86 protein-coding genes are annotated in these 99779 nt (G+C 62.6%); 25 read left to right on the forward strand and 61 right to left on the reverse strand.

What is annotated here, in order from left to right:
* Positions 1 to 149: 149 nt before the first annotated feature.
* From QP828_RS05480 to QP828_RS05500, 5 genes are all read right to left on the reverse strand, one after another.
* Positions 150 to 1094 carry a zinc-binding dehydrogenase gene (locus QP828_RS05480; protein WP_274732425.1) on the reverse strand — a complete coding sequence of 315 codons (945 nt, stop codon included), beginning with the start codon at positions 1092 to 1094 and terminating at the stop codon, positions 150 to 152.
* Between the two features lie 220 nt (positions 1095 to 1314).
* Positions 1315 to 2175: a glycerophosphodiester phosphodiesterase family protein gene (locus QP828_RS05485; RefSeq protein WP_274732424.1), complete on the reverse strand. Its 861-nt coding sequence runs from the start codon at positions 2173 to 2175 to the stop codon at positions 1315 to 1317.
* On the reverse strand, positions 2175 to 3608 hold the full coding sequence (locus tag QP828_RS05490; RefSeq protein WP_274732423.1) for a M23 family metallopeptidase: 1434 nt from the start codon (positions 3606 to 3608) through the stop codon (positions 2175 to 2177). Before QP828_RS05490 ends, QP828_RS05485 begins: the two co-directional genes overlap by 1 nt.
* A gap of 412 nt (positions 3609 to 4020) precedes the next feature.
* The gene (locus QP828_RS05495; protein WP_274732422.1) at positions 4021 to 5046 is read right to left on the reverse strand and encodes a hemolysin family protein; all 1026 of its coding nucleotides are present in this window, start codon (positions 5044 to 5046) and stop codon (positions 4021 to 4023) included.
* Complete coding sequence (locus QP828_RS05500) at positions 5039 to 6340, reverse strand: hemolysin family protein (protein WP_126134854.1); 1302 nt, start codon at positions 6338 to 6340, stop codon at positions 5039 to 5041. Before QP828_RS05500 ends, QP828_RS05495 begins: the two co-directional genes overlap by 8 nt.
* A gap of 203 nt (positions 6341 to 6543) precedes the next feature.
* Between QP828_RS05500 and QP828_RS05505 the strand changes: the two genes are divergently transcribed.
* Positions 6544 to 7134, forward strand: coding sequence for a GDSL-type esterase/lipase family protein (locus tag QP828_RS05505; RefSeq protein WP_274732420.1), 591 nt, complete (start codon positions 6544 to 6546; stop codon positions 7132 to 7134).
* Here QP828_RS05505 and QP828_RS05510 read toward each other — a convergent pair.
* Positions 7131 to 7916, reverse strand: a complete 786-nt coding sequence (locus tag QP828_RS05510) for an L-threonylcarbamoyladenylate synthase (RefSeq protein ID WP_274732419.1) — start codon at positions 7914 to 7916, stop codon at positions 7131 to 7133. The genes QP828_RS05505 and QP828_RS05510 overlap by 4 nt on opposite strands.
* Before the next feature lie 325 nt (positions 7917 to 8241).
* Here QP828_RS05510 and QP828_RS05515 point away from each other — a divergent pair, with 325 nt between their 5' ends.
* A complete protein-coding gene (locus tag QP828_RS05515; RefSeq protein ID WP_274732418.1) occupies positions 8242 to 14574 on the forward strand; it encodes a DUF4011 domain-containing protein in 6333 nt (2110 codons plus the stop codon).
* 144 nt (positions 14575 to 14718) lie between these two features.
* Here QP828_RS05515 and QP828_RS05520 read toward each other — a convergent pair whose 3' ends face one another.
* The 11 genes from QP828_RS05520 to QP828_RS05565 all read right to left on the reverse strand — a co-directional run bounded on the left by QP828_RS05520 (position 14719) and on the right by QP828_RS05565 (position 21029).
* Positions 14719 to 14988, reverse strand: a complete 270-nt coding sequence (locus tag QP828_RS05520; protein ID WP_274732417.1) for a Txe/YoeB family addiction module toxin — start codon at positions 14986 to 14988, stop codon at positions 14719 to 14721.
* A complete protein-coding gene (locus QP828_RS05525) occupies positions 14982 to 15218 on the reverse strand; it encodes a type II toxin-antitoxin system Phd/YefM family antitoxin (protein ID WP_274732416.1) in 237 nt (78 codons plus the stop codon). The genes QP828_RS05520 and QP828_RS05525 overlap by 7 nt, the downstream gene beginning before the upstream one ends.
* A 53-nt stretch (positions 15219 to 15271) precedes the next feature.
* Positions 15272 to 16066 carry a hypothetical protein gene (locus tag QP828_RS05530; RefSeq protein ID WP_274778303.1) on the reverse strand — a complete coding sequence of 265 codons (795 nt, stop codon included), beginning with the start codon at positions 16064 to 16066 and terminating at the stop codon, positions 15272 to 15274.
* The gene (locus QP828_RS05535) at positions 16063 to 16914 is read right to left on the reverse strand and encodes an ABC transporter ATP-binding protein (protein WP_274778304.1); all 852 of its coding nucleotides are present in this window, start codon (positions 16912 to 16914) and stop codon (positions 16063 to 16065) included. The genes QP828_RS05530 and QP828_RS05535 overlap by 4 nt, the downstream gene beginning before the upstream one ends.
* The gene (locus tag QP828_RS05540) at positions 16907 to 17308 is read right to left on the reverse strand and encodes a hypothetical protein (RefSeq protein WP_274732413.1); all 402 of its coding nucleotides are present in this window, start codon (positions 17306 to 17308) and stop codon (positions 16907 to 16909) included. Before QP828_RS05540 ends, QP828_RS05535 begins: the two co-directional genes overlap by 8 nt.
* A 2-nt stretch (positions 17309 to 17310) precedes the next feature.
* Complete coding sequence (locus tag QP828_RS05545; protein WP_274732412.1) at positions 17311 to 18108, reverse strand: DUF5808 domain-containing protein; 798 nt, start codon at positions 18106 to 18108, stop codon at positions 17311 to 17313.
* Entirely contained in the window at positions 18095 to 18445 is a 351-nt protein-coding gene (locus QP828_RS05550; RefSeq protein WP_274732411.1) for a PadR family transcriptional regulator, read from the reverse strand. The genes QP828_RS05545 and QP828_RS05550 overlap by 14 nt, the downstream gene beginning before the upstream one ends.
* Positions 18446 to 18701: 256 nt before the next feature.
* Complete coding sequence (locus QP828_RS05555; RefSeq protein ID WP_274732410.1) at positions 18702 to 19274, reverse strand: MIT C-terminal domain-containing protein; 573 nt, start codon at positions 19272 to 19274, stop codon at positions 18702 to 18704.
* 620 nt (positions 19275 to 19894) lie between these two features.
* Positions 19895 to 19969 carry a 50S ribosomal protein bL37 gene (locus QP828_RS08800; RefSeq protein WP_096334972.1) on the reverse strand — a complete coding sequence of 25 codons (75 nt, stop codon included), beginning with the start codon at positions 19967 to 19969 and terminating at the stop codon, positions 19895 to 19897.
* 122 nt (positions 19970 to 20091) lie between these two features.
* Positions 20092 to 20421, reverse strand: coding sequence for a mycothiol system anti-sigma-R factor (gene rsrA / locus QP828_RS05560; protein WP_016441762.1), 330 nt, complete (start codon positions 20419 to 20421; stop codon positions 20092 to 20094).
* Positions 20418 to 21029 carry a sigma-70 family RNA polymerase sigma factor gene (locus QP828_RS05565; protein WP_016441763.1) on the reverse strand — a complete coding sequence of 204 codons (612 nt, stop codon included), beginning with the start codon at positions 21027 to 21029 and terminating at the stop codon, positions 20418 to 20420. Before QP828_RS05565 ends, rsrA begins: the two co-directional genes overlap by 4 nt.
* 89 nt (positions 21030 to 21118) lie before the next feature.
* Here QP828_RS05565 and QP828_RS05570 point away from each other — a divergent pair, with 89 nt between their 5' ends.
* From QP828_RS05570 to QP828_RS05600, 7 genes are read left to right on the forward strand one after another with little or no spacing between them, the layout of a single operon-like run.
* Positions 21119 to 21622 (forward strand): DoxX family protein, encoded by a 504-nt coding sequence (locus QP828_RS05570; RefSeq protein ID WP_039898130.1) that lies wholly within the window; start codon positions 21119 to 21121, stop codon positions 21620 to 21622.
* On the forward strand, positions 21623 to 22999 hold the full coding sequence (gene aroA, locus QP828_RS05575; protein ID WP_016441765.1) for a 3-phosphoshikimate 1-carboxyvinyltransferase: 1377 nt from the start codon (positions 21623 to 21625) through the stop codon (positions 22997 to 22999).
* On the forward strand, positions 22996 to 24024 hold the full coding sequence (gene rsgA / locus QP828_RS05580; RefSeq protein WP_274778305.1) for a ribosome small subunit-dependent GTPase A: 1029 nt from the start codon (positions 22996 to 22998) through the stop codon (positions 24022 to 24024). Before aroA ends, rsgA begins: the two co-directional genes overlap by 4 nt.
* Positions 24025 to 24858, forward strand: coding sequence for an inositol monophosphatase family protein (locus tag QP828_RS05585; protein WP_274778306.1), 834 nt, complete (start codon positions 24025 to 24027; stop codon positions 24856 to 24858). It begins immediately after the preceding gene.
* A 14-nt stretch (positions 24859 to 24872) separates the two neighbouring features.
* On the forward strand, positions 24873 to 25487 hold the full coding sequence (locus tag QP828_RS05590; RefSeq protein WP_274732407.1) for a phosphoribosyltransferase: 615 nt from the start codon (positions 24873 to 24875) through the stop codon (positions 25485 to 25487).
* A gap of 35 nt (positions 25488 to 25522) precedes the next feature.
* Positions 25523 to 26788, forward strand: a complete 1266-nt coding sequence (locus QP828_RS05595) for an exonuclease SbcCD subunit D (RefSeq protein WP_274736527.1) — start codon at positions 25523 to 25525, stop codon at positions 26786 to 26788.
* 6 nt (positions 26789 to 26794) lie between these two features.
* Complete coding sequence (locus QP828_RS05600; protein WP_274732405.1) at positions 26795 to 29869, forward strand: AAA family ATPase; 3075 nt, start codon at positions 26795 to 26797, stop codon at positions 29867 to 29869.
* A gap of 122 nt (positions 29870 to 29991) precedes the next feature.
* Here QP828_RS05600 and QP828_RS05605 read toward each other — a convergent pair whose 3' ends face one another.
* Genes QP828_RS05605 through QP828_RS05615 form a run of 3 tightly spaced genes read right to left on the reverse strand, consistent with a single transcriptional unit; the run spans position 29992 to position 31982 of the window.
* A complete protein-coding gene (locus tag QP828_RS05605; protein WP_274732404.1) occupies positions 29992 to 30513 on the reverse strand; it encodes a DUF6912 family protein in 522 nt (173 codons plus the stop codon).
* A gap of 9 nt (positions 30514 to 30522) precedes the next feature.
* The gene (locus tag QP828_RS05610) at positions 30523 to 31407 is read right to left on the reverse strand and encodes a CpaE/TadZ family protein (RefSeq protein WP_274732403.1); all 885 of its coding nucleotides are present in this window, start codon (positions 31405 to 31407) and stop codon (positions 30523 to 30525) included.
* Entirely contained in the window at positions 31404 to 31982 is a 579-nt protein-coding gene (locus QP828_RS05615) for a hypothetical protein (protein WP_274732402.1), read from the reverse strand. Before QP828_RS05615 ends, QP828_RS05610 begins: the two co-directional genes overlap by 4 nt.
* A gap of 381 nt (positions 31983 to 32363) precedes the next feature.
* On the opposite strand from QP828_RS05615, the gene QP828_RS05620 reads away from it, so the two are divergent.
* Entirely contained in the window at positions 32364 to 33137 is a 774-nt protein-coding gene (locus QP828_RS05620) for a LysM peptidoglycan-binding domain-containing protein (protein ID WP_274732401.1), read from the forward strand.
* 114 nt (positions 33138 to 33251) lie between these two features.
* Complete coding sequence (locus QP828_RS05625) at positions 33252 to 34316, forward strand: Rv3235 family protein (RefSeq protein WP_274732400.1); 1065 nt, start codon at positions 33252 to 33254, stop codon at positions 34314 to 34316.
* Between the two features lie 150 nt (positions 34317 to 34466).
* Here QP828_RS05625 and secA read toward each other — a convergent pair whose 3' ends face one another.
* The 3 genes from secA to ubiE form a co-directional block, all read right to left on the reverse strand.
* Positions 34467 to 37421, reverse strand: coding sequence for a preprotein translocase subunit SecA (gene secA / locus QP828_RS05630; protein WP_274732399.1), 2955 nt, complete (start codon positions 37419 to 37421; stop codon positions 34467 to 34469).
* 135 nt (positions 37422 to 37556) lie between these two features.
* The gene (locus QP828_RS05635) at positions 37557 to 38561 is read right to left on the reverse strand and encodes a polyprenyl synthetase family protein (protein WP_274732398.1); all 1005 of its coding nucleotides are present in this window, start codon (positions 38559 to 38561) and stop codon (positions 37557 to 37559) included.
* A 50-nt stretch (positions 38562 to 38611) separates the two neighbouring features.
* Entirely contained in the window at positions 38612 to 39316 is a 705-nt protein-coding gene (gene ubiE / locus QP828_RS05640) for a bifunctional demethylmenaquinone methyltransferase/2-methoxy-6-polyprenyl-1,4-benzoquinol methylase UbiE (protein WP_274732397.1), read from the reverse strand.
* 168 nt (positions 39317 to 39484) lie between these two features.
* On the opposite strand from ubiE, the gene QP828_RS05645 reads away from it, so the two are divergent.
* The 3 genes from QP828_RS05645 to QP828_RS05655 are packed head-to-tail and all read left to right on the forward strand — an operon-like array spanning position 39485 to position 42316.
* The gene (locus QP828_RS05645) at positions 39485 to 40831 is read left to right on the forward strand and encodes a hypothetical protein (protein ID WP_274732396.1); all 1347 of its coding nucleotides are present in this window, start codon (positions 39485 to 39487) and stop codon (positions 40829 to 40831) included.
* Positions 40832 to 40888: 57 nt separating this feature from the next.
* Positions 40889 to 41797: a 1,4-dihydroxy-2-naphthoate polyprenyltransferase gene (locus QP828_RS05650; protein WP_126135908.1), complete on the forward strand. Its 909-nt coding sequence runs from the start codon at positions 40889 to 40891 to the stop codon at positions 41795 to 41797.
* Positions 41798 to 41836: 39 nt separating this feature from the next.
* Positions 41837 to 42316, forward strand: a complete 480-nt coding sequence (locus QP828_RS05655; RefSeq protein ID WP_274732395.1) for a PLD nuclease N-terminal domain-containing protein — start codon at positions 41837 to 41839, stop codon at positions 42314 to 42316.
* 71 nt (positions 42317 to 42387) lie between these two features.
* On the opposite strand, the gene QP828_RS05660 is transcribed toward QP828_RS05655, so the two are convergent.
* From QP828_RS05660 to QP828_RS05675, 4 genes are all read right to left on the reverse strand, one after another.
* Positions 42388 to 43059, reverse strand: a complete 672-nt coding sequence (locus QP828_RS05660) for a histidine phosphatase family protein (RefSeq protein ID WP_016441782.1) — start codon at positions 43057 to 43059, stop codon at positions 42388 to 42390.
* 86 nt (positions 43060 to 43145) lie between these two features.
* Positions 43146 to 43652, reverse strand: a complete 507-nt coding sequence (locus tag QP828_RS05665) for a MarR family winged helix-turn-helix transcriptional regulator (RefSeq protein ID WP_016441783.1) — start codon at positions 43650 to 43652, stop codon at positions 43146 to 43148.
* 440 nt (positions 43653 to 44092) lie between these two features.
* Complete coding sequence (locus QP828_RS05670) at positions 44093 to 44191, reverse strand: 30S ribosomal protein bS22 (RefSeq protein ID WP_005504750.1); 99 nt, start codon at positions 44189 to 44191, stop codon at positions 44093 to 44095.
* A gap of 169 nt (positions 44192 to 44360) precedes the next feature.
* On the reverse strand, positions 44361 to 44567 hold the full coding sequence (locus tag QP828_RS05675; RefSeq protein WP_039898405.1) for a helix-turn-helix domain-containing protein: 207 nt from the start codon (positions 44565 to 44567) through the stop codon (positions 44361 to 44363).
* 187 nt (positions 44568 to 44754) lie between these two features.
* Between QP828_RS05675 and QP828_RS05680 the strand changes: the two genes are divergently transcribed.
* Complete coding sequence (locus tag QP828_RS05680; RefSeq protein WP_016441785.1) at positions 44755 to 46155, forward strand: TrkH family potassium uptake protein; 1401 nt, start codon at positions 44755 to 44757, stop codon at positions 46153 to 46155.
* Positions 46156 to 46180: 25 nt separating this feature from the next.
* Here the strand turns inward: QP828_RS05680 and QP828_RS05685 are convergent, their stop codons facing one another.
* Positions 46181 to 46420, reverse strand: coding sequence for a hypothetical protein (locus QP828_RS05685; protein ID WP_016441786.1), 240 nt, complete (start codon positions 46418 to 46420; stop codon positions 46181 to 46183).
* 286 nt (positions 46421 to 46706) lie between these two features.
* Between QP828_RS05685 and QP828_RS05690 the strand changes: the two genes are divergently transcribed.
* Positions 46707 to 47399: a potassium channel family protein gene (locus QP828_RS05690; protein ID WP_274732394.1), complete on the forward strand. Its 693-nt coding sequence runs from the start codon at positions 46707 to 46709 to the stop codon at positions 47397 to 47399.
* A 37-nt stretch (positions 47400 to 47436) separates the two neighbouring features.
* On the forward strand, positions 47437 to 48813 hold the full coding sequence (radA, locus tag QP828_RS05695) for a DNA repair protein RadA (protein ID WP_016441788.1): 1377 nt from the start codon (positions 47437 to 47439) through the stop codon (positions 48811 to 48813).
* Between the two features lie 66 nt (positions 48814 to 48879).
* On the opposite strand, the gene QP828_RS05700 is transcribed toward radA, so the two are convergent.
* Positions 48880 to 49626: a hypothetical protein gene (locus QP828_RS05700; protein WP_196800214.1), complete on the reverse strand. Its 747-nt coding sequence runs from the start codon at positions 49624 to 49626 to the stop codon at positions 48880 to 48882.
* Positions 49627 to 50281: 655 nt separating this feature from the next.
* Here QP828_RS05700 and QP828_RS05705 point away from each other — a divergent pair.
* Positions 50282 to 51178, forward strand: coding sequence for an HhH-GPD family protein (locus tag QP828_RS05705; protein ID WP_016441790.1), 897 nt, complete (start codon positions 50282 to 50284; stop codon positions 51176 to 51178).
* Here QP828_RS05705 and QP828_RS05710 read toward each other — a convergent pair.
* On the reverse strand, positions 51128 to 52207 hold the full coding sequence (locus QP828_RS05710) for an alpha/beta hydrolase fold domain-containing protein (RefSeq protein WP_274732393.1): 1080 nt from the start codon (positions 52205 to 52207) through the stop codon (positions 51128 to 51130). The two genes, QP828_RS05705 and QP828_RS05710, sit on opposite strands and share 51 nt — an antisense overlap.
* 43 nt (positions 52208 to 52250) lie before the next feature.
* Here QP828_RS05710 and QP828_RS05715 point away from each other — a divergent pair, with 43 nt between their 5' ends.
* Positions 52251 to 53999: an L-lactate permease gene (locus tag QP828_RS05715; RefSeq protein ID WP_016441792.1), complete on the forward strand. Its 1749-nt coding sequence runs from the start codon at positions 52251 to 52253 to the stop codon at positions 53997 to 53999.
* Positions 54000 to 54120: 121 nt separating this feature from the next.
* The gene (locus QP828_RS05720; RefSeq protein ID WP_016441793.1) at positions 54121 to 54969 is read left to right on the forward strand and encodes an SMP-30/gluconolactonase/LRE family protein; all 849 of its coding nucleotides are present in this window, start codon (positions 54121 to 54123) and stop codon (positions 54967 to 54969) included.
* Here QP828_RS05720 and QP828_RS05725 read toward each other — a convergent pair.
* Positions 54947 to 55633 (reverse strand): GntR family transcriptional regulator, encoded by a 687-nt coding sequence (locus tag QP828_RS05725; protein ID WP_016441794.1) that lies wholly within the window; start codon positions 55631 to 55633, stop codon positions 54947 to 54949. The genes QP828_RS05720 and QP828_RS05725 overlap by 23 nt on opposite strands.
* A gap of 196 nt (positions 55634 to 55829) precedes the next feature.
* Here QP828_RS05725 and QP828_RS05730 point away from each other — a divergent pair, with 196 nt between their 5' ends.
* Positions 55830 to 57113, forward strand: a complete 1284-nt coding sequence (locus tag QP828_RS05730) for an MFS transporter (RefSeq protein ID WP_274732391.1) — start codon at positions 55830 to 55832, stop codon at positions 57111 to 57113.
* Positions 57114 to 57214: 101 nt separating this feature from the next.
* Here the strand turns inward: QP828_RS05730 and QP828_RS05735 are convergent, their stop codons facing one another.
* The 18 genes from QP828_RS05735 to dacB form a co-directional block, all read right to left on the reverse strand.
* Complete coding sequence (locus QP828_RS05735) at positions 57215 to 58567, reverse strand: MFS transporter (RefSeq protein ID WP_284891327.1); 1353 nt, start codon at positions 58565 to 58567, stop codon at positions 57215 to 57217.
* Positions 58568 to 58745: 178 nt separating this feature from the next.
* Positions 58746 to 59684: an NAD(P)-dependent oxidoreductase gene (locus tag QP828_RS05740; protein ID WP_016441797.1), complete on the reverse strand. Its 939-nt coding sequence runs from the start codon at positions 59682 to 59684 to the stop codon at positions 58746 to 58748.
* 29 nt (positions 59685 to 59713) lie between these two features.
* A complete protein-coding gene (locus QP828_RS05745) occupies positions 59714 to 61222 on the reverse strand; it encodes an ABC transporter permease (protein WP_016441798.1) in 1509 nt (502 codons plus the stop codon).
* The gene (locus tag QP828_RS05750; protein ID WP_016441799.1) at positions 61219 to 61899 is read right to left on the reverse strand and encodes an ABC transporter ATP-binding protein; all 681 of its coding nucleotides are present in this window, start codon (positions 61897 to 61899) and stop codon (positions 61219 to 61221) included. The genes QP828_RS05745 and QP828_RS05750 overlap by 4 nt, the downstream gene beginning before the upstream one ends.
* On the reverse strand, positions 61899 to 62921 hold the full coding sequence (locus QP828_RS05755) for an efflux RND transporter periplasmic adaptor subunit (protein ID WP_274732390.1): 1023 nt from the start codon (positions 62919 to 62921) through the stop codon (positions 61899 to 61901). The genes QP828_RS05750 and QP828_RS05755 overlap by 1 nt, the downstream gene beginning before the upstream one ends.
* Positions 62922 to 63183: 262 nt before the next feature.
* Positions 63184 to 64665 (reverse strand): lysine--tRNA ligase, encoded by a 1482-nt coding sequence (gene lysS / locus QP828_RS05760; RefSeq protein WP_051106981.1) that lies wholly within the window; start codon positions 64663 to 64665, stop codon positions 63184 to 63186.
* Positions 64666 to 64705: 40 nt separating this feature from the next.
* The gene (locus tag QP828_RS05765; protein WP_274732389.1) at positions 64706 to 65539 is read right to left on the reverse strand and encodes a Rossmann-like and DUF2520 domain-containing protein; all 834 of its coding nucleotides are present in this window, start codon (positions 65537 to 65539) and stop codon (positions 64706 to 64708) included.
* Positions 65540 to 65550: 11 nt separating this feature from the next.
* The gene (locus QP828_RS05770; protein WP_016441804.1) at positions 65551 to 66420 is read right to left on the reverse strand and encodes a ketopantoate reductase family protein; all 870 of its coding nucleotides are present in this window, start codon (positions 66418 to 66420) and stop codon (positions 65551 to 65553) included.
* A gap of 116 nt (positions 66421 to 66536) precedes the next feature.
* Entirely contained in the window at positions 66537 to 68261 is a 1725-nt protein-coding gene (locus tag QP828_RS05775) for a PH domain-containing protein (RefSeq protein ID WP_274732388.1), read from the reverse strand.
* Positions 68262 to 68756, reverse strand: coding sequence for a PH domain-containing protein (locus QP828_RS05780; protein ID WP_016441806.1), 495 nt, complete (start codon positions 68754 to 68756; stop codon positions 68262 to 68264). It abuts the gene before it with no gap.
* Between the two features lie 75 nt (positions 68757 to 68831).
* Positions 68832 to 69251: a DUF3180 family protein gene (locus tag QP828_RS05785; RefSeq protein ID WP_274732387.1), complete on the reverse strand. Its 420-nt coding sequence runs from the start codon at positions 69249 to 69251 to the stop codon at positions 68832 to 68834.
* On the reverse strand, positions 69244 to 70167 hold the full coding sequence (gene folK, locus QP828_RS05790; protein ID WP_274732386.1) for a 2-amino-4-hydroxy-6-hydroxymethyldihydropteridine diphosphokinase: 924 nt from the start codon (positions 70165 to 70167) through the stop codon (positions 69244 to 69246). The genes QP828_RS05785 and folK overlap by 8 nt, the downstream gene beginning before the upstream one ends.
* Entirely contained in the window at positions 70164 to 71177 is a 1014-nt protein-coding gene (gene folP, locus QP828_RS05795; protein ID WP_274732385.1) for a dihydropteroate synthase, read from the reverse strand. Before folP ends, folK begins: the two co-directional genes overlap by 4 nt.
* Position 71178: 1 nt before the next feature.
* Positions 71179 to 71850 carry a GTP cyclohydrolase I FolE gene (gene folE / locus QP828_RS05800; protein WP_274732384.1) on the reverse strand — a complete coding sequence of 224 codons (672 nt, stop codon included), beginning with the start codon at positions 71848 to 71850 and terminating at the stop codon, positions 71179 to 71181.
* A gap of 58 nt (positions 71851 to 71908) precedes the next feature.
* Positions 71909 to 74200, reverse strand: coding sequence for an ATP-dependent zinc metalloprotease FtsH (gene ftsH, locus QP828_RS05805; protein ID WP_284891314.1), 2292 nt, complete (start codon positions 74198 to 74200; stop codon positions 71909 to 71911).
* The gene (gene hpt, locus QP828_RS05810) at positions 74201 to 74752 is read right to left on the reverse strand and encodes a hypoxanthine phosphoribosyltransferase (protein ID WP_016441812.1); all 552 of its coding nucleotides are present in this window, start codon (positions 74750 to 74752) and stop codon (positions 74201 to 74203) included.
* Positions 74753 to 74789: 37 nt separating this feature from the next.
* The gene (gene tilS / locus QP828_RS05815; protein ID WP_284891316.1) at positions 74790 to 75839 is read right to left on the reverse strand and encodes a tRNA lysidine(34) synthetase TilS; all 1050 of its coding nucleotides are present in this window, start codon (positions 75837 to 75839) and stop codon (positions 74790 to 74792) included.
* A complete protein-coding gene (gene dacB, locus QP828_RS05820; RefSeq protein ID WP_274732383.1) occupies positions 75839 to 77212 on the reverse strand; it encodes a D-alanyl-D-alanine carboxypeptidase/D-alanyl-D-alanine endopeptidase in 1374 nt (457 codons plus the stop codon). Before dacB ends, tilS begins: the two co-directional genes overlap by 1 nt.
* An 80-nt stretch (positions 77213 to 77292) precedes the next feature.
* On the opposite strand from dacB, the gene QP828_RS05825 reads away from it, so the two are divergent.
* Complete coding sequence (locus QP828_RS05825) at positions 77293 to 77817, forward strand: inorganic diphosphatase (RefSeq protein ID WP_026428653.1); 525 nt, start codon at positions 77293 to 77295, stop codon at positions 77815 to 77817.
* A 143-nt stretch (positions 77818 to 77960) separates the two neighbouring features.
* On the opposite strand, the gene QP828_RS05830 is transcribed toward QP828_RS05825, so the two are convergent.
* Positions 77961 to 79298, reverse strand: coding sequence for a C40 family peptidase (locus tag QP828_RS05830; protein ID WP_284891318.1), 1338 nt, complete (start codon positions 79296 to 79298; stop codon positions 77961 to 77963).
* A 651-nt stretch (positions 79299 to 79949) separates the two neighbouring features.
* Between QP828_RS05830 and QP828_RS05835 the strand changes: the two genes are divergently transcribed.
* Entirely contained in the window at positions 79950 to 81248 is a 1299-nt protein-coding gene (locus QP828_RS05835) for an O-acetylhomoserine aminocarboxypropyltransferase/cysteine synthase family protein (RefSeq protein WP_284891320.1), read from the forward strand.
* A gap of 22 nt (positions 81249 to 81270) precedes the next feature.
* Positions 81271 to 82533, forward strand: a complete 1263-nt coding sequence (gene metX / locus QP828_RS05840; RefSeq protein ID WP_016441818.1) for a homoserine O-acetyltransferase MetX — start codon at positions 81271 to 81273, stop codon at positions 82531 to 82533.
* 30 nt (positions 82534 to 82563) lie between these two features.
* Here the strand turns inward: metX and QP828_RS05845 are convergent, their stop codons facing one another.
* Complete coding sequence (locus QP828_RS05845) at positions 82564 to 83445, reverse strand: hypothetical protein (RefSeq protein ID WP_016441819.1); 882 nt, start codon at positions 83443 to 83445, stop codon at positions 82564 to 82566.
* Between the two features lie 445 nt (positions 83446 to 83890).
* On the opposite strand from QP828_RS05845, the gene QP828_RS05850 reads away from it, so the two are divergent.
* On the forward strand, positions 83891 to 84982 hold the full coding sequence (locus QP828_RS05850; RefSeq protein ID WP_155875753.1) for an alpha/beta fold hydrolase: 1092 nt from the start codon (positions 83891 to 83893) through the stop codon (positions 84980 to 84982).
* A 534-nt stretch (positions 84983 to 85516) separates the two neighbouring features.
* Here the strand turns inward: QP828_RS05850 and QP828_RS05855 are convergent.
* The 10 genes from QP828_RS05855 to QP828_RS05900 all read right to left on the reverse strand — a co-directional run bounded on the left by QP828_RS05855 (position 85517) and on the right by QP828_RS05900 (position 99591).
* The gene (locus QP828_RS05855) at positions 85517 to 91426 is read right to left on the reverse strand and encodes a S8 family serine peptidase (RefSeq protein ID WP_284891323.1); all 5910 of its coding nucleotides are present in this window, start codon (positions 91424 to 91426) and stop codon (positions 85517 to 85519) included.
* Between the two features lie 316 nt (positions 91427 to 91742).
* On the reverse strand, positions 91743 to 93230 hold the full coding sequence (locus QP828_RS05860) for an amidase (RefSeq protein WP_274732381.1): 1488 nt from the start codon (positions 93228 to 93230) through the stop codon (positions 91743 to 91745).
* Between the two features lie 64 nt (positions 93231 to 93294).
* Complete coding sequence (locus QP828_RS05865; RefSeq protein ID WP_016441824.1) at positions 93295 to 94014, reverse strand: FMN-binding negative transcriptional regulator; 720 nt, start codon at positions 94012 to 94014, stop codon at positions 93295 to 93297.
* A 23-nt stretch (positions 94015 to 94037) separates the two neighbouring features.
* Positions 94038 to 95126 (reverse strand): FtsX-like permease family protein, encoded by a 1089-nt coding sequence (locus tag QP828_RS05870; protein ID WP_016441825.1) that lies wholly within the window; start codon positions 95124 to 95126, stop codon positions 94038 to 94040.
* Positions 95123 to 95770 carry an ABC transporter ATP-binding protein gene (locus QP828_RS05875; RefSeq protein WP_126135187.1) on the reverse strand — a complete coding sequence of 216 codons (648 nt, stop codon included), beginning with the start codon at positions 95768 to 95770 and terminating at the stop codon, positions 95123 to 95125. Before QP828_RS05875 ends, QP828_RS05870 begins: the two co-directional genes overlap by 4 nt.
* Entirely contained in the window at positions 95770 to 96942 is a 1173-nt protein-coding gene (locus QP828_RS05880; protein WP_274732379.1) for a peptidoglycan-binding domain-containing protein, read from the reverse strand. The genes QP828_RS05875 and QP828_RS05880 overlap by 1 nt, the downstream gene beginning before the upstream one ends.
* Before the next feature lie 58 nt (positions 96943 to 97000).
* A complete protein-coding gene (locus tag QP828_RS05885) occupies positions 97001 to 97726 on the reverse strand; it encodes a hypothetical protein (protein WP_274732378.1) in 726 nt (241 codons plus the stop codon).
* A 23-nt stretch (positions 97727 to 97749) separates the two neighbouring features.
* Positions 97750 to 98475 (reverse strand): hypothetical protein, encoded by a 726-nt coding sequence (locus tag QP828_RS05890; RefSeq protein ID WP_274732461.1) that lies wholly within the window; start codon positions 98473 to 98475, stop codon positions 97750 to 97752.
* Between the two features lie 9 nt (positions 98476 to 98484).
* Entirely contained in the window at positions 98485 to 99210 is a 726-nt protein-coding gene (locus QP828_RS05895) for a hypothetical protein (RefSeq protein WP_274732377.1), read from the reverse strand.
* A 24-nt stretch (positions 99211 to 99234) separates the two neighbouring features.
* On the reverse strand, positions 99235 to 99591 hold the full coding sequence (locus QP828_RS05900; RefSeq protein ID WP_274758702.1) for a hypothetical protein: 357 nt from the start codon (positions 99589 to 99591) through the stop codon (positions 99235 to 99237).
* Between the last annotated feature and the right edge of the window lie 188 nt (positions 99592 to 99779).

Genomic DNA, 99779 nt, shown 5'->3' on the forward strand with positions numbered 1-99779 from the left:
GTGGGGAACAAGGAGGGGAGCACACCCGGAAAACCGGGGTGCTCCCCTCCCACACAGGAACTTCTGATACAGCCCCATCGTGCTGAGCTGGTGGCCGCAGCTGCGCCGTCGTTCCTACACCGCGTGAGGCGCGAGAACGCTACCGGCGCTTAGTACTCAACAACTAAACGCCCCACAACCTCGTGGTTCTTGAGCTTTTCAATACCTTCGGGGATCTCCTCGAAGGGGATGGTGGTCACCTGCGGGGCGAGCTTGCCGGTGGCCATGAAATCGTATACGCCGGCAATATCGGCCTTGGTGCCGCCATTAGATCCAATGAGGCGGCACTGGTTGAGGATGAGGCTCTTCGTGGAAATAAGGGATTCCAACTTGCCCATGCCCACAACCACCACGGTGCCATCGCGGCGAATAACATCCACGGCATCCGCGGTGGTGGTACCGAAACCTGCAAAGTCCACGATGAGATCAAAGGTGATGTCCGAGAAGTCCTTAATGCCCTTCTTCACGCCCTTGGCACCGATCTTTTCCGCCAGCGGCCACACCTTCTCATTGATTTCAGCCACGTACACATCCGCGCCGGCGAGCACCGCCACCCGCGCCCCGATTTGCCCCAGGCCGCCCAAACCAATAATCCCCACGGTCTGGCCCTTGCGCAGGCCGCCCTGGGTCACAACCGCCGCGTGCGAGGTCATCCCGGCATCCGTTGCTGCGGCACCGAGAATGAAATCAACTTCATCCGGAAGGGGAACAAGCGCTTCAGCCGGAACGGCCATCTTCGGGGCGAAACCGCCGTCGAAGCTATATCCGGGTGCCCCGGCCGCGGTGGTGGGGCACACACCCACGCGATCCCCGACCTGATACTCCGTGACGCCCTCACCAACTTCGGCCACAACTCCCGAATTTTCATGCCCGATGGTGATAGGACGCTTGGCGAGCATGGACAGCCAGCCCTCATCCGTGAGCAGCCCAACATCCGAATGGCAAATACCCGCCGCCTTCATCTCCAGCACCACTTCACCCGGACCGGCCTTCGGTTCGGGCACCTCGTTGAGAACAAGCGGTTCATTGGTATTCGTAAATTGCCAAGCCTTCATCACATCTCCTTTGCATGTGGCGGGAGCAGCGCTTCGATACGCCGCAAGGTACTTTCAGCCTAACAGCCCCTGTGCACTTCGTCACCGCTGTCGCGGCAGTTGCGCTGAGAGCGTGGCGCGGGAATACGCGTGGGCACGCGCTCGTGCGGTGCAGCTTTCCGCGCGGAATATAAACACGACGCCGCCGCTACCAGCAGCGTTCCCCTCCCGCTACCGGGATTTAAATCCGCACCGAGTACTGCGAACGGTCGAAATAGCTGCGCATAGTGCTCGGTTCGTCGGTAATAATGCCATCAACACCCAGGTCAAGAAGCCGCTCCGCCTCAGCGGTCGAATTAATCGTCCAGGCGTGCACCGCCAGGCCCTGCGCGTGGGCAAGCTGCACGAAACGCGCGGTGAGCACGGGAACCGGGCGCCCCAGCTTGCCGCCACCCGCAGCCCGGCGCGAGCGCGAAAGCGGGCGGGGTAGCGAACGCGGGCGGGGCAGCGCGATATCGACCGGCACCTGAACAGCCTGGAAGCCGCGCTGCGAGCCGGGGAATTTGGCGATGCGCACACCCTGCACCCCGGGCAAGCGGGAAAGAGCCATGAGCCAGGCCACCGCGGAGCGACCCAGCGAAAATGTGGCGCCCGGCAGCTGGCTACGCATACGCTCCACGCGAGCCTGGGAGAAACTGGCCAGGCAGACCCGGCCGGCAGCCCCGGTGCGCCGCACCGCCGCCACCAACGGTTCCACGGCCGCATCGGATTTCGCGTCAAGATTAAAAACAGCATCCGGGAAAGCGTCGAGCACTTCGTCCAGGCGCGGCGGGCGTTCTCCGGCTTCGTTACGGACCTGCGCGACTTCCGCCCAGGTGTGCGCGCTGACCGGGCCGACGCCGTCCGTTGTGCGGTCCAGGAGCGGATCGTGGAGGATAACCGCTACCCCGTCCGCGGTGGTGTGTACATCCGATTCGATATGCCGAAATCCCGCGCGGTACACCGCATCAAAAGCGCGCAGGGAGTTTTCCGGGTATTCGTTACCGCCACCGCGGTGGGCGATGATGAGCGCCGGCCCATCAATATCGTAGAGTCGCCCCATTACTTGCAATCCGCCTCGAGGGGCTGGGCTTGGCGTTCTTCCAAGAAGGCGAGCGGGTCGAGGAGTTCGTCATTCGCGGCGTGAATCTCCAGGTGGAGGTGCGGGCCGGTGGAATAGCCATTCGAACCCACCGCTCCGATCACGTCACCGGCCTTGACCTTGTCACCGGCCTTGACGAACACTCCGTCGTCGTACATATGGATATACCAGGAACTGAATTTTTCCCCGTTAATGGTGTGCTCAATAATAATGAGATTATTTGAGCGGCCCTGGATGCCTTCGCCAGCGTGCTTGACCACGCCGTCGGCAATGGCGTGGATCGGGGTGCCGGCCGGAGCGCCGAAATCCTGCCCGGCATGAGAGGATACCTCACCGGAGATCGGATCCACGCGGGTGCCAAACGGCGAGGTGAGGCGGTAACTTCCCTCGGGAAGCGGCTTGACGATGAGGCGATCCGTGGGGATATCAAAAGCGGCGCGGGTGCCGGAGGCGCCGGCGGAGGTGGGGCAGGCGCGGCGCGGATTTTCTGCCGCGGTGCGAGCCTGGGCGCGTTGAATAGCGCCCACTTCCCCGGTGAGCTGGGCCGGGGTGGTGAATTCTTCGGCCATGGGGGCCACAAAAGCCGGGTTGACGGCCTGCGCCGCATTGCCCTGCAAGGTGGACATAACAGGAAGTACCATGCCCAGGCAGGCCACCGCACCGATAAGAATATTGCGGTAGGGAGAAACGGAACGCGCCACCGCCCATTGTGCGGCAGCTCCGGCCAAGATGCGGTCCGAACGCTCCCGGTTCTGCGCGCGCCCGCGGGCTTCTCCCGCGCGGACCGCCGCATCGATATCCGATTCGGAGAGGACTTCCGTGCCCTCGCTATCGGTGGTAATTCCCCTGGCGGGTGCTGCCTCGCAGGCAGCGACGGTCAAAGAAGAAGGAAGAACGACGCCGAAAGCGGCCCCGCGCCCCAGTTCCACCTGCGGTTTCAGTTCCGGGGTGGGGTGCGCTGCACTGATTGGGTTAGGTTCTGGCAGCGTGCCTAACCGGGTAGCTTCCGGCTGCGAGGTAGCTTCCGGCGGTGCAGTAAGCGGTTCGGTGCTTGCCGGCACCGCAGCGCGGGCACGTTTGCCGCGCGCGGGAAGTTCCCGCACCGTTGCGAGCGTTGCGCCCGCCACTGCGGTGGTAACGGGAGCGAGCGATGCGGGTGGGGCGACCGTTACGACCGTTGCAACCGTTACATCCGTTACAGCAGGAGCGACGGCGGCGGCGCGGCGCCCGCGCCGCGTGGATTGCGAAGCTTCGGCCCGTTTACCGGAGGTGCGCACCTGGCCAGTACTTTCTGCGCTAGCCACCACTCGGGAAGTTGCACGGGATACCGGCGCGGCGGCACGGCGGGCATGGCCGGCAGCAGGCGCAGGAGTTTCAGGCGAAGCGGGTGCCACATGCGGAGTGGGAATTGCGTGCACCGCGTGCACAGCGGGCGCAACGTGTGATGGATGCGCTGCGCGTGCAGCCGCCGCGCGCGAGCCCGCGGGCCGCGAAAGCCCCGCACCCGCATCCGCAGCGTTGCGCACGGCGCGTTTCCCGCCACGCTCCTGCGGAGCCTCACTCGCCCGGACGGCCCTGCGCCCGCCGCGAGAGGTGTGGTGTGCCGCGCTCACTGCTCTCCTAATTTTCCCCGCCCTGAGACCGGTCAATCCACCGGCCTATCACTGTTACAAAATGATAACGGTCAGCGCTCGAAAGGCAAAGAGTTTTCACCACATGAGCCGTAGTGCACCCCGCACTCCCCGCGCCGATGCGCTCGCTGAGCATCGCCACCGCACCCCACTAAATCCGCGCTATCTTGCGGTTTTAGGAGCGGCGCTGCATGGAATCACGCACGTCACCCACGAGGTCTTCAATGACGTCTTCGAGGAAGATCACACCCGTTACCGTTCCGTTATCTTCCACGATGGCCATATGCGTTCCCGAGGTTTGCATGGTTCGCAGGGCATCCTCCACGCTGGTGCTGGCAGCGAGGCTGCGGACCGGGCGCACCAACCGGGCAGAGATAGGCAGGTCGCGCTGCGCGGCGTCGAGAATATCTTTCACGTGAATGTACCCAACGATATTCCCGCCACTGACCAGCGGGAAACGCGAATACCCGTGATCCGCGACCAGGCGTTCCACCTGCGCGGGCGTGGCGTTACGCGGGCAGGTCACCACTTTTTCGAGGGGCAGCATGGTATCCCCCACCCGGTGTTCGGAAAATTCCAGCGCTCCGGTGATGAGCCCCTGGGTATCTTGGAGCACCCCGGCCGCCTGGGAGGCGTGCACAATCGCCGCCACTTCCGAGGCGGTAAAAGCGGAAATGACCTCGTCTTTAGGTTTCATCCCCATCCAGGAAACGATATGCACCGCGAGCCAGTTGAGCGATCCGGTCACCGGGCGGAATACTCGATCAAACACCAGGAGCGAGGGCACAAAAAGCATGCCGAGGCGTTCGGGGTGGGTGACCGCGAGATTCTTCGGCACCATTTCTCCCAGAATCACGTGCAATGCCGTCACGAGCAGCAGTGCCAGCACGAAAGCTATCGTGTGGGCAAGGACCGGCCCGGCACCCACCGCGGCTAGCGGCACCAGTAGCAGAGCCGCGAGCGCCGGTTCCGCGAGCGCCCCGAGCGCCACCGAGCACAGGGTCACGCCGAGCTGACAGGCGGCCAGCATTTCGTTGAGGTTACGGGATGCCGCCAGGGTTTTCGCGGCGCGCGGGTTGGTTTCCGCCAGCGGTTCCAGGCGGGAGGGCCGCGAGGCGGTCAAGGCGAATTCGCAGGCCACGAAATAGGCGTTTCCGGCGAGCAACAGTACGGTGAGGATAAGGGCGAGGGTATTACTCATGGATTTTCACCTCCACCGTTTCCACGCGTCGCTCGTCCATAGCACGCACGGTCAGCTGGGCGTCGTCGACCTCCACCGTGTCCCCCACCACGGGAATGCGGCCAAGTTCCGCCATAATCAGCCCGCCGAGGGTTTCGTAGGGGCCGTCTTCGGGCAGGCGCACCCCGCAGATACGGAAAGCTTCATCCGGGCGCAGCAATCCGGGCACCACCCAGGTTCCCGGTGCGGTGCGGCGCGCGCCGCCGCCGCGACGGTCGTGTTCGTCCGCGATATTGCCGACGATTTCTTCCACGGCGTCCTCGAGCGTCACGATTCCGGAGGTACCGCCGTATTCATCAACGACGACGGCCGTTTGGCCACCGATATCCCGGAGCACCACCAGGAGCTCGGGCAATTCCATCGTTTCGGGCACCGCAAATGCTTCGCGCATCACCGAGGAAGACGTAACGGGCACATCCGCGCGCCGCTCGGCGGGAATGGCCACCGCGGGGCGCAGGTGCGCGAAACCGCGGATATCGTCCAGGCCACCCTCGCCCACCACGGGGAAACGCGAGAAGCCGGTGGTGCGGGCCGCGGTAATAACATCCGCCGCCGAGGCTGTTTCTTCCAGGTACTCCACCCGGCCGCGGTCGGTCATAATATCGATGGCGGTGAGCCCGCCCGCGCCAATGGAGGCGGTGAGCAGGCGCGCGGTGGAAGGCTCCAGGGTGCCGGCCGCCGCGGATTGGCGCACCAGAGCGCCCAGTTCCGGACCCGAGCGCGCCCCGGAGATTTCATCGGCCGGCTCCACACCCATGCGGCGCAGCAGCCAGTTCGCGGTGGCGTTAAAGGAAACGATCACGGGTTTGAAGACCACGCTGAAGGCGTGCAACGGGCCGCCCACCCGGGCCGCCGTGCGCAGCGGTTCGGCCAGCGCCATATTTTTTGGCACCAGTTCCCCGAAGAGCATGGAGAAGAGATTGACGAGGAGGAAGGCCGCGGCCGCGGCAATAGCAACCGCCGCGGCACGTGCCACCCCGGCCGCACCGAGCCAGCCCGTCAGTATCTCCGTGAGGGGTTGCTGGGCCACGTAGCCGAGCAAGATCGTGGTGATGGTAATGCCCACCTGGCACGCGGACAGGAAAAGGGAGAGGTGGTGGAGGCGTCCGGCCACGCTGGCGGCAGCCGGGTCCTCCGCAGCACGCGATTCCACCGCGGCCGGATCCAGGGCCACCAGGGAGAATTCCGCGGCCACGAAAAGCGCGGTTCCCAGCGTGAGGAGGATGCCAAGAAGTAAGAGAAGAGCGTTGGTCACATAAACTCCAAGATAGGTACTTCTTGCAGTCTAGCGATTCCCACCTCCCGCGCGGGAGCCGTAGTGCGTGAGCCGAAGCGCGGGCGTGAGCCGAAGCGCGTGCGTGAGCAGAACCGCGTGGGTGAGCCGCGCGGGCGCGCGCATACGTAACCGGACCCCGCGGCAAGCACGGTAGGATTTACGTAGTAACAAGGGAGGCAGCCGTGGATTCTTTACGTGTCATCTTCATAGGCGATGAGTTGGTGGCCGGGTACGGCGATGCGCGGGCGCTCGGGTGGACGGGCCGCGTTATGGCACGCACTCTCACCGATCCTCCGCTTCTCCCTCTCACCTTGGCGGTTCCCGGTGAAACCATTTCGGAGATGGCCGAGCGCTGGGAACGGGAAGTTGCTTTACGTACCGGGCCGGAAATTGAAGCACGCCTGGTGATCGGGCTGGGCAGTCACGATCTGGAGCGCGGCGGCACCCTGGCGCGGGCACGCCTGCACCTGGCAAATCTGCTGGATTCCGCGGACCGGATGCGGATGCGCCCCTTCGTGGTAGGCCCGCCTCCGCGCCCGGATCTGCCCCGCGATGTGCAGCTCAATTTGTCCAATGCCTACCGGGATGTCACGGAGCGACGGCGTTTCCCCTTCGTTGATACTTTCAGCCCACTCGTTGATCACGAACAGTGGAATACCGATATGGACCTGAGCGGGGGTTACACTCCCCGCCAGGCCGGTTACGGGCTCATGGCCTGGCTGGTTCTCCACCACGGGTGGAACCAGTGGCTCGGGATTCGCGAAGCTCTTTAGTAGTACGCTCCCTGCCGGAAATCCCAGCTGAGGAAGGATTCCGAAAGCAGCTGGAGAATCCGATCCAGGTACACACCCTTGCGGATAAGCACCGGCGCGGGGGTGACCATGCGCTGCCCGTTCTGCTCGGGAACAAGGTTCCCCGCCGCATCAACGAAGGACACCATAACGCCCTGCTCCCAGCGCGTAGCTTCGGAGGCATCAGGCTGGATGGACGTCACGTAATCATCGGCTTCGATCACCAGGTCCGCTTCGGTGGCAATATCGGTTCCTATCCCTTCCACTTTGCCACGGTTCCCACGCCCGGAGGGGTTCGCTGAGGAGGCGAAAACGAGCTTCTTATCTTTTTCCCACAGCTCCGCGGCGATCTGCTCGGCGGCCTTGCCGTAGCGGATCACGAAGCAGGAGGTTCCGCGCCCGTCGCGCACCAGGTTACGCGCTTCACCTTCTTCGGGAATGTATTTTTCAGCCGCCTCGGCCCGCCACGGCAGGATGCAGCCCATGAGGATATCTGCATCCCAGTTCTTCTGGTAAAAATCGCGGATCTCCGGGGTCAGCTGCGCCAGGGTTTCCAGTTCTTCCATAGAGCCGCACAGCACCACGGCGGGCTTATTGCGCTTGCGATTCTTCACCGCAAATTTCCGTTCCAGCCCGGCCGAATCCGTGGTGGCGATAATATAGCCGACCTTGGTGGGGAGCACGCACATGGCGCCGCCCGCGCGAAGTAGCTGGGTGGCTTCCGTATTCAGTTCGCCATTCCAGTGCACATATCCTTCAGCCACGCGGGCCTCCTTATTTCTCTCATCCGTGGGTGCTTGCGTTTCTCCGCGAAACGTTCACGCAAGGTTCCTTGCCGCGTTCTTTTCGGTACGACGCCGCCCGGCGCGTGCCGCGCCGGGGAAACCGCGCGCTCTCGAGACTAATGTAAATTCCAGATTTTGAGACATCTTGTTCACATTCTGGACGTTCGGGAAGTGTTCCGCGGATCAAAATACCCGCCTGTGCGGGGACTATCCGGAGTAACATAGCACGTGGACTGTCGAGGATATTGCCGTTTGCCAATGGGGACACGGCGAATGAAAACCATACGGAAAGGCACTAGCGGGAATGAGCGGAGTGGGATCTGAGGGAGTCGACGTTCTTGTTGTGGAATCCGGAATCCTCCGTGTTGAGATCTCCTATGCCGGGAAAACTGGCTGGGCACTCGCCCATAACCAGGTTCCGGTTGTCAAAAATATCCTCGTTTCCAATAGCTCAGAAAGCGAGGCGAGCGAATGCGCACATCTGGAACTCACCGCCCGCATTGGCTCGAATCTACTATTTGACATCACCGTTCCCGTCCCCGAACTTCGCCCCGGAAAAACTACCGCGATAGCGCCTCGTTTCCTTGAACAGACTCGCCTAGATCCGAATAATCCTCTGTTACAAGCTACCGAATCACAACCGGGCACCCTTGAGGCACACCTGCGGTGCGAAGGAAGTAGCACGGCCGAAAGCGCCCGCACCAGTTTGCGTATCCTCGCTCCGAATGAGTGGTTCCACGCTCCGGCGTATTTTGAGTCCCTGGCAGCTTTCGCTCAGCCCAATGCACCGCAAATTCCCGCGCTTGTGCGCAAGGTTTCTGATTTGCTCAAAGAGGCTACCGGGGATGCCTCAGTGCAGGGGTACCAGGCCGGTACCGAGCGGGTTCTCCAGATTATGTCCGCGGTCTACGCAGTCTTAGCTGCTGAAGATATCCGTTACGTCACCCCGCCTGCCTCTTTCGAGAATACCGGCCAGCGCATTCGCACCACTGAGGAAGTTCTCACCGCACAAGCGGGGACCTGTATCGACCTGGTCCTCGCGTATGCGGCTTTAGCGCAGGCATGCGGCCTTCTTCCGGTTATTATCCTGGTGCCGGGCCATGCCCTTGTCGGCATTGCAACCACGGAGGATGGTCTGCGCGAACCGGTTATTACCGAACCGGCCGCCATCAATAATTATTTACGCTCCGGTGCGGTCCTTGCCTTAGATGCCACTTTTTACGATGCCTCACTCAGCTTCTCCGATAATCTCAACCGCACCAAGGCACAGCTCACAGACGGTACCGTCCTTGCCCTCATCGGACTGACAGAATCCCATAGAGACGGCCTGCGCCCGCTTCCCACCCAAGCGCCGCCGGCCTCCGCGCTGCCGGACACCGCAACCGCAGGAGACACCTCCACTTCTAGCACTCAGTTGTCCTCCCCCGCGGCTGATATTCGGGCTGCCGGAAAGCTAGTACAGCAATTGCGGCTGGAAGACTCCGCGGATCATCTCACCTTGGATACAGCAGATCCGGCCCCCGCGCGTGTCCAGCGCTGGAAGCGCGAGCTATTGGATCTCACCTTGCGCAACCGACTCCTCAATATCAAACCGGCTAAGGAAGTTCTTGAATTCGAGGTCCGGGCCGGAATGCTGGCGGATATCGACGATCGCATCTCGCGCGGGGATCGTATTACGATGCGAGCTCAGGATGATCTTTCCGATAATCGTTTCCTACGCGGAACCACGGATGTCAGTGATTTATCCGATTCTGAGGTGAGCTCCGAATTGAGCGAACGTGGAATCCTTTTCGGGCACGTGACGGACTACCGTTACGCCGACTTCTTTAAAAACTTGGCCCGTACCACGAAAACTCTTGCAGAAGAAACGGGATCCGCCAATCTTTACCTCATGCTCGGAACGATGCGCTATACGAGCAAAAACGGAAAAGATGCCCGCGCACCGCTTTTCCTGCTCCCGGTACGGCTACGGGGCGGTTCGGGCCGTTCTCGTTTCACGATCCAAGCCGATAACAGTGCCGAGGCCACCCCCAACCACTCTCTGGTGGAATGGCTCCATCAGGAACACGGCGTGCATATCACCGCACTTTCCGAACCGAAGCTTGATGACTCCGGTCTCGACATCGACTACGTTCTCCGTGAGATTTCTGCCGCCCTTGTCCGCGAAAATCTTCCCTTTACCGTCACCCGGGATGCGTACCTCGGGATCGCAAAGTTCTCCACGTTCGGAATGTGGCGTGATCTGCGCGATCACTGGGATATTTTTATGGAATCTCCGGTGTTTGAACACCTAACGCTGCATCCCGGGGAAAGCTTTGTGGAACCGGGGGACCTCCCACCGATTGAGGACATTACCCCGAATGAGGCGGAGCTTAATCTTCCTATTCCCGCGGATGGCGCGCAGATGCGCGTGGTATCGGCTGCCGGCAAGGGATATAGCTTCGTGGTGGAAGGCCCTCCGGGAACCGGGAAATCTCAAACAATTACGAATATTCTGGCCCATCTCCTAGAACAGGGGAAACGGATACTGTTCGTAGCGGAGAAGCAGGCTGCGCTCGACGTCGTTAAAACACGTATGGAGCGTATCGGCCTGGCACCTTTTATTCTCGATTTACACGGTGGAGAGCAGCGCCCGCAGGCGATTCGGGATCAATTGCGCGGCGCGATTGATGCGAGTGTTCATTACGATATGCACCGCTGGGATAATGCGCGCGCACTCTTACGCTCCCGTTTAGAACCTCTCGCGGCCTATCCGGCGCTCGTGCACGGAATGAATGCGGCCGGGCATTCGCTATGGTCAGCTGTCACCGCCTCCCTCGATCTTGGCGAGGGTGCGGTAGCGGTAGTTCCGCAACGCTGTGTCACCGATCCGAATGCACGTGCGACTATTGCTGCTATTGACGAAGCTCTGCCCAATATCGCGGTGCGAGCGCGCAGTACCGATCTGGCCGCTATGTCCGCCTGGCGGCTGGTAGGCCCTCATCACGCCCCGCTCCCTGAGCTCATACGCGCTTTTGACGGGCTCGCGATCATGGCCGCGCACTGCGAGCACTACCCGGAGATTGCCGATACCCTCGAGAGTGTTCCGCTTGCGGACGTGCGCAAAGCACTCGATGGCACAACGCCTTTATTGGATCCGGCTGAAGCACGGCATCTGGCCTCATCCACGTGGAAAATCGCCTCAGTTGCCGATAAACTTGCCCGGCTCGCTCCCGAACTGAAGTTTTTCACCGACCTTTTCTCTCCCACATTCTTCGCGTACGGCGAGACCTCCTCACTCACTCACGCGCTCGATGATCTCGCGGAGGGCGGCTTCTTCGGGAAAAAGAAACGCTTGGCTGCCTATCGTTCGGCCCTCATCCCGGCGCTGCCCGCAGGTAAAGAGCCAGATATCGAGGGAGAGCACTCTCCCGATACAGTCCGAGCAGCGCTCGGTCGGCTCAGCTATATGCGCCGCGCGGTTGCGGATCTGGAGACCGAATTAGAGAGTATTCCAGGAGCCCGGCAGCGAGTGAGCGTTCCCCTCAGCGACCCGAGCGCTCCGGCAGCTCTCGCGGAGGCCGCGAGCTCTCTCGAGCGTTCTGTGGAACTATCTACCCGCTTCCCCGCCTTGGTTGAGTTGACTCGCCGCGCAAACAACATGGATGATGTGCGCGCCGCGCTCGAGGTGATCAGCGCCAGCTGGAATTCCTGGGTGCATGCCGCCGATCTACAGCTCCCCGCGGAGAACCGGTGGATGAGCGTTTTTAAAGAATGGTATCCGCGCTGGTCAGCAGCCGGGCGAGATTCCCTAGCTGCCGCGGTTGAGTGGCGCCGCGCCACCGCTATCTTGCGCGACAACGGTCTGGAAGAATTCCAACACCAAATCGAAATGGGTGAAGTGCCAGACCGCGATATCTCCCTCGCGTTCCGCCGTGGAGTAGCCTCCACCAGCGCCGAAGAACGCATGCGTTCCTTCAGCGGTCATATTTCCCTATCGGAACAAAATAGCTCGGATCTTGCACGTCTCCAGGAAGCGTTCGCCACCATTCAAGGTGAAGCCACCCAGGCACTGCCGGCCACTCTCATGGCGCGTCGTTCCTTCCGCCCCGGGGAACTCCACGGAAAAGTAGGCACTCTGCGGCGCAACCTGGATCGCAAACGCGGGGCGCGCAGCTTCCGCTCGTTGCTTGAAGAATTCACCGAGGAGATCCTAGAAGCCACTCCCTGTTTCTTTGCGAGTCCGGCATCGCTCGCCACTTTCGTAGATCCCACTGCCGTAGTTTTCGACGTCGTCATTTTTGATGAAGCGAGCCAAATTACCGTTGATCAGGCAATGGGTGCTATCGGCCGTGCCAAAGCGGTTATTATTTCCGGAGACAGCCGGCAGATGCCGCCTACTCGTTTCGGGAAAACCGGTCCTTTCAGCGGCGACGATGAGGACCTCGACGATCCAGATCGCCCGCTTGTGGAGACAGTCGTAAGCGATTTGGAGTCTATTCTTTCTGAGGCCGTTGAATCGGGCCTTCCGCGCCTCTGGCTGTCCTGGCACTACCGCTCGCGGGATGAATCCCTGATCGCCTTCTCTAATGAGGCATATTACGAAGGCAAACTCTCCAGTTTCCCGTCACCCGGTAGCGCGGGACTTTTCGGCGGCGCGGGTGTGAGTATGCGGCGTGTGGATGGAACATTCGACCGCAGCCGCGGTGCCACGTTCCGAACCAATCGGGTGGAGGCCGAAGAAATTGTGCGTGATATTCACCGGCGCCTTAATTCTCCGGCGTTAGCGCACCAGTCAATCGGTGTCGTCACCTTTAATATCCAGCAGCGCAACCTTATCCTGGACTTGCTTGAAGACTCGCGCGATCCGCTTATCCGCGCCGCAATGGAACAGGAAAAAGATCCACTTTTCGTGAAGAACCTCGAGAACGTCCAGGGCGACGAACGCGATGTCATTATTTTCTCAACCGCATTTTCACCGCGCGAGCCCGGTGGACCACTCCCCCTCAATTTCGGGCCGCTCAGCCGCGAAGGCGGTGAGCGCCGTTTCAATGTGGCCATTACCCGCGCGCGCAGTGAGGTTCTGGTGGTCACCTCGTTTGATCCGGAAGACATCGATCTCAATCGCACCCGGTCGCGCGGAATGCAGGACTTGCGTGAATATATGCTGCGGGCTCGCGCCCGCACTCACAACGACGGCGCTGCTGCCGCGCCAGCGGATACGGATGCGGAAGGGAGCTCCGCAATTCCCCGCGCCCTGAGCATTAATGACAACCCGGTCCGTGACCGACTCATGCACGAGCTGCGTGAGCGCGGCTGGGAAGTGGAGGGCGATTACGGCCTCTCGAGCTACACCCTCGATATCGTGGTGCGCGAGCCGGGGAGCAAGGTGTGGCTTCTGGCTGTCATGTTTGACGACGAAAAATGGAGTTCGCTCCCCACCGTGACTGATCGTGACATCACTCCGCAGCTTCTCACCTCTATGATGGGTTGGCTCGCGGTGGAACGAGTGTGGCTTCCGGAGCTGCGTCGCGATGCGGCTGGGGTTATTGACCGCATTGATGCTTCGGCGCGCGCAGCCAGGGAACGGTACCAGGAAGAGGAACGGAAGGCAGAAAAACGCCAGGAGCGTGCCGCGAAAAAGCTGGCTGGCCGCAAAGCCAAACTCACCCGCGAGGCTGCCGCGGATAGCGATGCCGCGCCCTGCGAGGATCTCTCTCAACATGGGGAACTCACTCCGAAGCCTGACCTCACCCGCCGCGACCCGGTAAGTGCCAACCGCGCCCCGGTACGCACCCACCAGGACCCGGATGTCGAACCGGCCCTCACCTGGCGCGAAGTACCTTCTATGCAGCGCAGCACGCCCACAAAAGCGAAACGTGCGGCTGAGCCAGCTCAACGCGGCACCCAGGAGGATCCGCAACCAACCCCGCAATCTGCCCCGCAACCGAAGCGAAGTACAATTCGGGTCGCTCTCAAACCAGCCACCCCGGAAAATCCCACTGATACTTCTGAGGAACGCTGGCGTTTTGGGGAGGCGTGGGAAAAACACGGCACGCAACCCGGAAAATCCGCCCGTCAAACAAGCGCGAGCGTTGATGACTGGGGCGCGGATATTCCGCCATGCCCAGCACCTCTAACCCTCCCGGACACGTCGCCCTTGGGGAGTCGGGAGGAGCTGGAATTCCCCATGTCTACCGCGCGAACAGCCGAAGTACGCGAAGCTGTGCGGGAGATGATCGAAGAGAGTGCACCACTTCCTTTGCAGTCCTTGCGGGTAGCGATTGTTAAGAGGTTCGGGCGGCAACGGACTTCCGAGAAGGTTAACAAAATACTCGATACGTTCATCCCTCAGGATCAGATTTTCGTTGATGATTCCGAGGGCCAAGAATTCGTATGGCCTGAGGATGTCTACCCGGAGAATTGGCATTACTACCGGCCCTATCCTGGCCGGATTCTCAGTGAGATTCCGCTGCGCGAAATTTATAATATGGCGCGCGTATTGGTGGAAAAGTATCCCGGAGAATACCAGTGGGGCCAATTCCCTGATGAGGATTTCGTGCGCCGTATTCTCAAAGAATTTAGCCTTTTGCGGCTCAGCCCGGATTCCCAGGCTCGGGTGAGCGAAGCGCTGCTTTTGTACGGAAAGCGCCAGTAATAAGCGCAAATAATTCGACATCCGCACGTACCTTGTTTAAAGCGCGGCCTAGTTTTACTGCTCAAGCGAACCGCTTGCCCCGCCCGCGCGACGGGCTTGGCTCACCGATGCAGTGAAACTGGGGTTTCCTAACACTTGCCAGATTTACTCGTAGTGCGTCCACATCCTTAGAATCGTGACACACCTACGTTCTTCATCCACTTCGTAAACAAGGCGATGCTGAATATTGATCCTTCGCGAAAAGCATCCCGAAAGTTCACCAATAAGCTTCTCGTATCGCGGCGGTGTCTCAAAGGGATCGCGCGTTAAGATTTCGAGCAACTTGGCGGCTTTGATTTTAAGGCCGCTTTGAGAGAGAAGTTTCGCGTCCCTTCGAGCCTGACGAGAGAATTCTAACGACCACGCCTCTACCAATCGAGAGCCTCACTCGTGCCGCCCTCACGCCGAGCCTCCTTTACCGACTCAACGAAACCGGGAATCTTCGACAAATACAAGGTTTCTTGAATAGCACGCCAGTCATCTTCCCCAACCAGGACAGCGTTATGGCGTTGTCCGGAAATAGTGACCGGCGTACTTTCCTCATTTACTTCATCGATAAGACGATACAGATTCGCTCTAGCCGCGGTCGTGGTTATAACGTTCATACCGGTAGCGTACGCCATTCCGTACGAACTCTCTAGAGGCACTTCCCTCCCGCTTACCCGAGCGGGCGGCGCCGGTAGAGGCGCAGGGCTAGCCAGAGGAGCACGCCGGTAGCGAGCGCCGTCGTCGTTACTATCCACCACAGCCCCTGGACCGCAGCGCCACTCGCCACGGCACCCACCGCATCATTCAAACCGAGCGGGCTATAGCGCGCGCCCGCCTCCCACATGCCGCCGAAAGCCAGCACGAGGTAGGCAACGAAACCGATACCGGCGCTGGCCAACATATTTCCCGTCGCCACCGCGTCCAGCACCACCACGGAAAGCAGGAAAATAATCGCGAGCAGCCAGAGCGCCGCGGCTCCTAGGAGCGCCCACACGGCGCCGTCGTCGAAAAGAATACGGGTGAGGATGCCGGCCACCGCGCTCCCGCCGAAGGCCACCGCCGCCACCAACAGAACCGTGCTCAGCATTTTCCCGGCGAAAACTGCCGCGCGGCTCACCGAACGCGTGACGATCACAACCACCGTGCCACCGAGCAGCCCGGTAACAATCTGGTAGGCGCCGAGCATCACAAAAAGGATCCCGAAAATCTGGTGGAGGTTTTTCACCCATTGCGCGTGCGCCTGGATCCAGGTCGGCTCGGGCATGGCCGCGCCGAGTGCGGCCGCGGTATCAGGCCCGGCCAGCGCAGCAATAATATCCGGGGCGTAAAGCGCCGTCAGCGGGGAGATAACCGCGAGCAGCAGCGCCAGGCCGAGTACCACCCACGTGCTGGGCACCCGCGCCAGCCTGCGCAGGTCGTACCGCAGCACCGCGCGGTTTCCGGTACGAATTTCCGCAGAATTCATTGGCTTACCTTTCCGCGCGAGAGGTACTCGTACACATGCTGAAGCGAGGGCAGGGCGACTTCCAGGCGCGCTTCCACACCCGCGGCCTCGCACGCCGCCGCGATGGCGGTACGGGCCGCCGCGGTATTCGCGCGCTCCACGCTCACCTGCACCGTGGCGCGTTCGGGCCGATAAAGAGCGAGCACCTCATCGAGGGGGCCTTCGGCAAGAAGGGTGCCCTCGTGCAACATCCCCACGTGGTCACACACCTGCTGCACATCCGCGAGCAGATGCGAGGTGAGAAGCACCGTGGTGTGCCCGGAAAGCTCGCGAATAATATTGAGCACATCCGCGCGCCCCAGCGGGTCGAGGGCGCTCGTCGGTTCGTCCAGCACCAGGAGCCGCGGGGCACCCACCAGGGCCAAAGCGATGCCCAGGCGCTGCGTCATGCCGCGGGAAAATCCGCCGATATTCCCCGGGGCGCGGGTCAAGCCCACCAGCTCCAGCAGATTGGCGGCGCGGCGCCGGGCAATCGCGCGTTCTACCCCAGAAAGCTCACCGAAGAATTCGAGGGCCTGCGGCGCGCTCATCCACCCCGGCAAGCTGGGCACGTCCGGAAGATAGGCGACGCCGGGCACCGGGGCGGCCGGCAGCGTCCCCCGCTCACGCCCGAGCACCCGCGCCGTGCCGGAACTGGCGGCGATAAGCCCCAGCAGAATTTTAATTGTGGTAGTTTTCCCGGCGCCGTTTCCGCCGATCAACCCGTAAACCGAGCCCTCGGGCACGTGCACATTGACATTCGTGAGGGCCGCGAGTCCCCCAAAATTTTTACTGAGATTTTCGGTGTGAACCGCGTACGTTTTATCCATAAAGCTCACGCACCGTTTCGCTCGCGCTGGCGGCTTGTGTTGCGGGCGCTTGCGCCGCGCCTTGCGTTGTTCCCAACGCCGCGGCCGTGTGCGTTCCAGCCGTTTGAGTTCCGGCCGTGTGCGTTCCAGCTCCGGCAGCACGCTGTTTTTCCCAGGCCCGCCGCTGCGCCAGTGCCGTGCGCGCCCGCGCGTACATAAAGAGGAACAGCAACGTGCCCACCAGCGAGCCGAGTAGAACAATCACCACCCAGCCCAGGCGCGGCACTCCGGCGAGCTGCCGTTCCGGCCACCGTGAGAGCAGCACCAGGCTGGTGATCAGCAGGGCGAGTTGAATAAGTGCCACGATTCCCAGGGCGATCTGCGCCGGCAGGGGCAAAGCAAGAAAATCTTCCATGGTTACTCAGTTCCTTTCGTATCGGATGAGCGCTTGGTGCCGTGTGCGGTAGTGGCGGCGCTTGCGGCACTCGCCTCGTTTTCGGCAGGATTTTCCGGGTGCTTACGTTTGAGCACACGGTCCAGATTCCGCAGTGCTCCGCGCGTCGTAGCGACGACGACGCCAGCTGCCACAGCGGGAAGTGCCACCGCAGTGCATCCGGCCAGGAGGGATGCTGAGGCCGGGCGGTGGCTGGCACTGCGATCCTGTGCCGCAACCGAGAGGATCGCCGTGGATTGCAATCCGACCGCGAGCGCGGTAGCCGCAACATCCACGCGTTCGCGATTGCTCCAGGCGGCGAGTGCCGTGCCAGCAACTCCGAGGAGCGCTGCGGGCGCCACGGCCTGCGGCGCCGGAACTATGTTGCGCGGGCGCAGGTTGGCATGAAAACCGGAAGGCAGGAGCCGGTGGCGGCGAGCCACCAGAGTAGCCGCTCCCACGGCGAGGAGTCCGCCCAGAGCAGGCGCGAAGGTGAAAGCGCGGCGGGTGCGGAGCGGAATATAGCCCTCAAGGTCGGGCAGGGAATCATCCGGGCGGATTATTCCCAGGCGTACCGCGAGCGCCCCCATATTAATATCCCAGCCAATCCCGAAGCTGCGCGGCACAAAAATCCGGGGATTTTCCGGTTCGAACCAGCGCGAGCGAGCCTCGCGGCAACGCAGGGCTTCCAGGGAGGCGGGGATCCCGAAGACCGTGGGAACTGTGGAATCAGTGGGAGTTGCGGTAGGCGTGGGAGTAGTGGGCGAGCTAGGCTCCGGCATTGTTATCACCTCGGTCGGTTGTGAGGGCGGTGAGATGGGATGTGACGACGGCGGCAAGATGGCGCCATTCGCCAGCGAGGCTTTCCCCGTAGGTTCGGCCAGCCGCGGTGATCGTGTAGATCTTGCGCGGGGGCCCGGCCGGGGATTCCTCCCAGTGAATGGCCAGGTGGCCAGCCTTCTTGAGGCGGTTGAGAAGCGGGTAGAGGGTGCCGGCCGATACCGCCACACCCGCGTTTTCCAGGCGCTGGAGCAGCGCCCCGCCGTAAGCCGGCGCTCTGGAAAGCGAGGCGAGCACGATAAGTTCAAGCACGCCTTTACGAAGCTGGGAATCAGCCACCACTTCCCCCTTTCAGTCACTGCGGCGCAGGTGCTAGCTTGGTCCGTTTCCGTCTGCACATTCACACCGCTTGTATGCATCACATAGTAGTAGGGATGGCACAGTAGCGCGGCGAGTTTTCAGGATATGAGAAATCCAGCAGTTTCTCCGCTACTATCGGGCCAATAGTTCAGCCCGCCCGAGGTTCCTCGGTGTGGGCTGATCCTCTACCCACGGATGAGTTTGGGGCCTAGCCCCCCCCCATTACCGGTTCCTTTTACTTTTTATCCAGGGAATAGGCGATGCTAAAACCCCGAACCTTTCGGAATTCTTGACGCGAGGTAGGGAAGGCATAGTGGCCACCCTCGAAGTTGTGGTAGATATCGAGGCCGCGGCCTAAGAAGATGAGCCATCCCGTATCGGCACGCAACCAGCGGTCATGCGCACGCGAATCGAAAATCACATCGAGGTCAATACCCTGCTCAGCGGCATTTTCCGTGATCTTATCGAGCATCCGAACCTGAAGTTCGTGATGCTCATCTTTCTTCGCCCTCAGTGTGAACAACCGAAAGCGGCATCGCTTTTCGGGATTTTTCACCAGGGCCACAACCGCCATGAACTCAACGAGGTTACGTCCCTGATACGAATAGCTGATGAATGGGTCATGTAATTCAACATCCGTACATCCCCGCAGATAGGAGGCAAATAGCAAATCGAAGGTAACACCGGTTTGCCCCTCGTCGAAGATGCGGTAGCCCGGAAACGCGACACTGTGCCGACCAGACCCGTATCGATGCAAAGATCCCTGCACGCCGTGGTCACCACTAGTTTCCAATACACGTTTCCCCATAAGGAAAATATAGATGACCGGCCAGCCGTTCTCGGCAGGGGTGGCTGATCCCACCCCGCGGCCCGCAACTTCTACTCGTTCTACTCGCAAAGCACCGCGCGAGCCACACCTTCGTCGCCGCATACTTTCTGCATAGTGACATTCACACTGGCCTGTCTGTTAACCGACCAGTCAGACCAGAACCCGCTAGCGGAAACGCCCTCGCAAACTCAAGACCTACAGAATGTACATCCTGAGCATTAAGGGCCACAGAGTGTACGCCCACGACAGAAAATCAAAGGAAAATGGTCACCCACGTACATTTTGTCAGCCAGGCAAAGTGCAACCGCCCACCCGCGGCATTCGCCAGATGGATATACCCCGCCGGCTCGGGGGTGTTTTCCGAGGTGTACTGCACCTGTAAAACAATCGCAGTACAGCTATGAAAACACGCCCCCTCCCCGCTGGTACTAATGTGACTATTGGGATTATTGAGATATTGAGATGAGGTCTTGGATTGAGTCGAGCGGCGGCGTACCCCGTCGAGACCCACCCCGCCAACTAGCGGCGCCGTCGTACAAAAAAATAAAGGGCCCGGAAACCGGGCCCTCTACGCTTCTCGCAACAGCGAGCACCCCACTTTAGGAATTGGGGCGCTTGCCGTGGTTCGCCTTCTTCTTGCGGCGATCCTTGCGCTTACGACCACGCTGGCTCATGTTCTCTCCTCACGTCACGTTTTCTCAGCTCGTAAACGAGCAACCACATTAGCTTACCAAGGGCGGCCGGTCTGGTAAATAAAACCGGCACAATGTGGCGAAACTACCCGAAACGGCGCCCGCTACCCGAAATCGCGGGTAGTGCGCCGGTAGATCGAAATCTGTTGTGCAATCCGCACCCGCAACGTCGCCGGCGCGACCTCCCGGCACGAAGCTCGTAAAATATCACGCACGTGAGTTTCCGCTTCGGCCCGTTCCGTGCAGCGCGAACAGCCCGAAATATGGGCCTGCAAACGCTCGCTTTGCACCGCCGAAAGCTGGTGATCAAGATACTCGAAAAGATAATCCGTAATATCCCTGCAGGAACACTCCCCCGCCGCGCTATCCAATTCAACTCCGCGGTTCCGGAACGAGTCTTCTACCCCGCGCTGCAACCTATCCTCACCGCTCACTGCTTCTCCTTCTTCCCATAGCCGAGTTCACGCGCGTAGTCCGCGAGCAATTCCCGCAGCTGCTTACGCCCGCGATGCAGACGGGACATCACCGTTCCGATCGGTGTTTCCATGATGTCCGCAATCTCCTGGTAGGAGAAGCCTTCAATATCCGCAAGGTAGACAGCCATGCGGCGGTCCTCCGGCAACGCACTCAAAGCATCGCGAATTTCCGATTGCGGCAGATTCTCCAGGGCCTCCGCCTCCGCGGACATCATCCCCGAGGACGCGTGCGAAGCCGCCCGATATTCCTGCCAATCCTCCACTTCCGAGGAATCAGCCTGCTTGGGCTGGCGCTGCGCCTTGCGGTAATTAGAAATAAAGGTGTTATTGAGGATGCGGTAGAGCCACGCCTTCAAATTCGTGCCCGGCCGATACTGGTGGAAAGCCGAGAAGGCTTTGGCGTAGGCCTCCTGAACCAAATCTTCAGCGTCGGCAGGATTGCGCGTGAGGCGCATCGCGGCCCCGTATAACTGGTCGAGATACGGAAGAGCATCCCGCTCGAACCGCGCGGCGCGTTCGGCGGCGGTTTCATCGGGGGCGCTTCTTATTAGGTCTGTGCTCATCATGATCTAGCCTAGCCCGTCTGCTGGACTAACATGGGTATAACGCCCGGAAAACGCAGGTATATTCCCCGATTTAGTGTAACAATATAGGTATGGGTATGATTCGATTCCTCGCGCGGCCCCTGCTCGCCGCGCCCTTTATCGCACAAGGGTTATCCGCGGTACGCCACCCCGAGGACCACCAGGAACGGGTGGAGAACATCGCCGGCCTTGCCGGCATGGCCGGGGTTGATCTCGAATCCGTTGACACCACCACTCTCACTCGCGCACTGGGCGCCGTCCAGCTTATCGGCGGGGCTTTCCTCTCCATCGGCAAATTCCAGCGCCTGTCCGGAGCTGCGCTCGCCCTCACCCAAATCCCGGTAGCCCTGGCCAATCACCCGGTCTGGGCAGCTGAAAAGAGCGAACGCCGCGAGGTGCTGGGCGGGCTGCTCGGCGCGCTCGGGCTGGCCGGCGGCGCCGCGCTGGCGTGGACGGATCGCAAAGGCAAGCCTTCCCTGGGGTACCGTGTTTCCGAATGGCGCGATCAGCGCAATGAGCTCGCGGATGTGCGGGCGCAAGCACGCGAACAAATCAGAGAGGCGAAGCGTTCCTAAATGACTGACCTGTGGCCAGCACCGTTCCACCCATCCCCCGTTCGCGGCAGCGTGGACGTTCCCGGGTCCAAATCGCTTATGGCGCGTTTCCTCATCACCGCCGCGCTGGGGGAAGCCGGCACGGCTGGGCGTATCGTCGCGCCCCTGCGCGCCCGCGATACCGAGCTCATGGCCCGCGCCCTCGCGGATATGGGCGTGGGGGTGGCCTGGCAGCGCGGCGCGACCGAAGCTGAGGATATTCTCGATATTTCCCCCGCTCCCCTCCACGGCGCCACCATTGACGCGGGGCTCGCCGGCACGGTCATGCGTTTCGTACCGCCGCTGGCCGCTTTCGCGCGCGGTGAGGTTGTGATTGATGGCGACGACGCCGCCCGCGTGCGCCCCATGGACCCGGTCGTGCGGGCCCTGCGTGACCTGGGAGTGGAGGTTGATGCCGCCAGCGATAGCGCCGGGCGGGCGGTCCTCCCGGTGCGGGTCCACGGACAGGGGCATCTGGCCGGAGGAACGGTGGAGATTGATTCCTCCGCCTCCTCGCAATTCATTTCCGCACTGCTGCTGGCGGGTCCGCGCTGCGAAGGCGGGCTGGTGCTGCGCTCGGTGGGGCCCAAGGTTCCTTCCGCTTTCCACCTGGCTATGACGGTGGACGTGCTGCGCCGGGCCGGTATTCAGGTTGAAGAATTCGCGGCCGGCGGGGCGCCTGCGGATCGCGAGCACCCGGCGGTGGAATGGCATGTGCATCCTGGCATACCGCAACTGGGAACAGTGGTGTTAGAACCGGATCTTTCCAACGCATCCCCCTTCCTGGCCGCCGCTATGGTGACGGGTGGAACCGTGGAAATTCCGCGCTGGCCGGAACGCACCACCCAACCCGGGGCGCAGATCGTCGATATTTTCACGGCCATGGGAGCGCGCGCCCACCTGCGCGCGGATGGCGTCCTCGAACTCACCGGGCCGCGGGACATTGCCCCGCTTGACGCGGATCTCAGCGATGTAGGCGAGCTCACGCCCACAATCGCCGCGGTGGCGGCTTTTGCGACCGGGCCGAGCGCGCTGCGCAATATCGGGCAGTTACGCGGGCATGAAACCAACCGTCTGGCCGCGATCACGGCGGAACTGAGCGGCGTGGGAATTCCCGCCCGCGAAGAAGGCGATGACATTATCATCACCCCGCCAGCGGTGCCGAGCGGGGCGGGTGGGCCGGCCCCGCGAGCCACGGGCGAAGGCCCGGTCATCCGCAGCTACGAGGATCACCGCATGGCAACTTTCGGGGCGATCCTCGGCCTGCGCATCCCCGGACTGCGCGTGGAAAATATTGCCACCACCGGGAAAACCATGCCGCGTTTCGCCCATATGTGGACAGACCTGGTGGGCCGATGAGGGATATCGGTACCGACGATCCGCGCGTGCGGGTGCGCCCCGGAAAGGGCTCGCGGCCGCGCACGAAGATTCGGCCCGATTACTCCGACCGGCCCCTCGGCCAGGTCGTCACCATTGACCGCGGGCGCTACACCGTGCTCATGAACCACGGCACCCGCATCATTGCGGTCAAAGCGCGGGAATTGGGCCGGGGCGCCGTCGTCGTTGGAGATAAAGTACGCCTGACCGGTGACCTGTCCGGACGCAAGGACACCCTGGCCCGCATCGTTTTTATCGAGGAACGCAGCTCGCAACTCACGCGTTCCACGGACGAAGGAAACGAACGCGAACGTACCATTGTGGCGAACGCGGATCAGATGGCGATCGTGGCGGCGCTCGCGCAACCCGAACCGCGGCGCGGCATGATTGACCGTTGCCTGGTGGCCGCGCACGATGCCGGGATGGATCCGCTCCTTATTCTTACCAAAGCGGATCTGGCGTGCCCGGATGCCTTGCGCGCGTATTACGAACCGCTCGGGGTACCGATTCTCGCAACAGCTTTGCGGGGCGACGCCGCCGCTGCGCCTTGCGGGGAATCTGCCACGCAAGCGGGCCTGGACGCAGTGCGTGCGGCGCTGCGCGGGCGAACCACGGTGCTCGTGGGTCATTCCGGGGTGGGGAAATCCACTCTTCTCAATGCGCTGGTGCCGGCCGCCGCACGCGAAACCGGGCACGTCAATGAGGTGACCGGAAAAGGCCGGCACACCTCCACCTCCGCCATTGCTTTCCCGCTCCCCGGTGGTGGGCACCTCATTGATACGCCGGGGGTGCGCAGCTTCGGGCTGGCCCACCTGGACGCCACCGATATCCTCCACGGCTTCCCCGACCTGGAAGAAACCGCGCTGGAATGCCCGCGCGGATGCAGCCATGCCGCTACCGAACCCGAATGCGCCCTCGATACCCTCACCGATCCACGCCTGCGCGAGCGGGTGGGTTCCTTACGCCGCGTGCTCGCCTCGCGCGGCTTTGAAGAATGGGAGAAATAAATGGATGCTAGCGCCACTATCGCCTTTCTGCACACCGTTGCGGATGCCGTGGATGCCCTCACCCTGGAGCGTTATGAACGCCGCCGCCTCACCGTGGATACGAAGCCCGATAATTCGCCGGTATCCGACGCGGATCGGGCCGCTGAGCGGCTCATCCGCGAGTACCTGGAGCGGGATTTCCCCGGGGACGCCGTCTACGGGGAAGAGGAAGGCGGCAGCCTTGAGCACGCCCCGCGGCGTTGGATCATTGACCCGATTGACGGCACCCGCAACTACGTGCGCCACAACCCGGTCTGGGCCACTCTCATCGGCGTGGAGGAAAATGGGAAGATGGTGGCCGGTATGGCGTCGGCTCCCGCACTCGGGCGGCGCTGGTGGGCGAGCCGCGGCGGCGGGGCGTGGCTGAGTGAAAACGGGGGCGCACCCCAGCGCCTGCGCGTCTCCGATATTGATCGAATGGACCGGGCTGCTTTCGGTTTTTCTTCCCTCTCCAGCTGGGATGAAACCGGGAGCATGGCCACCCTCATCGCTTTCGCCCGCGCCACCTGGGGTACTCGTGCCTACGGGGCCTTCTGGCCCTATATGTTGCTCGCCGAGGGCGCCTTCGATATTGCCGCGCAACCGGGCTTGGATGTTTACGATATGGCCGCGCTGGTGCCGATCGTGGAAGAGGCCGGGGGAACCTTCACCTCGCTGGAGGGCAAGCCGGGCCCCTGGTGGGGAAGCGCGCTGGTGACCAATGGAAAGTTGCACGCGGCCGCCCAAGCAATTATTAATGAGACACATATGCAGCCGGGCGGCGGGGAAGAGACGCGCCCGGATAGCCGAAACTAGCCGAAGGAGGAACTGTGGGACGCAGTGATAAGGCCGAGCCGCTAATCGAGAACGAGGGCTTCCCCGCGGGCGCGCCGGCCGGCGTGCCTGCCAGTGCGCTTGCTAGTGCGCCTGCCAGTGCGTCTACCAGTGCGTCTTCCAGTGCGCCCGCGCGCGAAGTTCTCACCTGGGAGCGGTTCGGTGAGGTCACCCGCGAACTCGCCCGCGACATCTGGGATTCCGGCTACCGCCCGGACATTATCGTGAGCGTGGCCCGCGGCGGACTGCTTCCCGCCGGTGCGATTGCCTACGCTTTAGACCTCAAGAGCATGCTCGTCCTCAACGTCGAGTTTTACACCGGTATCGGGGTCACACTCAAAGATCCGCGCCTGGTGGAACCGTCCGGTGACGTGCGCGGCATGGCGGGCAAAAAGGTTTTAATTGTCGACGACGTCGCTGACTCAGGGCGTACCCTCCGCTTCGTCAAGGAACTCTGCGAAGAGTACGCCACGGAGATTCGCGTGGCGGTCCTCTACGAAAAGTCACGCTCGGTGCTCAAACCCGATTACGCCTATTTGCACACCGACTCGTGGATTGCCTTCCCGTGGTCGGATAAGGACCCGGTCAACGGGGGTCAGGCAGAAGCCTAAAAATTTTTGTCGTAGCTCGGCAGTAGGCTGAAGCCATGAAGATCTTGCACACCTCCGATTGGCACCTCGGGCGCACCCTGCACCGGGCGGATCTCACTCCCGCCTTTGAGATGTGGGTAGATCACGTCGTGGATACCGTGCGGGAACGTGAGGTAGATGCCCTCCTTATCAGCGGGGATGTCTATGATCGCAGTGTCCCACCCGCTCCCATGGTTGAGCTTTTTTCACGCACCCTACGTAGGCTCGCGCAGCTCACCACCGTCATTTTGATCTCCGGGAACCACGATTCCCCCCAGCGCCTGGGATTCGGGGCGGAACTTTTCCAGGAGCGCATTGTTATTCGCACCGATCCGCTGCGCTGCGCTCAGCCAGTAGAGCTGCGTGATCGCGCCGGGAATCTCGGAGCGCTGGTCTACCCCATTCCCTATTTGGATCCCGATGTGGAACGGCGCCGCCTGGCGGGCGGTGATGCTCACACCGGTGCGGGCAATTCGGATGATTCGGAGGGTGTGGAGCTGCTGGAGCGCTCGCACGCCGCGGTGATGCGCGCAGCTGTGGGGCGCATTGCCGCGGATATCCAGCACGGCCCGCACGCCGGCAAACCGTTAGCACGTATCGCTATGGCACACGCCTTCGTTGCCGGCGGGGCAGCCAGTGAATCCGAACGCGATATTTCCGTGGGAGGGGTGGAAGTTGTTCCCGCCGCGCTTTTCGCCCTGGGTGGTGCGGGGGAATGCGCCACTCCGGGCCTCAGCTACGTGGCTCTCGGTCATTTGCATTCTCCGCAGCGGGTAGGCGGCGCACCAGAACCGGGTGCTTGCGAATGTAGCGAGCTGCCGCCCATGCGCTACTCGGGCTCGCCTATCGCTTTTTCTTTCTCGGAAACCAGGCCTAAATCTTCTGTTCTTCTCACTTTTGAAGGCGGAGTGCTAGTGGAAGAAGAACTCATTCCCGCTCCGGTATGGCGCCCCATCGTCACGATTGAAGCGCCACTAGCCGAAGTTCTCGGTCCTGCGCATCGTGATGATCGGGATAAATTCGCTCGCATTCTCGTCACCGATCCAGCCCGCCCGGCAGATCTGACCACCCGGGTACGGGCCGCTTTCCCGCACGCTTTGGAAATTCGCCACGTGGTAGATCCGGCCGCTACCCGCCACGGCGCAGCTGATACCCGGCGTCGTGATGCTTTGAGCGTGCTGCGCCAATTCATGTCAGAAAGTGGGCACCGGGATCTTACGGAGGAAGAAGATCAGGTCATGGTAGCGGCATGGGAAGCCGCTCGCACCGGGGAAAAGGAGTAAGAGCTCATGCAGCTGCGCCGCTTAGAACTTCAAGGTATCGGCTCCTTCGCGGGGCGGGAAGTCATTGATTTTGATGCCCTGGGCGCATCCGGTCTTTTCCTGGTGGAAGGACCCACGGGAGCGGGCAAATCAACCATTATTGACGCCGTCGTTTTCGGGCTTTTCGGTACGGTAGCCGGCGGGAAAGAAAGTTCAACCGAGCGCCTGCGTTCCACGCATGTTGCTCCTTCCACCACCAGCTACGCGGACGTTATTTTCACCATCGAAGCGGGCACATTCCGGGTGCGGCGCACCCCTAGCTTCACGAAACCGGGTAATTCCTCCCCCACCGCCGCCACTGCGAAATTGTGGAAGCTCTCCGAAACCGCGGTGGACCTCGGTGATATAGACGGCGGTACCCCGATTGCTACCAAAGCTCGTGATGTCGGGGTGTATATCAGCAACCTGCTCGGGCTCAATGCGGAACAGTTCTTGCAAACTATCGTGCTCCCGCAGGGGAAGTTCGCTGAATTTCTACGGCTAGAAAGCCAAGAACGCACCCGGCTTCTCACCCAAATTTTCGACACCCGTGTTTTTGGTTCTGTCACCCAGTGGCTCACGGATCATGCCCGCGCAGCGCGCGGAGCTATTGCGAGCGCTCATGAAACCTTCGTGCGGGCTGTCTCGAATACCGCAACCGCCCTGGAACTTCCCCCCGCGGAGGGTGGCTCCCTCATCGGCGCTGCCCAAGGGGTCGATTTGCCAGCCGAAGGTGAAACGGTGATCGTCACTCTGGAGCAGGCTCTCGCCGCTGCCGCGGAACGCGCTAGCGATGCACTCGCCCGGGCCGAAGAAGCAGAAGGCGTATTTGAGCGGGCCCGGGAACACGAAAATGCGCAGCGCACCCTGGCTAGCCGCATCGAACGCCGCAAGGAGCTGCGCGTCCGGGCCGGCCAGCTCGGTGAACGCGAAGATGCGATCACCGCGGATCGCGCTCGCCTCGCGGCCCACCGCGCCGCCACCCCGCTACTCCCGTATGTGCATGCGCTGGCGCGCGCTCGCCAAGAAAGCCGCGATTGCGCCGGCGCCTGCGCGGCAGCCCAGGCCCGCCTCGTGGCTACTTTCGCAAAATTTGGAGCGAGCACCGGGCGGGTTGATGGCCCCGTTACTGATATCACCCCTGCCGGGGTGGAATCCGGGCGGCGTGCGGTCACGGAGCTAAGCGAAGCTAGCGGGCGCTTGGCCGAATTGGAGCGTACCGAACACGAAGTAGAGCGCAAACAGCAAGAAGCCACCCGCGCTGCCGCACAGATTGTCGAACTCCACAGCTCGGTGGAAAAACTACGCGATGAAGCAGCTGCCGCCGCAACTGAACGCGAAGCCATGGAGAAGGAACTAGATACGGCCCGCGCCATCGCCAGTGGGGAGCCCGCTGCTGCGCAGCGGGCTCGCAGCGCCACGGAACTTCTCGAAGTATTGGAGCGGGTTGCTGCTAGTGAACGCGCGGAGGTAGAAGCCAGCGCCGCCCTGGCTGAGGCTCTCACCCGGGTCCGGGAAGCGGAAAGTACCGCCCGGGAAATCACCGATGCGTGGGTGCAGTCCACCGCCGGTGAATTAGCGGGGCAACTGCGTGAGAACGAACCCTGCCCGGTATGCGGATCGTGCACCCACCCGGCGCCCGCTTCCCCGGAAACTGTCCGTGCCACCGCCGCGCAGGTGAAAGCCTCCCAAGAAGTAGCCTCAGCTGCCCGGGAAAAGTACAGCACCTGCCTAGCTGACGTGGAGAAAATAAAAGCCCAGCTTACTGAGCAACGTGCGGCGGCGGGGGATGCCACCGTGGAAGTAGCCAGCGCGGAACTAGCTGCCGCCCGCACGGACTTGAGTGCGGCACAGCAGGCAGCGTTACGCGTTACCGACGTGGAGAAGCGAATCGCGCAGCTCGCTGAACAAGCTAGTTCGCGGGAAACATCTCTGGAACAATTACGCACCGACGTGACCCAATTAGAGGCTGAGAATACCTCCCGTACCCGTGATATCAGCGCGCAACTCGCGCGCCTCAGCGCGGAATACGCCGGCTTTGCTTCTATCGCGGAACGCCGCACGGCTCTTGACGCGCTGCGCGAAGCCCAGGATGCGTGGAACACTGCGGCCAGCGGGATGCTCACGGCACGTGAAGATGAACAGACCCGCAGCGAAGAACTCACGGCGGCTCTGGCCGGCACTGAATTCGCGGATGCCGAGTCGGTGAACGCTGCCGTGCTCAACGATGCGGAAGAAGCACACCTTCAGGATTCCATCACCGCCTTTGCTGAGGAATGCCGCGATGTTCAGAGCAAACTTGCCGAACCGGAGCTCGCTGAGCTTCCCGAAAATGCCCGGGCTGATGTCACGGAAGCGGAAGAAGCCAGTGCGCTGGCACGCCACGCTGCTCAAGAAGCGCGGGCACACGCCACCCGGGCGGAGAATCAGGCCCGCTCCGGGCGAGAACGCCTACATACCACCCAGCGGGATCTACAAGCGTGGCGGGCGGTGCGTGAACACTCCGGAGCGGTTGTGCGTTTAGCTTCCTTAGCTACCGCAGGTCCCGAATCGGTCACGAAAGTGCCCCTGGAAACCTTCGTGTTGCAACACCGTTTCGAACAGGTAGTGGATGTCGCTAATGAGCAGCTCGCTGATATTTCGCTCGGGCGTTTTGAACTCATCCGAACGGACGAAAAGGAGAAAGGCAGTCACCAGTCGAAAACCGGTCTCGGGCTGGCTGTTATTGACCACGCCGGCCCCGAACCGGTCCAGCGCTCCGTTCGCACGCTCTCGGGAGGGGAAACGTTCTATGTGTCTATCTCCCTGGCCCTCGCCCTGGCGGAAGTGGTGCGCGCGGAAAACGGTGGGATCCACCTTGACACCCTCCTCATTGACGAAGGCTTCGGTTCGCTTTCCGACGGAGCACTCGATCAGGTCATGGGGGTGCTGCATGGCCTAGGGAAAAACGGGCGCACCGTGGGGGTTGTTTCCCACGTATCCGAAATGAAACAGATGATCAGCGAACGCATCTCTGTTATCCCGGGGGACGACGGCACGTCACATATACGCGTGACTGCCTAACGCAGCTGGCACCGGCTGCACTGATCAGCCCCACCTGACCGCCCACCTGACCGGCCCCGCGTGTGCATGAGCGCTTGCGTGCTCGGCCCGGGTAGGAATCAATATCACGCACCTATCGGGCCCTAAGCCTGCACCGCCGCACCCAGGTCGAGGGCTAGCTCAAGGCGTTCGGAAACGTCATACCAGAGCAAGTCTTCCTCGGCGAGCACCTCGAAAGCGGACTCGTCATCTGGCCCTGCCAACACATATGCTTCCATGTCTGCTCCGTCCACGTGGATGGAGACCACCTCATCCCAGGAGAGCCCTTCGGAAAGCTCCAGGGCAGTGGGCAAATACTCTTCCGGTTGGGCAAGATCTCGGCATTTCTCAGGTGCCACCTCAGCGGCAATCACGACTCGGCGCGGGCGCAAGCCACCTCGTTCCGGCAGCACTACCCCGAACTGGTGATCGGCCTTCCCGGCGAATACCGCAAAGACGGCACGCAAAGAATCGTCCGCGGCGGCATTGAAAGCAATAGCCTCGAGGTAGTCACGATCTTCATCATTTACTTCACGCGCCAGAGCCTCCGTTGCCGCGTGCACCACACGCCCGGAAAGCACGGACAACGCCACATCGGCAGGAGTAGCCGGAAGATAAATCCTCATGCGTCCAGTCTACTCACCGCATCTACCGCGACAATCTAGAACAGCACGCCCCAGCCGCCGCACATCCCGGCTCGCCCCACTGCGAGGGGCTAAGGCCACCACGCTTATGCCGGCCCGTTCGGCCCGTGAGTAACGGGCGCCGTCGTCGCGCACCCCCACCACGGCGGGTAGCTCTTCCTCCGCGAGCTCGGCAAAAGCAAAGCGATCTTCCAGACCGGCACGGGTAACTACCGGCACGGCCGCACGGGCTACCGCCCGGGCCTGCCACCACGACTCCACGCCGCGGCGCAAACCCACCGGTCCGGCGCGGCACGCAACCACAACGAGGTCCGCAGCGCGGAGGGCGCTGAGAGTCACGCTATCGCGCTCGCCCGCAGCCCCGGCTTCCTCCCTGTGGTGTTTGCGCCGCCCTAGCTGGTTGTGCTCATGCGGTAGGGGGTATCTACCCGCGTGAACACCTGCATCGTCAAGAAAAGCGGGAAGTTCCGCGGCACAATCGACGATGGTGATCTCCGCGAAGGGGCGGAGCTTATCCCAGAGCCCACCCATACCGGGCCCCGTCAGTTCACGCCAGCGCCCACCGTGGTTAAGACCGGGGAGAAAGTGCAAGGTACCGCGTGGCCCGCTACGCACGTGCCGAATATAACGCGGAAGTTGCTCCTCAATAGCATCGCCGGTATGCAACGCGCGCGCCACCCCGATAAGCCCGGACGGTTCCTCACCCAAATCCATGAGCTGGGCCAAGGAGGGGTTGCGGGTATCCGCGTCCACCAGCAGCACGGTGTGCCGCTCGCTCAGTACCCAGGAAAGATCACGCGCCAAAGTAGAACGCCCTGGTGCCCCCGCGCTCCCCCAGATCGCCACCAGAAAACCGGGGTCGGGGTTCGTGCTCATTGCACCTCACCTACCAGCGTGAACGAGGAGCCCGCCGCGACTTCCTCCAGTGCGATCCCGAGCTCAGCACGCGGGATATGTACTTCCACCGCCGCTGTGCCCGCGAAATGCGAGTCGCTGACCGTTCCCGCGAAAATGACCTCTCGGGAGATAAGCCGGGCGGGGGCTTTTTCCGCGGCGCTACCCGGGGCCGGAAGGGCCCACAGCTGCACCTGCGCGCCGCGCACCAAAGCTGCGGGGAGCGCGCCGTTGAGAGGGAGCATCGCCACCACCCGCTCCCCCGATATGCGCAAAGCTGACTTTTCCACCAATTCACCAGGATAAATCGTGCGCCCAACGGTACCCGCGTGACCTGCCTGAATATAGGCATCAGCAAGCCCGGCTGGAAGTTCGACCACCGCGAGCCCAGCCTGGTCCAAAGGCGTACCGGGAACCACCGCTTCGGTCGCCCGATAAACAGGGACAGTAACCGGACCGCGCAGCACATATGCCCCCGCGAGCGCACCGGCAGCAATCAGTGCCACTCCTCCTGCCAGGCGCGGATCTTTCCACCGCGCCCCCGTTTTCTCACGCATCTGCCCTCCTTATCCGATTCTGTGCACGTGACCGCGAATATTCGCGACCGGACGCAAATGGGAGCAAGTGGGAACGAGCAAATATGACCGCCATCGCGGCCCGGTCAAGACTGCTCGCGCCGTGGTGTCAGTGTGACAGGTGGCGCGCAACTCGCCAAGTCCCCATCCACAGCCTGTGGATATCGACCTCTTTCCTCGCCGTCTCTTATATGAGCTATCCACAGGGAAACGATGCTGGGTATACCCGGCTGATTAATAGTTGATACACACGGGACATTTATTCATACCACCACGGTGAGAACCGCGTGCCACCCGTTCTTCATCACGGACGGACCGCGTGGTTCTTGGTCCTGACCGGAAACCCCACCGAAGAGGTTAACGATGTCGGCAACGATCAAAGCGCTACTATCAGCGTTCGCAGGGCTCGCGTCCGCATTTTTCGCGGTCGCGACGGCCCGCCTGCATGCCCCGCCCGGGAGCGTCGCCCAGCTCACCGGGATTCTCACCGTGGGCGTATGCATCGTCGCGTGCCTGGCGTGCGCGCGGCTCACCCTCTGCTATTGCGCGGTTGCGCGTTTCACCCGTGGGAAAGACGACGCCGTCACCCGCCTCGCCCGCCGCATCGGCGGACACCGTTTCCGCGCTGCTCTCACCAGCACCCTCGCCACGACGCTGGTGTCCGTACCCGGGGCATGGGCCGCAGAGCCAGATTCTAGTAGCGCCGTTGATATCGGATGGGGTGGTGATTATTCCGCTCTCCTCACCTCACCACCTGCGCCCAGTGCAGATCCCACCGGGATTTTCCGCGTGAACCCTGATGAATTACTCGGTGATGTCTCGTATCGAGACGCGGCAGGTGGTTACTATCTGCACCCGCCCGTGCCTTCTGCTGGGAGTCCTTTGGCCGGACCGGCCGCCGCTATCCGCACCCCGGACCTGCAAGCGCCAAATGCACCGCGGGCCGCACCAGCGCCGGCCTACATGGTGCAGCCCGGGGATACTCTCTGGGATATCGCTGCTACTCACCTCGGCGCGGGCGCGAGCGACGCGGATATCCTCAGCTACGTACACGCCATCGCCGCGGCCAATACCATCGAGAATAGCGATCTCATTTATCCTGGCGAGCACTTTATTCTTCCACCCGCGCGCGAATAATCGTCACGTCTTGGCACCCCGCATCCGGCTTGACCACCATTCAGCTTCACCACCATCCAGCTTGCCTCGGTCACCGAGGTCTATCCCCCTATCCCACGCTCTCAAGGAGACGACATGTCCACTGCCCCGCATACCGAAAATACCCCCGGTGCTACCGAAACGACGGCGCCCGCGCACCCCGAGCCGCCGCCCATATCCAGCGCTGCGGGTCAGGATCTGCCGTCTCCTGAAGAAGTCACATCGGAGAGCCAGTCGGGTTCGACTCCCCACCACGAGCCAGAAGAACCGGAAACAATTCGGGTATCCCGGCTCCCACCCGCACCACCTCCCGTTTATGCGCAGCCAGAGATTAATGAAATAGTCTCTGCCTTCGATCAGGTACAACTAGCGGAAGTGACACAATATCGGGCGGTCACCCGCCACCCGCCTTTCCCGCACGTGCCCCACGAGGAAGACACCTGCGTAGCGGAGAACGCGCCGCCGGGCACCGCCGAATCCGAGGAAATTTCCGCTACCCCTCGGGATAGCCAACCCGCCCCCAACGCGGGCTCCACCAACGCGCATCCCCCTAACGCGCATCCCCCTAACGCGCATCCCCCTAACGCGAACTCCACCGATGCGGATCCCACCGACGGCGTACCACCCGGCCATGGCATCGTGCGCGTAGATACCAGCGAACCGACCACCGACGTTGAGGCCACCGATAGCGGTAGTAACACCACTAGCCCCGCGGCCACGCCGGGTAAACCCGAACTGCACCAATGGAACCGGCTCGCGCTATCCGCCACACCCTACCGGGATATTTGGCGTGAAGAAATGGCAACCCTCGATGATCCACTGCCGCCCGGAATCCGGCCACCGCATCGCTTCGCCGCCGGAATGATTACCTACTCCATCGAGGTGCTGCTGGGCCACCGCGCTCCCGGATATGTGCGCCCGCACCTCATCCCGGAGGTTTTCGCGGCACTGGTACGCCGGGCGGGTCTGGCGATGCGCATTAAGGGGAAAGCGCCCTGGCTCGGGGACCTGCGAATTTCCACACTCAAAATAACGCATCCGCGCCGGCGCGTAGCCGAGGTCATCGCCTGCGTATGTTCGGGCGAGCGAAACCATGCGGTTGCGATGCGCCTGGAATTCCTCAGGGGCCGCTGGATCGTCGTCGCCCTTGAAATTGGGTAAACGAAACGCAGGACGAAAGAACACGAACCCAAAGCGATTAAACACAAGTGCCGGTCGGTCACGTAACTATCGCGCACGTGACCGACCGGCTCCCGTATGTCTATCGCCCTAGCGGCTTATCGCCTGGCTTGCCGCCTAACGGCCTACCGTCTAGCGGCGCCGCTTCTTATTCTGCTTCGCCGCGGCCCGGCGCTGAGCCCGGTTACCGCCACCGGAACCACCCGCACCGCCGCGGCCACCGCGTGCGGCACCGCGCGAACCGGTGGTTTCCGTCTCCCCGGAGCCATCCTTCGCCGCCGAGGAATACGAAACGTTCTGCTGGCGCTTCGGCTGCTTAATCCCGAGGGATTCCGCGGTCACGCGCTGACCGGAGGCACCTGCCGCGCCCTCGCCCACCGCGGCCTGCAAAGCCCTCTGCTTTTCCGCCAGCAACTCACGCTGCTGTTCCTGTGCGGCACGCAGGGCCTGCTGGGAAGCGGACACCTGTTCGGCGCTCCCCGCACCGCTGGCGTGAATCGCCACCCCCGGGCCAGCCATGCCCGCCGCAGCATTCCCCGCAACGGTGACCGGGCCGGTCACCTGAGCCTCAGTTTCCAGGCGCGCTGCACGTTCGGAAGGAAGCTCGAACTTGAAGAGGTACCGGACGGTTTCCGACATGATATTGTCGTTCATCGCCTGGAACATGCGGTAGCCCTCGTCCTTGTATTCAACGAGCGGATCACGCTGCGCCATGGCGCGCAGGCCGATACCTTCCTTGAGGTAATCCATTTCGTAGAGGTGTTCGCGCCACTTGCGGTCGAGCACGGACAGCACGATCTGGCGTTCCAGTTCGCGCATATTTTCCTCACCGACTTCCGCTTCGCGCTCCTCGTAATGGGCGTGAATATCATCGGTGAGCTCGCGCTTGAGTGCGGTGCGATCCAGCTGGGAAGGCCCACCGATCTCATCGAGGTATTCCTCCGCGGTGAAACCGGGAGTGTAGTAGCCCTTGAGGTCCGTCCACAGCGCGGAAAGATCCCAGGCTTCCTCATTATCATCGGAGGTGTGGGCGCTGACCACGTCATCAACCACGAAATCGAGGAAGCCCTGCACCATGGACTCCATATTTTCACCCTCGAGGATGGAACGCCGCTCGGTGTACACCACGGTACGCTGGTCGTTCATAACGTCGTCGTACTTGAGGACGTTCTTACGCATTTCCGCGTTCCGCGCCTCATTTTCAGTTTGGGCCCGCGAAACGTTCTTCGACATCTGCTTCGTTTCGATAGGAGCGTCGTCGTCCACAGCGTAGCTGAGCATCCGCCCGGCCATGCCCTGACCCCACAGCCGAAGCAGGTCATCTTCCAGGGAAAGGTAGAAGCGGGATTCGCCCGGGTCGCCCTGGCGCCCACTGCGCCCGCGCAGCTGGTTATCGATACGCCGAGATTCGTGCCGCTCCGAACCGAGCACATACAAGCCGCCCAATTCGGCCACTTCTTCGTGTTCGGCCTTAACGGCTTCCTGCTGGCGCGCCAGCTCTGCGGGCCAGGCAGCCTCGTATTCTTCCGGGGTTTCTTCCGGGCTCAGGCCCCGAGCGGCCAGCGCATCCACCGCGCGGTGTTCGGGGTTGCCGCCCAGCATAATGTCGGTACCGCGGCCGGCCATATTGGTAGCCACCGTCACCGCGCCCTTACGCCCGGCTTCGGCCACCACGCGCGCTTCGCGTTCGTGCTGCTTCGCGTTGAGGACCTGATGTTCAATGCCTTCACGCGCGAGCAAATCGGAAAGCTCTTCGGAAGCTTCCACCGAGGCAGTACCCACAAGAACAGGCTGCCCCTTTTCGTGGCGCTCCACAATATCTTCCACCACCGCGCGCAGCTTGCCGGCACGAGTGGAATAAATAAGATCCTGTTCGTCCTTGCGGATCATCGGCTTATTCGTGGGAATAGGAACGACGCCGAGCTTATATGTCGAGGCGAATTCCTCAGCTTCGGTTTCTGCCGTACCCGTCATGCCCGAAAGCTTGTTGTACAGGCGGAAGTAGTTCTGGAGGGTGATCGTGGCCAGAGTCTGGTTCTCCGCCTTGATCTCCACACCTTCCTTCGCTTCAATCGCCTGGTGCATGCCTTCGTTGTAGCGCCGCCCGGGCAGCACACGCCCGGTGTGTTCGTCCACGATAAGCACTTCGCCGTTGAGCACTACGTAATCGCGGTCCCGTTCGAAAAGCTCCTTGGCCTTAATTGCATTATTCAGGTAGCCGATAAGCGGGGTATTGAGGGATTCGTAAAGGTTATCGATACCCAGGGCATCTTCGACCTTGTCAATTCCCGCTTCGAGCACACCCACGGTGCGCTTTTTCTCATCTACTTCGTAATCGGTATCGCGCCGCATCCGTAGCACCAGGCGCGCGAATTCGCGATACCACTTATTAGCATCGCCTTCGGCCGGGCCGGAAATAATCAGCGGGGTACGCGCTTCGTCAATAAGAATGGAGTCAACTTCGTCAACGATGACGAAATTATGCCCACGCTGCACCAACTCACTGGTACGCCAGGCCATATTGTCACGCAGGTAATCGAAACCAAATTCATTATTGGTTCCGTAGGTGATATCCGCATTGTATTGTTCGCGGCGCTGTTCGGGAGTTTGCCCGGTGAGAATACACCCGGTGGTCACCCCGAGGAAGCGGTAGACGCGCCCCATGAGTTCTGACTGGTAGGAGGCCAGGTAATCATTAACCGTGACCACGTGCACGCCCTCACCGGTGAGCGAATTGAGGTAGGCGGGCATAGTTGCCACGAGCGTTTTACCTTCACCGGTTTTCATTTCGGCAATATTGCCCAGGTGGAGGGCCGCCCCGCCCATAACCTGTACGTCATAGGGACGCTGGCCGATGGTCCGCACCGCCGCTTCGCGCACCGTGGCGAAAGCTTCGGGGAGGATGTCATCGAGGGTTTCTCCCTCGCTGAGGCGCTCCTTGAAGCTATCAGTTTGCGCGCGCAACTCCTCATCACTCATTGCCGAGATATCACTTTCGAGCGCATTGACCTGCGCGGTGATGTTCTTCAGCTTCTTCAGCGTGCGGCCTTCGCCGGCGCGAAGGATACGATCAATCAAGCGTGCCACTTCGTCGAGCTCCTTACCGTGGGCATACGGATGCAATTGTACGGGGTAGAAGCGTGCCCCGCCCCACCGCTTTCACCATTAGCTTTGCGTTCTTCATTACGCTCAGTTTTTCACCAGCTCGGCAGAGCCGACCGCCTAGACCGTACGGTCCACCACCGAGCGGGCATATTGCGTTAGAGCTTCCCGTACCGCCGTGTTCTCCAGGTCAGCGATAGCCGCCACGGCCCGCACCGCCCATTCCTCGGCAAGCGCCCGGGTTTCTTCCATAACCGAATGATTCCGCAAAGCTTCGAGCACGTTATCAAGGCGCTGCCCGGCCAGCTCCCCGCGGTCCAATTCCGCCAAGATCGCTCGGCCGTCGTCGTCCAATATCCCCGCGGCGGCACGTTCCCGCAACAAAATAGTGGGCATGGTATCCACCGATTCGCGCAGGTCCGTGCCCTGTTCTTTACCGGTTTCTTCGGAAACAACATCGATATAGTCATCGGCGATCTGGAAGGCGATCCCCACGTTTTCGCCAAATTCTTGCACCCGAGCAGCAACTGGGGCGTACTCGGCCTCCAGGTTCCCGGCCGCGGCAAAAACGCCTTCACGTGCTGAGGCGGCAATAAGCGACCCGGTTTTCCCGGCAAGAACCTCCAGGTAGTGCGCCCGTGGGGACACTCCGTGCGTGCGCCCCACGGTTTCCAGCAGCTGTCCGGTGCACAGGCGCCGGAAGGTTTCCGCGTAATCCTTAACCGCCCGCGCTCCCAGGTCCGCCATCATGGACGAAGCGCGTGAAAATAGAATATCTCCGGCCATAATCGCCGCGGAATTACCGTAATTGCGATGCGCGGCCGGAACCCCGCGCCGCAGCGGAGCTTCGTCCATAACGTCATCGTGGTAAAGCGAGGCCAGATGCGTGAGCTCCATTGCCACCGCCACGTGCTCGACCCGCTCGGATTCCGGCTCCGGGCCCAGATACCCGCAGAGCAACGCCAAGGCCGGCCGCATCCGCTTTCCGCCCGCCTCGGCAAGATACGTGGTGATCGGGTCCACGCGCAGGTCACCAAAATGCGTGGCCGCGTCCAGCTTTTTTTCGACGACGCCGAGCCGCTCCCCCACGCGGGTGAGTAGCTCTTCGACAGTCAGGTCTTTCACGATAGCCAATCCTAGCTTTCCGATGGTGCGCCGGCCCGCGGCCCGGTGCCTCAGTGCGCCGCCGGCAGGGTAGCGCGGTGCAGCGCAACGATCCCGTTGCACATATTACGGTATTCAACGTCGCGCCACCCGGCTTCGTGCAGCCAACCGGCCAGCGTGCGTTGATCGGGCCAGTCGATAATCGACTCCATGAGATAGGCGTAGGCCGGACCGTCCGAGGAGGCCAGGGCTGCCACCCGCGGGAGTACGTGGCGCAGGTAGCCGTGGTAGAGGGTGCGGAAAGGCGCGCAGGTCGGCGTGGAAAATTCCGCGATAACCACGTGCCCGCCCGGGCGCGTCACGCGGGCCATTTCGTGGAGGGCCCGCAGGGGATCGTGGATATTACGTAGGCCGTAGGAAATGGTCACGGCGTCGAACGTGTTATCCGCGAAGGGAAGATCGCAGGCATCGGCTTGCACAAAACGCAGATCAGGGTGGCGCAGGCGTGCAACCTCGAGCATTCCATCCGAAAAATCGGCACCCACCACACGCGCCCCTACCCGGGCAAAATGTTCGGTGGAGGTGCCGGTCCCGCAGGCCAGGTCGAGGATCTCCATCCCCTCCTCAATACGCAGAGCTTCGGTGACGTAGCGGCGCCACAGCCGCACCTGCCCGAAGCTAAGCAGGTCATTGCTCAGGTCGTAGCGCGGAGCGACCTGGTCGAACATTCCGGCGACGGCGCGCGGATCTTTGCTGAGTTGTGCACGTGCAGACATGCCCTCTATTCAACCAGCTTGGGCGTATTTGGCAAGAGTGAAATTCCAGCCGGGGCGCATCCACGGGGAGTCCGCGGGTTCTGCGGGCGCCCCGCGGGACCTCAAACCGGCGATTTTCCGTCAAGCGGCGACTAGACTGAAAAAGAAGTCACGAATTGAGGAGTCATAATGTCCCTGCCCACGTCTATGCCAGCTATGACACCGCCGCTGCTGGCCGATGTGCGCCGCGATTTTGGCGCCCGTACCTGGATTGTGGCTCTGTTGAGCCCCGTGATCGCGGTGGTGGTCACCTTCCTTATCACGCTTTTCTTCGCCTGGCTCGGCTTGCGCGGCATGAGCGGTCTCGACATGGGCGGGGTGAACCTCGCTGAGATCCTCACCGCCCCGAAGTGGGCGGCCCTTACCTTGCTGCTGGCCCTGGGCGGCACCGCGAGAGTCGTGGCGGAACCGAATCTTTTTGATATAAGTTTCTTCGTTCCCGCTCTCACCCTCACCCTCCTCATCGGTCTCATCATCTACTTCCTCAACCAGTGGGTGGGTCGGGGCAAGCGAAATTCCACCCTGCTGGTATGGATTCCGGCCTGGGTATCGGCAGGCGTGCTGGCGGCCATCGGTGCCGGGCTAGCTGCGTTCATGCAGGTGGATCTGAGCCCCGGCGGTTCCTTCATGGGCCAGGCGATTCCGCCACTTGCCTTGCAGGCAAGCCCTCTTTTCACGGCGCTCACCTGCCTTCCGCTCGGACTATTCGCCGCCGGATTTGGGCGCATGACCACGGTGAAATCCACGCCGCGTAACCGCTTCACCCTCACGGCCGCTTCCTCCATTCCCACCTACGCGCACGCGGTACGCCTGGCCTTCACCGCTTTTATCCTGGTGAGCTGCATTTCCGCCCTCGCTTTCGGAATTGACCTCATCGTCCGCAAGGATGCAAGTATCGAGCTGCTCCTCGTGGCCTTCCCCTTCTTCCTCACCACCGGAGTTATGACCATGTTCGGGGCGGTGGGGGCCTCCTTCGCCGCGATGTATGACGCCACCGGCGTGGGAATGGGGCCGAATGCCCAGGGTGATACCACGCTGCTGCTCTGGGAGCACCTGGCTACCGTCCCCGCCATCGTTGCGATGATCTCGATGGCTCTCGCCCTGGTGTGGACGGCCTACCGCTGGGGCCGTTCGCGCGATCCGCGCATGGAATTTGGTGCTATCGCCTGGACGGTTATGCCTTTCGGATTCGGGGCAACCACCGCGGTGATCTGGGGTATCACCCGCGGTTCGGCCAAGATGACGGCGCAGGGAATGGAGCTGGCCAGCGCCAGTTACGACCTGCACTGGTACCTCATTTTCATCGGGATTGGCCTCGGCCTCGTGGTGGAAGCTTTCTCGCGGTTGTTCCGCACCCGCCCGCCCGAAACGATGGCAACGGGATACCTCACCCCGCACGCCTCGGATATCCCGCATCATCCTTCCGTGCCCGGAGCCCCGGGCGGCGTGGCTTTGCACCCGGAGTACCCGGCGTAAATCCCTCGCGGTGCGGGTGATGCGCTCAAGGGGTTCCTCTCGATAGAATAAGCGGCCGTGGCAACTGTTACTGATTGGCTCGAAGGTGCGCGCGTTCGCACCCTTCCCGCGAGTGTTTCCCCCGTGATCGCCGGGGCTGGAATCGCGCTGTGGGAAGGGACGCTATACGGCCCGATTCTTGCCTTGGCTTTCGTTCTCGCTCTGCTCTTGCAGATCGGCGTGAATTTTGCGAACGACTATTCCGACGGGATCCGCGGCACTGATGATCACCGCACCGGCCCGCCCCGCCTCACGGGTGGCGGAACGGTACGCCCGGGGGTGGTGCTCGCGGTGGCCCTCACCTGCTTTGCCCTCGCGGCGCTCGTGGGTCTCATCATTATTGCCTGGTGCGGGCAGTGGTGGCTGATCGGAGTGGGCGTGGCAGCACTGCTAGCCGCCTGGTTCTATACCGGCGGGCGCCACCCCTACGGATATATGGGCCTGGGCGAAGTTTTTGTTTTCATTTTCTTCGGTCTGGTAGCTACCGCCGGCACCGTCTATATCCAGGGAGGTACGGTGCCCTGGCAAGCCTGGGTTGCCGCTAGCGCCGTTGGCCTCATTGCCTGCGCCATCCTCATGGCCAATAATATTCGCGATATTCCCACCGACGCCGTCACCGGGAAACATACCCTCGCGGTGCGCTTGGGCGATACCTGGGCACGGCGCGTCTATGTTGTGATGCTCGCGGTGGCGATGGGATGCGGCGTCGTTCTGGCTTTGGCGCCGAGCACCCACCAGGCCTCCCTCCTCCTTTATCTACCCGCCTTCGCTATTGCTTTCCGCAATAGCTGGCGGATGCTGAGCCGCGGTCCTTCCCGCGCGCAGGGGCGGGGTCTCATCCCGGTGCTAAAAACCACCGGCATTACCGAGCTCGCTTTCGCGTTGGCGGTCCTGGTGTCTTTCTGGGCCAGTTCGCTCTTGGTCTAGGCGGCTGTAGCCTCCGGTGCGAACGACTAAGATGGTGGCATGGCCCGAGTAATTATGGCACTTCTTGCCATCAGCATCTGGATTTACGGCATCATTGACGTCATCCGCACAGACACCACCCGCATGCCCGGCCGACTGCGTAAGCCGGCATGGCTCGCCCTCACGGTTCTGGTGCCGGTTCTCGGGTCACTGCTATGGATCGCTTTTTCTTTCCCGGTCAAGTTCCCGCAGCAAAATATCTCACTCGGTTCTTTTGGGCGGGGTCGCTCCTCTTCGCAGCGGCGCCGTCGCCCCGTTGCACCCGACGACGATCCGGACTTCCTGTCCCGCTTGGACGCGGAAAACCGTTTCCGCGAATGGGAACGGCAACAGCGTGAGAACGACGCCGCATCGAACTCCCCCACCGCGGGTGAGTCTCACGGAACAAGCAAGCCCGAAGCGACCGGAAAGCACCCGGATAATCCCGAGGATTCTGAGGGTTCTGAAGGGTCGCAACCCACGCGGCCCGCGCAGGACTAGCCGCCGCGCGGAACCGCGCGGCACACGCTTCCGTTAGCGTCTAGCCACCGTAACTCCCGCGGAGTTCCAGATCAGTCTCCGCGGTTTTCATCAGCCGCGGAGATCCCCGGCGTGATATCGCGTGCCCGGGCCAGGAGTTCAGCCGCGGGTTCGGCATAATCCACCGCCACCAAACTGGTGCCCTGGAATGTTAACGAGGTCACCGAACACAGCGCGCACTGGCGCCGGCGCGGGTCGTGGGCGAGGGAGCGCCCCTCCACGAAGGAGCGCAGCGTCCAAATCGGAAGTTGGTGGGAAACAAGGACCGCTTCACCGCCGCGCGCTGCTGCGAGCCCGCTGCGCACCGCATTCGTCATACGCGCTGCGATATCCGTATATGGCTCACCCCAGGAGGGCCGGAAGGGGTTGATGTACCACGGCCAGAATTTCGGGGAGGCCAAGATCCACCGATTCCGGTTGACGTTGATGCCCTCGAAATTATTGCCCGCTTCGATGAGATTGGCGTCGGTGCTAATCTCGAGGTCGAAGAGGTGCGCGGTAGGTGTGGCAGTTTCAATAGCCCGTTCGAGCGGAGAGGATATCACCGCGCGGACATCATGCCCGCGAAAGAAATCCCGAACGCTGCCGGCCATCTCCCGGCCCAGATCGGTGAGGTGAAAACCGGGTTGGCGGCCGTAAAGTTCGCCGCTGGGGTTATCCACCTCTCCGTGGCGGACCAGGTGAACAACTGTTACGTCAATCATGATGCCAGTCTACGGCACCGGGAGCTGCCGGCCGGACAAAGCTAAGTTCCCTGGGGGAGCTCACTCCGACCGGCGTGCCCGAACGTCTACCAAATATCCGCGGGGTTACCCACGAGGCGGGCACACAGCTCGCCCATCTTGAGAAAGTCATCGTGACCGAGTTTGTCCACGAGGTGAGCGCGAACTGACATGACGTGGGTGACGGCCGCCTTCTCGAGCAGCGCGAAACCAGCATCGGTGAGAGTGCAATCCACCCCGCGCCGGTCATGCGCGTTGGCGGAACGGGCTACCAAGCCGCGCGCCTCGAGGCGGCGGACGGTGTGGGTGAGCCGCGAGCGGGAATGTACCATCACATCAGCGAGAGTCGACATCCGCATGCAGCGATTTTCCGCCTCGGAGAGACGGGCGAGAACGTCATATTCGTTCAATGACAAATTGTAATTGACCATGAGTGCGTGATTAAGCGCCTCTGCGGTCACGGCTGTCGCGCGCAGATACGCGCGCCAGGCAAATTGTTCCTCTTCAGAAAGCCAGCGAACTTCCGCGGCCATGAGATTCTTCCCTTCGTCAGGCACGATGTCACGTCGTGACATTAACGGCAACTCACACGGGACGTGCGAGTCTTCATTACGTCGTTGCGCCCGCGCCGGACGCAACGCACCCGGCTTCCACCGGGTGAACGATGACGCCACTTCTCCTAATTTTCCCACGTGGGAACGCTGGGGCGAAAGGCCTTAAGCGGTGCTGTTTCACGGTGCCGCACCCGGCATCTGCATGCCTGTGCAACACCGCAAACCATAGCATCATGTGAAGTATACCTTTGTACGAACATAACTCAGAGTTACTTTCTCTTTTTAAGAAAGGCGAGCCTTACCTCAATAGTCATATTGATATGTATCTTTGCCCGAATTGTCAAGGTTCATCCGGGCAATACCTCATAAATATGTGAGCACTTTCACTTACCGATTTTCTACGGTATCGCCGTACCAAAACAAAAAGGCCCGGACATCCGGGCCCTTCCGCACGCGGGGAACTACTTCTTGTTCCGACGCTGGTGGCGAGTTTTACGCAGCAGCTTACGATGCTTTTTCTTCGACATACGCTTGCGGCGCTTCTTAATAACGGAACCCACAGGCACCTCCAAAACTAGATCGCGGGGAATCGCCCCGATGGAACATCACAGTATCTTACCGGCCCGCGCCCGCCTATGCGTAGCGCGTGAATCAGAACACGGTTAAATTCACAACCGCTCCGGACCGCCACCGTTTCGGGTAACGACGCCGTACCGGCCGCGCGCCGAACTATTCCCCCACCACGCGCTGTTGCGGGGCGCTATTTCCGGACAGGAGCGCTTCGACGGCGCTGGCGGGTACCCGGTAGGAACTTCCCACCCGCACGGCCGGCAGATCGCCGGCGTGAACCATGCGATAGACGGTCATCTTCGAGACACGCGTCAATTCAGCCACTTCCGCGACGGTGTAAAACTGCGGAGACGAAGGCATCTGCATCTGGTTCATCCCATCATCCTGGAGTAATTTTTTGCCACATCGGCAACAGCTACAGCAAGGATATCCCATATTCTCAGCGTTCACAGCTTTTTAACCATGATCTTGACGGCAGGGGAATATACTACGGAACAGGTACGCGGCGCTTTTCTTGGCCGCAGCCGGTAGCTCGAGGACCCGGAGGACGCCCATGGCAGCACACCCTGAGGTGGCATCCGCACGCCTGAGCTGGCGTGATCGCCTGGCGGCTGCGGGTGGGCGCGTGGATCGAGTGGCGCGGGATCGGCCAGCTCGTTTGGCTCTGTTGATCTTCGCGCTCATTATTTTGCTTCTCACCGCCGCACTGTCTTTGCCCTTGGCTACCACCACGGGAAAGAGCGCTCCTTTTATTGATGCACTCTTTACCGCGACGTCCTCCGTATGTGTGACCGGTTTGGTGACGGTTGATACCGCCACGTATTGGTCGGTTTGGGGACAGCTTTTCATTTCTTTCGGGCTCATTGTGGGTGGCTTGGGCGTCATGACACTCGCCTCGATTCTGGGGCGGGCGGTTTCGAGACACGTGGGGCTCACCCAACGCATGCTCACCGCGGAAGAAAATCAATCGAGCCTGGGCGAAGTGGGTACGCTGCTGCGCGCGGTTATTATTGTGGCCTCGACGGCGCAGGCCATCTTATTCCTGGCCCTCCTCCCCTTCTTCTTGCGTAATGGCGAGGCCCTCCTTCACGCTCTCTCGCATTCCTATTTCATGGCAGTCTCCATCTTTAATAACGGCGGCTTCGTGATCATGCCCGAGGGCGTGAGCCCGTATGTGGGTCAGTGGGCGCTGACTATCCCGATTATTTTGGGGACTGTTGCCGGGGCCATTGGCTTCCCGGTGGTCTTGGATATGTGGCGTCATCGTGCCCGCCCGCGCAAATGGTCTGTGACCACGAAAATCACGCTGGTGACCTATATCAGCTTGGCGGTGCTCGGCGCGGTTTTCCTGGCGGTCCTGGAATGGAATAACCCGAATACCCTGGGCAATCTGGCGGTAGCCGATAAAATCAACGCCGCGCTCACACTTTCGGTAGATGCGCGTTCCACGGGCTTGACCACAATCGATGTGGGGGCAATGGGTGAAACGTCGTGGATTCTCCTGGACTCCCTCATGTTTATCGGTGGCGGTTCAGCTTCTGCGGCAGGCGGCATTAAGGTAACGACTTTCGCGGTGCTTTTGCTGGCCATTCGCGCCGAGGCGCGGGGTGATCGCGATACGGAAGCTTTCGGTAAGCGTATCCCTGCCGAGGTGTTGCGCCTGGCTATCGCAGCGACCTTCGCCGGCGGGATCATGGTGGTGACCGGTTCGGTGGCACTGCTTCAGCTGACGAATTTCACCTTCTCCGAGATTCTGGTTGAGGTGATTTCAGCTTTCGCTACCTGCGGTTTAAGCACCGGGATCACCGGGGCACTGCCGGCGAGCGCGAAGTTTGTGCTGGTGCTCCTCATGTTCTTTGGGCGCACGGGCACGATGACGCTCGCGGCCGCTTTGGCGCTACGGTCACGACGCCGCACCATCCGGCTGCCCGAGGAACGACCGATTATTGGCTGAGCTGGTACGCCGCTAATCCCAGAATTTACCTACGCGAGCCACGGTGTTTCGTGCCGGCTGCGCCGCCGTCGTTCCTAAAAATACTGCGCAAAGAAGAGATGAACATAAGCACCGCGACCACTATGGCCGGGGCAATGGCATTCGGGGTTGCCGGCGGGAAAATGTGGTTGAGAAGGGTGACCGTCAGATAAGCAACCCCGCCGCCAATCGCGGCCACTACGAGCGCATTGATAAGGCCTAGCGCAAGCGCGCGCCAATCCTTCATAACATCCCCTACCTACCCGGGCCGATAACCGGCGGATGCCTTTATCCTAAACCGTGCGAAGTTCCCATCACGAGTGTTCCCGTGACAAACCTTCATCTTTTACATCGAGATATTTCACGTACCACGAGATACTGTTCCATAATGACCTACCTTTCTTCGATATCGGTTGAGTATGTTTACGCAGGGTTGCTGCATGACTCTATGGTGACACGGGCTTACGACAAGAATTTTGACGCGGAGCGTTAGACTACGAGCCAGAGATATTGTGACCGGAGAAAGGGCGGCTATGCCGGATACGCGCGATGAACAAGCCATCCTCGTGGTGGGGCTGGGGCGTTTTTCGACCGCTATCGCCACCACGCTCGATGATTTGGGGCGTGACGTGCTCGTCGTCGAAAAGAATCCCGATACCGCGCAGCGCTGGAGCCACCGCCTGCGGGTGGTGGAAGGTGACGCCACCAGCATGGAGGTGCTCGACCAGGTGGGCGCCGGGGATTTCACCGTGGCCGTGGTGGGCGTGGGGACCTCGTTGGAGGCCTCCGTGCTGGTGACCGCGAACCTGGTTGACCTGGGGATTCCGCAGATTTGGGCGAAAGCGGTTTCGCGTGCGCACGGGCGGATTTTGCGACGCATCGGCGCGCACCACGTTATTTATCCGGAGTACGACGCCGGAACGCGCGTGGCACATATGGTCTCAGGCCGAATGCTCGACTATATCGAGATGGAGGACGGCTTCTCCATCGTGAAAATGCGGCCGCCGCGGGAAATTCGCGGCTTCACCATCGCAGAATCGCGTATTCGCGAGCGTTTCGGGGTGCGGATTATCGGGGTGAAGGCCCCGAACCAACCCTTCGAGTACGCCACCGAGGACACCCTCATCGGGGCCGATGACACGATTATTGTGTCTGGCGATACCGAGTTGCTGGAGGAGTTCGCCAACAGGCAGGGCTGGATTCCTGCGGTGGGTTCAGCTCGGTAGCGATTTTTATGTCGGAGGCCCCCTCTAGGATGGAGGCATGGCAAAACAACCGGCAACCGTGTACGAATGCAGCGAGTGTGGGTGGTCCACCGGCAAATGGATGGGCCGCTGCGCGCGGTGCGGCTCGTGGGGCACGCTTGAGCAGCAGAGTCCGGCCGCGCCCTCAGCAGCTCCGGCCGCGTTAGCCCCTACCTCACCGGCGCAACCTATTACCTCCGTGCCGGCTACCGCCGCGCAAAAAATCCCTACCGGGGTATCTGAATTGGATCGGGTACTCGGGGGTGGTTTAGTTCCCGGGGCAGTGGTATTGCTCGCCGGGGAACCGGGAGTGGGGAAATCTACCTTGCTCTTGGATGTGGCGGCGAAGGCCGCGCGCGCTGCTGCGGGCGCGGGGCGGGCGCCGGTTCTCTATATCTCCGGGGAGGAATCCGCATCCCAAGTGCGCCTGCGCGGGGAACGCATCGGGGCGATGGATGAACATCTGCTTCTTGCCTCGGAAAGTGATATCGGGCGAGCTCTGGGGCATATTGAGAATGCCCGGCCTTCCCTGCTTATCGTGGACTCGGTGCAAACCTTGGCCGATGCGGAGGTAGCTGGAACGGCCGGTGGCCCGGCGCAGGTGCGGGCCGTCACCGCGGCGCTCGTGAGCGTGGCCAAAACGCACGGCCTACCGGTGGTGTTGGTCGGGCACGTCACGAAAGATGGCTCCATTGCCGGGCCTCGCGTTCTGGAACATCTGGTTGATGTGGTGTGCCAGTTTGAAGGGGATAAACACTCGCGGCTGCGCCTGGTACGCGCGGTGAAGAACCGCTACGGCGCTACCGATGAAGTGGGGTGTTTTGAACTCACCGAAAATGGAATTGTGGGGCTTCCCGATCCGTCCGGGTTGTTCCTCTCCGCCCGTGATCACACGGTGCCCGGCACCTGCGTATCCATGACTCTCGAAGGGCGGCGGCCCATGCCGGTGGAAGTACAGGGGCTGGTGGTACCTGCTTCCGGGCGGCCGCAGCGCACCAATTCCGGGGTGCTCTCCGCACGGGTGGCCATGATGGTCGCGGTACTCCAGTCACGCCTGGGCTTGAGTTTGGATCAGAAAGATATTTTTGTGTCCACGGTGGGTGGGGCGCAGGCCAGTGAACCGGCTGCGGATGCCGCTATTGCCTTGGCGCTGGCCTCGGCCTACGTGGATCTGCCACTCGCCCCCGGAGTGATCGCCATCGGGGAAGTTGCCCTAACCGGAGAGCTCCGCCCGGTTACCGGGCTCCCCCAACGCCTCAACGAAGCCGCACGGCTCGGTTTCACCCTCGCGATTGTGCCCGAACGCACTGATAGCTCGAAACTACCCGAGGGGATTCGGGTGCAGCGCTGCGCGGATATACGCCAGGCCCTGGAATCGGTGCTCCCCACCGAATAGGAGGTAGCCACCGCACATAGGCAGTAGAGCAACCGGCAGGATCTGGCTAGCTAGCTGGTTAGCTAGTTAGTTTGCAGCTTCAGAATCACCCTCCGGGGCAGGTGCCTCGGCGCCTTCTCCGTTACCAGTTTCCGGAGCGGGTGCCGTTCCTTGAGGATCACCTTGCGCGCCTTCCGCACCGTTCGCAGCGGGATTCGCCTCCGTGCTAGGAGCCGGGCTGGCGTCCGTACTCGCTTCAGAACCGGCCTCATCATTCGGACGAGCGGGTTGCGCCCCGCCCCCGGTCATCAGCTCAAAAACCGCGGTCGCGGGAGAAGCTGCGCCGTCGGCAAAAATAGCTTCCGCCTTGTACGTGCCCGGCGTAGATAGCGAACCCGAGCTACCGCACCCGGCGCCCTCGTTCCCGCCCGGCCACGTCACCGTGGTCACGGCATCCATCCCACGATCCAGCAGCAAACGCCGGTGTTCCTCCCCGGCCCGGCAGGCCGCGGTATTCGCCACCTGGTGCCCGCCGGAAGTAATCGACACATTAAGGTTGCCCCACCCGGCATCCACATAACACGGATTCGTGGTCGACTTATTCGTCAGCTCCACGGAGAAAGACACCGGAGCTCCCGCACCGCGTTCATTATTCGTCACCCGCATCCGCAGCATATCCGGAGTGCAGGCCACCGGCTCATAAAAAGCCGTCGGAACCGCAGCCTGAGCTTCCGCATGTTCCTGAGAGCGCGAAGCCGCGAACCTAAACGTCACAACCGCACCAATAACCACCGCGAGCGCAGCGAAAATCCACAACCAATGCTTCGGCTCCAAACGGGCGAGAATCGTAGCCTTTTCCCGGACCTGCCTCTGCTGCCGCGATCCGGCCGGCAACGTACGACGCCGCCGGGTAGGTGCCGGGCGTTCCCGGCTAGTGCGCTGCCCGGCACGCGCCTGCCCAGCGCGTTCCCGGGGCGCGCGCTCCCGGGAAGTACGTTCCCGCGCACGACGCTCCCGAATTTCCCGCTCTTGACCCGCTCGTGCTTGGCCCGCCCGCTCCCGATTGACGCGCTCCCGGTTTACGTGATCCCGGGGGTTTCGCCGCTGCCGGCTTACACCCTGCTGAGCTGACCTTTGTTGCCCGCCGCGCTTCTGATCACCGCGCGACTGCCCGGTACGTACTTCGCCAGCGCGCTGCCGAGCTGCCGGCATGCCCGCCCGGTTGCTGCGCTGCCCGCGCTCCGATGCTGCCGAAGGGGCTGCGCGACGCTCCGAGCCGCGCTCTTTTCCGCGAACCGGGCGCTCGCGCTGATTCTCCCCGCGCTTCATGCGCGCGGCTCGCCCAGCCTGATCCTCCCGCTGCTCGCGGCCACGCCGCGGCGCAGCACCCGTGGGCCGCTTGTGCGCGCGGCGCTCTCCGCCCGTTTCTTTCACGGATCCACGGTACCAAAACGTGCATATTCCCCGCGTTTCCGGCACACTACAGATAATGCTCAAGAATCTTTTATCGTGGTACGACGGCGCAGCGCGGCCACTACCGTGGCGCGCGCCCGGCACTTCCCCGTGGGCGATTCTCGTATGCGAAGTGATGAGCCAACAAACCCCCGTCGCCCGGGTCGCACCCGCCTGGCGGGCCTGGCTGGAACGCTGGCCCACCCCAGCCGACCTCGCCGCGGCCGCGCCCGCCGATGTGCTCATTATGTGGGGGCGCCTCGGTTACCCACGCCGCGCCCTGCGCCTGCGCGAATGCGCCATCGCCCTGGTGGAACGGCACGGCGGCCAGATCCCGCGCACCCGCGAGGACCTCCTTGCGCTCCCCGGCATCGGTCCCTATACGGCCGACGCCCTCCTCGCCTTCGCCTTTCAGCAACGCTCAGTTGTGCTCGATACGAATATCCGCCGGGTGCTCGCGCGGGTGTACGACGGCGTCGCTCTGCCGCCCGCCCATCAAACAGTCCGGGAACGCACCCTGGCCGATGCGCTTGTTCCCGCGGACGGTCCGGGCGCGGCACGCTGGAACGCTGCTCTGATGGAGCTGGGTGCCCTGGTGTGCACGGCACGCGAACCAGCTTGCGCAATATGCCCGCTGCGCGCGGAATGCCGCTGGCTAGCGGCTGGGAAACCACAGAATGCCGCCCCGCGCACCACCCAGAAATTCACCGGAACCCAGCGGGAAGCACGCGGAAAAATCATGGCGGTTTTGCGTGAACACCGTGGTGGATATACTCGCCCGGACTTGCTTCGGGCTAGCCACCTGAGTGAAAAGCGATTCGTTCCCGCCCTCGCCTCACTCATCGAGGACGGCCTCGCCCAGGAAGTTGCTGGCCGCTACCACCTACCGATTGCTGCGGGTGCGACCGCCAGAGCGGTCCAGAACGTCAGCTAGAAACGCTGCGGTATGAGCGATGATGCGCTCAGCTTCGGGCAGTAACCGCACCCGCTGGAGAAAAGCATGCATCACCCCGGGCACAACCTCCAGGTGCGTGCGCACGGCGCGTGCCTCGAGATGCGCGGCGAGGGCCCGGGTATCGGCCACGAGCGGATCGCACTCCCCGGCCGCGAGGAAAACGGGAGGGCAACCGCGCAGCTCGGTGCGCAGCAGCGCAATATCCGGGGCCGCGGCCCGTTCGGTGGGAGAAGAAAAGTAGAGGGAATCATAGTAGGCGCGGTCAGCGGGACTCATACCATCGGCGCCGCCTGTGCCATCGGCACCGCTTACGCTATCGGGCGGCACGGCAGCGGCGGGCAAACCATATTCACCGTAGTACAAAACGAGCGCGACTATCGGCTTAGCAGCCAGCCTCCGGGCCGCGCGCTGGCACGCATCCGCACCGGCCCCATCCTCACCAGCCCGCCGCGCTAGCCGCCACCAGGTTCCCAGGCTCAAGGTTGCCCCGCACGAATCCCCCGCCAGCACGATGGGATACCCGGGGTATCGCCGGGCCAGCTCCACAACCGCATCCTCACATTCCTCAGATATGCGCGGATAGCGCGCTCGGGGCGCCAGCGTATAGTCCACGCTGACCACCACGCATCCGGTAGCCGCGGCAAGTTCGCGGGTGAGGCGGTCATGGGTGGCCGGACTGCCCACACAGTAACTCCCGCCGTGCAGATACACGATGATAGGCCGGGTGGCACCCGCCGGGAACTGCGTCGTCGTACCTGATCCCGCGGGTGAAAGTGACCGGCATCCGGGCCGATAAAAGCGCACCGGGACCACGCCGTGCCGGGTAGAAAGCTGCTCCGCGTGCCAGGCCACTTCCGAGCCGCCTTCATTCCACCAGCGGTGCTCGGCTTCGTAGCGTGCCTGCATCGCAACGGGTTCTCCGTGCCCGCAATGCGGCAGAGCCAGCCGCGCATCTTGCGCCAGCGCCGCGCGCATCGCGGCGGATAATCTCACGTCCGGGCTAGCCATAAGGTCATCATAAAGGCAGCTCCCGCCCCGGTACGATAAAGGAATGCCTTGTAGCCCCGCGCTGCTCGCCGTACCGAGCCCGCTTTCCGCACTCTTCCCCCCTTCCACGCTCCTCACCAGCGCTACCTTCACGCCCGCGCCCGATGCGGTCGGCGGCCAACTGTGGCTTTCCGCCCTCCTGGCGGCGCTTCCGCTCCTGGTGTTCTTCGTGCTCCTGGGAGTATTTTCCGTCGCCACCCACTGGTGCTCCCTTATTTCCCTCGGTCTGGCCCTGGTCATCGCCGTGACCGGTTTCGGGATGCCAGCTGAGCTAGCGGGGCTCTCCGCACTCCAAGGAGCGGCATTCGGACTCTTCCCCATTTGCTACATCGTCATCATGGCGGTGTGGCTGTATAACCTCACCGAAAGTTCAGGGCGCAGCAAAGACGTCCAGGCCGTTTTCGCAGCGCTGGGCCGCGGTGATATGCGAGTGCAAACCATCCTCATCGGCTTCATTTTCTGCGGCCTCATCGAAGGGCTGGCCGGTTTTGGCGCGCCGGTAGCCATCAGCTGCGCCATGCTACTTGCCATCGGCTTGCCCCCGGTCAAGGCCGCGCTGGCCACCATGGTGGGCAACGGTATTAACGTGGCCCTGGGCGCGATGGGTATCCCCCTCACCACCGTGGCCCGCATGGGCGGGGTGGCCGATCCCATGGACGTAGCCGCGGTGGCCGGGCGCATTATCCCCGTGGTAGCCGTGGGCGTTCCCCTCCTCCTCGTCTTTATCGTGGATGGCAAACGCGGGGTAAAAGACACCTGGCCGGTGGCCCTCACCGCCGGAATCGGCATGGTGGCCGGGCACGTGATCGCCTCGAATTTCATTTCGCACGAACTTATCGCGGTGATCGCCTCCCTCCTCTCCTTCGCGCTCACGGCAGTGCTGCTCACGCGCTGGCACCCGGCCCACACCCCGGCCGAATTCGCCAGTGCCCCCGCCCGCGAGAAGATTTCCGCGAGCAGGGTATTTTTGGGATTGCTTCCCTACCTGCTGGTTGTGGTGGTCCTCGCGGTCACGAAGTTGTGGCGGGTCACCGTGCCCGGCCCGACCGGCCCGCGCCGCATCGAATTCCTGGCCCAAACCGATATCAGCTTCGGTTGGCCCGGCCTGCACGGGCACCTGGTGGACCAGGCCGGTAACGCTCTGAGCACCACCACCTTTACGTTCAACTGGCTCTCCTCCCCGGGGACAATGCTTTTCCTCACCGGAGTGGTGGTCACTGCCGTGTACGCACGCTGCTCCTCCGGCGGGCGTTACCCCTATTCTTTCCGCACCGGCTTGGCTACCCTGGGTGCCACCGTGGCGAACCTGGCCGTCACCGTGGGAACGATTGCCACCATTATGGCCCTCGCCTACGTCATGAATTTCTCCGGTCAGACCCAGGCCATCGGCGCTTTCATGGCCCTGGCCGGCACCGCTTTCGCGGCGCTCTCCGCGTTCCTGGGTTGGATCGGCACCGCGGTGACCGGCTCGGCCACCTCCTCGGCCGCACTCTTCGGGAACCTGCAAGCCACCGCCGCGGCCGGGGCCGGCATCGACCCGCATCTCCTCCTGGCCGCCAACCAGCTCGGGGGCGGGCTCGGGAAAATCGTGAGCCCGCAAAACCTCGCGATTGCGGCTACCGCGGTGCGCGCCCCGGGTAGCGAACCCGAGCTTCTGCGCCGCGGCGCTGCGTATTCCCTCGGGTTACTCGCCCTCCTCACAATCGTCGTTGTGCTGGCGGCGAGCGGGGTGCTCGGCTTCATTACCGCGTAGCGGGCGCACTACCGTGTGCGGCTAACTAGACCCGGCGCACTACCCGTGTGCGGCTAGCCAGCCTCGGCGCGCTACCGTGTGCGGCTAGCCAGCCTCGGCGCGCTCGCCTACGCTGGAGACCATGGCTTTTGAACAAATTACCGACGTGGTTGCTTTCCACGCCGAAGGCCCGGTGTGGTCGAGTTCCTGGGGCGGGCTGCGTTTCGTGGATATGCTCGCCGGCGATCTGCTTACCCTGCGTAGCGATGGCGGGGTGGATCGCCTGGCCACCGGCTCGAAAATCGCAGCATTTGTGCGCCCGCGCACCGGCGGAGGTTACGTCGTCGCCACCGAACGCGGCCTGGCCTTAGCCGATACCGCCACGGCCGCCCCGCGCGAAGCCACCACCCTGTGGAACAGCCCGGCTTACCGCATGAACGAAGGCACCGCGGACCCGTGGGGCTACCTCTACGCCGGCTCCATGCCGTATACGCGCGATGCCACCACCCGCGGTACCGCGCGTCTCTACCGTATCTCCCCCGCCCTCGAGGTCAGCGTGGTGCTGGATTCGGTCACCACCTCGAACGGCATCGGCTTTTCGCCAGACCGCACCCGCGCCTACTACATCGACACCTCCACGCGCGCCATTTCTGTTTTTGAGGTCGACGACGCAGGCAACCTCCACCACCGCAGCGACTTCCACCGCGTGGAAGGCGCGAGCCCGGACGGGCTGACTGTGGATAGCGAAGGAAGTGTGTGGGTAGCCCTCAACCGGGCTGGAATCATCCGCGTACTTGATCCGAGCGGACAGACCGTGCAGGAATACCAACTCCCGGTCACCGGGACCACCGCGGTAACCCTGGGCGGGAAGGACGGCAAGGATGTTTTCGTGACCGTCTCGCGCGAAAATGATGATTCGCGGGGCGCGGGAGCACTGTGGTGGATGGACGGACCGGTAGCCGGCCAGCCTACCTTGCCTTTTGCTGGCTAACGCCGCCGGTACCCGAAAGCGCCGCGCCCGCCTCCACGCCGAGCCGGGCCTGGCGCGCCCGTTGCAAAGCGCGTAGCGCCTCCCAGGCGCTCTCCTGCCCGAGCAAAACCGCGTCAATCAGCTGATGTTGAGACTGAGCCACGGCGGGATCTTCAACCGCGGGATGGCTGGTATGAGCGCGGCCGGTATCGGTGCCGCGCACCCCGGTATTCGGAGAAGCGGCATCAGCGCAGCTAGCCGCATACAAAATAGTGTGGAACGTGAGCGGGCGGTGGAGTATTTCCAGGCGTTTGGAACCGGACACTTCCACCAGGGTGTGCAGCACCCGACTGGGTTGCTCCCCGCGGGCCGCGCGCAGCGGGCGCAGATCCGGGTGGCCGGCCATAATCCGCGCCAGGGCCAGGGATTCACTGATATCCAAGAGCGCCACAATCTCCGGAATTTCGGAGCTGCGCACGGTCACGACCCGCGGGTGTTTACGCGCTTCGCGCTCCACTAATCCATCCGCGATAAGCGATTCCACCGCGATGCGGGCGGTGGAACGCGCCACCGAATACTCCTCCGCAATCGCGGCTTCGGCCAGGCGCTCCCCCGGCGCGATATTTCCGGAAAGGATACGTTCGCGCAGGTGGTCAGCCAGATCATCGGCAAGCCGGCGAGCCATAAGCGCTCCTTTCCATCGCGCGGGATAACAAGCGGGGCGAGTACCCGCTCTCGCCTTATCCTAGGTAAACTGACTGTCAGTTTCCAATGTGATTTTACGCCATCGCGTGCGCCAGCTGGCGGCGGGTGGGCAAGGTTGCCCGCGCGAATGCCAGTTTCCACGCGCCCACGCGCCGCATACACCAAAAGGAGGGATGATGGCCGCCACGCGGTTCCCACCGGGCCCCACCCCGGCCCCGGATTACTACCGCTGGCGTGCCCACGTTTTCCTCGTCGTGTATATCGGCTATGTGTTTGCCTACACCACCCGCAATAACCTCAAAGTGGTCTCCGCCCGTTTCGTCACGGAGGAGGGATGGTCGCTCTACCAGGTCGGCTTTGTGCTCAGCGCTTTCACCCTCGCGTACGGGACCGGGAAAATTATTTTCGGGATGGTGGCGGACCGCGTCTCGCTGCGCCGCCTTTTCGGCGGGGCGCTCATCATATCGGGAATTCTATGCATCCTCACCGGGATTCCCAGCTCCGCCCGCGCTCTCGCGGCCCTCACCTTCGCGAACGGGCTGGTGCAATCGGCTCTTGCCCCGGCCGCCCTGGTGCTCTTGGGTGCCTGGTATCCCAATTCTTCCCGCGGTGCACGGGTGGCGATCTGGAATACTTCCCAGAACCTCGGGGCCGCCTTGCTCCCGCTGCTAGCCGGGGCACTCACCGGCTGGCACCTGGCCCGTTTCCATATTTTCCTCATTCCCGGACTGCTCACCATCGCGGTGGGAATATGGGCTTACCGCACCGGTGCCGACCGCCCCTGGCGCCAGGGCCTCCCCACTCTCACCATGCTGTTCGGTTCGGCCGGTACCCCGCAGTTGAACACCCGCGCGGATGGCTACTGGCCTACGGTGGTGCGGGCCGTCCTCACCAACCGCTGGATCCTCACCCTGGTCGGCATTAATACCCTGCTGTATTGCATCCGCTTCGGCGTTATTAACTGGGTGGTTATTTTCGCCGCCGAGCACGCCACCGACCACGACGGAGAAATCGCCTTGGCGGGCGCCGAATTGGCCGCCATCCCGGCTTCTTTCGCCTTCGGTGCCTACGCGGCCCGCCACCCCAACCGGGCCTCCTCCGCCGCCATGAAAGCGATGCTTGCCCTCGCCGTGGTACTCGTCGCTTGGCCCCACCTGGCTTTTAGCAGTTCTTCGGTGGCCGGAGCGCTACTGCTGGGCGCCCTCATTTACGGACCGCAGGTGAGTATTAATATGCTTACCCTGTCGCTCGTTCCCGATAATGTGGCGGGCGCGGCCACCGGGGTGGTGGGGGCGGCCGGCTACCTGGCCGGCGAAACCCTCGCGAATTTCCTTATCCCCCACCTGGTGACCAGCTACGGCTGGACGGTCGCCTACACGAGCCTCGCTCTTACCGCCCTCATCTGCGCGGCCGGCTACGCGAGTTTGCGGGGTCCGGAAATGCGCAGCCTGCGTTTTTAAGAACGACGGCGCAGCTAGCTGGCTTCCAGCACACCCGCGCGGGGCCCGGATCCTCGGGCCCCGCGCCGGCGTCGTCGTAATAAATTATGCTGCGGCAACTATTATGCCTGCACCACAGCCTGTTCGCGCCGCGACAAGGAGAGGTACATAACCCCGGCCGCCACCGCGATCCCGGCGAGCAACGTGAAGGACGCCGCCCAGGAGAAGCGTTCAGCGAGGATCGGCATAATAAGGTTGGCGCCCATCTCACCAACGATGTAACCGAAGAGCCCCACGAAACCGACCGCCACCCCGGCCGCCTTGAGCGGCACGAAGTTGAGGGTGAGGATATTGACGATCAACTGCGGGCCGTAAATGAGTGCCCCCATAAACCCAGAAACAATGAGGAGCACCACGTAATTGTCGTTGCCCATGTAGACCCAGATAAGGCCAGCCAGGCACAGCAGCCCGAGGAAGCCCACCACGGACTGACGGTTGGGAAGCTTGACGGAAATCCAAGCGAAGAGGAAGGATCCGGGAATGGCGATCCATTCCAGCACCGAGAAGGCGGTGGAGTACTGGGCTTCCGTGAAGCCCATTTCGGTGCCGAGGAAGGCCGGCATCCAGTTGAGCACCCCGAACCGCAGGAAGTAGAGCGCGGCGTTGATAAAAGCCACAGTGAGGACCAGCGGGGAGGTGAAAACGAAACGCACGAGGATATGCCAGTAGCTTTCGTCGGGAGTTTCGTCGGTATTCGGTTCGCCGGCCTTGCCGTAGATCTGGCGCAGGGTGGGCATTCCTTCGGCTTCGGGGCGGTCCCCGCCGTACTTCCAGAAGAAGATGGACAAACCGAAGACCACCAGGCCCGGGCCCCAGAAGGCAATCGCCCCGCCGCTGGGCCCACCCAGGGCCAGCAGCCAGGTAATCATGAGGGGCAGCAGCGCCCCGCCCAGGTTTTGCGAGGTATTCCAGATCGCGATACCGGAACCGCGTGTTTTATTCGGGTACCAGTTCGCGATCATCGCCATGGATGAGGGCGCCAGCGCCCCCTGCGCGCAGCCGAGCAGGAACATGAGCACCGCGAGCAGGTAGAAGTTCGTGGTGAAGCCAATGGCGATGCACAGGATCGCGGAAAGCCCCAGGCAGCCGGCAAAAATGCGGCGCAGGGAGACGCGGTCGGACAGCATCCCCATAAAGAATTTCCCGAAGCCGTAGGTGATGGTGAACATGGTGAGAACCAGGCCGATTTGCGGCAGGCTCCAGTCGTTCTCCAGGCGCAGGGCTTCGGAGCGGAGTTTGAAATTATTGCGGACCAGGTACGCACATACGTAGCCGAGGTAGGCCACGAAGAACACCATGCCGCGCCGCTTGAGGTACTGCGCGAAAGTGTCCGGGTGCGCGGCAGCGAACTGTGCGCTAGTGTCCTCAGATTCGGCGGCGGGCCTGCCCTGCCGCGTTTCCTCATGTGATGACATCACTACTCCTCCTTGAGCTGAACTGTATGTCAGTTTAAGGAGTGTAGCGCACTATTGCCGCCGGGTGGTAGTGCCCGGCGGGTTCTTGTCGGTTGTGCTGCGCGGCGCGGCCCGCGGCACAGGCGCTATCGCGGGCCGCACAGCCGAGCCGCGCGGCCCGCTGAGGCTCCGCGGCAGTTTATGCCTCCCGGTTAATAAACTCCCCTCCCTCGCGCAGCGCCCGCACATTGGCGAGGATCAACTCCTCGGCACCCACAGGCCGCCCGCCGGCCGTATGCGGGGTAATAATCGTGGCCAGATCCCACAGCGGTGAATCCGCGGGCAGCGGCTCGGTAGCCGTAACATCCAAGCCGGCGCCCGCAATTTTTCCTTCGCGCAGCGCGGCAGCCAAGTCATCTTCCTTGACAGTTTTCCCACGCCCCACATTAACGACGACGGCGCGCTCAGGCAGAGCCGCGAAAACGCTCGCATCCACAACATTGGCGGTGGCCTCGGTGGCGGGGAGGATGAGAATGAGGACATCGGTATCGGCCAGCACCTCATCGCGCTGGGCGAGGTTAGCGCCGTCGTACACCTCAATATCACCCTCGGTGCGCCGGGACGTAGCCAGGCCGCGCACCCGCGCCCCGAAAGCTTTAAGCATCCCGGCGAGGTGGCGCCCGATATGCCCGTAGCCCCAAATGGTCACCTGAGCGCCAAGCAGGCTGGTCAGGCGCCCGCCGGGGCGCAGCTCGGTGAAGAAGATCCGGTCGCGTGACCAGCGGTGGTTATCCTGTTCTTCGGTGGCGATGCGCAAGTCCCGCACCAGGTAGAGCGCGAGCGCGATGGCGTGTTCGGAGACGGTGGCATCATGCAAACCGTTCGCGGTGGCGAGGATAACTCCCGCGGGCGGGTTGGTGGCGTGCAGGCTTTCCGCACCGGCCATCATGCCCTGAATGAGTTTGAGGTGCGGGAGCTGGGCCACGTGCTCAGCCGCATGGGGGTCCAACCAGACCACGAGGGCCTCAGCATCGCGGTGTTCTTCCGGGATGGGTGCACTCACGTCAAAAGTCACCCAGGTGACGCCTTCTTCGGGCGGGAGGGAAAGGTCAAAGCTATTGGGGAGAAGTACCTTCATAGCTGTAGCCTAGTCCGCCGCGCTCCCACCTAGAAGCGAATGGCGTCAATGGGCTTGATGCGCAGCGCCATGGTGGCCGGGATGATTCCGCACAGCGCTCCCACCCCGGCGGATATCGCCAGGCCAATAAAGGCGGCCAGCACCGGGTATCCCACGCTATCCACCGAGAAGGGCAGATCGAGCCACCGGGCGAGGGGCGCGGTTCGAATGGTGACAATCGAGGCAATCACCCCGATGAAACCGGCCGCCGTCGTCGCCACCACGGATTCCAAGAACACCGAGGTGAAGATACGGCGCGCGGAGGCGCCCATCGCGCGGCGGATCCCCATTTCCCGCACCCGCTGCTTCATCGTGACGATGGAGACAGTAAGCAGGCCGAGGGCGCCCACCAGAATCACGATCCCGCCGATGGCCGCGATAATCGCGGTGACCTGACGTTCGGTGGATTCCTGGCCGCGCATCTGGCTTTCGATGAACTGGCCTTCTACCTGGTAGTTTTTGCCGAGGCGGCCCTGGAGCACGGAAACAAGGACCTTCTGGGCCTCCCCTTCTTCCCCGCGGGGCACCAGCACCGAAACGGTGGCGGAATCCATGGGTGATAGTTGGGTCATCGCGGCGGCGGCCATGCTCTCATACGGCACGTGCAGGCGCGGGCTATCCCAGCGCGAGCGGTCCGCAACCACCCCGACCACCGTCATCCGCACCCCGGTGGGTCCGGAAAGCGCAAGCTGCGGGTAGCTGGCCAGCGAAGGCTCTCCCATTTCTTTGTAGAGCATTTCATTGACCACGGTGGGGTTCATGAGCCGCTCACCGTCCGCTTCTGTTAGCCAGCGCCCGCGGGTGAGCTGCACGTCAAAAAGCGGGCCGTAAGCCGGATCCACCGCGAGCATTTCGTAATTCTGCTCCATCATCCCGTACCCGGGGATGCCGCCCGCACCGAACTCGGTACTAGCGGAACCATCCCCCACGGCTTCGGCGCCCGCTACCGAGCTGCCGCCGGCGCTTTCCAGCTCGCCGCCGGCTTCCGCTCCGGCCATGCTCTCCGATTCCCAACCGTCCAGATTCTGCATATCGGCGCCACCGGCCCCCGCCACCACCGGCGGGAAGGCGAGGGACACATAGGAGATACGCGAGCGCGTCCAATAATTCGCCCCGGCACTCTCCATGTACTCGGCCACGGTGGTGCCGAAAACATCCTCACTGGCCTGGGCGCCGGCCAGGGTCCCCAGCTGCGCACCGGTGGGCGCCGCCGCGGGATTGGCGTACGGATTGGCATAGGGGTCGGCATAAGGCTGCGCGTACGGATCGGAGGGGTCCTCCCCGCCGGTGCGGTACACCCCGATATTGACGGTGCCGGGTTTGCCATCCCACTGGGCGAGCTGGTGTTCCCCGGCGGCGCTAATAAGCTGGCCCAGGGCGAGAACGGTTGCCATTGCCCACACCGCGGCCGCCACTCCAACGAGGGAGAGAATAACCCGCCCGCGATCCACTCGAATTTCTTCCCAGGCTTCGAGAACGGCCCCGAAAATGCGTGTCATTTTTCCTCCGGCCAGACGAGCCCATCGTGGATGGTGAAACGGCGATCCGCGCGGGCGGCCACTTTCGGATCGTGGGTGATCATAATGAAGGTGGCGTTATTTTCCCGCGCCATACTTTCCATGAGATCCATAACCCGCCCCGCGGTATCGACATCGAGGGCGCCGGTAGGTTCATCCGCGAGAAGAACCTGGGGGCGGCGCACGAGCGCCCGGGCGAGGGCCACCCGTTGCTGTTCCCCACCCGAGAGCTGGGAGGGCATCGCATCCAGGCGATCCCCTAATCCCACCCGGTCTAGCATCTGGGCGGCGAGGCTGCGGCGTCGAAAAATAGTGGCGGTATCCGAATACAGCAGCGGCACTTCCACGTTTTGCGCGGCGGTGCGGCCACGGAAAAGATTGAACTGCTGGAAAACGAAACCGAAGAGGGAGCCGCGCAGGTGAGCGCGCGCCGATTCACTCAGCTCCGCCACATCGCGGCCCTCGAAACGATAGGAGCCGGTATCGGGCAGGTCGAGCATCCCGATGATATTGAGGAGGGTGGATTTCCCCGTTCCGGATTGGCCCATAATCGCCACGTATTCCCCGCGCTCAATGCGCAGATCCACCCCGCGCAAAATTGGCAGGGGGCGGCCGTTGGGGAGAGTGACGGTGCGGGTCACCTGCTCAAGCTCTAACATCACATCCCCATCATCGGGTCGGGCGTGGGCTGCGCGGCCGGCACGTACTGGAGGATTTCTTCGCCTTCTTCCAGCCCGCCGGTGATCTGGATCTGGCGCCCGTCCGTCACCCCGAGCTGCACGGTGCGCTTCGTGGGTTTTCCGCCGTCCGCCGCGGGCAGGTAGACCACCCCCTCGCGGAAACGCCCCTCCACCGCGCTGACCGGCACGGTGAGCACCCCGGTGGTATTGCTCCCCGGGATGGTGAGTTTCGCGGCCGAACCGTCATACACCTGCTGTTCGGCGGGAATATCGCAGATGAGGGCCGGCTGTACGCTACCGCTGGCGCTATCCAGGCCGCGCGCCTCGGCTTCTTTACCGCTCAGGCCCGCACCCGCACCCGTTTTCTCCGTGACCGTGCGCAGATTCGTGCAGTCGAAAGGCGCCGGGCCATTCGTGACCGCGAGCTGCCCGGCCGGCGGCAGCGAGGCCAGCGAGTAAAGCTGTTCAGGTTTCACGCTCACCCGAGCGTGGTACGTGGCCGGGGTGATGGAGCCGATGCTTTCCCCGATAGCTACCGGCTGCCCCACGAGCACATCCACCGCCACGGTGCCGCTCACCGGGGCGAGCACATTCACGTAACTCACTTCGATATAGGGCTCACCGGGCACTTCCACTTCGGTGCCGTCCTCAAAAGTTTCCACGGTGGCGGCGGTGGTTTTTTCTTCTTCGTGGCGGATACGTAGCAACCGGTCGCCTTCATTGACGACGGCGCCCGCCTTGACATCGACCACATCTACGGTGCCGGTGGCGGTGGCCCGCACGGGGGTGGCCGGATTCCGCATGACGGTGGCATCAAGCGTGAGGGAATTATCGATGTTCCCCGGCATGGCCACCACCGTCGGGATGGTGAAATCCCCCTGGGCCACGAGTTCCGCGGAACTGCGTTGGTTAGGGAAAAATGCGAATTTCACGAGGGCTGCCGCGATGACAAGACCGAGCAGGAGTTTGATGACCTGGAAAATGGTGTCAGTTTTCTTCATGGGCGGGCACCTTTGCACACGGGAAACAGGGTTCGGCAGGCCGGGCGTGGCACCGAACTACTTGGAAGATTACCGTGCACAAGCCGGAAAATAAATAGGAAAATTCATCATGTTTCTTTTAGTGGGCAATCTAATGTTGGCCAGATACACTACCGCGCCGCGGGGGCTGGGCCTCCGCGGCGCGGGCGTCGTCGTACCGAAAAATTATTTTCGGGCCGGCTTGTTTTCCTGGCGGACCGGGTTACTCCCCCAGCGGGCCGGGTTACTTCCCGGGTTTAATGAAGGGGAAGGTAATCGTTTCGCGGATCCCCAGGCCGGTCATGGCGGTGAGGAGGCGGTCGATGCCCATCCCCATGCCGCCGGTGGGCGGGAAGCCCTGTTCCATGGCGGCGAGGAAGTCCTCATCGAGCTGCATGGCTTCCGGGTCGCCGTTAGCAGCTTCGATGGACTGCTGGGTGAGGCGTTCGCGCTGGATAACCGGGTCGGCCAGCTCGGAATAGGCGGTGCCCAGTTCCATGCCCCGCACATACAGGTCCCATTTTTCGGTCAGGCCCTTCTTGGTGCGGTGCGGGCGGGTGAGCGGGGAGGTGTCCTCGGGGAAGTCGTACACGAAGGTGGGTGCGTAGAGCTGGTCCCCGCACAATTCTTCGAAGAGTTCTTCCACGATTTTGCCGTTCACCCAGAAAGGCGCAACCGCGATATCGCGGGCTTCCGCGAGAGCTTCGAGGCGTTCGCGCGGGGTGTCCACGGTGATTTCTTCACCCACGGCCGCGGAGACAGATTCGTAAAGATCGAGTTTCTGCCATTCGCCACCCAGGTCATATTCGGTGCCGTCATTCAGGGTGACGGTGGTGGTGCCCAGGGTGTCCAGGCATGCCTGCTGGACGAGATTCCGGGTGAGCTCGGCCATCGTATCGTAGGTGGCGTAGGCCTGGTAGGCCTCGAGCGCGGTAAATTCCGGGGAGTGGGTGGAGTCCGCACCTTCGTTGCGGAAGTTCCGCCCGATTTCGAAAACGCGATCCACGCCGCCTACCACCGCGCGCTTGAGGTAAAGCTCGGTAGCAATGCGCAGGTAGAGGTCCTCATCATAGGCATTAATATGCGTCTGGAAGGGCCGGGCCGCGGCGCCGCCGTGGATGGGCTGCAGGATCGGAGTTTCGATTTCCACGTAGCTGCGGCGGTCAAAATTGGCGCGCAGCGACTTCATAACCCCGGCGCGCAGCCGCACCATATCACGGGCGGCCGGGCGGGTGATGAGGTCGAGGTGGCGCATCCGCACCCGCGATTCTTCGTTGAGGGCAACGTCTTCGCCGGCTTCGTTCTGGTAGATCTTGGGGAGGGGGCGCAGGGCCTTGGAAGCCATCTGCCATTCGTGGGCGAAAACGGAGAGTTCGCCGCGCTTGGAGGCCCCCACGTGCCCGGATACGAAAATGAAATCGCCCAGGTCAACATCTTGTTTGTAGGCGGCCAGCCGTTCTTCACCCACGTGCGCGAGGGAGAGAATCACCTGGAGGCGGTTCCCGCGCCCGTCTTGCAGAGTGGCGAAAGCAATTTTGCCGCCGGTGCGGGACAGCATGACACGCCCGGCGATGCCCACCGAGGTCTCGGTTAGTTCTTCGCCGGCTTCAATATCACTGTATTCTTCCCGGATGTCCGGGATGGTGGCGGTGATGGGAAGTTCGGCCGGGTAGGCTTCGGTTCCTTCCGCGAGCAGGCGGGCGCGCTTCTCCAGCCGGATACGCATCTGTTCCGGGGTTTCACTATCAAGAAATTCACTCACATGGTCATGGTAGACGACGCCGCGCCGCCCGGTCACGTGACGCGGCCCGTATCACCCGATAGACAGGCGGAATATCAGGATAGTTTCCGGTAGCTGCCAGGGCTTCCACAGCGGCAATATCGTCCGGGGCGGGGGCGTCTTCTTCATGTGTGGCGACGACGCCGCCAGCTGGCGGGGCGATGAGTTCGACACCGGCATCGGCCATGGCGAGCGCCTGTTCTTGGAGCCCACGGGCGAAGCTGGGTTCGAGGCCGGCGGCTTCGAGCATGCGCTGGACTTGACCGGCCAGGAGTGCGGTGTGCCGGGAGGCGTGGGTGAGGGCCGCGGCGTAGAGTCCACGGTTTTCTTCAGCGAGCACGCTGGGTTCTCCCCCGAGTTCACTCACAAGGGCCATGCCGATGGGCAGGAGGGGCGCGGAGGTGGTGACTGCCCAGGTGGCGCCGATGAGTTGGCGCATATCGAGGGAGGTCCCGGTGAAGGTCAGGGCCGGGTGGAGGGCGAGGGTGAGGGCGCCGGCAGCGGCCGCGTCCCGGAGTACGCCCGTGCCGAAACGCGCGCTGGTGTGGATGACGAGCTGGCCGGGGCGCCACCATCCCTGCCCGGCGGCGTGTTCCACGACGCCGGGCAGGGCGGCGTCGGGCAGCGCGAGGAGGATGAGATCCGCGCGGGCCAGTAAGTATTCAGTTTCGCGCGCGGGTACTGCGGGAAGGAGGGCGTCGAGGCGTTCACGGCTGGTGCTGCTGCGGGCCACCGCACCGATGACGGTGTGGCCGGCGGCCCGCAGGGCAGCGCCGAGGACGCTTCCGACTTTTCCGGCCGAGATGATCCCTACGGTCATCCGGCCGGGTGTCACTTGCGGCCCCGCAACCGATCATCGATAGCGGAGAGCGCGGCGGTGATGGCCGGGGCTGGGACTCCGAGGCGGGCGGCTTCTTCGAGGACCGCGGTGCCCAGGGAGTGAATTTCGGTGCGGTTGCCGTCCCGCAGGTCACGCGAAAGCGAGGAGTGCGCATCGGGAGCGAGACGACGCAGCCAGGCGTGAATTTCCGCGGGGCGGGTGGGTACTTTCTCCATGGTGGCGATGCGGGCCAGTTCGGTGCACATCGCTTCGGTAAGTTCCGGGGCGCGTTCCATGGCGCGGCCGATGGGTAGCCCGGTGGCGCCGGTCAGCAGGGCCATGGCGCATTGGTTGCGGAGTTTGCGCCACAACACTTGGTTTTCGGTACCGCGGAAGAATACGTCAATTCCGCCGTTGAGGAGCACCCGTGCGATTTCGCCGTCCATGGCGGTGTCGGGCATTTCTACTTTGAGGAATTGGGAGGTGTGTTCAATAACTCCGGGCGCGGTCCGTTCGCTAATCGTATAGACGGAGCCGGACCAGGATTCCCCTTCGGTGAGGGTGTGGATGGCACGGGCGTGATCGAAACCATTGAAGAGCGCCCCCACTTCTTTGGGGCGGGCCGAACGAATGGATTTTTCGATACTGGGGAGGGTGTATGCCTTAGTGCAGAGCAGGATTTCGCTACCGCGGGCCGGGCTGGTTAGCGCCGGCACCTGCGCGGTGAAATTACCAAACCGCTTGGATTTAATGACAATTCCGTTGCGGTTAATAGCATCGGCGGTGCGCTCGGTAGCAACAACCGCGACTTTTTGACCGTTGTGCGCGAGAACCCCCGCGATGAGCCCACCAATACCACCCGGGCCGTAGATATTAAGCATAGGAATAATCCTAGATGTAGAAAAATATAAAAGTGCGGCTACGCGACGTGTTTCACTCTTGTACCGGGAAGAAATCACTTTCGGGAACCGGGCTGCGGCCCGACCCGGGACTATTGTCATTCCCTCCGGGGCGCGGCGCTGCCAGCCGGGGGTAATTCGGGGTGCCAGCCGCGCGGCACCTGCCCGCGATCACTCACCGTGGTGGTGAGGATCTGGCTGGCGGTGGCGCTGTCCATGTGTTTGGCGCGGGCTTCCACCGCCATTCCCACGGTTCCCCAACGCAGGGTGGCCAGTTGGAAACGGCGTTCTAGCGGTCCTTGGCTAATAATCGCTGATTGGTAGTGTTCGCGCAGCAGGATTGTTACTTCGCGGTACCAGAACCAGCCCCGCCGCATAATAATGACATCGTCGCCCACGAAGATTCCGGAGCGTTTCCACCCGATGGGATCCAGCCAGCGCGAGGAGCGCGGATTGGGGATGAACCCGGGTAGGGCGCCATCATCCAGCAGGTAGGTACGTAGCTGCGCGGCGTTGGGCACGCCCGTTTGCGGGGTGGTTTGCAATGCGGTTTGGAGTGCGGTTTCCGGCGTGGTTTGCAATGCGGTTTCCGGCACGGGATTGGTAGTTCCCGCAATACCGGCAGCTTCCGGCACTGCATCCGCACCACTGCCAGGTACGGCAGCGCCCTCCGCGAAACCGAGTTCGCGGGCAACGGTGAGCACGTCCTCAACTGTGCCTACCGGGACCAGCGCGTCGTTTGCGGTTTGGGTTGCTTCAAGGAGCGAACCTGACATAACGCAGGCTTGTAGTTTCCACCAGCCGGGCCAGAGATTGGGTTTCTTGAACGATAGGGCGTGGACGCGATGCTGGGGCAGGGCGAGGGTACGCCGGGAGAAAAGCCCCTCTTGTTTTTCGATTCCTTCGGCATTGGGCGCGATTCGGGCCTGCCAATTGGCTTGCAGGGAGCTAATGGGCTGCCACACCAACGCGATAATGAGGAAGAGAAGGGCGAATGATCCTCCTTCTTCGGTGACCAGGTAGCTGATCACCGAACCGGCCACCGTGATGACGGCCAGGATAATCCGCGGGGAAAGCACCAGGGAGGCGAGGAAACGCCGCCCGGACATGGCGTAGAGCGGCGGGTGTGCCTGCGCCCTGCTCACGGTGGCAAGATCGGGGACTTCGGTGTTTTCTCCGCTGCGCATTTTTTCCGCCAGGGCGAGGACGAGCGGCCGGAGCTTTTCCGCTTCGTGAAGTGCCAGCCACCCGATCTCTACTTTTTCCCCACCCGAGGTAATGCTGAGGCTAGCTTGGCGCACCAGCCGGGCAAGGAGTTTTTGAGTGACATCCACACTTTGGATGCGATCCCAGCGCACGTGGCGGTGTTGTTTGAACAGCACACCGCTGCGCATATGCACCCCATCAGCATCGAACATCCAGGCCATATGGCGCCATTGGATAGCCGCGATAATCCCGGTGATGAGGGTGACACCCACCGCTATGCCCACCGCAATCAGCCAGAAAGAACGGAGCAGATCCACAAATTCACTCCAGACAATTCCGGGTGAATCAGTATCTTCCAGGCGTTTGATCGCAATATAGCCGCCACCTACGATGACAAAGAACCACAGCGAGAGCAGCGAGCTCCACGGTGTCCATTTCGAGACCGGCTGCCAGGTGCCCGATATAGCCGTGGCGCTCACTCCGGGCGCTGTAGGTAGCGCGCCAGGAGCTGCGGGCAGCGCGTTCGTTACGCCCGGCAGTTCACCGGGCGCAGCCGATACCACGCCGGTTGTTCCCTGCGCGGTTCCCGATTCTGGGGATGTTTCAGGGCCTGCCATTTAGACCCCTTCCATTTCGGCCACGCCGAGGTGGAGGAGACGTTCGCGCACGGCATCAGCTTCTGCGGTAGGAAGGCCGGGAATGCCCGCATCCGTTTCCATGGAGGCGGTATGGAGGGTGACTTTGGCGAGCCCAAAGCGGCGCAGCAGCGGCCCAGATTGCACATCCACCGTTTGAATACGCCCGTAAGGGACCACATCAATGCGGCGGAACATAATCCCGCGGCACAGGCGCAGTGCAATGTCATCCATGGCATAACCGAGGTGATTCACCTGCCGGGACAGGATCCGCAGGTGAATCAGGAACCCGAGGACGGGCAGCCCGAGAAGCGGCGCGTAATAGGCGAGCGGTTCGGGGCGCACAATAATTCCGAGCACCGCGAGCGCGATGAGGAGCACGAGCCAGAAGCACGCGGCGATAATCCACCGCACCGTGAAGAGTTTGCGCGACACCGCGCGGTAGTCCCGCCCGGGATCAAGAGGGGTAGTCACCATGGCTTAACGCTACCAAAGGGGTACGACATAAAAATTGGTTCCCACAAACACCCACGATTCGCGCGGGATACCCGGTTACCGCTGATCAATGCGGCACCAGGTATCCACAATCCATCCGACCGCAGCGAGTGCCAGCGCTGCGGCGGTGAGAAGCGCCCAAGCGTGTGCACTCGCCCGGGTAAAAGAGGTGGAGCCCAGGGCGCTGCAGATCGTGAGCAGGCCACCCGCGCCGGCCAGGAGCGCCCCGCTGCGCAGCCCGGCCGCAGCTCCTGCCGCCACTCGCAGGGCCGCCAGCCGCGACAGCGATTCCGCACGCCCGCGCCGCAAGCGGCGCACCCTCCAGCCGTACCAGAGCAGCACCGCCGCGATAGCGAGCAGCGGCACCCCGGCGAAGGCGGGCACGGCTACCGGATGCACGGCAAGGAGCCGCCGCAGTGCTTCACCCACCAGCGCGCCGGCCGCGCCCCATCCCAGGAAGGCCCGCAGATTACGCACGGTGCCCGCCCGCATCTAGGCCGACGCCGCCGCCGGCGCTCGTGTGCTCACTTTCGCGGACGCGTGCCAGTTTCGCGGTAGCGTCCGGATCGATTTCCTGCCAGGGTTCCATAACAAAGTCTCGGGTATGGGCGCGCGGGTGTGGCAGGGTGAGAAGCGGGTGGGTGCTGCGCATTCCTTCCACCCATTCGATATCAAGGTCGAGGGTGCGTGCCCCCCAGTGCATCCGGCGCTCGCGCCCGGCCCTCACCTCAATGTCACGAAGCGCGGCCAGCACGTTGAGGGGCGCCAGCTCGGTGGTCAGGCGCATGACCGCATTAAGGTAGTCCGGTTGCGGGGCCTGCCCGGGAGCGAGCACGGGCGCGGTGGTACGGAATGAGGAGACCGCATTAATATGGACGGGCAGCGCGGCAATCTGGGTGATAGCGGCGCGCAGAGTTTCCTCGCGCTCGCCCAGGTTCGCGCCCATCCCGATCACCATTTCTCTTATGGTTCCCCCGCGCGCGATATCAGCCAGGCGGCGCACGGTGACCCGGGCATCCGTGAAGCGCCCCGGTACCGGGGCTTCGGGTTTGTGCACGGTGACCTCTACCGCCAGCGCACCGCGCGCGAGGACCCGCTGCGCTACCCGCTCGCCCAGCGTTTCGAGCAAACTGACGGGAGCGCTATCCCCTACCGCGCGAGCGTCCTCAGCCAAGTCCGCGTAGGAGATAGTGCCCGCGAGGTCATCTGTTCGTCCGGCCGCGCTGGTATCCACAAGAGCTGCGACGTCGAAAATAAAAGGGTGGTCCGCCTCGCGTTCGTACTGGTACACACCGTGCCGGGCGGCTACTTCCACACCGGTGATGCTCACGGTATCCAGGCAGCATCCGAGCATTGCGAGGGCATCGCGCACGCGCGGGGGTACTCCCATCATGAACGCACGGCCTCCGCGATTCCCACTGCTTCGCTTCCCGCTACCTCGGGGCGGGCCACTCCGGGCTGGGAGGTGGATACCAGTCCGCATGCGCGCAATTTCGCCACGGTATCCACCGCGATCCGCGAAGAGGCCACATCGTGGACCCGCACCGCCCACACGCCTTTTTCAGCGAAATAGGTGCTCAGTGCGGCGGTGGCTCCGTCCCGCCCGCTGGCCGGCAAGCCTTCCGGGGTCACTTCAGCGAGGAAACGTTTGCGGGAAACTCCGATGAGGACCGGCATGCCGGCCCACAGGAATTCGTCAATATGGGCCGCGAGGCGCCAATCGTCGTCGCCCATTTTTGCGAAGCCGAAGCCCGGGTCGATGATGATCCGGGTGGGGGCAATTCCGGCGGCCACTGCTCCCGCCACGCGCTCAAGCGCTTCCGTGCTCACCTCGCGCCCGATAGCGCGATAGCCGGCCAGGGAATTCATAGTTTGCGCGTCACCGCGCCCGTGCTGGAGCACATAGTAGGCCCCGGACTCCGCCACGGTTGTCCACATGGCACTGTCCCCGCGCCCGCCGGTCACGTCGTTGATGATGCGGGCACCGGCCGCGCAGGCCCGCGTCGCGGTGTGCGCGTGGTAGGTATCGACCGAGATGGGGATATGTGCGGCTAGTTCACGCACCACCGGCCCGATGCGTTCCCATTCTTCCGCGGCGCTCAGCAAGGTGGCACCAGGGCGGGTGGATTCCCCGCCGATATCGATGATGTCCGCCCCGGCAGCGATGAGTTCATGACCGTGGGCGATAGCGGTATCGATTTTGTCCCAACGCCCGCCGTCGGAAAAAGAATCGGGGGTGACGTTGAGGATACCCATAACGCGGGTGCGCGGCCCGCCCAGGAGTTCCGGATCGCGCAGCGGCGCGGGCGCGGGGGTGTTCGCGTCCGTGCCCGTAGCCGCGCTTGCTGATGCACGTGCGCATGCGCTCGCGGATGCGGTTACTTCCGCCCTTGGTAGTGACATTTTAGGCTCCCCGTTCAATGAGACTCATGGCTTCGGCGCGGGTGCTGGGTTTGCGCAACATCCCGCGCACCGCCGAGGTGACGGTACGCGAACCGGAGTTACGTACCCCGCGCATGGTCATGCACATATGTTCAGCTTCCACCACCACGAGTACCCCGGCCGCCCCCAGGCGGTCGCGCAGCGCATTGGCGATCTGGGTGGTGAGGCGTTCTTGGACCTGGGGGCGGCGCGCGTAGCCTTCTACCAGCCGGGCGAGCTTGGACAGGCCGGTAACTTTCCCTTCTTCCCCGGGGATATAGACAATATGAGCCACCCCGAAGAAAGGCAGCAGGTGGTGTTCACACATGGAGTAGAAGGTAATATCCCGAACCACCACCATTTCGTGGAAATCTTCCGCGAATTGGGCATCGAGCACCGCATCGGGATCCTTGCCCACCCCGGCGAAGATCTCCGTACAGGCACGGGCTACCCGCGCGGGGGTATCCACCAGCCCGGGGCGGTCCGGGTCCTCACCAATAGCGCTGAGGAGTTCCCACACGGCCCGCTCTACCCGCCCGGTATCAACCCGCTCCGCATCAATCCGCCCGGTATCAACCCGCTCCGCATCAATCCGCTGAGTATCCACGCCCTGGCTATCTACCTGGCCGTTTTCCGCCGGTTCCACTGCGCTCATGCGTCCTCACTCTCCGCGCTCATGCACCCGTATTTTCCGCGCTCAGTCCCGCCGGGGTTTAGGCGCCCTCATGTTCCGCGCCGTGCCGGCCACGCGGACCGAGCGGCCCGGTGGCAGCATCGGGAAGCTCCGGGGCGGGAAGGCGCGAATCCGCTGCCGCTTCCGCTTCGGTTTTCCCTTCCGGGAGCGGGATGGGCGGGCGCTGGGAAATCGGGCGGTCCGGGGCGGAAAGCCGAACTTCCCGCTCGGGCGCCTTGATAACGTCCTTGAAGATCTCCGCGAGTTCGTTTTCCAGCACGGTTTCCTTATCGAGGAGCACCTCGGCAAGGTGGTCGAGAATATCCCGGTTTTCGGTGATAATCGTCCACGCTTCGGTGAGGGCCTGGTCGAGGAGGGCCCGCACATTTTCATCCACGGTGGCCGATAATGCATCAGAGGTGCGCGAAGCCGCCCCGAAGCTCGCTTCTTCCTGCGCGGTAGGCGCTACCCGCACCGCCCCCACCGCGGTGGTCATCCCGTATTCGGTGACGATCTTCCGCGCGGTTTCGGTGGCTTTCTGGATGTCATTAGAAGCACCGGTGGAGGGATCCCGGAAAATGATTTCTTCCGCGGCGCGCCCGCCCAGCGCGTAGGTGAGCTGGTCAAGAAGCTGATTGCGGGTGACCGAATAGCGATCCTCGGTGGGCATGACCATCGTGTAGCCCAAGGCCCGCCCGCGCGGCAAAATGGTCACCTTGGTGACCGGATCGGTGTAGCGCAGAGCCGCCGCCGCGAGCGCGTGCCCGCCTTCGTGGTAGGCCGTCATCCGGCGATCCTCCGGGCTCATCACCCGGCTGGAACGCTGCGGACCGGCCATCACGCGATCCGATGCCTCATCCACATCCGCGTTGGTAATAACGTGGGCGTGGCGGCGCGCCGCCAAAAGCGCGGCTTCGTTGAGGATATTGGCGAGGTCCGCACCCGTGAACCCGGGGGTGCGCTTGGCTACCCCGGCCAGGTCCACGTCATCCGCCAGCGGCTTACCGCGCGCGTGCACCCGCAAAATAGCTTCGCGCCCGCGAATATCAGGGGCATCCACCGCGACCTGGCGGTCGAACCGCCCGGGGCGCAACAATGCCGGGTCTAAAACATCCGGGCGGTTGGTGGCGGCAATAAGCACAACGGCCTCATCGGTGGAGAAGCCGTCCATTTCCACTAGGAGCTGGTTGAGTGTTTGTTCCTGTTCGCCGTGGCTGAGGGCCCCGCTGCTGCGCCCGCGACCCACCGCATCAATTTCATCCACGAAAATAATGGCCGGAGCTTTCTTCTTCGCGGTTTTGAAGAGTTCGCGCACGCGCGAGGCACCCATACCCACGTAAAGCTCCACGAATTCCGACGCGGCGATGGAGAAGAAAGGTACCTGCGCTTCCCCGGCAATGGCCTTAGCCAGCAGAGTTTTACCCGTTCCGGGAGGTCCGTATAGAAGTACTCCGCGCGGGATACGCGCCCCGAGCGCCTGGTAGCGATCCGGGTTCTTAAGGAAGTCCACCACTTCCTTCACTTCTTCTACGGCTTCATCTTCCCCGGCCACATCGGAGAAACGCACCTCGGATACTTCGCCATCAGCATTGGCATCCTTCGCCCCGAAGCCGCGCCCCATCTGACTGCGCATGAACCAGATGAACACCGCGAAGATGAGGATCATGGGCAGGAAGGTAAAGAGCATGGACACAAACACGTTCTGGGAAGGAACGATGGAATTATGCCCGCGCTCCGGATTGGCCCGTTCCACCAGGGTGGTGATGTGTTGGCCCTGCGGGTCAGCGTATTGGAAGGTGACCTTCTTCCCGGCGTCGTGCTTATCGCCCTCCGCGTCCATGGTTGTCGTCGGCTCGGTGAGCCACAGACGCACCCGGTTGGTGCCGTCTGTAATTTGCACCCGCTGCACGGTGGTGCCTTCCAGTAGCGCTATACCTTCCGAGGTGGAGATATTCGACCACTGCATGGCCATGTACTGATTGGTCCCGATAAAAGCAAGAAGCACCGCGATGACTATGCCGGAGATAACGCGCCAGCGCCGCCGACTGGTGCGTTCTTCTTCGCTGAGCTTATGGCCGGAGCCGGAGCCGCGAGATTTCTTATTCTTCCCGCCCTCACCGCTACTGCCCGCGCCGGTAGGACCGCCCTGGCCTTCCGGCTGGGGCGGGTGGGCGCGGCGCGCCCGCCGCTTGCGCTCATACGCGCTGGGTTCGGTGCGGCCGGGCTCAGCGCCGCTCGGTTGCGAAGCGTTCGGCGCAGCGCCGTTTGGTTGCGGAGTACCGGGCGCGGAGCCGCGAGGTTCCGTACCGCGAGGTTCTTGCTGTTCGTCCACTTATCCTCCGTAAACGTGCGGGGCCAGGGTGCCCACAAAAGGCAGATGCCGGAATTGTTCGGCATAGTCGAGTCCGTAGCCCACCACGAACTCATCGGGAATATCAAAGCCTAGATAGTCAACCTGAACGTCAACTTTAGCCGCCTCGGGTTTTCGCAGAATGGCCGCGATCCGCACCGATTGCGCCCCGCGATCAAGCAGATTCTTCTTCAACCACGCGAGGGTAAGGCCGGAATCGATAATATCTTCCACGATGAGAACATGCCGGCCGGTTACATCAGCATCCAGGTCCTTCAAAATCCGCACTACGCCGGAGGATTTGGTACCCATCCCGTAGGAGGAGACCGCCATCCAATCCATATTCAGCGGAGAGTGGATTTTCCGCACCAGATCCGCCATCACCATGACGGCGCCCTTCAGCACACCCACCACGAGCAGGTCACCATCGTAATCGGCGTCAATCTGACGTGCCATATCCTCAAGCTTCGCTTGGATTTCCTCATTTGTGACGAGGATTTTTTCCAACTTGTCACCCATATCGGTGTGGTCCATCACCATCTCCTTGAGCAGTTCCGCTGTGCTTCTAAGCCTAACGCGCGAAGACGACAATATTATCGCGCCGAAGGGCACGCGCCCCGGGCAGGTCGCAGTGCCGCACGCCGCCCGGCCCGGTCACCAAGGCATCGAGAGCCTCAATATGCCCGGCCGTCAGCTCCCCGGCACGTGCTCCGGCCCGCAGGGCCAGGGCGCGCAGAATCCGGGTGCGCACGGCCGCGGGAAGCTCACGCAGCAGTGCATGAGGTACGACGACGCCGCCACCTGGCTCCCCCGCTTCTTGCACCGCGCCGCGTTCTTCCCAAGTGGCCAGTTCCCGGGCCGCCCAGGTGTCCAAAGCCTCATTATCGCGGCGCAGCAGGCGAGCGGTGCGGGCCAGGGCCTCCACCGTGCCCGGCCCGAGGGCCTCGCTCAGGGCCGGCAGGGCGCGTGCGCGCAGCGCGGCGCGGGTGAGCGGCCCACCGCCCGCCGCCCGCCACGGGCCATCGGGCTCATTGGAAGGATCCTCCACCCAGGCCAGCCCCTCATTTTGCAGCGCGGCGCGCAGCGCCGCGCGCCGCAGCCCCAGCAGCGGGCGCAACGCAGTGAGCTCCGGGTGGCCCGGCAGCGGCCCCGCCTCCGGCATGCCCGCCAGGGAGCGCGCTCCCGATCCTCGGCCCAGGCCCAGGAGCACGGTTTCGGCTTGGTCATCCGCGGTGTGGCCCAGCAGCACCGGGCTTCCCGCGCCGGCCGCCTCGGCCAGCGCCGCGTACCGGGCCGCCCGTGCCTGCCCTTCCGGGCTCGATCCACCGCCCAGGTCCACGCTGACCGCCGCGGCGTCGTCGTACCCCCAGGAACGGAGGCGAGCCGCAACCTGCGCGGCTTCGCGCCCCGCCTCCGGGCGAATCCCGTGATTGACGGTGACCGCGCGCAGCACGTAGCCGTCCCGGCGCGCCACGAAAAGCGCGATACGGGCCAGCGCGAGGGAATCGGAGCCGCCGGACACCGCCACCGTTAAGCGGGTGCCCGGTCGGTATCCGCAGCTCGCCAGCAGCGCGCGCAAACGGCGCCGCCCGGCCGCGTAAGCAGGGTGGGGTCCGGCCATTAGAGCTCCGCCATCGCGGTGAGGAAAGCATCCTCGGCGGCCCGCACGTCCAGGAGGGAAACGTCGTGGTGGGAATCGGTGAGGATGGAGAAGGTCAGCAGCGCCCCCGAACGCGTGCGCAGCACCCCGCTGAGCGAGACCACATCCGCGAGCGTCCCGGTTTTCCCGCGAATCATCCCGGGTGCGGCGCCCTCGGTGAGGCGGTCCGCGAGCGTGCCGTTGAGCGCGGCTACCGGCAAGCCGGCCCCCAGCGCCCCCACCGTGCCGTCGCTCAGATTCACGGCGTCTTCCAGGATCGCGAGCTGGAGTGCGCAGGTGAGCCGATTCGTTTCGCTCAAGCCGGAATTATCCGAGATCACCACGCCGTCCAGCGGGTAGCCCAGTTCCTCCAGAACCGCGCGGGTGGCGCGCGCCGCCCCCGCAAAATCCGCGCTCTCCCCGCGCTCGCGCGCCACCAGGTGCCCGAGGGTTTCCGCCAGGGTGTTATCCGATTCGGTGAGCATGCGGTCCACCAGCTCGCGCACGCTCGCTGAGTGCACCGTGGCCAGCGGGTGAGCAGCCGCTTCTTTCGGTGCCTGCCCCGCGCGCACCTCCGCCACCTCCACGCCCTGCCCGCGCAGCTGTTCAGCCAGGGCATTCCCGGCGTCGAGGGCAGGGGTGGCACTGTAGTGGTAGCCCACCGCCCCGCCGTTCAGCGCAATCGGCGTCATGGGCGCCACGTAATCGTGATTGACCGGGTCAAGGGTGGGCGCGTACTCCGGCCCCGCAAAAAGAGAGGTATCAACGACGACGCTCACCGGGCCACCCGGATGCTCGCGCGCGTAGGTGGCGGCGGCCGCGGCTAATTCCGAGAGATCTGCGCGAGCAATGGTGCCCGGAACCCGCGTGGCTGCGGTATCGGGAGCCAGGAACACATCGCCCCCGCCGATGAGGTGAATGGTGGAGCCGGAGGAGGCCACGCTGGTAGCGAAGCGGCGATCCGGACCGAGGGTTTCTAAAGCCACCCGGGCCGTCACCAGTTTCATATTAGAGGCCGGCACCCGCGGGACTTTCGCGTCTTTCGTGGCGAGCACCCGCCCGGAGGCAGCCTCGCGAATTTCATAGGATACCTGGCCCGTGGGGGCGAGTCGGGTGGCGAATTCCTGCCCGAGGGCAGCCACCTTGGCAGCGCTGGCATCATCCACTTCCGCGGGCGCGGGCGCGGCCGGGATGGTCACGGCCGGCACGGGAGTGGGCTGCGGATACGGCGCGGCAGCATCGGCCCTAGGTCCCAGGGTGAGCAATCCGGGGGTAAGATCAAAGGCATCAGCGAATGCGTACCCGCCCGCAAGAAGGAGCACCAGGGACAAAGCGATCTGAGCTTTTCCTTTCACGGGCCTATTCTTGCACGGAACGCAGCTCGTATTCTTAGGTGTTCTTATGTGCCAGCCGTCAGCGAGGAGAGCTTCACATGATGGAATTCGATGTCACCATCGAAATCCCCAAGGGAAATCGAAATAAGTACGAAGTAGATCATGAAACCGGGCGGATTCGCCTGGATCGCATGCTTTTCACATCCACCCGGTACCCCGATGATTACGGTTTTATTGATGACACCCTCGGTGAGGACGGCGATCCGCTGGACGCCCTGGTGCTGCTCGAAGAGCCCACGTTCCCGGGCTGTGTGATTCGGTGCCGCGCCTTGGGGATGTTCCGCATGCGTGATGAAAAGGGCGGCGACGATAAGGTGCTGTGCGTGCCGGCCTCGGATCAGCGGGCCTCCTGGCGTACCGAAATTGAGGATGTTTCTGAATTCCACCGCCTGGAAATCCAGCACTTCTTTGAGGTGTATAAGGATCTGGAGCCGGGCAAGTCGGTGGAAGGCGCCCACTGGGTAGGCCGGGAAGCCGCGGAAGAGGAAATTCGGGCCTCTTTCCAGCGGGCCATTGACGAAGGCTACTACACCGCGCACGAGGCGCAGCCGCCCAGCCAGCACTAGGCGGGTAGCGGGGAGGCCGCCGCAACGGTCGCTACCTACGTACAAGCATATAAAGCGGGAGCTATGCACCGAGGCACAGCTCCCGCTTTTCTTTACGCTCGCGCGCGGCGCGCCCAGCGGCACGCCGCGCCACCCGAGCGCATCTAGTCGATAATCCGCACGTAGGTGGGGCTCCCCCAAATCGGGCCTTCGCGGGTACCGCCTTCGGGGTTGGTCGCGGCGATATGCATGCCGTTGCCGGTGTAGATGCCCACGTGCCCGGGCCACCACAGCAGGTCACCGGGTTGGGCTTGCGAGGGGGAAATCTCGTAGCCGGCCGAGCGCTGCGCCCCGGAGGTACGCGGCAGGGAGTAGCCGAAGTGCCCGTACACATAGCGGGTGAAACCGGAGCAATCCCAGCCCGAGGGGGTATTGCCACCCCACACATAGGGCACCCCTACGAATTGCCGCGCGAAGTTCACAATCGCCCAACCGTCACCCGAAGGTGCCGGGGCCGGTTCGGGTTCGGGTTCCGGTTCAGGATCCGGGGCTGGCGCCGGTGCGGGAGCAGGTTCCGGATCAGGTTCTGGCGCGGGAGCGGGGGCGGGTGCCGGCGCGGGCGCAGGCTGCGATTCCGCCTGGCGCCGTGCCGCTTCTTCTGCGGCTGCCTGGCGAGCTGCGGCTTCCCGAGCTGCTGCCTCGCGGGCGGCCTGTTCCTGGGCTGCCGCTTCGGCCGCGATACGCTGGCGTTCGGCTTCGGCCTGGGCACGCGCCGCGGCTTCTTTCTGTTCTTGCTGGGCGCGTTCAAGCGCCGCCGTCGTGCCCTTTTGCCGGGCAAGGGTTTCGAAAAGTTGGTCGCGTTGCGCTTCGATGGAAGCCAGTTGGCTATCCAATTGGGAGGCGGCCGAGCTGGCGTCCTGCGCGGCGCCTTCCGCGCGTGCGGCAATCGTGGCTTGCTCATTGGCTTTGCGATCCGCTTCGCCCTGGAGGGTGTCGGCAATATCGCGGGCGGCCTGGTAGCGCTGCAGCTTTTGGTCCGTGGCGTGGCCGGCGGTGCGGAAGGCCCGCTGGCGGTCATCGGCATCGCGCAGGGATTGCGCCCCGAGCAGCGCGTTCGCTGCCGTGAGCGTGGTGGAGGAATCCCGGTACATCGCTGAAGAAATCGAGCCGAGCTCCCCGCGGGCGGCATCGGCTTCCGCGCGGGCGCTATTGGCCACCACCTGGGCATCCATCGCGGTATTGACCGAATCTTCCAGGTTGCGCTGGGCGCGCTGGGCTTCGGCGGCCTTGATGACCACATCGGTCCGCGCGGCTTCGGCCTGGGAGGCAAGCCCGGCCAGCGAGGCTTCGATCTGCCCGATACTTTGAGCTGTTTGCTTTTCCGCGGCCCGCGAGCGATCAATATCGCGATCAACGTTATCCGCACGGGCACCGGGTAGCACTGAGAGAGCGAGGGCGCAGGCGGCTAGTACAGCCGTTAGGCGCCGAGAACGATTCTCCACACGACCTCCAGAGGGCAGGCTTTCCCGCGCCCACCACAGCTGCGCGCAGACTCAGCCCACAATTCGATATAAACACTAAGAACATACCTCACACCAGTCCAAAACGAAACATCTACCCCATAATTTCACAGGTGTAATTCTGTTCTTTTCCGTCACACCGCTTGCCTTTATTTATCAGGAGCCACAATTGTCACAGGGTTGAGAAGGTGTGAGAAAAGCGGGGTTGCGCGCATATCTACGGACGCGTAAACATCCCGAAAGATTGATAGCACGACGGCGCAGCTCCGCCACCGCGCGCCCAATCGAGAATGTGATTCACGTCGTGAACTTGACGAACACCGTCCTCAGCTGCCTATGCTTGCATCATGTTCGTCATGCGAATGCCCAACTAGCGCACGTTCCGCGGCCCTGCCGCCCTAACGTGCGCTATCAGCCCTGCTGATTTTGGAAAAGAACACCAAGTAGAAAAATAAGCGGGCTGGTCAGAGCGCATTCGCCGCATCGCAGCATTCCATTCCTCATCTTTTACAGCTCTGGTTTTATCCAGAATGGATCATGGATATTGCTGCACCTGAGAAAAATATTTTCCTAGGTTTATGCCGGGGCGCTATCTGCCGCCCGCTCCCCATCACATTTTTGAAGGAGAGCACCATGTCAGAAAGCCAGAACTCCCAGAACACTTTGCACTTCGACACCCTCCAGGTGCATGCCGGCCAGGTCCTCGATTCCGATCACGGCGCCCGGGCACTGCCGATTTTCCAGACCACGTCCTACGTATTCAAGGATAATGAGCAGGCCCGCGGGCGTTTCGCACTCACCGATCCGGGCATGATCTACACCCGCATCACCAACCCCACCCAGGGCGCTATTGAAGAACGTATTTCCGCGCTTTACGGCGGCACGGGCGGGCTGCTGCTCGCCTCCGGTTCGGCTGCTATTTTCTACGCGGTCACGAATGTGGCACAGGCCGGCGATAATATTGTTTCCTCCGATTCGCTCTACGGCGGCACCTACAACCAGTTCAAGCACGTACTCAAGAACTTCGGTATCGAGGCCCGTTTCGTGGAGAACCCTTCGGATCCGGCCAATTGGGAAGCTCTGATTGATGAGAACACCAAGGCCCTCTACGGAGAGACCATCCCGAACCCCAAGCAGGATATTCTCGATATTGAGACGCTAGCCAAGCTCGCCCATTCCCACGATATTCCATTGATCGTCGATAACACGATCGGCACTCCGGCCAATGTCAATCCCTTCGATTTCGGGGCGGATGTTGTGGTGGATTCGGCCACCAAGTTCCTGGGCGGGCACGGCACCTCGATTGCCGGTTCGGTGGTGGAGCGCGCGGGCTTCAACTGGAAGAACGGGAAGTTCCCCGGTTTCCACGAGGTAGACGAGTCCTACCACGGCATCGTCTGGGGCGATCTGCCCGGTGCGCCGTTCACTACCCGTATCCGCGCCACCCTGCTCCGTGATACCGGCGCCGCGATTTCTGCCTTCAACGCCTTCCTCATCGGGCTGGGCCTGGAGACCCTTTCGCTGCGCGTCGAACGCCACCTTTCCAATACCCGCGCGGTGGCGGAGTTCCTGGCCGAACACCCCGGTATTGACTCGGTGAACTGGGCCGGGCTGCCCGATAATCCCTATCACGAGCTGGCCGCCAAGTACGCCCCGCAGGGCCCCGGTTCGGTGTTCACGGTGGAAGTTGCGGGCGGTTTTGAGAAGGCCGCGGCTTTCGTGGAATCCCTCCAGCTCTTCTCCAATCTCGCGAATATCGGGGATGCGAAGTCGCTGGTGGTTCACCCGGCATCAACCACGCATTCGCAGCTGACCGAGGAAGAGCTGGCGGCCAACGGTATTAGCCCGGCCACCGTGCGCCTGTCCATCGGTATCGAAGACCCGCGCGATCTGATTGCCGATATTCGCCAGGGCCTCAAGTCCATCGCCTAGAGACCAGAGATCAAGGATTATCATGACGCCCAGCCCCCAGTTCCTCGTGGGACACGCTCCCCTGGATCCGGTTACCGATGCCGCGCCTATCGGTGATTTTGATACCGGCTACACTCCCGCACCCCGCCTCACCGAGCGCCCTACCGGCGCCTGGCTGGAAGGGGACGAACCGGGTGAGCGCCGCTTCGCGGATCTTGGCCCCCTGGAACTGGAGCTGGGCGGCCGCTTGCCGCAGGTGCGACTCGCCTACGAAACCTGGGGGCAGCTCAATGCGGACCGCTCCAATGCGGTGCTGCTTTGCCACGCACTCACCGGGGATTCGCACGCTGCCGCACGCGATGGGCAGAGCGGCTGGTGGAAAGATATTGTGGGCCCGGGTCTGGCCATCGATACCGAGCGGTACTACGTGGTGTGCCCCAATGTGCTGGGTGGCTGTCAGGGAAGTACCGGCCCGGCTTCACCCGCTCCCGATGGCCAGCCTTGGGGCCCGCGCTTCCCGGAAATTACCATGCGGGATATGGCCGCGGCGGAGGCTCGGCTCGCTGACCTGCTCGGGGTGGAACGCTGGGCGCTGGTGGCGGGTGCCTCCTTCGGCGGGTGCCGCACGATGGAATGGGCGGCGTCGTACCCGCAGCGGGTGGGGGCTTTCGCGGTGCTCGTAGCCGGCCCGGCCAGCACCGCGGAACATATCGCTTATGCTCACCTGCAAAACCTGGCGATTCGCCTGGATCCGCGCTGGCGCGGCGGGCATTATTACGATGCTGAACCCGATGAGAGCGGGGTGAGCGGCCCGGCTGCCGGGCTCGGCCTCGCCCGTGAAATAGCGCATTTAACTTATCGCTGCGCCCCGGAGCTGGCGGCGCGTTTCGGCCGCACCCCGCAGGAGGGCGAAGACCCGCTACGCGGGGGCCGTTACGCGGTGCAGTCCTACCTGGATTACCACGGCGCGAAATTGGTGGCGCGTTTCGATGCGAATTCCTACCTGACGATCAGCCAGGCGTTTATCACCCACGATATTGGGCGCGGGCGGGGCGGCACCGCGCAGGTGGTGGCGGGGCTGCAGCAGCCAGCGCTCGTCGTCGCTGTTGATTCGGATCGGCTGTTTTATCCGCAGCACATGGCGCAATTGGCCGCGGCTTTGCCCGGGGCGCGCCCGCTCCAGACCGTGCACTCCGCGCACGGCCACGACGGTTTCCTCATTGAAAACGATGAGGTTTCCGCGATTATTGCAGATTTCCTTAGCGAGGTCGCGCCGGTGGATGCGCCAGTGGACGCGGCTCTCTAGCCACCGCGCTGCCCCGTAGCTTTTGCTCCCCTAGCCGCCGAATTGGGACCAGTCTTCGCTGAGCACAGTGCCGCGCGCGTCGATCATCACGTGCCCGGCTTTGCCACCGGCGCGCAACCATCCGGTATAGATAAGGTCCGCGGGCGCGGGGCAGGTGCCTTCGCATTCGGGTAGCTCAGCAGCCGCGGCTTTCACCCGCACGAATACTTCCGCGTTTTCTAGCTGCGCGGGTGTTAGGCCGATGCGCGCGGCGCGCTCGCGCACAAGGGTGGTGGCGCGGGTGAAGAGCGCGGCGTCGAGCTGGGTGTAGTCAAAAGTGGGGATACGTTCAAAGCGGAAGGGGCGCGAGGCCGCGAAACCGTAGGGCGTGGTATCGCGCGGCAGGGACCACGAGTAGGTGACCGCGGTGTCGTTGTGGTCGTCCACCGGAACGTCAATTTCGAGGCGGCGTTCGCGCACGAAGGCGCGGAACGCTTGCGTGGTTCCGGCTTCTTTTTCAATATCGACGACGGCGACACCCAAGTCTTCAGCCCCGCCCGTGAAATAGGAGCGCAACGGGCCACCGCCCCAGTCTTTGATCTGAGTGGTGACGATGCGGACGGCTTGGGGCGGGTTACAGAGCGTGGGTAGGAGGGCGCCAGCAAGGAATAATGCGATGCTCGTGAGCACGGCGGTGAGCAGGCGAAGTGGGTGGTCGTGCGCGGCGGCGGTGTGGAGGTAGCGGTAACGCAAATAAATAATGCCGCCCAGCACGATGAGTGCGCCTATTGTGATGAGGCTGATGTAGAGGATGCCGTGCCAGTCGTTCATCCAGAGCAGGGGGAGGGCGCCGAGCATGAGCCCGAAGCCGAGGGCGGGTAGCAGCCGGGTGGCCGTTTCCCGCAAGCCGGGCTGGCGTTGTGTTGTGGGCACGGGCTGCTCCTCCCGAATCGATGGGCCGTTATGGGGATTCTACAAAATATTCGACACACCGTATTGCTGGAGGGTGTCAAATAGTTTGTGTAAATGCTTCATTCGACTACTAACTCGAAGATTAATGATGATTATGCTCGCTGATTGTGCCGCTGCCTCAGACTCTGCCGCTTGGCACCCACGACCCGAGCATCGTCGCGACCCGATGCCCCGACGGATAGTAGATTTCTTCCGAGAACACTGGAGTTCTCATCACTTTCCTCGAGATTGCGAAGAATCATGAAACTCAACCGTGTTCTCTCGATTATTTCCCTGGCGGAATCGCGATTGTTATCGGGACAATTCTCTACGCCTCCCAGTGGTCACGCTCGTCACCGCCATCCTGGCCTTGCGAAAGGCCCGCACAACACCACGCGGGCGGTAAAATCGAGGAAAAGCCGAAAGGATGATCGTGACTCGAGCCGCCTCGCCCCACAACCCCGCGCTCGCGTGGGAGCCCGACCTCCTCGGCGCCGGTTATGAACGCCTCACCCTTCCTCTTCCCGACGACGACGAAGGCGCCGTCATCGCTACCCTCATCCGCGCATTGCCGCCCGCCAACGCGCCTGCCCCGAGTTTTGCTTTCCTCGCTATTCACGGCTGGAATGACATGTTTTACCAGTGGGCCCTCGCTGACGCAGTAACGGCTGCCGGCGGGGCTTTCTATGCAATTGACCTGCGTAAATATGGGCGGTCCTGGGATCCGCAGCGGCAGAGCTACGGGTATACAGATAGCATGCGGGTGTATTTTGCCGATATTGATGCCGCGCTGGCCGCCATGCGAACAGACCTCCCGGCCCGGTTCGGCCCCGGCGCTGCCCAGCTCCCCACCATCTTGTACGGGCATTCCACCGGTGGCCTCACCGCCGCCCTCTACGCCGGGTCACGCCGCGGGAAAAACCTGGCTGGCCTGGTGCTTAATTCACCGTGGTTGGAGTTGCAGGTGGGCGCGGCGGGGAGCGCCGTCGTCGTACCTGTAGCTGAACTGGCGGCGCGCGCCGCACCGAAAAAACCACTGCCCGTGCACGACCCGGGCTTTTACGGGATGGTGCTCGACGCGTGGCGCCCGGAGGGAATGACGCGGGTGCCAGGGGCGCCGGAAGATACCACCGATCCGTTTTGGACTACCGGGTGGACGCCGGCCTGGGATATGCGCCCGGATCCGGCACCGATTCGCGGTGGGTGGCTGCACGCGGTCATCCGAGCGCAGCGATATGTAGCTCGAAATGTGCGACTGCGGCTGCCGGTTCTCATGCTCACCGCGGCGCGTAGCATCGTGGCTACCGCGTGGAGCGAGGAGCTACGCGGGGCCGATACCGTGTTGGACGTCGAACAAATGTGGGCGCGAGCCGCGGACATAGCGAGCGATGTGCATATCCTGAAATTGGATAATGCCGTTCATGACGTCTTGCTGTCCCGCGCACCGGTGCGGGAGGCCGGGTTCGCGGAGATTCGCGAGTTTTGCCAGCGGCAGGTGCGGCGGGCCCGCTCAAGGTAGCTAAGCGTAAATAGATAGTCCGCGCCCCTTGCTTCCTTGACCTCCGTGGCATGACATGCCTTGACGGAAAACGCATTCCGTCCGGTCCGCCACGCACCATAACCGAACCGTGGGTAGAAAAGTCAAAGTGTGCGTCCCGAACCTCGCAGCCCGCAAAGTGTGCGTGAGGAACATGAAATCAGGTGAAAAAGGTACTCACACGCACACTTTGTTCGCGACGAAGGCTCGTCACCGAGTCCGGGGCAAACATAGTGCAAATTCCGGACGGTCGGGGTCGCGTAGTGCAAGCCCAGGACAGAAACCGGGCCAAAATGGTGCGTAGAGTTGCACCCTGTTACGGACCGGGGGTGCGTTCGGTTCCGCACCCGATCCAAGACAACAACACACCGTAATTAGACCCCCTTCTGCCTATTAACCCGCAGCGAACGCAGGAAAGCGAAAAGGGGAGGCGCCCGGAAATTCCGGGGCCTCCCCTTTCCCTTTACCCTGGGCCGGATACTGGCCGGTGGGCCAGCATCCCGCGGGCGCTAGTTATTAGCGGCGGACGATAGGCGTATCAACGCCATCCCCATCCCAGTCACCAACGAGCATCTGGTCACCGGCCCGGCCGTAGTGGAGGGTGATATCAGCGTTCCCGCTCTTGAGCGAGTTCGCCACAAACACCTGGTTACCACGCCGCACCGCGAAGGTATCCTTACCGTCACCATCCCAGTCACCAACGAAGATCTGGTCACCGGTCCGGCCATAGGAGAAGGAGGTTTCAGCCTTGCCGCCCGCGAGGGTGTTGTTCACGAAGAACACATTTCCACGCTGGACCGCGAAGGTATCCTTACCGTCGCCATCGAAATCACCGGCCAGCAGCACGTCGCCGTCGCGGCCGAAGCTGAATACCTGATCGGCATCTCCGGAACGAATCGAGTTGAGGACGAACACCTGGTTGCCGCGGCGCACCGCGAAGGTATCCTTACCGTCACCATCCCAGTCACCAACCACGATCGTGTCCCCGGCCTTACCGAAGGAAATCACCTCATCAGCAACTCCGCCGTTAAGGCTGTTCTGGATGAAGATCTGGTTCCCGCGGCGCACGGCCAAGGTTTCCTTGCCATCGCCATCCCAGTCACCGATAAGGACCTGGTCAGCGGCTCGCCCGTAGGAGAAGACCTGCTGAGCAACCGTGGAAACCCAGTCATTCGACAGGTAGAACACGTTTCCGGTATCACCCGGCTTACCGGGCGTGCCCGGTTCAGGTGCCGGCGTCGGGTTCGGCGCGGGCGTCGGGTTCGGAACAGGTGTCGGGTTCGGAACCGGTGTCGGATCCGGGGTGCCCGGGGTACCCGGCTCACCCGGAGTGGGCTCCGGCGCCGGAGCGGTCTCCTGGGTCACCGTCACGCTCACCGTCTTGGTCACGGCAGCCCCGGCAGCATCGGTGGCAATGAGGGTCACCGTATTCTCACCCGGGTTGAGCACCGTGCCCGGTGCCAGGGTAAGAGCGGTATCGCCCGCGGCCCCAGCTGCGCCGTCGTCCTTCACCGTGTACTTGGCGAGTACCTCGGCGGCCAGGGCTTGCCGGTCCAGAGCGCCGGCGGGCGCCGTGAGTTCCACGGTGTCCGGGCCCTCGATAACCGGCAGGCTGTCCTTCGTGAAGGAAATGGACTGCGCGGTGGAGTTCCCGGCCAGGTCGGTGCCTTCCACCGTGAGGGTGTAGGTGCCGGCCGGCAGCTCCGCGGTTTCCACGGTGTAGTTGAGAGCGGTCGCGGCATCGCCAGCGGTATCGCCAGCTGCTGCGTCGTCGGCAACCGGAGCATCGGCCTCAGCCATGAGTCCGGCCGCGTCCTTCACGCCCGCAACCACCCGGGCGGCGTCGTTCTTATCCGCCACACCGTTGGCATCAACCTGCACGGCCTTCGCCGCATCGGCACCGTTCGCACCCTCGTTATTTCCGCCACCGAAGTAGGTCTTGACGTCTACGAGGCTGTCCTCCACCGACTGGCCGAGCAGACCCGCATCGGTGCTCTGTTCGCTGAGCACGTCCCCGTTGAGGAGCACGCGCGCGGCCTTGAGGTTGGGGTCGGTCACACTGGTGGCAATGGCAGCGCCGTCGCGAATAACCGCGCCGTCCGTGCCGTTAATGCTCACCGCCGGGCCTTCCTTGTCCACCACCACGGGGATGGTGTTGAGGAGGGTATTGCCCATGCTGTCACCGAATTGCACAAGGACCGTATCGCCGTCCGCAACCGGGAATGCCTGGTTGAAGCTGCGGGTATTGGTCTTGGTGCCGCCCACGGTGTGGTCGATAATGCTGCGCACCACCGAGCCGTTGATCTTCAGGTCGTAGCCCCAGGCATCATCGGAGGCGGTACCCGCGAAGGTGACCTCATCCGAATTCGCGTAGAGCACGCCGTTGTACAGGGTCGGTTCCGTGAAGGAAACCTTGGGGTACCCGGTATCCCAGAACACCCGCAGGATGGTATCCATGCGGACCTTGCCCGCGGTATCGGTCACCTTCATGTGGAAGGCATTAATACCGGTGGTCACCGGCACGGCGGCTTCGAAGGTGCCATCGGCCTGGACCGTCACGTTGATCGCGTCCGGAACCACGTAGTCGCCGGCCTCGTTCACGGTCACGCGCGGCTGGAGCACGAAGGCGGAAACGCCCTGCGCCGTACCGCGCAGCACCAGCTTGCCGTCCGCCGTCTTTTCCGCGGTGGACATATCCGGCAGGCAGGTGGTGCCGAAGCACTGCACATTCGTGAACGTGGGGGCCTGGTACGACGACGTATCTTCCGCCACGACCTCCCGGCCTTCGTAGGTAACCGTTTCGGTGGTGGTATTTCCACCATCGGAGGCCACCACGGTGGCGCTGAGAGCATCAGCTTCCGGGGTGAAAGTGCTGGTGAATCCACCGGTGGCATCCACCTCAGCGGCCTTACCGTTCACCTTGACGGTGAGGGTAGCGCCGGCGCGCTCATCACGCACATTACCGGTGATCGTAACCGAACCATCCTCGGCCACCGGCTGCTTACCGCCGGCATTGAGGGATGTAATCGCCACGCTCGGGGCCACCGTATCGTAGGTGACGGTCAGCACCGTGCGGGTGATTTCGCGGCCGTTATCACCGTAGGCAATCACGGGGATGTTCTGGGTGCCTTCGGTCAGCGGGACCTGGGCGGCGAAGAATCCGCCACCGAGCTCCGCATCCGCACCGGCCACGCTCACGCGTGCCACCGCATCGGAGGCCAGGCCGAACACGGTCAGCTTGCCGTCCTTGACGAGGCGGTGATTCGGGGTGAACACCTGGGTGTTGTAGGTGTTCAGGCTCGGGATCTCAATGGCGTTCGCGCCGAGCACCTTGGTGACCATGGTGTTATTCATGCCCTTGTCGGCCACGGTGACGATGACGTAGGAAACGCCCTCGGGGAGCACCACTTCGAAGGAAGAATCGGAATTCTTGGTGACCGGCTTGATATCGGTGCCCTTATCCGTTTCCACCATCGGTGAGGAGAAAATCCCCGAGCCGGTTTCGGTCACGGTGAAGGGCAGGATCTTCTGGCCATCACGCTCGAAGGGTTCACCCACGGAAACTTCGGGAGCAACGGTATCCACACCGAAGGGCATATCGAGGGTCTGCCAGTCGAAGCGGTCACCCAGACGCGCCTTGACGCGATAGGTGTAGCGCCCGTCCGGAATCGCCTTGAAGCTCGCGCTGGCCGCTTCCCACACGGTGCCATCGAAAGCGTGGCTGCGGTAGGGCTGCGCAATATTCTTCGTGCCGAGGGCAGTGCCGGCGATCTGGCGGGAGAGTTCCTGTTCCTCACCCACGCGCGTGACGAGCTTACCGTTGGCATCGTAGATTTCGAACTGGGCTTCTTCCGCGTTACGCAGCTGCGTCAGATTCGGGACAATCGCATCAACGTTATTGTCCTTATTGGGCGAGAGCCAGAATTCCCCGAAGATATTGTTCTTCACGGGGAGGGTCATCCCGAAGATCGTGGTGGTCAGCTGGGAGGTGGAGGTATTGCCCTCACCCCAGGTCTGGCCCGGAGCCACGAAAATAGGTTCGGCGTTCCAGTCCCCGGCGAAGCCCAGGTAGGGCACCTTAATATCCGGGGTTTCCTGCACGCCGGCGAGCACCGCCCAGCCTTCCACGAAGTGGTTACCCTTGCTCGGGGTGAGCGTGAAGGTGACCTGGGTGGTTTCCCCGGGCGCCACGGTAAGGACCTTACGATCCGCCGTCAGCGTTTCCTTGGAAATGAAGGTGGAGGTAATGTCGTTAGCATTATTCGTTTCGTTGACGACTTCCTGGCGCGGAATCGCGTAGGCAGCTTCTTTATCGCCGTGGTTGGTCAGGGTCACGGTGAAGGACACCGGCCCGTTCACCTGGCCCAGGGCCACCGAATTGGCACCATCTACACGGGCGTGCACCTGGGATGCCAGGGCGTGATCCACGCGCACCAAACCGGCACCGATCTGGCGCGGGGCGTACGGAACGCCGTCGTGCCGCGGAATTTCCGCGGTATTCATGAGCAGTGTTTCCGCCAGGCTGAGGCGATCCGCCCGGGACATATCCGGGAAGCGCTGCCCGAGCACCTGAAGCACGCTGGCCATGGAACCGGCCACGTTCGGGGCGGCCATGGAGGTACCGGACATCGAGCCGTAGGTATTGGAATTCAGCGTGGAGTAGACGTTACCGCCCACACCAGAAATATTCGGCTTGAAGTCCAGGTTGGAGGTCGGGCCCCAGGAAGTGAAGCTGGAGGGCGCACCGGCCGTGGCCGAGGGCGTGGTCCGGGCTTCATCCGTGAGGGCGATGGTGACCGGGGTGCCGGCCTTGATGGCCTCCACCAGGCGCAGCGCATCGGAGCGGAACATAACGCCACCCGGGAAGGTGTATTCGTCAATACCGCCCATGGAGATCATGGAATCCCCGCCGGCTTCGTGGTTGTAGATAATAACGCCGGCCGCACCGGCCTTCTGTGCGTTACCGAACTTCTCCCCGAAGGTGATGCCGCCGCGCTCAATAAGTGCGTACTTGCCGGCGGTCCCTTCCGGGAATTCTTCCGGCTTACCGGTTCCTGCGGCCACCGCTTCGCGGGCCACATTATCCGGCTTGCCGGTGGCGAGTTCGTAGAAGAGGTCTTCGGCTGCGCCGTTCACGGTCACGCGGGCGACCGAGCGGGTTTCCAGATTATTATCAATCGAGGCGACCGAGAGAGTGGCGTCGTGAGCCGAAGGCGAACCGATCACGCCGTCGTCCCATTTACCGAACATATCGTCTTCGGTGCCGCCCGGTGAGAAGTTGAGCCCGGAGTTACCTGCGGAAATAACCGGAAGCACACCCTTAGCGCGAGCTTCTTCAATAGCCAGGCCCGCGCCGTTGGAGTATCCGAAGCCGTTATCGGAGCCCAGCGACAGATTAATAACGTCAGCGCCGAGCTTCACGGAATCTTCAATGGCGGCAATAATATCGCCGTCGGCCGCGCCGCGCGAACGCGCCGGGTCATTGGAAAAGACCTTCATGGCCAGCAGCTGGGCATTGGGGGCCATGCCTTCCACCCGTCCGGTGGTGGCAAAAGTTTGCCCCTCATCCAAGCCGTTCGCCGCGGCAATACCGGCCACGTGCATGCCGTGCATAGACGAGGTGGTATCGATGATCTCGATATTATCGTCGGCGTAGTTGTAGCCGTTGGGAACCTTACACGTGAAGGCGGGGTTCGCAGCGGTGTTAATATTCTTAATCTTCGCGGTATCGCAATTGTCGATCCGCATATCGCGGTGGCTCGGGTCGATACCCGTATCCACAATCGCAATAACCATGCCGGTGCCATCCGCGCCGGCATCCGCCAAGGCCGCGGGCGCGCCCTGCATATCACGCGAGGCATCTTCGAGGGGCACATTCTCCTGCGGCTGGGCTGCGAGGGCACCCTGGACGAGGGCCTTCGTGGCACCCGCACTCTGAGCGACGGCGCGAGAAATATCCGCCGCACGCTCGGTAGCGGCAACGTTGGTCGTCTGATAGACACGTTCACGCTTGACCGAGGCCACCGCGGCTTCCGCTTCCAGCGCCGCCATCTTGTCCGCCGGCATCGTCGCGGCGAAACCGTTGACGAGGTAGCCGAACTGGCGCTCAAGCTGCAGACCGTACTTCTCCGACCACTGGGCCACCAGGTCTTCCTGGGTGGCCAAGCTCTGCGCCTCACCAGCATCGCTGCCCAGGCGCGACTGGTCCTTGAGGAGCACGATAACCCGCACCCGCTCGGTGGAGCCCTGCAGATCCTGGAAAGCAGCCAGCTCGGGGTTATCGGGAGAGAAGAGACCGGCGAAAGCGCCGGCGGGATTCGACGGCGCAGGCTGATCCGCAGCGAGCGCCGGAGTAGTGAGTACGCTTAAGGCGAGCGCAGCCGTGACGGATAATCCGCCCAGGCGGCGCCAGTTAAAACCTGTCACACCTTCTCCTAACTTCGTGACGGGAGGGATCCCGTCGGGGAATCCGGTGATGTCATTCCTGCACGGCGGCCAGGGTTCGGGCAGAGTTGGGACGACGGCGCACACGGCGCAGCCTCCCCACCCCGCCGCGCATATCTACCAACCAGTGGAGAAGTTATGCACCCCTCCCGCTCAGCCTCTCACCCTTGAGCGATAGACCGGCAGTGCGTGACGCGTGGGAATACCGGATGCGGGCTATCATCGCACAGAATGGTGCGCATCTGTCCAGAGTGTCTACAACGTGAACACTCCCCTGAGCCGGTTGATATTTATACGCCTACGATTCGGAGTGCGGTGGCCGGATAAGCGGCCAGGGATCCAGGGTTTCCAGGGCGGCCACGATGGCGAGCAGGAGTTGTTCTTCCCCGAAGCGGGTTGCGCCCACGTGTACCCCGAAAGGCAGCAGAGTGCCGCCCACTTCCGCGCGGTGGATCGGGATGGATACCGCGGCGGGCCCAAACATATTCCAGGAGCTGGTCCACGGGCTCACGATGCACTGGCGGCGGAAATCCTCGGCCGGATCATCCGGGCAGCACACCCAGGTAGGATCGGCCGGCGGGGTGCCGAGCGCCGGGCTGAGGATCACGTCGAAACCCGCGAACGCCTCCCCCATGCGCCGCGCAATCGCGTACATCCCCTGCAAGCCGGCCATGAGCTGCGGCGCAGATGCTTCCCGCCCGCGAGCGCGCAGCCACTGGCTCATCGGGGTGAGGAGGGACTCACTTTCGGGCGGGAGTGGAATGGCGGCAGCACCCGCCTGCCAGATCGGCATAAAGGACTGCCAGGCTTCGGGGCCGAAGGGCCGCGCGATGCCTTCCACGCGCGCGCCCATGGCACCGAAATCTTCTGCTGCCCGCGCCACGGCCTCCAGGCAGGCGGGGTGAATCTCAGTATCAACATTGAGCGGTTCGGTGAGCACCCCGACCCGCAGATCGGCCAGGGCGAGGGCGCGGCTGCGTGATTGCGGCCCGCACCCAAATTCCGCGTCCAGAGTGGCCAGGTAGTCTCCCGAGCCCGGGTAGGGACTCCAATCCCCGGGCCGGCGCCGGGCGATAACATCCAATCCGGCCGCGAGATCCCGGGCGGTGCGTGCCAGTACTCCGGCGGTAGCCAGCCCGCTATCGGAGAAGAAAGAGGAAGCGGGGCCGGGCGAGACCAGCCCGCGGCTGGGTTTGATGCCGAGTACCCCGCAGTGGGCAGCGGGAATGCGGACCGAGCCGCCGCCGTCGTTCCCGTGCGCAATGGGGACCACGCCGGCCGCAACCGCCGCGGCCGCTCCCCCGGAGGATCCACCGGCGCTGCGTGTAAGGTCCCACGGGGTGCGGGCAGGGGCGAGGCCAGCCGGTTCGGTGTAGCCGACGAAGCCGAATTCCGGGGTGGTGGTTTTCCCGATGGTCACGGTGCCGGCGTCCAGGATCGACTGGGCTACCCCGCCGGTGGTGGTGGCGATATTTCCGCGCATGGCCCGCGAGCCGTATTCGGTGGGCAGGCCGGCTACGTCGTCAAGGTCTTTGATGGGGAAGGGTACCCCGGTGAGCGGGCCGCCTTTGCCCTCCTTGAGTTGCGCGGTGGCGGCGCGGGCCTGGCGCAGCGAAAATTCTTCCGCGATGTGAGTAAATGCGCCCACCGCGGCGCCGCGGCTGCGGGCGCGCTCCAGTACCCGTTCGGTATGCGCAACGGGGTCTAGGCGGCCGGTGCGCATGAGCCGCGCCAGCTGCACGGCAGAAAGATCCAGGGGGTCCACGCTGTCCTCAAGAAATGCCATGCTCACAGTGTACGTGAGATAGGGCACGTTTGCCGCCGCGAGCGGGTTATTCGGTTGCCGTGGTTTATTCGGTTTCCGTGCGGGCTCGTGCGGCCCAACGGCCGTGTTTCGCCCGCTCCACGGCTTCTGCACGCGCCGCGGCAGTGGGGATGGCTAGGTTTTCCATGAGCTCGGCTATCTGCGTGGATGCGCTCTTGTCACGACGCCGCCGCAAGTTGGCCGCGGTGGCAGCAATTTCCTCCGCGGATAAGTTCTGGGAGAGCTTGGCCTTGCCAATAATCTCCGTAACTTTAACATCCACGCCCACGATGGCGCGCAGCATGCGCCGCAGCTGGTCCGGCCGCGCGTGGGTATCCGGACGCCAGGTACCTCCGTGGTGAGCAATTTCGTGGGCGTCAACCAGTTCGCGCAGGGTGGGGATGAGCCAGGCGGGATCCTCGTGGATAGTGAGTTCGCCGCGTAGGTGCACGGTGAGGTAATTCCAGGTGGGAACCCGAGCCAGCGGCGCATCGTCCGGGCCGGGTGGCATATCGGAGGGCGATATATAGGTATTCGGGCCGGTCACCACCATGAGGCAAGGTCCGGTATCGGCTGCCTGGGGATTAATACGTGCCATATGGCTGTGGAGGTGAAGGGTGCCGGCGTCGTCGTAAAAAATATTAAAAGGAAGGAGTGTGGCATCCAGGCCGCGCGGGCCGGCCGTTATTAATTCTCCCACCCCGATTTGGGCAGCTAGTTCCACCGCACGTTCCGGTTCCAACGCAAAACGACTCGCCACGTACATGACAGCCAGTGTAATGCGCGCGGCTACGGCGTGCGCATGACCTCCACCGGGTCACGGTAGGCAGCGAAAATCGCCGGGGGAATGCAGGCGAGCAGCGCCACGAGCACCGCGAGCACCCCCACCGCCACCGAAAAATCGAGGGCGACCGGATTGCCACTCAGCCGGCAATAAGCCCAGGCCGCGGCTATTCCCAGCGCGGTGCCGCCCACAGCCGGGTAGGCGATACGCGCGATCACCAGGGCCACCAGCCCGCCGCGGGTGATGCCGAGGGTGCGGCGCCGGCCCAGGTCGCGGCGGCGGATCAGCACATCGGCCAGCACCACCGCGGCGATGAAGAGCGCCCCCACCCCGAGAATGAGGATGAGGAGGGCGCGGCCCATGCCCGCGACCTGCCCGGTCACGGCCACGCCCTGTTTCGCTTGACTGACGGAACTGCGGATAATGAGTTTGGTGGGGTCGAAATCACCGATGGCCGCGAGTGCAACATCGGTAACCGCGCCAATATTTTCGACGTCGTTGGCCAGCGCGGTCACCCGCACGTAGGCGCCCGAGCCGCCCCCGGCCAGAAGGTAATTATCGAGGTCCTCAAATCCGCCGCCGGGTGTGAAGGAGCCGACCACGGCCCATTGCCGCCCGCCGCGCGATTCCACGTAGCCGCTGGGGAAGGCCAGGCGCAGCTGCGGCAGCATGGCCTCGGGCACGATCGCTTCCCCCGGACCGGGATAACGCCCAGCAGTTAATGTAATTATTTTGGAGATGTCTCCGCCGGTTTCCACCAGGGCAAACAGTTGGGAGGCCGGGCCGAGCGGCCCATTGACCACGTCTACCGTGCTTCGGTATCCCACCGCCCCGGCCACCCCGGAGGTGCCGTGCAGGGTTTCCAAGAATGCTTCGGGGAGCAGCCCGGCATTATTCTGATCGACAAGGGTGAGCTGGCGGGCTTGCGGGCCGGTGAGCTGGCGGTGCAGCTCGGCTTCGGTGGCGGCCTGGCGGCCCACCGTCACCAGCGATGCCGCGCACATCACCCCGAGCACCAGTGCCACCAGGATGGTGGTGACCAGGGCCCCGCGCGCATTTTTCGCGCCTTCGCGTAGCAGAACAGAGAATTTCATAGCCGCACCACCTCATCTGCTGCGTTGACCACCGTGGGATCGTGGGTGGCAATAATGACACTGCATCCAGATTGCGCGGCCTGGCGTAAGGCGCCGAGTACGAGGTTGGCATTATCCGGGTCGAGGTTCCCGGTGGGTTCGTCGGCCAGGATAAAGGTGGGGGAATTGACGAGGGCGCGGCAGACCGCCACGCGCTGGGCCTGCCCGCCGGAGATTTGCCCGGGCCGGTGGTCGGCGCGGTGTTCCAGGCCCAGGTCGGCTAGGAGTTCACGGGCGCGGGTGCGGGTAGCAGCCAGGGAATGGCCCGCGTAGAGCCCGGGTTCCATTACGGAGTCCAGGACGGGACGGGTGGGGTCAAGTTCGGAATCTTGGAAAACGAAGCCGATGCGGCGGGCCCGCAGGCGTGAGCGTTCCCGGTCGGTGAGTTCGCTGGCGGCGGCACCGTCGATGAGGACCTGCCCGGAGCTGGGCGTGAGAGTGAGCCCAAGGAGGTAGAGCAGGGTGGATTTGCCGCGCCCCGATGCCCCGGTCACCGCGGTAATCGCGGCGGGAGCGAACACGTGGGTGAGGCCGTCGAAGAGTTCTTCGGCGCCTTTCCGATAGCGGAAGCGCAGCTCACGGGTGGCGATACCGGGCGCGTCCATTACTTCGTGCTTTCCGGATTCGGGGTGGCGCCGGTATCTGAATCTTCGCGAGAACCGGTATCAGCGCTGGGTCCGGCAGGTACACCCGGCGCATCGGGTCCCCCGGGCGCGCTGGCCTTCTTCGCATCGGCTAAGGCATACACGCTTTCCCCGGCCCGCACGCCCTCAACTACCGCCAGTCCGCCGGCCACGGTCTGAACCGTAACGGTGCGGGGCGCCGCCTCCCCTACAACCCTCACGCTCACGGTCCCATCTGGCATCGTGGACAGCGCAGAGACCGGCACCGTAGGCCCGGTCACCGCGGGCACGACCCCAATATCGGTAAGAAGATAGGCTTTTTGACTGGCCGGCAATTCCCCGCATCGAGTGCCGCACAGCAGACCGCCATCCTCCGCGGTAACAGGGATCTTGATGTGGCCCGATTCTGTTTGCTCCGCCTCACCGGTAATTCCGATGAGGGGCTGTTCGCCCAGCTTGACGCGGATACCGGTTCCCGGCTGAATCATGGCCTGCTGTTCGCTCGTGATTTCCATATAAAAACTGGGGGTTCCGGACACCGAGTTAATAATATTTTCACTTCCGGTCAGGGCCGCACCGGGCCAAGCAATACTGCGGTCCAGGGTGAGCGCAGCTGGTAGTTGCGGCACTGCCACAAGTTCTCCCAAACCGACGACGCCGCTCTGTTCCTGCCCACGCGCCTTTTGCCACGCTTTCGTTGCCGCGGTGGTGGCCGGGCCAAATTTCCCATCTGCCACGGTGCGTGAGTAGCCGAGTGCGGTGAGGAGCCGCTGGTATTGGGTGACATCCTCACCTTCGGTTCCTTCGGCGAGGGGTCGCCAGAAGGGCGTTGAACCTTCTACCGCGATAACCTCGGTATTTCCGACGGTGTAGAGGCTATCTCCGGCGTGAAATTCTCCGTCTGCGGCAACGGAGGTGACGGTGCCGTTGAGCTGGTTGACGGCAACCGGCTGTGCCGCGCGTTCTACCGTGGTGGAGAGTGTGAGGGTGCGGCCAATATTTTGCTCGGTTACAGTCACGGTCATTGTTTCCGCCCCGGTTTGAGTGATCCGCTCCGGCGGTTTCAGGGTGGTGCGGCCCGCCCAGAATGCCAGTGCCGCCACGAGGAGGAGCGTTATCACGCCTACGAGGATCTGAGTAATTTTCTTATTCATGGCGGCACGCCTTTCGTGGTAGCCACGCGGTTACACGTGAATGGTAAACATCATGGGTTTAGTTTATGCCATAGAGCTCTGTGGCAGGAGGGTCACTGGGGCAAACTTTCCACACTTCCACGGGGATCTGGAATTCAAGCGATCCCCCATTATTGGGCCACCAGCGGTGTTCCGGGTCAGTGTGGAACTTAGCGACATAGGTTTCCCGAGCGGGACGTTCGGAGATATCAACCTTATAACCATGCGCAGCGAGGCAGGGAATATAGTACTCATCCCAGTAGTCCCAAACCACCCGCAATTGATCTTCCGACCAATCGGTAAGAAATTCCGGATTGAGAAAATACATCGCATAGCATTCGTAACTAGCTAACTGGTATGCCTGTTCTTGCGATTCCGGAATACTCCCATCAGAAGCAATCCCGCCTTTGGGAGTGACATGGAATCCAAAACCCTTGCTGGTCAAACACTCGGCCATTTTGCGATCCTCTTCCTCGGATGATTCTTGCCATTCAACCAAAGGAACATTGGGCGGGTCTTCAATTCCCCAGTAGTCCGCATGCCGTTTCAACCATTTCTCACGAAAAGCAAGCTTCTCTTCCTCCGTGTGATATCGCGGCGAGATCTTAATCTTCGCTTTCCAGGTATTCGGATCCCATTCGGATGCTTGAGCAACAGCGGTACCGTGACTGGTTGCACCGGCACTTCCAGAATCGGAACCACCCGCGGCGCAACCGCCCACTGCCATGAGTAGTAAACTAAATATAGGTACAATCCGATACTTCATGCGACACCTCTATCCGCAGTGGATCAACCGATCCCATAAAACTCTGTAATTGGTGGTCTTTCTGGGCACACTTTCATAACTTCCGGCGTGATTTGGAAAGAAAGCGAGCCCTTGTTATTTGGCCACCAGCGATGCTCTGCATCAGAGTAAAACGTCGTAACATAAGTTTCCCGGGCCGGACGCTCGGAGATATCAACCTTATAGCCATGCGCCGCCAGGCAGGGAATATAGTATTCATCCCAGTAGTCCCACTGTACCCGCAGCTGATCCTCGGTCAAATTCGCAAGAAACTCTGGGTCAAGGAAGTACATTGATTGACATTCATAGGCCGCCATACCGAAAGCCTCCTGCTGCGATTCAGGGATAGGAGGATCAAATAGAATTCCCCCTTGCGGAGCAACCTCAGCGGAAAACCCTTTACTCCGCATACATTCCGCATTCTTTTCATCGTCCGCGCGCGGAGACTCCATCCACTCAACTAAAGCAATATCAGGTGGGTTCGTAACTCCGACCGTCTCGGCATTACGCTCTAGCCAGCGTTTCCGGAAAGCTAGCTTATCTTCCTCACTTGTAAACTTAGGAGAAATCTCTATATCAGACTTCCAAGAATTCGGATTCCATTCGGATGCAGCGGACACTGCCAATCCACTGTCAGCATTGCCAGCGGTTCCGTAATCAGAACCGCCAGCAGCACAGCCAGTCAGTACTGCAAGTACAAGTCCGAGAACAGATCCAGTCTTATGTTTCATGGCCACATCTCACTCCACGCCATAAAACTGGGAAGCAGGAGGAATCTCCGGACATATTTTTAACACATCTGGAGGGATTTCGAATCCAAGAGAGCCTCCATTATTTGGCCACCAGCGATGCTCCGGATCGGTGTAGAACTTGGTGACGTAGGTTTCCCGAGCAGGCCGTTTGGAGGTATCAACCGTATAACCGTGCGCGGCAAGACAAGGAATATAGTATTCATCCCAATAATCCCATATCACTCGCAATTGATCTTCTGACCAATTGGTGAGGAATTCCGGATTAGGAAAATACTTCGCATAACACTCATACGCAGCAAGGTCGTACGCCTCTTGTTGTGATTCTGGAATACCCGGGTCAAAAGCGACTCCGCCCTGAGGCGGCACATAGGCACTAAAACCCTTTTCCCTGTAACATTCGGCACGCTTAACATCCAGCAATTCCACAGAGTTTTGCCATTCCACAAGAGCAACGTCCGGCGGATTCTCAATCCCAGAATGCTCCGCATCACGTTTTAGCCACTGTGCCCGGAAAGCAAGCTTCTCTTCCTCCGTGTGATAACGCGGCGTGATCTTGATTTTCGCCTTCCAGGAATTTGGATACCATTCGGATGCCGAAGCCGTAGCCGCTTCACTTCCAGGTTCGCCAACACTTCCCGGATCGGTACTGCCCGCGGTACAGCCACCCACCGCTACGAGTAACGAATAGAAAACAGGTATAAACCTTAGTTTCATACGTCAGCCCCTATCTGCAGTGAATCAATCGATCCCATAAAACTCTGTAATTGGTGGTCTTTCTGGGCACACTTTCATAACTTCCGGCGTGATTTGGAAAGAAAGCGAGCCCTTGTTATTTGGCCACCAGCGATGCTCTGCATCAGAGTAAAACGTCGTAGCATAAGTTTCCCGTGCCGGACGCTCGGAGATATCAACCTTATAACCATGCGCCGCCAGGCAGGGTATATAGTACTCATCCCAGTAGTCCCACTGCACTCGTAGCTGATCCTCGGTCAAATTCGCAAGAAACTCGGGATCGAGAAAGTACTTCGAATAACACTCGTGTGTCGCCAAGTTAAAAGATTCGTTTTGCGCTTCGGGAACACCTGGATCAAACAAGACACCACCTTGGGGTGGAGCATAAGCACTGAATCCCTTAAGCCGATAACACTCGGCGAGTTTTTCATTGCGTTCCTGCGATACGTTTTGCCACGCAACGAGAGGGATATCGGGGCTGTATCAGTAGTCTCGTGGGAAGTGGTCGGAAGCATTTGATAATGTTTCCGACCACTTTCTTTTTAAACCAT

It is taken from the genome of Actinotignum sanguinis (assembly GCF_030230305.1).
GTDB classification, from domain to species: Bacteria; Actinomycetota; Actinomycetes; order Actinomycetales; family Actinomycetaceae; genus Actinotignum; species Actinotignum sanguinis.

Coding starts and splice junctions, on each gene's coding strand:
- QP828_RS05480 (WP_274732425.1), bottom strand. CDS start 1,094: ATGAAGGCTTGGCAATTTACGAATACCAATGAACCGCTTGTTCTCAAC.
- QP828_RS05485 (WP_274732424.1), bottom strand. CDS start 2,175: ATGGGGCGACTCTACGATATTGATGGGCCGGCGCTCATCATCGCCCAC.
- QP828_RS05495 (WP_274732422.1), bottom strand. CDS start 5,046: ATGAGTAATACCCTCGCCCTTATCCTCACCGTACTGTTGCTCGCCGGA.
- QP828_RS05515 (WP_274732418.1), top strand. CDS start 8,242: ATGAGCGGAGTGGGATCTGAGGGAGTCGACGTTCTTGTTGTGGAATCC.
- QP828_RS05525 (WP_274732416.1), bottom strand. CDS start 15,218: ATGAACGTTATAACCACGACCGCGGCTAGAGCGAATCTGTATCGTCTT.
- QP828_RS05530 (WP_274778303.1), bottom strand. CDS start 16,066: ATGAATTCTGCGGAAATTCGTACCGGAAACCGCGCGGTGCTGCGGTAC.
- QP828_RS05535 (WP_274778304.1), bottom strand. CDS start 16,914: ATGGATAAAACGTACGCGGTTCACACCGAAAATCTCAGTAAAAATTTT.
- QP828_RS05540 (WP_274732413.1), bottom strand. CDS start 17,308: ATGGAAGATTTTCTTGCTTTGCCCCTGCCGGCGCAGATCGCCCTGGGA.
- QP828_RS05545 (WP_274732412.1), bottom strand. CDS start 18,108: ATGCCGGAGCCTAGCTCGCCCACTACTCCCACGCCTACCGCAACTCCC.
- QP828_RS05555 (WP_274732410.1), bottom strand. CDS start 19,274: ATGGGGAAACGTGTATTGGAAACTAGTGGTGACCACGGCGTGCAGGGA.
- QP828_RS05565 (WP_016441763.1), bottom strand. CDS start 21,029: ATGATGAGCACAGACCTAATAAGAAGCGCCCCCGATGAAACCGCCGCC.
- QP828_RS05570 (WP_039898130.1), top strand. CDS start 21,119: ATGGGTATGATTCGATTCCTCGCGCGGCCCCTGCTCGCCGCGCCCTTT.
- aroA (WP_016441765.1), top strand. CDS start 21,623: ATGACTGACCTGTGGCCAGCACCGTTCCACCCATCCCCCGTTCGCGGC.
- rsgA (WP_274778305.1), top strand. CDS start 22,996: ATGAGGGATATCGGTACCGACGATCCGCGCGTGCGGGTGCGCCCCGGA.
- QP828_RS05585 (WP_274778306.1), top strand. CDS start 24,025: ATGGATGCTAGCGCCACTATCGCCTTTCTGCACACCGTTGCGGATGCC.
- QP828_RS05595 (WP_274736527.1), top strand. CDS start 25,523: ATGAAGATCTTGCACACCTCCGATTGGCACCTCGGGCGCACCCTGCAC.
- QP828_RS05600 (WP_274732405.1), top strand. CDS start 26,795: ATGCAGCTGCGCCGCTTAGAACTTCAAGGTATCGGCTCCTTCGCGGGG.
- QP828_RS05605 (WP_274732404.1), bottom strand. CDS start 30,513: ATGAGGATTTATCTTCCGGCTACTCCTGCCGATGTGGCGTTGTCCGTG.
- QP828_RS05610 (WP_274732403.1), bottom strand. CDS start 31,407: ATGAGCACGAACCCCGACCCCGGTTTTCTGGTGGCGATCTGGGGGAGC.
- QP828_RS05615 (WP_274732402.1), bottom strand. CDS start 31,982: ATGCGTGAGAAAACGGGGGCGCGGTGGAAAGATCCGCGCCTGGCAGGA.
- QP828_RS05620 (WP_274732401.1), top strand. CDS start 32,364: ATGTCGGCAACGATCAAAGCGCTACTATCAGCGTTCGCAGGGCTCGCG.
- QP828_RS05625 (WP_274732400.1), top strand. CDS start 33,252: ATGTCCACTGCCCCGCATACCGAAAATACCCCCGGTGCTACCGAAACG.
- ubiE (WP_274732397.1), bottom strand. CDS start 39,316: ATGTCTGCACGTGCACAACTCAGCAAAGATCCGCGCGCCGTCGCCGGA.
- QP828_RS05645 (WP_274732396.1), top strand. CDS start 39,485: ATGTCCCTGCCCACGTCTATGCCAGCTATGACACCGCCGCTGCTGGCC.
- QP828_RS05655 (WP_274732395.1), top strand. CDS start 41,837: ATGGCCCGAGTAATTATGGCACTTCTTGCCATCAGCATCTGGATTTAC.
- QP828_RS05660 (WP_016441782.1), bottom strand. CDS start 43,059: ATGATTGACGTAACAGTTGTTCACCTGGTCCGCCACGGAGAGGTGGAT.
- QP828_RS05665 (WP_016441783.1), bottom strand. CDS start 43,652: ATGTCACGACGTGACATCGTGCCTGACGAAGGGAAGAATCTCATGGCC.
- QP828_RS05675 (WP_039898405.1), bottom strand. CDS start 44,567: ATGCAGATGCCTTCGTCTCCGCAGTTTTACACCGTCGCGGAAGTGGCT.
- QP828_RS05680 (WP_016441785.1), top strand. CDS start 44,755: ATGGCAGCACACCCTGAGGTGGCATCCGCACGCCTGAGCTGGCGTGAT.
- QP828_RS05685 (WP_016441786.1), bottom strand. CDS start 46,420: ATGAAGGATTGGCGCGCGCTTGCGCTAGGCCTTATCAATGCGCTCGTA.
- QP828_RS05690 (WP_274732394.1), top strand. CDS start 46,707: ATGCCGGATACGCGCGATGAACAAGCCATCCTCGTGGTGGGGCTGGGG.
- radA (WP_016441788.1), top strand. CDS start 47,437: ATGGCAAAACAACCGGCAACCGTGTACGAATGCAGCGAGTGTGGGTGG.
- QP828_RS05705 (WP_016441790.1), top strand. CDS start 50,282: ATGCTCAAGAATCTTTTATCGTGGTACGACGGCGCAGCGCGGCCACTA.
- QP828_RS05710 (WP_274732393.1), bottom strand. CDS start 52,207: ATGGCTAGCCCGGACGTGAGATTATCCGCCGCGATGCGCGCGGCGCTG.
- QP828_RS05715 (WP_016441792.1), top strand. CDS start 52,251: ATGCCTTGTAGCCCCGCGCTGCTCGCCGTACCGAGCCCGCTTTCCGCA.
- QP828_RS05720 (WP_016441793.1), top strand. CDS start 54,121: ATGGCTTTTGAACAAATTACCGACGTGGTTGCTTTCCACGCCGAAGGC.
- QP828_RS05725 (WP_016441794.1), bottom strand. CDS start 55,633: ATGGCTCGCCGGCTTGCCGATGATCTGGCTGACCACCTGCGCGAACGT.
- QP828_RS05730 (WP_274732391.1), top strand. CDS start 55,830: ATGGCCGCCACGCGGTTCCCACCGGGCCCCACCCCGGCCCCGGATTAC.
- QP828_RS05735 (WP_284891327.1), bottom strand. CDS start 58,567: ATGTCATCACATGAGGAAACGCGGCAGGGCAGGCCCGCCGCCGAATCT.
- QP828_RS05740 (WP_016441797.1), bottom strand. CDS start 59,684: ATGAAGGTACTTCTCCCCAATAGCTTTGACCTTTCCCTCCCGCCCGAA.
- QP828_RS05745 (WP_016441798.1), bottom strand. CDS start 61,222: ATGACACGCATTTTCGGGGCCGTTCTCGAAGCCTGGGAAGAAATTCGA.
- QP828_RS05750 (WP_016441799.1), bottom strand. CDS start 61,899: ATGTTAGAGCTTGAGCAGGTGACCCGCACCGTCACTCTCCCCAACGGC.
- QP828_RS05755 (WP_274732390.1), bottom strand. CDS start 62,921: ATGAAGAAAACTGACACCATTTTCCAGGTCATCAAACTCCTGCTCGGT.
- lysS (WP_051106981.1), bottom strand. CDS start 64,665: ATGCGTATCCGGCTGGAGAAGCGCGCCCGCCTGCTCGCGGAAGGAACC.
- QP828_RS05765 (WP_274732389.1), bottom strand. CDS start 65,539: ATGACCGTAGGGATCATCTCGGCCGGAAAAGTCGGAAGCGTCCTCGGC.
- QP828_RS05770 (WP_016441804.1), bottom strand. CDS start 66,420: ATGCTTAATATCTACGGCCCGGGTGGTATTGGTGGGCTCATCGCGGGG.
- QP828_RS05775 (WP_274732388.1), bottom strand. CDS start 68,261: ATGGCAGGCCCTGAAACATCCCCAGAATCGGGAACCGCGCAGGGAACA.
- QP828_RS05780 (WP_016441806.1), bottom strand. CDS start 68,756: ATGGTGACTACCCCTCTTGATCCCGGGCGGGACTACCGCGCGGTGTCG.
- folK (WP_274732386.1), bottom strand. CDS start 70,167: ATGATGGGAGTACCCCCGCGCGTGCGCGATGCCCTCGCAATGCTCGGA.
- folP (WP_274732385.1), bottom strand. CDS start 71,177: ATGTCACTACCAAGGGCGGAAGTAACCGCATCCGCGAGCGCATGCGCA.
- folE (WP_274732384.1), bottom strand. CDS start 71,850: ATGAGCGCAGTGGAACCGGCGGAAAACGGCCAGGTAGATAGCCAGGGC.
- hpt (WP_016441812.1), bottom strand. CDS start 74,752: ATGGACCACACCGATATGGGTGACAAGTTGGAAAAAATCCTCGTCACA.
- tilS (WP_284891316.1), bottom strand. CDS start 75,839: ATGGCCGGACCCCACCCTGCTTACGCGGCCGGGCGGCGCCGTTTGCGC.
- QP828_RS05825 (WP_026428653.1), top strand. CDS start 77,293: ATGGAATTCGATGTCACCATCGAAATCCCCAAGGGAAATCGAAATAAG.
- QP828_RS05835 (WP_284891320.1), top strand. CDS start 79,950: ATGTCAGAAAGCCAGAACTCCCAGAACACTTTGCACTTCGACACCCTC.
- metX (WP_016441818.1), top strand. CDS start 81,271: ATGACGCCCAGCCCCCAGTTCCTCGTGGGACACGCTCCCCTGGATCCG.
- QP828_RS05850 (WP_155875753.1), top strand. CDS start 83,891: ATGATCGTGACTCGAGCCGCCTCGCCCCACAACCCCGCGCTCGCGTGG.
- QP828_RS05860 (WP_274732381.1), bottom strand. CDS start 93,230: ATGGCATTTCTTGAGGACAGCGTGGACCCCCTGGATCTTTCTGCCGTG.
- QP828_RS05865 (WP_016441824.1), bottom strand. CDS start 94,014: ATGTACGTGGCGAGTCGTTTTGCGTTGGAACCGGAACGTGCGGTGGAA.
- QP828_RS05870 (WP_016441825.1), bottom strand. CDS start 95,126: ATGAAATTCTCTGTTCTGCTACGCGAAGGCGCGAAAAATGCGCGCGGG.
- QP828_RS05875 (WP_126135187.1), bottom strand. CDS start 95,770: ATGGACGCGCCCGGTATCGCCACCCGTGAGCTGCGCTTCCGCTATCGG.
- QP828_RS05880 (WP_274732379.1), bottom strand. CDS start 96,942: ATGAATAAGAAAATTACTCAGATCCTCGTAGGCGTGATAACGCTCCTC.
- QP828_RS05885 (WP_274732378.1), bottom strand. CDS start 97,726: ATGAAGTATCGGATTGTACCTATATTTAGTTTACTACTCATGGCAGTG.
- QP828_RS05890 (WP_274732461.1), bottom strand. CDS start 98,475: ATGAAACATAAGACTGGATCTGTTCTCGGACTTGTACTTGCAGTACTG.
- QP828_RS05895 (WP_274732377.1), bottom strand. CDS start 99,210: ATGAAACTAAGGTTTATACCTGTTTTCTATTCGTTACTCGTAGCGGTG.